General features: G+C 60.2%; 105 protein-coding genes (1 of these 105 running past the window's edge). 57 read left to right on the forward strand and 48 right to left on the reverse strand.

Features of this window, described 5'->3' with window-relative positions; genetic code table 11:
- The first annotated feature begins 8 nt into the window (after positions 1–8).
- From ACP15S_RS17355 to ACP15S_RS17365, 3 genes are all read left to right on the forward strand, one after another.
- Positions 9–1,685 (forward strand): formate--tetrahydrofolate ligase, encoded by a 1,677-nt coding sequence (locus ACP15S_RS17355; RefSeq protein ID WP_425041013.1) that lies wholly within the window; start codon positions 9–11, stop codon positions 1,683–1,685.
- 174 nt (positions 1,686–1,859) lie between these two features.
- A complete protein-coding gene (gene folD, locus ACP15S_RS17360) occupies positions 1,860–2,759 on the forward strand; it encodes a bifunctional methylenetetrahydrofolate dehydrogenase/methenyltetrahydrofolate cyclohydrolase FolD (protein WP_425040935.1) in 900 nt (299 codons plus the stop codon).
- On the forward strand, positions 2,756–3,637 hold the full coding sequence (locus tag ACP15S_RS17365; protein WP_425040936.1) for a bifunctional 5,10-methylenetetrahydrofolate dehydrogenase/5,10-methenyltetrahydrofolate cyclohydrolase: 882 nt from the start codon (positions 2,756–2,758) through the stop codon (positions 3,635–3,637). Before folD (ACP15S_RS17360) ends, ACP15S_RS17365 begins: the two co-directional genes overlap by 4 nt.
- Here the strand turns inward: ACP15S_RS17365 and ACP15S_RS17370 are convergent.
- Entirely contained in the window at positions 3,622–4,467 is an 846-nt protein-coding gene (locus ACP15S_RS17370; protein ID WP_425040937.1) for an EamA family transporter, read from the reverse strand. The two genes, ACP15S_RS17365 and ACP15S_RS17370, sit on opposite strands and share 16 nt — an antisense overlap.
- Positions 4,468–4,618: 151 nt before the next feature.
- On the opposite strand from ACP15S_RS17370, the gene ACP15S_RS17375 reads away from it, so the two are divergent.
- Genes ACP15S_RS17375 through ACP15S_RS17395 form a run of 5 tightly spaced genes read left to right on the forward strand, consistent with a single transcriptional unit; the run spans position 4,619 to position 8,506 of the window.
- Entirely contained in the window at positions 4,619–7,003 is a 2,385-nt protein-coding gene (locus tag ACP15S_RS17375; RefSeq protein WP_425040938.1) for a DUF1989 domain-containing protein, read from the forward strand.
- A 6-nt stretch (positions 7,004–7,009) separates the two neighbouring features.
- Positions 7,010–7,423, forward strand: a complete 414-nt coding sequence (locus tag ACP15S_RS17380; protein ID WP_425040939.1) for a group II truncated hemoglobin — start codon at positions 7,010–7,012, stop codon at positions 7,421–7,423.
- A gap of 48 nt (positions 7,424–7,471) precedes the next feature.
- Positions 7,472–7,684, forward strand: a complete 213-nt coding sequence (locus ACP15S_RS17385; protein WP_425040940.1) for a DUF2805 domain-containing protein — start codon at positions 7,472–7,474, stop codon at positions 7,682–7,684.
- A 13-nt stretch (positions 7,685–7,697) separates the two neighbouring features.
- Positions 7,698–8,075: a hypothetical protein gene (locus tag ACP15S_RS17390; protein ID WP_425040941.1), complete on the forward strand. Its 378-nt coding sequence runs from the start codon at positions 7,698–7,700 to the stop codon at positions 8,073–8,075.
- The gene (locus ACP15S_RS17395) at positions 8,072–8,506 is read left to right on the forward strand and encodes a hypothetical protein (RefSeq protein ID WP_425040942.1); all 435 of its coding nucleotides are present in this window, start codon (positions 8,072–8,074) and stop codon (positions 8,504–8,506) included. The genes ACP15S_RS17390 and ACP15S_RS17395 overlap by 4 nt, the downstream gene beginning before the upstream one ends.
- Here the strand turns inward: ACP15S_RS17395 and ACP15S_RS17400 are convergent.
- The 7 genes from ACP15S_RS17400 to ACP15S_RS17430 all read right to left on the reverse strand — a co-directional run bounded on the left by ACP15S_RS17400 (position 8,503) and on the right by ACP15S_RS17430 (position 16,104).
- The gene (locus ACP15S_RS17400; RefSeq protein ID WP_425040943.1) at positions 8,503–9,210 is read right to left on the reverse strand and encodes a type 1 glutamine amidotransferase; all 708 of its coding nucleotides are present in this window, start codon (positions 9,208–9,210) and stop codon (positions 8,503–8,505) included. The two genes, ACP15S_RS17395 and ACP15S_RS17400, sit on opposite strands and share 4 nt — an antisense overlap.
- Complete coding sequence (locus tag ACP15S_RS17405; RefSeq protein WP_425040944.1) at positions 9,211–10,545, reverse strand: NAD(P)-binding domain-containing protein; 1,335 nt, start codon at positions 10,543–10,545, stop codon at positions 9,211–9,213.
- Positions 10,546–11,085: 540 nt separating this feature from the next.
- Positions 11,086–11,580, reverse strand: a complete 495-nt coding sequence (locus ACP15S_RS17410) for a GFA family protein (RefSeq protein WP_425040945.1) — start codon at positions 11,578–11,580, stop codon at positions 11,086–11,088.
- Positions 11,581–11,760: 180 nt separating this feature from the next.
- Positions 11,761–13,089 (reverse strand): type III glutamate--ammonia ligase, encoded by a 1,329-nt coding sequence (glnT, locus tag ACP15S_RS17415; RefSeq protein ID WP_425040946.1) that lies wholly within the window; start codon positions 13,087–13,089, stop codon positions 11,761–11,763.
- A 76-nt stretch (positions 13,090–13,165) separates the two neighbouring features.
- Complete coding sequence (locus tag ACP15S_RS17420; RefSeq protein WP_425040947.1) at positions 13,166–14,512, reverse strand: FMN-binding glutamate synthase family protein; 1,347 nt, start codon at positions 14,510–14,512, stop codon at positions 13,166–13,168.
- Positions 14,513–14,522: 10 nt separating this feature from the next.
- Positions 14,523–15,206 (reverse strand): protein GlxC, encoded by a 684-nt coding sequence (locus ACP15S_RS17425; protein WP_425040948.1) that lies wholly within the window; start codon positions 15,204–15,206, stop codon positions 14,523–14,525.
- A gap of 1 nt (position 15,207) precedes the next feature.
- Complete coding sequence (locus tag ACP15S_RS17430) at positions 15,208–16,104, reverse strand: class II glutamine amidotransferase (RefSeq protein WP_425040949.1); 897 nt, start codon at positions 16,102–16,104, stop codon at positions 15,208–15,210.
- A gap of 193 nt (positions 16,105–16,297) precedes the next feature.
- On the opposite strand from ACP15S_RS17430, the gene ACP15S_RS17435 reads away from it, so the two are divergent.
- The 7 genes from ACP15S_RS17435 to ACP15S_RS17465 all read left to right on the forward strand — a co-directional run bounded on the left by ACP15S_RS17435 (position 16,298) and on the right by ACP15S_RS17465 (position 22,661).
- Positions 16,298–17,683, forward strand: a complete 1,386-nt coding sequence (locus tag ACP15S_RS17435) for an ammonium transporter (RefSeq protein WP_425041303.1) — start codon at positions 16,298–16,300, stop codon at positions 17,681–17,683.
- Between the two features lie 27 nt (positions 17,684–17,710).
- Positions 17,711–17,884, forward strand: coding sequence for a hypothetical protein (locus ACP15S_RS17440; protein ID WP_425040950.1), 174 nt, complete (start codon positions 17,711–17,713; stop codon positions 17,882–17,884).
- 174 nt (positions 17,885–18,058) lie between these two features.
- Positions 18,059–19,210, forward strand: coding sequence for an aminomethyltransferase family protein (locus ACP15S_RS17445; RefSeq protein ID WP_425040951.1), 1,152 nt, complete (start codon positions 18,059–18,061; stop codon positions 19,208–19,210).
- A gap of 63 nt (positions 19,211–19,273) precedes the next feature.
- Positions 19,274–19,876, forward strand: coding sequence for a dimethylamine monooxygenase subunit DmmA (dmmA, locus tag ACP15S_RS17450; RefSeq protein ID WP_425040952.1), 603 nt, complete (start codon positions 19,274–19,276; stop codon positions 19,874–19,876).
- Positions 19,873–20,859: a PDR/VanB family oxidoreductase gene (locus ACP15S_RS17455; RefSeq protein WP_425040953.1), complete on the forward strand. Its 987-nt coding sequence runs from the start codon at positions 19,873–19,875 to the stop codon at positions 20,857–20,859. Before dmmA ends, ACP15S_RS17455 begins: the two co-directional genes overlap by 4 nt.
- Complete coding sequence (locus ACP15S_RS17460) at positions 20,856–21,929, forward strand: heme-dependent oxidative N-demethylase family protein (protein WP_425040954.1); 1,074 nt, start codon at positions 20,856–20,858, stop codon at positions 21,927–21,929. The genes ACP15S_RS17455 and ACP15S_RS17460 overlap by 4 nt, the downstream gene beginning before the upstream one ends.
- An 18-nt stretch (positions 21,930–21,947) precedes the next feature.
- Positions 21,948–22,661 carry a DUF1194 domain-containing protein gene (locus tag ACP15S_RS17465; protein ID WP_425040955.1) on the forward strand — a complete coding sequence of 238 codons (714 nt, stop codon included), beginning with the start codon at positions 21,948–21,950 and terminating at the stop codon, positions 22,659–22,661.
- A gap of 9 nt (positions 22,662–22,670) precedes the next feature.
- Here ACP15S_RS17465 and ACP15S_RS17470 read toward each other — a convergent pair whose 3' ends face one another.
- Positions 22,671–23,297 carry a helix-turn-helix domain-containing protein gene (locus ACP15S_RS17470; RefSeq protein ID WP_425041304.1) on the reverse strand — a complete coding sequence of 209 codons (627 nt, stop codon included), beginning with the start codon at positions 23,295–23,297 and terminating at the stop codon, positions 22,671–22,673.
- Between the two features lie 150 nt (positions 23,298–23,447).
- On the opposite strand from ACP15S_RS17470, the gene ACP15S_RS17475 reads away from it, so the two are divergent.
- The gene (locus tag ACP15S_RS17475; protein ID WP_425040956.1) at positions 23,448–24,443 is read left to right on the forward strand and encodes a GlxA family transcriptional regulator; all 996 of its coding nucleotides are present in this window, start codon (positions 23,448–23,450) and stop codon (positions 24,441–24,443) included.
- 4 nt (positions 24,444–24,447) lie between these two features.
- Here the strand turns inward: ACP15S_RS17475 and ACP15S_RS17480 are convergent, their stop codons facing one another.
- Genes ACP15S_RS17480 through ACP15S_RS17495 form a run of 4 tightly spaced genes read right to left on the reverse strand, consistent with a single transcriptional unit; the run spans position 24,448 to position 29,498 of the window.
- The gene (locus ACP15S_RS17480) at positions 24,448–25,020 is read right to left on the reverse strand and encodes a sarcosine oxidase subunit gamma (protein WP_425040957.1); all 573 of its coding nucleotides are present in this window, start codon (positions 25,018–25,020) and stop codon (positions 24,448–24,450) included.
- A complete protein-coding gene (locus ACP15S_RS17485; RefSeq protein ID WP_425040958.1) occupies positions 25,013–27,964 on the reverse strand; it encodes a sarcosine oxidase subunit alpha family protein in 2,952 nt (983 codons plus the stop codon). Before ACP15S_RS17485 ends, ACP15S_RS17480 begins: the two co-directional genes overlap by 8 nt.
- Complete coding sequence (locus ACP15S_RS17490; RefSeq protein WP_425040959.1) at positions 27,961–28,248, reverse strand: sarcosine oxidase subunit delta; 288 nt, start codon at positions 28,246–28,248, stop codon at positions 27,961–27,963. The genes ACP15S_RS17485 and ACP15S_RS17490 overlap by 4 nt, the downstream gene beginning before the upstream one ends.
- Positions 28,248–29,498: a sarcosine oxidase subunit beta family protein gene (locus ACP15S_RS17495; RefSeq protein ID WP_425040960.1), complete on the reverse strand. Its 1,251-nt coding sequence runs from the start codon at positions 29,496–29,498 to the stop codon at positions 28,248–28,250. Before ACP15S_RS17495 ends, ACP15S_RS17490 begins: the two co-directional genes overlap by 1 nt.
- 288 nt (positions 29,499–29,786) lie before the next feature.
- Between ACP15S_RS17495 and ACP15S_RS17500 the strand changes: the two genes are divergently transcribed.
- The 3 genes from ACP15S_RS17500 to ACP15S_RS17510 all read left to right on the forward strand — a co-directional run bounded on the left by ACP15S_RS17500 (position 29,787) and on the right by ACP15S_RS17510 (position 33,840).
- A complete protein-coding gene (locus ACP15S_RS17500) occupies positions 29,787–30,728 on the forward strand; it encodes an ABC transporter substrate-binding protein (protein WP_425040961.1) in 942 nt (313 codons plus the stop codon).
- Between the two features lie 113 nt (positions 30,729–30,841).
- Positions 30,842–31,861 carry a quaternary amine ABC transporter ATP-binding protein gene (locus ACP15S_RS17505; RefSeq protein WP_425041305.1) on the forward strand — a complete coding sequence of 340 codons (1,020 nt, stop codon included), beginning with the start codon at positions 30,842–30,844 and terminating at the stop codon, positions 31,859–31,861.
- Positions 31,861–33,840 carry an ABC transporter permease gene (locus tag ACP15S_RS17510; RefSeq protein ID WP_425040962.1) on the forward strand — a complete coding sequence of 660 codons (1,980 nt, stop codon included), beginning with the start codon at positions 31,861–31,863 and terminating at the stop codon, positions 33,838–33,840. Before ACP15S_RS17505 ends, ACP15S_RS17510 begins: the two co-directional genes overlap by 1 nt.
- Before the next feature lie 124 nt (positions 33,841–33,964).
- Here ACP15S_RS17510 and ACP15S_RS17515 read toward each other — a convergent pair whose 3' ends face one another.
- Both ACP15S_RS17515 and ACP15S_RS17520 read right to left on the reverse strand, forming a co-directional pair.
- Positions 33,965–34,570 (reverse strand): TetR/AcrR family transcriptional regulator, encoded by a 606-nt coding sequence (locus ACP15S_RS17515; RefSeq protein ID WP_425040963.1) that lies wholly within the window; start codon positions 34,568–34,570, stop codon positions 33,965–33,967.
- Positions 34,571–34,710: 140 nt separating this feature from the next.
- Positions 34,711–35,103 carry a VOC family protein gene (locus tag ACP15S_RS17520; RefSeq protein WP_425040964.1) on the reverse strand — a complete coding sequence of 131 codons (393 nt, stop codon included), beginning with the start codon at positions 35,101–35,103 and terminating at the stop codon, positions 34,711–34,713.
- A 77-nt stretch (positions 35,104–35,180) separates the two neighbouring features.
- Here ACP15S_RS17520 and ACP15S_RS17525 point away from each other — a divergent pair, with 77 nt between their 5' ends.
- The 3 genes from ACP15S_RS17525 to ACP15S_RS17535 all read left to right on the forward strand — a co-directional run bounded on the left by ACP15S_RS17525 (position 35,181) and on the right by ACP15S_RS17535 (position 38,572).
- Positions 35,181–35,945: a DeoR/GlpR family DNA-binding transcription regulator gene (locus ACP15S_RS17525; RefSeq protein ID WP_425040965.1), complete on the forward strand. Its 765-nt coding sequence runs from the start codon at positions 35,181–35,183 to the stop codon at positions 35,943–35,945.
- Between the two features lie 24 nt (positions 35,946–35,969).
- A complete protein-coding gene (locus ACP15S_RS17530; RefSeq protein ID WP_425040966.1) occupies positions 35,970–37,109 on the forward strand; it encodes an MFS transporter in 1,140 nt (379 codons plus the stop codon).
- Positions 37,110–37,537: 428 nt separating this feature from the next.
- Positions 37,538–38,572, forward strand: coding sequence for a zinc-binding dehydrogenase (locus ACP15S_RS17535; RefSeq protein ID WP_425040967.1), 1,035 nt, complete (start codon positions 37,538–37,540; stop codon positions 38,570–38,572).
- A gap of 20 nt (positions 38,573–38,592) precedes the next feature.
- Here the strand turns inward: ACP15S_RS17535 and ACP15S_RS17540 are convergent, their stop codons facing one another.
- Positions 38,593–39,435, reverse strand: a complete 843-nt coding sequence (locus tag ACP15S_RS17540) for a nitroreductase family protein (RefSeq protein WP_425040968.1) — start codon at positions 39,433–39,435, stop codon at positions 38,593–38,595.
- Positions 39,436–39,564: 129 nt separating this feature from the next.
- On the opposite strand from ACP15S_RS17540, the gene ACP15S_RS17545 reads away from it, so the two are divergent.
- The 7 genes from ACP15S_RS17545 (at position 39,565) to ACP15S_RS17575 (ending at position 46,024) form a co-directional block, all read left to right on the forward strand.
- Positions 39,565–40,287 carry a succinate dehydrogenase/fumarate reductase iron-sulfur subunit gene (locus ACP15S_RS17545; RefSeq protein ID WP_425040969.1) on the forward strand — a complete coding sequence of 241 codons (723 nt, stop codon included), beginning with the start codon at positions 39,565–39,567 and terminating at the stop codon, positions 40,285–40,287.
- Positions 40,284–40,631, forward strand: coding sequence for a succinate dehydrogenase (locus tag ACP15S_RS17550; RefSeq protein ID WP_425040970.1), 348 nt, complete (start codon positions 40,284–40,286; stop codon positions 40,629–40,631). Before ACP15S_RS17545 ends, ACP15S_RS17550 begins: the two co-directional genes overlap by 4 nt.
- Entirely contained in the window at positions 40,628–40,981 is a 354-nt protein-coding gene (gene sdhC, locus ACP15S_RS17555) for a succinate dehydrogenase, cytochrome b556 subunit (protein WP_425040971.1), read from the forward strand. Before ACP15S_RS17550 ends, sdhC begins: the two co-directional genes overlap by 4 nt.
- Before the next feature lie 4 nt (positions 40,982–40,985).
- Positions 40,986–42,743 (forward strand): L-aspartate oxidase, encoded by a 1,758-nt coding sequence (locus ACP15S_RS17560; RefSeq protein ID WP_425040972.1) that lies wholly within the window; start codon positions 40,986–40,988, stop codon positions 42,741–42,743.
- Positions 42,744–42,834: 91 nt separating this feature from the next.
- On the forward strand, positions 42,835–43,791 hold the full coding sequence (locus ACP15S_RS17565) for a fumarate hydratase (protein WP_425040973.1): 957 nt from the start codon (positions 42,835–42,837) through the stop codon (positions 43,789–43,791).
- Positions 43,788–44,453: a fumarate hydratase C-terminal domain-containing protein gene (locus ACP15S_RS17570; RefSeq protein WP_425040974.1), complete on the forward strand. Its 666-nt coding sequence runs from the start codon at positions 43,788–43,790 to the stop codon at positions 44,451–44,453. The genes ACP15S_RS17565 and ACP15S_RS17570 overlap by 4 nt, the downstream gene beginning before the upstream one ends.
- Positions 44,453–46,024: a thiamine pyrophosphate-binding protein gene (locus ACP15S_RS17575; RefSeq protein WP_425040975.1), complete on the forward strand. Its 1,572-nt coding sequence runs from the start codon at positions 44,453–44,455 to the stop codon at positions 46,022–46,024. The genes ACP15S_RS17570 and ACP15S_RS17575 overlap by 1 nt, the downstream gene beginning before the upstream one ends.
- 30 nt (positions 46,025–46,054) lie before the next feature.
- On the opposite strand, the gene ACP15S_RS17580 is transcribed toward ACP15S_RS17575, so the two are convergent.
- Genes ACP15S_RS17580 through ACP15S_RS17590 form a run of 3 tightly spaced genes read right to left on the reverse strand, consistent with a single transcriptional unit; the run spans position 46,055 to position 48,338 of the window.
- Positions 46,055–46,675: a glutathione S-transferase family protein gene (locus ACP15S_RS17580; protein WP_425040976.1), complete on the reverse strand. Its 621-nt coding sequence runs from the start codon at positions 46,673–46,675 to the stop codon at positions 46,055–46,057.
- A gap of 32 nt (positions 46,676–46,707) precedes the next feature.
- A complete protein-coding gene (locus ACP15S_RS17585) occupies positions 46,708–47,451 on the reverse strand; it encodes a sulfite exporter TauE/SafE family protein (protein ID WP_425040977.1) in 744 nt (247 codons plus the stop codon).
- A complete protein-coding gene (locus tag ACP15S_RS17590) occupies positions 47,448–48,338 on the reverse strand; it encodes a LysR family transcriptional regulator (protein ID WP_425040978.1) in 891 nt (296 codons plus the stop codon). The genes ACP15S_RS17585 and ACP15S_RS17590 overlap by 4 nt, the downstream gene beginning before the upstream one ends.
- Before the next feature lie 127 nt (positions 48,339–48,465).
- On the opposite strand from ACP15S_RS17590, the gene ACP15S_RS17595 reads away from it, so the two are divergent.
- From ACP15S_RS17595 to ACP15S_RS17605, 3 genes are all read left to right on the forward strand, one after another.
- On the forward strand, positions 48,466–49,443 hold the full coding sequence (locus tag ACP15S_RS17595; protein ID WP_425040979.1) for a Bug family tripartite tricarboxylate transporter substrate binding protein: 978 nt from the start codon (positions 48,466–48,468) through the stop codon (positions 49,441–49,443).
- A 78-nt stretch (positions 49,444–49,521) separates the two neighbouring features.
- Positions 49,522–50,010 carry a tripartite tricarboxylate transporter TctB family protein gene (locus ACP15S_RS17600; RefSeq protein WP_425040980.1) on the forward strand — a complete coding sequence of 163 codons (489 nt, stop codon included), beginning with the start codon at positions 49,522–49,524 and terminating at the stop codon, positions 50,008–50,010.
- Positions 50,007–51,491: a tripartite tricarboxylate transporter permease gene (locus ACP15S_RS17605; RefSeq protein WP_425040981.1), complete on the forward strand. Its 1,485-nt coding sequence runs from the start codon at positions 50,007–50,009 to the stop codon at positions 51,489–51,491. The genes ACP15S_RS17600 and ACP15S_RS17605 overlap by 4 nt, the downstream gene beginning before the upstream one ends.
- Before the next feature lie 160 nt (positions 51,492–51,651).
- Here the strand turns inward: ACP15S_RS17605 and ACP15S_RS17610 are convergent, their stop codons facing one another.
- From ACP15S_RS17610 to ACP15S_RS17630, 5 genes are all read right to left on the reverse strand, one after another.
- On the reverse strand, positions 51,652–51,960 hold the full coding sequence (locus ACP15S_RS17610; protein ID WP_425040982.1) for a hypothetical protein: 309 nt from the start codon (positions 51,958–51,960) through the stop codon (positions 51,652–51,654).
- 106 nt (positions 51,961–52,066) lie between these two features.
- On the reverse strand, positions 52,067–52,783 hold the full coding sequence (locus ACP15S_RS17615; protein WP_425040983.1) for a YjbF family lipoprotein: 717 nt from the start codon (positions 52,781–52,783) through the stop codon (positions 52,067–52,069).
- Positions 52,774–54,966 (reverse strand): YjbH domain-containing protein, encoded by a 2,193-nt coding sequence (locus ACP15S_RS17620; RefSeq protein WP_425040984.1) that lies wholly within the window; start codon positions 54,964–54,966, stop codon positions 52,774–52,776. Before ACP15S_RS17620 ends, ACP15S_RS17615 begins: the two co-directional genes overlap by 10 nt.
- Positions 54,967–55,127: 161 nt before the next feature.
- Complete coding sequence (gene uxaC / locus ACP15S_RS17625) at positions 55,128–56,534, reverse strand: glucuronate isomerase (protein WP_425040985.1); 1,407 nt, start codon at positions 56,532–56,534, stop codon at positions 55,128–55,130.
- A gap of 77 nt (positions 56,535–56,611) precedes the next feature.
- Positions 56,612–57,280, reverse strand: a complete 669-nt coding sequence (locus ACP15S_RS17630) for a Crp/Fnr family transcriptional regulator (protein WP_425040986.1) — start codon at positions 57,278–57,280, stop codon at positions 56,612–56,614.
- Positions 57,281–57,375: 95 nt separating this feature from the next.
- Between ACP15S_RS17630 and ACP15S_RS17635 the strand changes: the two genes are divergently transcribed.
- From ACP15S_RS17635 to ACP15S_RS17655, 5 genes are all read left to right on the forward strand, one after another.
- A complete protein-coding gene (locus tag ACP15S_RS17635; RefSeq protein WP_425040987.1) occupies positions 57,376–60,381 on the forward strand; it encodes an ATP-binding protein in 3,006 nt (1,001 codons plus the stop codon).
- Positions 60,365–61,501, forward strand: a complete 1,137-nt coding sequence (locus tag ACP15S_RS17640; protein ID WP_425040988.1) for a YcaO-like family protein — start codon at positions 60,365–60,367, stop codon at positions 61,499–61,501. Before ACP15S_RS17635 ends, ACP15S_RS17640 begins: the two co-directional genes overlap by 17 nt.
- Positions 61,498–62,181 carry a TfuA-like protein gene (locus ACP15S_RS17645; protein WP_425040989.1) on the forward strand — a complete coding sequence of 228 codons (684 nt, stop codon included), beginning with the start codon at positions 61,498–61,500 and terminating at the stop codon, positions 62,179–62,181. The genes ACP15S_RS17640 and ACP15S_RS17645 overlap by 4 nt, the downstream gene beginning before the upstream one ends.
- Positions 62,182–62,298: 117 nt before the next feature.
- On the forward strand, positions 62,299–63,528 hold the full coding sequence (locus ACP15S_RS17650) for a hypothetical protein (RefSeq protein ID WP_425040990.1): 1,230 nt from the start codon (positions 62,299–62,301) through the stop codon (positions 63,526–63,528).
- A gap of 28 nt (positions 63,529–63,556) precedes the next feature.
- On the forward strand, positions 63,557–64,108 hold the full coding sequence (locus tag ACP15S_RS17655; RefSeq protein ID WP_425040991.1) for a hypothetical protein: 552 nt from the start codon (positions 63,557–63,559) through the stop codon (positions 64,106–64,108).
- 34 nt (positions 64,109–64,142) lie between these two features.
- Here ACP15S_RS17655 and ACP15S_RS17660 read toward each other — a convergent pair whose 3' ends face one another.
- From ACP15S_RS17660 to ACP15S_RS17740, 17 genes are all read right to left on the reverse strand, one after another.
- Positions 64,143–66,356, reverse strand: coding sequence for a SulP family inorganic anion transporter (locus ACP15S_RS17660; protein WP_425040992.1), 2,214 nt, complete (start codon positions 66,354–66,356; stop codon positions 64,143–64,145).
- Positions 66,357–66,417: 61 nt separating this feature from the next.
- Positions 66,418–68,103 carry a BCCT family transporter gene (locus tag ACP15S_RS17665; protein WP_425040993.1) on the reverse strand — a complete coding sequence of 562 codons (1,686 nt, stop codon included), beginning with the start codon at positions 68,101–68,103 and terminating at the stop codon, positions 66,418–66,420.
- Between the two features lie 150 nt (positions 68,104–68,253).
- On the reverse strand, positions 68,254–69,216 hold the full coding sequence (locus ACP15S_RS17670; RefSeq protein ID WP_425040994.1) for an ABC transporter ATP-binding protein: 963 nt from the start codon (positions 69,214–69,216) through the stop codon (positions 68,254–68,256).
- Positions 69,216–70,184, reverse strand: coding sequence for an ABC transporter ATP-binding protein (locus ACP15S_RS17675; protein WP_425040995.1), 969 nt, complete (start codon positions 70,182–70,184; stop codon positions 69,216–69,218). The genes ACP15S_RS17670 and ACP15S_RS17675 overlap by 1 nt, the downstream gene beginning before the upstream one ends.
- Positions 70,184–71,128 carry an ABC transporter permease gene (locus ACP15S_RS17680; RefSeq protein WP_425040996.1) on the reverse strand — a complete coding sequence of 315 codons (945 nt, stop codon included), beginning with the start codon at positions 71,126–71,128 and terminating at the stop codon, positions 70,184–70,186. Before ACP15S_RS17680 ends, ACP15S_RS17675 begins: the two co-directional genes overlap by 1 nt.
- On the reverse strand, positions 71,128–72,111 hold the full coding sequence (locus ACP15S_RS17685) for an ABC transporter permease (RefSeq protein ID WP_425040997.1): 984 nt from the start codon (positions 72,109–72,111) through the stop codon (positions 71,128–71,130). Before ACP15S_RS17685 ends, ACP15S_RS17680 begins: the two co-directional genes overlap by 1 nt.
- A 97-nt stretch (positions 72,112–72,208) precedes the next feature.
- Positions 72,209–73,789, reverse strand: coding sequence for an ABC transporter substrate-binding protein (locus ACP15S_RS17690; RefSeq protein WP_425040998.1), 1,581 nt, complete (start codon positions 73,787–73,789; stop codon positions 72,209–72,211).
- A 172-nt stretch (positions 73,790–73,961) separates the two neighbouring features.
- Positions 73,962–75,458, reverse strand: coding sequence for a mannitol dehydrogenase family protein (locus ACP15S_RS17695; protein WP_425040999.1), 1,497 nt, complete (start codon positions 75,456–75,458; stop codon positions 73,962–73,964).
- Positions 75,458–76,225 carry an L-iditol 2-dehydrogenase gene (locus ACP15S_RS17700; protein WP_425041306.1) on the reverse strand — a complete coding sequence of 256 codons (768 nt, stop codon included), beginning with the start codon at positions 76,223–76,225 and terminating at the stop codon, positions 75,458–75,460. Before ACP15S_RS17700 ends, ACP15S_RS17695 begins: the two co-directional genes overlap by 1 nt.
- Positions 76,222–77,226, reverse strand: coding sequence for an ABC transporter ATP-binding protein (locus ACP15S_RS17705; protein ID WP_425041000.1), 1,005 nt, complete (start codon positions 77,224–77,226; stop codon positions 76,222–76,224). The genes ACP15S_RS17700 and ACP15S_RS17705 overlap by 4 nt, the downstream gene beginning before the upstream one ends.
- Before the next feature lie 25 nt (positions 77,227–77,251).
- Complete coding sequence (locus tag ACP15S_RS17710) at positions 77,252–78,082, reverse strand: carbohydrate ABC transporter permease (RefSeq protein WP_425041001.1); 831 nt, start codon at positions 78,080–78,082, stop codon at positions 77,252–77,254.
- A 2-nt stretch (positions 78,083–78,084) separates the two neighbouring features.
- The gene (locus ACP15S_RS17715; RefSeq protein ID WP_425041002.1) at positions 78,085–78,951 is read right to left on the reverse strand and encodes a carbohydrate ABC transporter permease; all 867 of its coding nucleotides are present in this window, start codon (positions 78,949–78,951) and stop codon (positions 78,085–78,087) included.
- 130 nt (positions 78,952–79,081) lie between these two features.
- Positions 79,082–80,398 carry an ABC transporter substrate-binding protein gene (locus tag ACP15S_RS17720; protein ID WP_425041003.1) on the reverse strand — a complete coding sequence of 439 codons (1,317 nt, stop codon included), beginning with the start codon at positions 80,396–80,398 and terminating at the stop codon, positions 79,082–79,084.
- 117 nt (positions 80,399–80,515) lie between these two features.
- Entirely contained in the window at positions 80,516–81,550 is a 1,035-nt protein-coding gene (locus tag ACP15S_RS17725) for a LacI family DNA-binding transcriptional regulator (protein WP_425041004.1), read from the reverse strand.
- 268 nt (positions 81,551–81,818) lie between these two features.
- Entirely contained in the window at positions 81,819–83,759 is a 1,941-nt protein-coding gene (locus tag ACP15S_RS17730; RefSeq protein ID WP_425041005.1) for a biotin carboxylase N-terminal domain-containing protein, read from the reverse strand.
- Between the two features lie 5 nt (positions 83,760–83,764).
- Positions 83,765–85,372 (reverse strand): carboxyl transferase domain-containing protein, encoded by a 1,608-nt coding sequence (locus tag ACP15S_RS17735; RefSeq protein ID WP_425041006.1) that lies wholly within the window; start codon positions 85,370–85,372, stop codon positions 83,765–83,767.
- Positions 85,373–85,444: 72 nt separating this feature from the next.
- Positions 85,445–85,936 carry a GNAT family N-acetyltransferase gene (locus ACP15S_RS17740; RefSeq protein ID WP_425041007.1) on the reverse strand — a complete coding sequence of 164 codons (492 nt, stop codon included), beginning with the start codon at positions 85,934–85,936 and terminating at the stop codon, positions 85,445–85,447.
- A gap of 86 nt (positions 85,937–86,022) precedes the next feature.
- Between ACP15S_RS17740 and ACP15S_RS17745 the strand changes: the two genes are divergently transcribed.
- From ACP15S_RS17745 to ftsH, 3 genes are all read left to right on the forward strand, one after another.
- Positions 86,023–86,628, forward strand: a complete 606-nt coding sequence (locus ACP15S_RS17745) for a flavin reductase family protein (protein WP_425041008.1) — start codon at positions 86,023–86,025, stop codon at positions 86,626–86,628.
- A gap of 15 nt (positions 86,629–86,643) precedes the next feature.
- A complete protein-coding gene (gene tilS, locus ACP15S_RS17750) occupies positions 86,644–88,035 on the forward strand; it encodes a tRNA lysidine(34) synthetase TilS (protein ID WP_425041009.1) in 1,392 nt (463 codons plus the stop codon).
- A gap of 85 nt (positions 88,036–88,120) precedes the next feature.
- Positions 88,121–90,046, forward strand: coding sequence for an ATP-dependent zinc metalloprotease FtsH (gene ftsH / locus ACP15S_RS17755; protein WP_425041010.1), 1,926 nt, complete (start codon positions 88,121–88,123; stop codon positions 90,044–90,046).
- A gap of 75 nt (positions 90,047–90,121) precedes the next feature.
- Here ftsH and ACP15S_RS17760 read toward each other — a convergent pair whose 3' ends face one another.
- Complete coding sequence (locus ACP15S_RS17760; RefSeq protein ID WP_425041011.1) at positions 90,122–91,069, reverse strand: hypothetical protein; 948 nt, start codon at positions 91,067–91,069, stop codon at positions 90,122–90,124.
- A gap of 154 nt (positions 91,070–91,223) precedes the next feature.
- Between ACP15S_RS17760 and ACP15S_RS17765 the strand changes: the two genes are divergently transcribed.
- The 3 genes from ACP15S_RS17765 to folD (ACP15S_RS17775) all read left to right on the forward strand — a co-directional run bounded on the left by ACP15S_RS17765 (position 91,224) and on the right by folD (ACP15S_RS17775) (position 94,739).
- Positions 91,224–91,802 carry an MOSC domain-containing protein gene (locus ACP15S_RS17765; RefSeq protein ID WP_425041012.1) on the forward strand — a complete coding sequence of 193 codons (579 nt, stop codon included), beginning with the start codon at positions 91,224–91,226 and terminating at the stop codon, positions 91,800–91,802.
- A 186-nt stretch (positions 91,803–91,988) separates the two neighbouring features.
- Positions 91,989–93,665, forward strand: coding sequence for a formate--tetrahydrofolate ligase (locus ACP15S_RS17770; RefSeq protein WP_425041013.1), 1,677 nt, complete (start codon positions 91,989–91,991; stop codon positions 93,663–93,665).
- Between the two features lie 174 nt (positions 93,666–93,839).
- Positions 93,840–94,739, forward strand: a complete 900-nt coding sequence (gene folD, locus ACP15S_RS17775; RefSeq protein WP_425040935.1) for a bifunctional methylenetetrahydrofolate dehydrogenase/methenyltetrahydrofolate cyclohydrolase FolD — start codon at positions 93,840–93,842, stop codon at positions 94,737–94,739.
- A gap of 15 nt (positions 94,740–94,754) precedes the next feature.
- Here the strand turns inward: folD (ACP15S_RS17775) and ACP15S_RS17780 are convergent, their stop codons facing one another.
- Positions 94,755–95,522, reverse strand: coding sequence for a DeoR/GlpR family DNA-binding transcription regulator (locus tag ACP15S_RS17780; RefSeq protein WP_425041014.1), 768 nt, complete (start codon positions 95,520–95,522; stop codon positions 94,755–94,757).
- A 257-nt stretch (positions 95,523–95,779) separates the two neighbouring features.
- Here ACP15S_RS17780 and ACP15S_RS17785 point away from each other — a divergent pair, with 257 nt between their 5' ends.
- The 3 genes from ACP15S_RS17785 (at position 95,780) to ACP15S_RS17795 (ending at position 98,366) form a co-directional block, all read left to right on the forward strand.
- On the forward strand, positions 95,780–96,973 hold the full coding sequence (locus ACP15S_RS17785; protein WP_425041015.1) for an NnrS family protein: 1,194 nt from the start codon (positions 95,780–95,782) through the stop codon (positions 96,971–96,973).
- Positions 96,974–97,648 (forward strand): NnrU family protein, encoded by a 675-nt coding sequence (locus ACP15S_RS17790; protein WP_425041016.1) that lies wholly within the window; start codon positions 96,974–96,976, stop codon positions 97,646–97,648.
- Between the two features lie 127 nt (positions 97,649–97,775).
- Positions 97,776–98,366 carry a LysE family translocator gene (locus ACP15S_RS17795; protein WP_425041017.1) on the forward strand — a complete coding sequence of 197 codons (591 nt, stop codon included), beginning with the start codon at positions 97,776–97,778 and terminating at the stop codon, positions 98,364–98,366.
- Here ACP15S_RS17795 and ACP15S_RS17800 read toward each other — a convergent pair.
- Complete coding sequence (locus ACP15S_RS17800) at positions 98,363–99,268, reverse strand: LysR substrate-binding domain-containing protein (RefSeq protein WP_425041018.1); 906 nt, start codon at positions 99,266–99,268, stop codon at positions 98,363–98,365. The genes ACP15S_RS17795 and ACP15S_RS17800 overlap by 4 nt on opposite strands.
- Positions 99,269–99,366: 98 nt before the next feature.
- Between ACP15S_RS17800 and katG the strand changes: the two genes are divergently transcribed.
- Together katG and ACP15S_RS17810 are read left to right on the forward strand one after the other, a co-directional pair.
- A complete protein-coding gene (gene katG, locus ACP15S_RS17805) occupies positions 99,367–101,583 on the forward strand; it encodes a catalase/peroxidase HPI (protein ID WP_425041019.1) in 2,217 nt (738 codons plus the stop codon).
- Positions 101,584–101,722: 139 nt separating this feature from the next.
- On the forward strand, positions 101,723–102,517 hold the full coding sequence (locus tag ACP15S_RS17810) for a phytanoyl-CoA dioxygenase family protein (RefSeq protein ID WP_425041020.1): 795 nt from the start codon (positions 101,723–101,725) through the stop codon (positions 102,515–102,517).
- Positions 102,518–102,520: 3 nt separating this feature from the next.
- Here ACP15S_RS17810 and ACP15S_RS17815 read toward each other — a convergent pair whose 3' ends face one another.
- From ACP15S_RS17815 to ubiA, 3 genes are read right to left on the reverse strand one after another with little or no spacing between them, the layout of a single operon-like run.
- Positions 102,521–102,847, reverse strand: coding sequence for a hypothetical protein (locus tag ACP15S_RS17815; RefSeq protein WP_425041021.1), 327 nt, complete (start codon positions 102,845–102,847; stop codon positions 102,521–102,523).
- A gap of 9 nt (positions 102,848–102,856) precedes the next feature.
- Positions 102,857–104,776 carry an OmpA family protein gene (locus ACP15S_RS17820; protein WP_425041022.1) on the reverse strand — a complete coding sequence of 640 codons (1,920 nt, stop codon included), beginning with the start codon at positions 104,774–104,776 and terminating at the stop codon, positions 102,857–102,859.
- Positions 104,777–104,794: 18 nt separating this feature from the next.
- On the reverse strand, positions 104,795–105,754 hold the full coding sequence (gene ubiA, locus ACP15S_RS17825; protein ID WP_425041023.1) for a 4-hydroxybenzoate octaprenyltransferase: 960 nt from the start codon (positions 105,752–105,754) through the stop codon (positions 104,795–104,797).
- Between the two features lie 12 nt (positions 105,755–105,766).
- Here ubiA and ACP15S_RS17830 point away from each other — a divergent pair, with 12 nt between their 5' ends.
- From ACP15S_RS17830 to ACP15S_RS17840, 3 genes are all read left to right on the forward strand, one after another.
- Positions 105,767–106,504 (forward strand): 16S rRNA (uracil(1498)-N(3))-methyltransferase, encoded by a 738-nt coding sequence (locus tag ACP15S_RS17830; RefSeq protein WP_425041024.1) that lies wholly within the window; start codon positions 105,767–105,769, stop codon positions 106,502–106,504.
- Complete coding sequence (locus ACP15S_RS17835; protein WP_425041025.1) at positions 106,501–106,998, forward strand: hypothetical protein; 498 nt, start codon at positions 106,501–106,503, stop codon at positions 106,996–106,998. The genes ACP15S_RS17830 and ACP15S_RS17835 overlap by 4 nt, the downstream gene beginning before the upstream one ends.
- Positions 106,999–107,059: 61 nt before the next feature.
- Positions 107,060–108,430, forward strand: a complete 1,371-nt coding sequence (locus ACP15S_RS17840) for a glutamate--cysteine ligase (protein ID WP_425041026.1) — start codon at positions 107,060–107,062, stop codon at positions 108,428–108,430.
- A gap of 153 nt (positions 108,431–108,583) precedes the next feature.
- Here ACP15S_RS17840 and ACP15S_RS17845 read toward each other — a convergent pair whose 3' ends face one another.
- A complete protein-coding gene (locus tag ACP15S_RS17845) occupies positions 108,584–109,393 on the reverse strand; it encodes a division plane positioning ATPase MipZ (protein WP_425041027.1) in 810 nt (269 codons plus the stop codon).
- 282 nt (positions 109,394–109,675) lie between these two features.
- Here ACP15S_RS17845 and pufB point away from each other — a divergent pair, with 282 nt between their 5' ends.
- From pufB to ACP15S_RS17875, 6 genes are all read left to right on the forward strand, one after another.
- Positions 109,676–109,831, forward strand: coding sequence for a light-harvesting antenna LH1, beta subunit (pufB, locus tag ACP15S_RS17850; RefSeq protein ID WP_425041028.1), 156 nt, complete (start codon positions 109,676–109,678; stop codon positions 109,829–109,831).
- A 12-nt stretch (positions 109,832–109,843) separates the two neighbouring features.
- A complete protein-coding gene (locus tag ACP15S_RS17855; RefSeq protein WP_425041029.1) occupies positions 109,844–110,179 on the forward strand; it encodes a light-harvesting protein in 336 nt (111 codons plus the stop codon).
- Between the two features lie 129 nt (positions 110,180–110,308).
- A complete protein-coding gene (locus ACP15S_RS17860; RefSeq protein WP_425041030.1) occupies positions 110,309–111,691 on the forward strand; it encodes a PucC family protein in 1,383 nt (460 codons plus the stop codon).
- Positions 111,692–111,801: 110 nt separating this feature from the next.
- Positions 111,802–112,458 carry a hypothetical protein gene (locus ACP15S_RS17865; RefSeq protein ID WP_425041031.1) on the forward strand — a complete coding sequence of 219 codons (657 nt, stop codon included), beginning with the start codon at positions 111,802–111,804 and terminating at the stop codon, positions 112,456–112,458.
- Positions 112,459–112,617: 159 nt separating this feature from the next.
- On the forward strand, positions 112,618–113,649 hold the full coding sequence (locus tag ACP15S_RS17870) for a TRAP transporter substrate-binding protein (RefSeq protein WP_425041032.1): 1,032 nt from the start codon (positions 112,618–112,620) through the stop codon (positions 113,647–113,649).
- Positions 113,650–113,708: 59 nt separating this feature from the next.
- On the forward strand, positions 113,709–113,750 hold the beginning of the coding sequence (locus ACP15S_RS17875) for a TRAP transporter small permease (protein ID WP_425041033.1). It continues 498 nt past the right edge of the window; 42 of the gene's 540 nt are visible here — the first part of the coding sequence; the start codon lies at positions 113,709–113,711; its stop codon lies off the right edge, out of view.

A 113,750-nucleotide genomic window follows, 5' to 3' on the forward strand; every position in this document is an offset into this window, starting at 1 on the left:
ACAGGGACATGTCTTACAAGAGTGATATTGAGATAGCGCGCGAAGCGTCTAAGCGGCCTATTCAGGAGATTGGGGACAGGTTGGGCATCCCGTCCGAGCATTTGTTGCCCTATGGGCATGACAAGGCGAAGGTGAGCCAGGCGTTTATCAATTCGACCAAGAGCCGTGAGGACGGCAAGTTGATCCTGGTGACGGCGATCAACCCGACGCCTGCGGGTGAGGGCAAGACGACGACGACGGTGGGTCTGGGCGATGGTCTGAACGCGATTGGCAAGAAGGCCATGGTCTGTATCCGCGAGGCGTCGCTGGGTCCGAACTTCGGGATGAAGGGCGGGGCGGCTGGCGGCGGTTATGCGCAGGTCGTGCCGATGGAGGAGATGAACCTCCACTTCACGGGCGACTTCCACGCGATCACCTCGGCGCATTCGCTGCTCTCGGCGATGCTCGACAACCACATCTACTGGGGCAATGAGCAGGAGATCGACATCCGCCGCGTCCAGTGGCGCCGGGTTGTGGACATGAACGACCGCGCGCTGCGCCAGATCACGGCCAGCTTGGGCGGTGTGGCCAATGGCTTCCCGCGCGAGGCGGGCTTTGACATCACCGTGGCCTCCGAGGTCATGGCGATCCTGTGTCTGGCCAATGACCTCAAGGATCTCGAGACGCGTCTGGGCGACATGATCGTGGCCTACCGCCGTGACCGTTCGCCGGTGTTCTGCCGCGATATCAAGGCCGAGGGCGCGATGACGGTGCTCTTGAAGGACGCGATGCAGCCCAACCTCGTGCAGACGCTGGAGAACAACCCGGCCTTCGTGCATGGCGGGCCCTTTGCCAATATCGCGCATGGGTGCAACTCGGTGATTGCGACCACGACGGCGCTGAAGCTTGCGGATTACGTGGTCACGGAAGCGGGCTTTGGGGCCGATCTGGGCGCTGAGAAGTTCATGAACATCAAGTGCCGCAAGGCGGGGCTGTCGCCCAGCGTTGTGGTCTGTGTGGCCACGGTCCGCGCGATGAAGATGAACGGTGGCGTGGCCAAGGCCGATCTTGGCGCGGAGAATGTGGATGCGGTCAAGGCGGGCTGTCCGAACCTGGGCCGTCACATCGAGAACCTGAAGAGCTTCGGGGTGCCGGTTGTCGTGGCGATCAACCACTTCGTGACGGATACCGATGCGGAAGTGCAGGCGATCAAGGACTTCGTGGCGGATCATGGCGCGGAAGCGGTCTTGAGCCGCCACTGGGAGCTGGGCTCGGAAGGGTCGAGCGATCTGGCGCGCAAAGTGGCGGAGGTGGCCGATGCCGGGAGTGCGAACTTCGCGCCGATCTATGCCGATGAGATGCCGCTGGCCGAGAAGATCAACACCATCGCCAAGCGGATCTACCGCGCGGACGAGGCGCTGATGGATCAGAAGATCCGCGATCAGCTCAAGCTCTGGGAGGAGCAGGGTTACGGCCATCTGCCGGTCTGTATGGCGAAGACGCAGTACTCGTTCTCGACCGATCCGAGCTTGCGCGGGGCGCCGACGGGCTTCTCGGTGCCGGTGCGCGAGGTGCGCCTGTCCGCAGGCGCAGGATTCATCGTGGCGGTTTGCGGTGAGATCATGACGATGCCGGGTCTGCCGCGTGTGCCTTCGGCCGAGAACATTCACCTTAATGAAGATGGACAAATAGAAGGGCTTTTTTAAGCGGAGCTTAAAAAAGAGTGGGACAGAGAGAATTTGGCAAAGCCAAACTCTCGGAGTCCCACACCCTCGTCACTCTGGGTGCTTCACGGCAGGCGTTTCAACAAAAGGGGGCTCTGCCCCCGCCCTACGGGCTCCCCCGGAGTTTACTTAGCAAGATGAAGAGGAGGCGTGGGAATGACGGCTCAGAAGATTGACGGCAAGGCGTTTGCGGCGGATGTGCGCGGGCAGATTGCGGCGCATGTGGCGCGCTTGAAGGCGGATCATGGCATCACGCCGGGGCTGGCGGTGATCCTTGTGGGAGAGGACCCGGCCTCTGAGGTCTATGTGGCGGCCAAGCACAAGCAGACGGTTGAGGTGGGGATGGCGAGCTTTGAGCATCGTTTGCCGGCTGACGTGCCGGAGGCGGCGCTTTTTGCGCTGATTGATCAGCTTAATGCCGATGCGTCTGTGCATGGGATCCTGTGTCAGTTCCCGGTGCCGGATCATCTGGATGAGCGGGCTGTTGTGGCGCGGATTGATCCGGCCAAGGATGTGGATGGCTTGAGTGTGGTGAATGCCGGTTTGCTGGCGTCGGGGGAGACGGGGCTGGTGTCCTGCACGCCTTTGGGCTGTCTGATGCTCTTGCGCGATCAGCTGGGGGATATGTCGGGCAAGGAGGCGGTTGTGATTGGCCGCTCGAACCTCTTTGGCAAGCCGATGGGGCAGCTATTGTTGCAGGAGAATTGCACGGTCACGATCGCGCATTCGCGCACGGCGGATCTGCCGGCTGTGGCGCGGCGGGCGGATATCCTCGTGGCGGCCGTGGGGCGCGCGGAGATGGTCAAGGGGGATTGGATCAAGCCCGGCGCCACGGTCATTGACGTGGGCATCACGCGCATCCCGCATCCCGACAAGCCGGGCAAGAGCAAGCTTCTGGGCGATGTGGACTACGCCGAGGCCACGCAGGTCGCCGCCGCCGTGACCCCCGTGCCCGGCGGCGTCGGCCCCATGACCATCGCCTGCCTGCTCGCAAACACACTCACCGCTTGCTGCCGCGCCAACAAACTCACAGAACCCAAAGGACTAACCGCGTGAGGGATCGAGTGGAAGACCCGCGTCTGCTCAAGGGTGCGCCTGTTCGCCAGCGTATTCTGGATGAGGTTGCCGCTTACATTGAGGCGCAACCAAAGATCGGCAAACTTGTCTCGATTTCTATTGGGGATGTGCCGGAGGTTGCGGTTTACGTCCGCAATCAGGCCCGTGTTGCGCGCGGCGTTGGTATGCCATTTGACCAGGAGTTCTGGGGCGCAGATGTCACTCAGGAAGAGTGTAAGACGCGGCTTCAGGCCATGAACGATGATCCCAGTATTCTGGGTGTGATCTTGCAGCGTCCGGTCCCGGATCATCTTAATGTGCGGTCTTTGCAGTCCGCGATCCATCCGCTCAAGGACGTAGAAGGTATGAACCCGGCGTCCATCGGGAATATTATCTACAATGATGTTGCTCTCGCGCCCTGTACGGCGGCGGCGGCAGTGGAGCTTGTGCGCGCCACGGGCCTTCCATTGGAAGGGCTTGAGGTTGTCATGGTGGGGCATTCCGAAATCGTTGGAAAGCCTGCGGCTATGATGCTGATGGCGGAAGGGGCGACGGTGACGGTCTGTCACCACATGACGCGCTCTGTTGCCATGCATTCACGCCGTGCGGACGTGGTTGTGGTAGCGGTTGGCAAGGCGCATCTGATTGGGGCTGACATGATCAAGCCGGGCGCTGTCGTGATTGATATTGGTATCAATCAGACCAGCGATGGGATTGTGGGGGATGTAGATACAGATGCGGTTTTGAATGTCGCTGGTTGGGTCACCCCGGTGCCGGGTGGTGTGGGGCCTGTGACGGTTGCCATCTTGATGCGCAATGCCACGGTGGCGCACCAGCGCCAGATCGCCGCGGGATGGTTGGATCAGAGCGCCAAGTAAGCAATGCCTGAAAAGGCCAGCAGACACCCGAGCCATTGAACCACCCGCATGCGTTCCTTGAGGAAGGCCCAGGCGAGGACGATGGTGAGCATGCCGAATGTCGACGCGGCAACGGCGGCGAATTCCGGTCTTGGCAGGCTGGCGGCGGAGATGACGGACAGCAAGGCAACCCCATCGAGAAGCCCCATGACCCCCAGCGGCAGCAGGGCCCTAGTTCCGGGATACTTGGGCTGACGTGCCGCGAGGATTATGATGCCCAGCAAGAGCAATGCTGTCAGGCGGGCGACGAGAGTTGTCGCGATCTCGCCGCCAGACACCGCCGCGAGTTGGCCCAGTTTAAACGTGCAAGCGAACCCTGCAGCCGATATCAGAGAAAGTACCAAAGTTGGGCCCATGGGAGGATAGCGCGCGTCACTATCGTCAGAGAAATACGCGACCGCGCTGACACCTGCGATGATCAGACCGACAGCCAAGGCATCCAATGCCGTGATACTGGCGCCGAACCACGCGGCGAAGATCATCGACAGGATCGGATAGCTCGCGATGGCGGGTGCCACCAAGCGCACCGGGCCGCGCTCAAAGGCAAAGTAGAGTCCGAGGCTTGCCACGAGGAATGCAACCCCGGCGGCAATGGACAGCCAAAAGGCCCGCGCCGGCAAGGCGATTCCATCCTGTAGCGCGAGCAACACGCCGATCTGAAATGTTGCGCCCACCAGCAGAACAAAGAGCAGTGCCGCGAGGAGCGGCACGGATTTGCTCAGGTACCTGATAGTGATGTCGTGCAGGCCCCAGCACAGCGCTGCGATCAACCCGAGTGTCAGTGATGTCATGGTGTGCAAGTCCTCCGGACGCGAAAAAGAAACGGCAAGGTGTGGAACCGGGTTGATTGATTGAGGCTTGCTGTTATTCTCACCATTAAACTTTTATTCCACTCATGCAAATCTGTTTCTCCAGACAGGTGCATAATGCAGGATGCAAGATATGCTGGATGATGCCTATCCTCAGGTGGTGCCGGGCCCGCCAAAGCCGAGCCGCATTCTCGAACCAATGGTGTTTTCGATGCCGCCCGGCACAGAGCGCTACGTCGTCGAAGGCTGCGGTGCGGTGCTTGTTCGGGTGGAGCAGGGTGATCGGATCGAGGTGATCAACACCGAGGGCGGCCAGCCTTGCGAGATCGTTGCTTGTGACAAAAGCGGGGCCAGTGCGCCGGGGATTTTGGGCGCACATGCACAGGGCAAGCCGATTGGTCTCATGGCTCTCCTGAGCAGCGCCAACCAAAGCTTGAGGGCGTTGCGCATGGGGCTCGAGGCGCGCGACATTGATTTGGCCAATTGCGAGGCGTTGCGCGAATTCGACGGCAGCACGCCTGCGGGCGACAAGATTGAGTATCAGGCGCAACGTGAAGGCACGATCATCATCGCGGCGCCTCACCCCAATCCCGACGGGATCATGGACTTTGAGGCACAAGACACCGCAACGCCGCTGACCATCTATCTGCGCCGCGCCGTCATCAAGCAGACCGCGCGTTTTGAACTGCCTGACCCGCTTGCGGATCCCGTGGATGATATTCGTGTGCACACCCAAACTGCCGAGAGCTACTTCGTGAAGGCGGGGGACTACATCCAGATCATTGATGTGGATGGCCGCCAATGTACGGATTTCCAGTGTTTTGATGCGCGTAAGCTCGACCGGGGCATCGAACACGCCCTCGACGTCACGACCACTCGGACGATCATGGAGCATGCCTATCCGATGCCGGGTCTGCATGCGAAATACTATGACCAGGACATGGTGCCGCTTCTGGAGGTGATTCAGGATACCTGTGGGCGCCACGATGCCTTCGCGCTGGCCTGTTCGTCCAAGTATTATGACGATATTGGCTACCCTGGACACATCAACTGCTCCGACAATTTCAATGGAGCATTGGCCGATCGTGGCGTGACCGCGCGGGCCGGATGGATGGCGATCAACTTCTTCTTCAATACCGGGCTGGACGAGCATGGCGTGATGTATTCGGACGAGCCGTGGTCGCGGCCGGGTGATTATGTGCTGCTGCGTGCACTGACGGATCTGGTCTGCGTTTCCTCCGCCTGTCCCGACGATACCAGCCCAGCCAATGGCTGGAACCCGACCGACATTCACGTGCGCACCTACAGCGGTGCCGAAACATTCCAACGCCAGATCGCCTACCGGCCAACACCAGATGCGGAGCCAAAGATGACCAAGCAAACCGGGTTTCACGAGAGCTTTGACCGCTTCACCGACAATTTCATCGAATACAACGGCTATTGGTTGGCCAATTGCATGGCCACCGAAGGGCCGATCAAAGAATACCATGCCTGCCGGGAAAAGGCGGTGGTGCTGGATCTCTCGCCGCTGCGTAAATTCGAGATTACCGGCCCGGATGCAGAGGCGCTCTGCCAATATATCTTTACCCGCAACATGAAGACACTACCCGAACTTGGCGTGGTCTACTCTGCGATGTGTTATGAGCATGGCGGGATGATCGATGACGGCACGGTCTTCCGGCTGGCCAAGGATAATTTCCGCTGGATTGGCGGGTCTGACTACGGCGGCGAGTGGATTCGTGAACAGGCGGAAAAGCTGGGCCTAAAAGTGCTGGTGCGCTCTTCCACAGACATGCAACACAACATTGCCGTGCAAGGCCCCGAAAGCCGTGACATCCTGCGCAAATTCGTCTGGACGGCGCCGCATCACCCGAATTTCGATGATCTTGCCTGGTTCCGCTTTACGCCTGCGCGGATTGGCGATCATGACGGGATCCCGATCGTGGTCAGCCGGACGGGCTACACGGGGGAACTGGGCTACGAGATTTTCTGCCACCCCAAACATGCGACGGAAGTCTTTGATGCGGTCTGGGCGGCGGGCGAGGGCCATGGGCTCGCGCCCATGGGGCTGGAAGCGCTTGATATGGTGCGGATCGAAGCAGGGCTGATCTTCGCCGGATACGACTTCTCTGATCAGACCGACCCGTTTGAGGCAGGCATCGGCTTCACCTGTCCGCTCAAATCCAAGACCGATGATTTCATCGGGCGGGATGCGTTGATCCGGCGCAAGGAGCATCCGATGCGCAAGCTTGTTGGGCTCGATATCGACAGCAATGTTGATGTGGCCCACGGCGATTGCGTGCATATCGGACGTGCGCAGGTGGGTGAGATCTGCTCCTCCATGCGCTCCCCGCTCTTGGGGCGCAACATCGCCATGGCGCGTATCGATGTGGCCCATGCGGACGCGGGTACGCAGGTGGAGATTGGAAAGCTCGATGGTCATCAAAAACGCTTGCCGGCAACGGTCCGCGCGGATCTGGCGGCCTATGATCCAACCAAATCCAAGCCGCGGTCGTGATCTGTCATGCGTGAGGTTTTGCTGGATCAGATCGGTGGCGAAGCGGCGCTGCGTGACCTTGTCACTCGGTTCTATGATCTGATGGAAACTGAACCCGTCGCCCATGACATTCACCGCCTGCATTTTCGCGGTCACGGCATTGAGCATACGCGCGAAGCGCAGGTGGAATTCATGTCGGGTTTCATGGGCGGGCGGGCCTATTACCGCGAGCGGCATGGCCATATGGACCTGCGGGAGATCCACGCCCATGTCCCGATCCGCGAGGTCGATGCCGAGGCATGGCTCTCCGTCTGGGATAAGGCTCTCGAGGACTGCGGTCACGCAGGCCCGCATATCGAAGCCTTACGGCGTACGGTGCGCCGGGCCGCGCTCATGCTGGTCAATGACGTGCCGGATTGGCGGGTGGGCGAAGCGCCTTAACAGGCGTGGATGGTGGTCTGTCGCCTCGGTCGGCTTAGATGTCCCGGCATGAAAAAACGTGATTTGTCAGAGGCTGATATCAGCGCCATCGTGGAGATGGCTTTGTCTGATCATGTGGGCTGGACAGATATCGAACTGGAATATGGCCTCGGCCCCGATGAGGTGAAAGACCTTATGCGCCGCACGCTGAAACCGGGCAGCTATCGTGCATGGCGGCGTAGGGTGCGGACGTTCTCGGATCGGCGCATGCGGTACAAATAGGGGGCAGTGAACGATGAAAACTCTACTGGCGGCACTGGCTTTGCTCTGCAACACGGCGATAGCGCAGGCGCAATCGGTCAAACTCACAGGCGATGAGATTCGCGCGCTTCTCACTGGCAATACGGCCATCGGGCGTTGGGAGGGTGCCATGTACCGGCAGTTCTTCGGCGCCGATGGTATCACGATCTACGCGCCGCAAGGCGCGCGGTCTGCGCGGGGAGAATGGCGCGTGGATGACGCCGCACAGGAGTATCAGAGCATCTGGCCGGGGGATGCCGCTTGGGAAGGCTGGTTCGTTATGGAATATGGCGGCACATATTATTGGGTCTCCCGGGCAACGCCACCCACGCCGTTTCAAGTATTGGAGGGCGAACAGCTGGTGGCGCAATGAAAGTCGGCTTGGCTGCACTGTTCCTCGCCATGATGGGCTCACAAACAAGTGGCGGCATGGCGCGGCCGGAAATCTGTGGCCAGCTCCTGCTATTGGCAAAAGGTAGCGCGCAGGACGACGCACCGCTCCTGCCCTATGTCGGCCCGGCCAAATGCGCCACGGCGCGGGATCTCTCGGGGCAAACCTCGCATCATTGCCACTGGTCTTTCGCCTTTCGGGCCGATGCCGCGCATACCTATTTTGACACGTTGAGCGCGGCACTTGCCTTTTGCTCCGAGACGCCCGTGCAGGTTGCCGGTGCACGGGTCAACCATCCCGATAGCTTTGACCAGATCACCGGCGAGATCGCGGAGCAGAGTGTGAGCCTTTCGCTTAAGGACAAAGGGGCATTGCAGCAAACGCTCGTTTTCTTGCGCGTGGTGACGCCCTAAACCTGCGCCCGAAAGGCGGAATAGAGGCGCGCGGAGCGCTCCACGAAATCATCCGCCTGCGCTTCACTGCGCTCCACAAATGCCCAAGCCGCCGCCTCGGAGCCCAGCCAATCCACAGCGCAGGCCAAGTTGCCGGGATCCTGCATCCACTGGGTTACCGTCCCGCGTTGGACTTCAGGGTGGAACTGGAGACCCCAGGCTTTGGAACCAATGCGCATCATCTGGTTGGCGCATCCCTCAGAATAGCCTAGCACCTGCGCGCCTTGCGGGGGCCGCGTCACCTCGACACCGTGCCAATGCATGGCCGCAAACCTCCGGGGCAGGGCACCCACGATGGGATCGTCAGCGCTCACTGACAAGGTCACGTCACTGACCGCGATTTCGGGCTTTGGCATGAGGGCGCAGGTTCCGCCCATGGCCTCTGCCAACAGCTGATGGCCCAAGCAGATGCCGAGGTAAGGGCGACCGGATAAAACCCACGCGCGGATTGCGCTCTTTTCTCGGCGGAGCCAAGGGTGGGCGTCCTCCTCCCACACGTCCATCGGCCCGCCCATCACCATGAGCGCGTCATACTCTGCGCATGCGGGGACCGCCTCGCCATCAAAGAGCCGCACAATATCGACCTGATCGCCCGCTGCCTCAGCGTGCGCGCCGAAGGCCGCGGGCGGCTCTCCGGCGCTGTGTTGGAAGACGAGAAGCTTCACTTAGTTTTGGAGATAGACCTCGAGGCTATCATCCAGCGCGTCTTTCCAGGGCGTGTGATGTTTGGGGGCCATGGATCCGGTGATGACGGATTTGTAGCCATTGTCGCGGAAGGTCATGATGCCCTTCTTCTTGTGGCCCTTCCATTCCTTGAACGCCATGCAGGCGCCTTCAAGATCGAAGCTGGGGTAATCCGTCTCCGCGATGAGCTCTTTGACGTAATCCCCCTGATACCAGATCGCGTCGTAGTCATCCTCGCCGGCATCCTCGCGTGCTTCGCGGTCGGCGATATCGGCCTCCATTGCCGCGCGATCGGGCAGGGCAATCTTGCCCATGATGACGTCACGCGCCCACCACGCTTGCGCATCGAACATGTTGAAGGTGAACCACTGGTCCTGCATCCCGATGTAGAAGAGCGCGGGGTTGGGCGCGAAGGCCACGCCCTTGTAGAGCATCGCTGTGGCCAAACGGTTGGCAGTGACCAGCTTGAGGTCGTTCTCCATGAAGGGAAAGTGGTGCTGATAGCCGGTGCAGAGGATCACGGCATCGACCTCTTTCGATGTGCCGTCTTTGAAATGGGCGGTCTTGCCATCCATATAGGTGAGCAGCGGCACTTCCTGCCAATTGTCGGGCCAGTCGTAGCCCATGGCGGCGGTCCGGTGGCTGACGGTTACCGATTTGCAGCCGTATTTCCAGCATTGCGAACCGATGTCCTCGGCTGAATAGCTGGTGCCGATGATGAGAATGTCCTGATCCTTGAATTCAACCGCATCGCGGAAATCATGGGCGTGCAGCACGCGGCCGGGAAATTTGTCGAACCCGTCAAACTGCGGGACATTGGGTGTCGAGAAATGCCCGGTGCAGCAGATGACGTGGTCGAATTCCTCTGAGTAGATTTCGTCCTTGGGCAGATCGCGGACCGTGACGGTGAACTTTCCATCTGCGAAGCTCACATTCCTCACGGCCTGCTCAAACCGGATCCAGTCGCGCACACCGGCCTTTTTCACTCGACCTTCGATATAATCAAAGAGCACAGCGCGGGGTGGGTAGGAGGCAATCTGCTTGCCGAAATGCTCTTCAAAGGAATAGTCGGCAAACTCCAACCCTTCCTTGGGGCCGTTGGACCACAGATAGCGATACATCGAGCCATGCACCGGCTCCCCATATTGATCAAGGCCCGTGCGCCAAGTGTAGTTCCACAGTCCGCCCCAATTGGCCTGCTTTTCGAAGCAAACAATCTCGGGGATATCCTCGCCATTGGCCTTTGCGGATTGAAATGCGCGCAATTGAGCCAGCCCCGATGGTCCGGCGCCCAGAACTGCAATTCTCTTGGTCATAGGGTCCCCCTGATTGAGATAAAGTGTTTCCTAGAGGGGATCGTTTTTATTCCCTTAAGTCAACTAATTTGACTGCGGAGAAAGACAAAAAGTGCCACTGACGGTCCGAAAGTTGATCTGACTCGCGGAAACGGGACGATCTACTTTGCCGAAGGAGAGCCCATTTTTCACCTTCTGGGCTTTTATTATGTTGATTTTGGTTCGGTTGTTCGGTGGCTCGAACACGACGGTCTACTGCTGTTGCAGTGTACTCGGTATCGAGCCCGCGACGGCCTTAGCGATACGGATGGGCGCGGCTCTTGGGATCTTTGCCAGACCTGCCGCAATGCGCGGATGATTGCGCTGAGGGCGATATGTTCTGGCACTCCAGGGCATATAGTGAGGGCCAAGAGCTGAACATCGGCCGAGGGCTGCTATGCGGGACGAAGCCGTCATTGCGGGTCAGAGGTTGAATGGCCGCTTTTGGTAATAAATTGGGGCCATTGCAATCGTTCAAAAAAACGATGACGCGATCGAACGGAGAAGGTCCTTGCCCTTGGTTTACTTCACCATAAACGGATCGGAGTGACGTTTGGCTTCGTTGAAAGTGCCATCAAGTGCTTTTGCATGGCCTGTGTACGTGTCAAATCCGGCGGGTATCATCATTCCTCGGGGTGCCTCGGATGTGAAGAAATACCCAACGGTTGTTGGATCACGTTGAAACCAGCTCGGGTCATCGAAGGAGCCCGAAAACACGCCAACGCAGTCGGGGAATCTGTCCGGTCTTAGAAACAGATAGGTCCCGCAGTCCACACAGAAGTGTATGCGAACAGGCTGACCGCTTCCGTCGGACATATACGTGAATACCTTTGTTTCGCCTTGTGTCAGGCGAAACTGCTGTTCGCGAAACATGCTCTCAACGTTGTAGTCTGACCCGGTAAGACGTTGGCAAAATGTACATGAACACACCGCCACATAGTAAGGCTCTGCCGATACTTCAAATCGGACAGCGCCACACAAACAGCCGCCATTTTGAGTAAGGTCTTCGTCTTTCATTCTGTTAGCGTAGCAACGAACACAACGATTGTCTTCGCTTGATCCAAGACATTCGCCACGTTGCGGCATCCCAGTAAGTATGGGCTCAGAGTCGCCATTCGCTGTGTCCATCAAGGGCCACCCAGACGCAGAAAGGCCGCCCCTGTTGGAGCGGCCTTGTTTTGTGCCTTTGGAACGGGCTCAGATGTCGAGTGTGTTGTCTTTTTCCCAACGCGAGAAATGGGAAACGAAACTGTTCCATTCCTGCATCTTCATCTTGAGGTAGGCGGCGGAGAACTCATCGCCCATGGCCGCCTTGAGCCCCTTGTCCTTGTCATATTCGCGCAGAGCATCCAGCATGTTGAGCGGCAGCTTCGGTGCGCCGCGGACCTTGTGGCCTTCGGCATACATGTCGATGTCATGACGTTTGCCGGGATCGGCCTTGGAGCGAATGCCGCTCAGGCCGGCGGCAATAATGACCGCTTGCAGCAGGTACGGGTTCGCGGCGCCATCGGGCAGGCGCAGCTCAAAGCGGCCGGGGCCAGGCACGCGGACCATATGCGTGCGGTTGTTGCCCGTCCATGTGACCGTGTTGGGCGCCCATGTGGCCCCTGACATGGTGCGCGGGGCGTTGATGCGTTTGTAGCTATTGACCGTCGGGTTGGTGATCGCGGCCAAGGCGCTTGCGTGTTTCATGATCCCGCCGAGGAAATGCTTGCCGCGCTCAGACAGGCCCACTTCACCGGTCTGGCCTTCGCCCTCACCTGCAAAGACATTGGTCTTGGCATCCGCGCCGGGCGCATCCCAGACGGAGATATGCGCGTGGCAGCCGTTGCCCGTCAGACCCTCGATGGGCTTGGGCATGAAGGTTGCGCGGAAGCCATGCTTTTCGGCGACGCATTTGGTCATGAACTTGAAGAAGGAATGCTTGTCGGCGGTGCGCAGGGCATCGTCAAAATCCCAGTTCATCTCCCACTGGCCATTCGCGTCTTCGTGATCGTTCTGGTAGGGGTTCCATCCCATCTCAAGCATGTAATCAGAGATCTCACGGATGACATCGAGCCTGCGCATGAAGGCCTGTTGATCATAGCAGGGCTTGGCTGCCGTATCGAAGGAATCCGAGATCTGATCGCCTTCAGGCGTCAAGAGGAAGAACTCCGCTTCGACACCAGTCTTGACATGCATGCCTTCTTCGGCGGCCTCGGCAATCAACTTGCGCAGCACGTTGCGCGGGGCTTGTGCAACAGGTTCGCCTTCCATGACACAATCCGCGGGGACCCAGGCAATCTCGCGGTTCCACGGCAGGATGATCACAGCTTCAGGATCGGGGACCGCAAGCATATCCGGGTGGGCCGGTGTGAGATCGAGCCAGGTGGCAAAGCCCGCGAAGCCCGCTCCGTCTTCCTGCATATCGGCAATGGCCCGCGCAGGCACCAGCTTCGCACGCTGGCCACCGAAGAGATCGGTGAAGGAGATCATGAAGTATTTGACGCCGTTGTCCTTGGCAAATGTGGCCAGATCAATGGTCATGGAGTGTTCCCTATCGTTCGTCTTGTTTTTGTTTGTAAAAAAGGCGCGTCCCTGAGGGGCGCGCCTTCGGTTTGGGTCAGTAGGAGGTGTTTGGCTTGCCGGGATACCAATCGGTTCCCGCCAGCGGCACCTGGGCCATGGCCGCCGCTTCCATCGTCAGAGCGACCAGATCCTCGGGTTCGAGGTTGTGCATGTGGTTCTTGCCACAGGCCCGCGCGATGGTTTGCGCCTCAAGCGTCATCACCTTGAGGTAATTGCGCAAACGCCGCCCGCCTTCGACAGGGTCGAAGCGCTTCATCAGTTCGGGATCCTGTGTGGTGATCCCGGCGGGGTCCATGCCTTCATGCCAATCGTCATAGGCGCCAGCTGTAGTGCCCAGCTCGTTGTATTCGGCTTCCCATTTGGGATCGTTGTCGCCCAGAGCGATGAGAGCCGCTGTCCCAATCGCGACCGCATCGGCCCCCAGCGCCATGGCTTTGGCCACATCCGCACCGGAGCGAATGCCGCCCGAGACCACAAGTTGGACTTCGCGGTGCATCCCGAGATCCTGAAGCGCTTTGACCGCGGGGCGAATGCAGGCCAGCGTCGGCTGCCCGACATGTTCGATGAAGACGTCCTGCGTGGCGGCCGTGCCGCCCTGCATCCCGTCCAGAACGACAACATCCGCGCCCGCTTTGACGGCCAGCGTCGTGTCGAAATACGGGCGGGCACCGGCGACTTTCACGTAGATCGGCACTTTCCAACCTGTGATCTCGCGCAGTTCGAGGATCTTGATTTCCAGATCGTCAGGACCCGTCCAGTCTGGGTGGCGACAGGAGGAGCGTTGGTCGATCCCCTTGGGAAGATTGCGCATTTCCGCCACGCGGTCGCTGATCTTCTGGCCGAGCAGCATGCCGCCGCCTCCGGGCTTTGCGCCCTGGCCCACCACAATCTCGATGGCATCCGCCTTGCGCAGGTCATCGGGGTTCATCCCATAGCGCGAGGGCAGATATTGATAGACGAGCTTGGACGAATGGCCGCGCTCCTCAGGTGTCATGCCGCCGTCACCGGTGGTCGTGGACGTGCCTGCAGCATTTGCCCCCCGGCCCAGTGCCTCCTTGGCGGGGCCTGACAATGCGCCGAAGCTCATGCCCGCAATGGTGATCGGGATGTCGAGCTGAATCGGGTTCTTTGCAAATCGCGTGCCCAGCGTGACGGATGTTTCGCATTTCTCGCGGTAGCCTTCGAGCGGATAGCGCGAGATCGAGGCCCCCAGAAACAAAAGGTCGTCGAAGCTCGGTACCTTGCGTTTCGCGCCACCGCCGCGAATGTCGTAGATCCCCGTGGCCGCGGCACGCCGGATGTCGCTGTTGACGTCCTGTGTGAATGTCGCGGATTGGCGAGGCGTTGTGTGGGGAATACCCCGTGCGTCGTGATCTTTCATGGGAAGGTCCTCAATAGGCGCCAGCGTTGTCGACGTCAAAGTTGTACAGGGTCCGGGCGGACCCATAGCGCCGGAATTCCGATGCTTTGGCATCACAGCCGCCGCGTTCGAGCAGTTCTTCGAGAATGGCAATGTGTTCGGGACGCATTTCCTTCTCCACACAATCCGCGCCGAGGGACTTGACCTCGCCGCGCACGAAGAAGCGCGCCTCATAGCAGCTGTCACCCAGCGCATCGCCTGCATCGCCGCAGACAACGATGTTGCCTGACTGTGCCATGAAGGCGGACATGTGGCCGACATTGCCGTGCACGATGATGTCGATGCCCTTCATCGAGATGCCACAGCGCGAGGATGCGTTGCCCTTGATGATCAATGTGCCGCCATGTCCGGTCGCACCGGCGTATTGCGAGGCGTCCCCATCGACGATCACGGTGCCTGACATCATGTTTTCAGCCACCCCCGGTCCGGCGGAGCCTTTGATGTGCACATTGGCTTGCTTGTTCATGCCCGCACAATAGTAGCCCGTCGATCCCTTGACGGTCACATCAATGGGAGCATCCAGGCCGCAGGCAATGGCATGGGAGCCACGCGGGTTCACGATTTCCCAGGCGGTCTGGTTGGTTTCCTGCGACTGCGCGTGCAGGGTGGCGTTGAGATGGCGCAGGCCTTCTGCTTCAAGATCGATCGTCTGCATATCAGTGGTTCCAGAAATAGACAGTGGCGGGTTCAGGTTCCCAGACGCGAGCGTCTTCGATGCCCGGCAGGTTGACCAGAGCACGGTATTCGCTGCCAAACGCGACATAGGCATCGGTTTCGGCCATAACGGCGGGTTTGCAGGCAATGGGATCACGGACAACGCCGAAGCCGTCCTTGGTGCCCACAACGAAGGTGAAGAATCCATCGAGATCATCGAGGGAGCTTTCCAGCGCTTCGCCCAGCGTCGCACCGTTCTGCATGCGCCATGTGAGATAGGCGGCGGCAACTTCGCTGTCGTTCTTGGTCTCGATATGGACCCCTTCCCGCGTCAGTTTGCGGCGCAGGGAATTGTGATTCGACAGCGAGCCGTTGTGCACGAGGCACTGATCGGCGCCTGTGTTAAATGGATGCGCGCCCATGGTTGTGACGGCCGATTCGGTGGCCATGCGGGTATGGCCGATGCCATGGCTGCCTGACATCTTGGAGACCTCAAAACGCTCCGCCACATCTTTTGGCAGGCCCACTTCCTTGTAGATCTCGAGGATTTCACCTGTGCTCATGACGCGGATGTTGCCTGCCATGTTGGCCAAAGCGGCACGGGCATCCTTTATCTTGTCTTCGGGCATTTCCAGAACGGCATGAGTGTCTTTGACCCTGATCGAGACTGTCGCGCCAATATCGGCGCCGAGGCGCTCCGCCAGACCGTCAAAGGCCGTTTCGGCATTGTCAGATTGTACGGTCAGTTTCGCGGTGCCGTCTTTATCGGCGCCGTAGATAGCGATGCCTGCGCTGTCAGGGCCACGGTCTGTCATCGTGATGAGCATATCCGTCAGCATGTCTCCCAGCTGCGGTTCCAGCGATTTGTCTTTGAGGAATAGTCCAACAATGCCGCACATTGGCACGCTCTCCTGTGTTGGTTTTTTTTGACGCTAGCACCATTTTTGTGCTCCCGACAACCACGAGGAAAATTTTTTTCACCTTAGGCAAATTTTTCTAGGCAGATCGGACTTCTTCTGGTTCACTTAGGGTGAGCGTCTTTGTGCACAAAGAACAAGAAGAGGCGCGCTTCAACAGATGACGGAGGGAATCTTGGAAGAACAACTTGCCGAACTCGCGGCCCAAGTGGCAGCGATGGAAGCCAAGAGCAATCTGACTAATACAATGTTTGCCGAGGCCTATTATTATTTGACGATCCCGCTGATGATTATCATCCATGCGGGGTTTCTAGCTTATGAAATGGGCGCATCCCGCGCCAAGAATGCGCTCTCGTCTGGTGTCAAAAACATCCTCGCCTTCGCCTTCGTGATTCCCGCTTTCTACTTCTTCGGTTGGTGGGTGTATTGGGCATTCCCCACAGGTTTATCGTTTGCGGAAGGTCCCAACGGGATTTCCGGCACCGCCTATGCGAACTCCATTGCCCTGGCTTGGGGCGAAAGCGCCGCCTACATGGGGCCGAACACGGAAGACCAGATCGATGGCGTGTTCTGGGGTGCCTTCACATTATTCGCTGCAACAACAGCGTCCATCATGTCCGGTGCCGTGATCGAGCGTATCCAGACTGTGGGATTCGTCATTCTGGCGGTGATCCTTGGCGGGTTTAGCTGGACGCTGGCCGCGGCCTGGGGCTGGCATGCTGATGGCTGGCTTGTGACGGGATGGGGCGTGCATGACTTCGGTGCCGCTGGTCTCGTGCATGCTGTTGCCGCGTTCTTCGCGCTTGGCGTTTTGATCAACCTCGGCCCGCGCATCGGCAAGTTTAACCCAGATGGCACGGCCAATGACCTGCCAGGCCACAATATGCCGTTCACGGCGACCGGTCTGATGCTCATTATCGTGGGCTTCTGGGGCTTTCTGATGGCCTGTCTGGTTGTCGGTGGTGAGGCTTGGTCCTGGAGTGCGAACTACACCACGATCTATGGCACACCGACCAACCTTGGCGCATTGGCCTTCAACATCCTGATGTCGGTTGCCGGTGGCATTATCGGAGCATGGGTTATGACGCGCGATCCCTTCTGGATGATGTCCGGCGCGCTGGCGGGTATTATCTCTTGTGCTTCAGGCCTCGATATCTACTATCCGGCGCTCGCCTTCATCATTGCCTTCTCTGCAGGCGTCATCCTCAAGCCCTGTGCCTCGATCCTCGAGAATATGGGAATCGATGACGCGGTCGGCGCGGTCACTGTGCACGGCACCATTGGTATCTACGGCATGTTGATGCTTGGTGTGTTTGGCTCCGGCTATCCGGCGGCGCTCGGCGAAGGGGCGGCGACCGTTTCCTTGGTGGGGCAGGCGGTTGGCGCGGTGGTCTTTATCGCCATCGGTCTGGGCACGGGCTATATCTCGTCGCTGATCCTCAAGATGGTGGGCATGCTGCGTGTGCCGGAAGCAGCGGAGATCGCAGGTCTCGATACCGTCAAAGTACCCGCGCAAGCCTATCCGGAAGGAATTCCGGCATCGGCTCCCGCTGCTAACTAACTAGCCTGAGAAAGAGGAGAGAAACCAATGGGATTTCCCTATGACAATGGCGGGACTTGGACGGATGTTTCCGGTCCTATCTTCATGGGCGCTGGTGGCGCCGCACCGGGCTTGTTTGCGCTGATTGGGATCGTGATTTGCGTGGTCGCTTTGGCCATCGGCCAAAAAGCAGAGGCCGGCAAATACAAAAAGCACAAGTAAGGCTTTGGCTTTGCAAGGGGCCGCGGAGACGTGGCCCCTTGCGCGAACTCTGGGGACGGTTTCGACAAGTTCGAACATTTGCCTAAGAGGAAAAAAATCTGCATAGCAGTATTGATTTTCATACATGCATGCGTCTGAATACCGAGAAGCAAAAACACAAGAACAGGGGGCCCCATGGCTATTCTTTGGAGAACATCCGCACTGGCACAGCGCCATGCCGAGATCGGTGGCGAGTTGGAAGACTGGAATGGAATGGGCACAGCCTGGTTCTATGACGACACACCAGAACGCGCCAAGGCCGACTACGAGGCGATCCGGACCAAATCAGGTTTGATGGATGTCTCGGGTTTGAAGAAAGTGCATGTGTCCGGCCCGGATGCGGCATATGTGATCGACCGGGTGACGACACGCAATGTCGAGAAAATCGCGCCGGGCCGTTCGACCTATGCCTGTTTCCTCGATACGCGCGGCATGTTTGTTGATGATTGCATCATCTACCATATTGCCGTGAACTCCTGGCTGGTCGTGCACGGCACCGGGACTGGCATGGAGCAGCTCACAGCAGCGGCGGCGGGCAAGAATTGCTCGGTTCTGTTTGATGACGACCTGCACGATATGTCCCTGCAAGGGCCCAAATCCGTAGACATTCTGGCAACGCAGATCCCCGCAATTCGCGATCTTGCGTATTTTGGGATCATGCAGACGCGCTTGTTTGGTCGGGATGTCATGATCTCGCGCACCGGCTATACCGGCGAGCGCGGCTACGAGATCTTCTGCCGGGCCAAGGATGCGGTCCATATCTGGGACAACATCCTTGAGACAGGCGGCGATGATGTGCGGCCCACGCAGTTCAGCACGCTCGATATGCTGCGCATCGAGAGCTACCTGCTGTTCTATCCGGGCGACAATTCCGAGACCTTCCCGTTTGAGGATGGCACGCCAGCAGGCGATAGCCTGTGGGAGCTGGGCCTCGACTTCACGGTCTCGCCCGACAAGGTAGGCTTTGTGGGCGCCGAGAACCACTACGCCATGAAGGGTAAGGAGCGTTTCAAGATCTACGGCGTGAAGCTCTCGGGCGATGCGATGGATCAGATGGAAATGTTCGCCCGTGTGCATCACGATGGCAAAGATGTCGGCGTGATCACCTATGGCCTGTCCTCCGAGCTCAATGGCTATTCAGTCGCCATCGCGCGGCTCGATCCGTCTGTTGCCAAGCCCGGCACGGCGCTCACCGTCGTGCAGCCCGATGGCACGGAGCTTGCGGCGACCGCGGAAGAGATGCCATTCTACGATCAGGACAAGTCGATCCGTACGGCCAAAGGCTAATATGATCTGGGCGCGCCGCATGGTGCGCCCTTTTCCTTTCAGAGCAAGGCAAGAGACCAAGTCATGTCAAAGTTTCAGTTCCCGGAGAGCATCAAGAGCCGCCCCGTCTACGGCACGCTCGCACCCCGCCCCGGTAAAGCGCATCTCATGATTGCGGATGCCGAGGGCGCAGAGGCGCTCCTTGATCTCGCCGCACAGGATGCGGGTTTGTTGGCCAAAGCGCATATCATCTTCATTCCCAAAGGCACCGATTTTTCCGACAAACTGAAAGCGCTCAAGCCCGCGCAATACTACGAAGGCCCCACCTTTGAGGCGTCGTTGCAGCGGTTGCGTCATGTTCTGGCCAATGCCCATCAAGGTTTGCAGGTCTATCTGACAGGGACCGAAGGCTTGATGGGGCAGGCGCAAAATGAAGCCATGCAGGCGGGCATCCCCCATGAAGCAATCCAGACAGAGCATCGCGGCTCTGTCGCGCGGCGGATGCAATGCGTGCATTGTAAAGGCATCACCGAGGACGTGATGACCGATCCGTTTGTCTGCTCCCATTGCGGGTTGAACCTCTTTGTGCGCGATCACTATTCGCGCCGACTTGCGGCCTATCAGGGGGTCTGCATCGATGCCGAAGATCCCGGCAATGTGCCCGAACCCAAGGAGCTGTACACATGAGCGCCGCCCCTCAGAAAGCCAAGCCCGGCGCAGAGCAGATCGACGTCACAGTGAGTGCGGTTGTGCCGCTCAACGATCTTGTGACCCGCTTCGAATTCAAACGCACCGATGGTGGTGCCTTCCCGACCTTCTCGGGCGGCGCGCATACGGTTGTGACGATGCAGGATGACGGTCGCACGCGGCTCAATCCCTATTCGCTGATGTCTGATCCGGCGGATACCTCGACCTATGCCATCTCGGTGCGCCGCGACGATCAGGGTCGGGGTGGTTCTCTCTTCATGCATACGCGCGTGAAGGTGGGCGATCAGATGTCGATCACCTATCCGGTGAATCTCTTCTCGCTTGATCTGCGCGCGCGCAAGCATCTCTTCTTCGCAGGCGGCATCGGCATCACGCCGTTCATGTCGATGATCGCACAGCTTGAGCGGATGAATGGCAATTGGGAGCTGCACTATTCGGTGCGCACGGAAGCGCTGGGCACCTATGTGCAGGAGCTGCAATACAAGTTCCCCAACAAAGTGCATGTCTATTATGATGATCAGTCCCAGAGCATTCCGCTTGAGGATTTGCTCGATGGTCAGCCGCTGGGGACGAATGCCTATGTCTGCGGGCCCAAGGGTATGATCGATTGGGTGCACGCCACGGCCACCGCGTCGGGCTGGCCCGACGCCCAGGTGCACTCGGAGGAATTCACTGCGCCGCAGCCCGGCAAACCTTTTGAGGTGCGCCTGTGCAAATCGGACATGACCATTCAGGTCGGTGAGAATGAAAGCCTGCTGGAAGCCATTGAACGCGTGGGCGTTGAGGCGCCGTTCCTGTGCCGCGGCGGGGCTTGCGGCCAATGTGAGACCGATGTTGTCGCATCCGATGGTGAGTTCATTCACCGCGATCATTGGCTGGACGATGACGAACACGCCTCTGGCAAGAAAATCATGCCCTGCGTCAGCCGCTTTGTCGGTAAATCTTTGGAGCTCGACAGATGACAATCCAATTCAACGACGAGACGTTCCGCGACGATTATTCGTTCTACAATTCCGATTGGGCGATCAAGCGGTTTCCGTTCCCGTTCCACGAAGACAGCTACATGTATTCCGTGAACATGGAGCAGCACCGTGGCGGGCCCGAGGGCTCTGTCTACGAGAAGCGCTTTGATGTTGACGAGCACTATGTCTCGGAGATGCGCGACCGGGCGATGGTGCTGGCCGATGATCCGCTGCGCTGCCAGTCGCTGCCGCATATGACGCTGGCGGGGTGGGATCTGCTCGAGCTTATCATGGTCTCCAAATCCGAAGATTACCCGGACCTGTTTGAGCTGCACCGCGACGGCAACCAATGGCGCTGGATCAACAAGCCGCTGGGCATCGATGACAGCTTCACCTTCCTTGATGAGACCACGCTGCCCTACGGCCCGATGGAATACATCACCCGGCAGGCGCAAGGCGATTTCTGTGTGCTGGATCAGCGCGACGAGATGCTCTGGATGGATGCGGGCATGGTCACGACACAGGCTGACTGGTCGCTCGATTTCGATATCGGCATGAATTTCTTCGAATGGCACGCGCCTGTGCCGCTCGCCCATGAGATGGGGATCTTCAAACGCGCGTTGAAGTTCCTCCTCAACATCCAGCAAGGCGCCCCCGCGCGGCGCTTGAACTGGACGATGACGGTGAACCCGCTCCTTGATACCAGCCCCGAGAACTACCACAAATGGGGCATCCAGAAGACGACGCTCACGCCCGAGAATATCGGCGCGAAACAGCATCTGCGCGTCGAGTTGCAAACCTTCTTCCGCCTGCCGCGCTCCAATGCGCTGGTCTTCCCGATCCGCTGCTATCTGTGCAGCTTCCAGGACTTGATGACCATGCCCAAGTGGGGACGGCGGTTGCACCGCGTGATCCGGGATCTGCCGGAGGAGTTGGCAACGTATAAGGGCTTCATCGACAACCGTCCGATGATGCTCGATTACTTGAGCCAGTTTGATGACGGTCTGCCCACAAGCCCCGGCGTTTTTCCTGATCTTGAGACGGAACCGCCGCTCAAAAAATCCACCTGAACGCTGAGAGGGCCGGCCATGCGATTGACCTGGCTGGCCCTTCTTTTCGTGATCTGGGCGGGGGCCACATCCGCCTGCAGGCAGGCCTTGGTCCTGGCGCTCGATGTATCGGGATCCGTAGATGGGCTGGAGTATCAGCAGCAAGTCAGCGGATTGGCCTTTGCCCTGGGGCATCCTGATATCCGCGCCATCCTGCTGGCCGATACGGACAACCCGGTCACTCTTGCGGTGTTTGAGTGGTCGTCACGCAACCATCAGTTTCTGATCCTTCCCTGGACCGACATCGACAGTGCCGCCGCGTTGGAAGGCGTGATTGCGCGTATCGAAAGCCATCGCAAGGTGCGCGCGGGTTTGAAAACCGCGCTGGGTACGGCCCTGTCGTTCGGGCGCGGTTTGCTTGCGCAACGACCAGCATGCTGGAAACACACCATCGACGTGTCAGGCGATGGGCGCAATAACGTGGGCCCACTGCCGCGGCAGGTCTACGGTGCTGGGTTCGACCGCATTACGGTCAACGCGCTTGTCATAGGCAATCCGCGCGTGGCAAGTGGGGAGGGGCCGGGGATCGAACCCAATGATCTACGCACCTATTTCGAGGCCGAAGTCATCCATGGGCCCGGTGCTTTTGCACTCGTGGCCAATGGCTATGCTGATTATGCGCGGGCCATGAAACGCAAGCTCGAACGAGAGCTGGAACTGCCTTTTTTCAGCCGTGTGAACCCAGACAGGTAAAAGCCCCGTCTAGCTTTGTTGCGGATAGCTGATGATGGAGAGATAGCGCGCGGGCAGGATAGTCAGCTTTTCGGGACCATGCGGCGCATCCGCATCGAAGAAGAGCGTATCACCGGGCTCAAGCGTGAATACATCATTTCCGTGGCGATAATCGACCTCGCCTTCGAGCATGTAGATCGTTTCGATCCCGCCATGCTGGAAGGTCTCGAATGTGTCGCTCTCGGTTGTCAATTCGATGAGATATGGCTCGACGATGACGCCGCTGGCATTACTGCCGATATGACCAAGAAGCTTGTATTGGTGCCCCGAGCGCGTGCCTTCGCGCTCTGTGCTGACGCCTTCCCCGGACTTTGTGTGCACGGCTTCGCGCCGTTCTTCATATTGGCGGAAGAAAGACGTGAGCGGGACGGAGAGGGCATTGGCCAGCGTTTGCAAAGTCTGCAGGGAAGGCGAGGTATTGCCGTTCTCGATCTTGGAAAGCATCCCGATGGACAGGCCTGTCATCTCGGACAATTCGGCCACGGTGGTCCCTTGAGACTTGCGAAACCCGCGCACCTCGCGCCCAATCGCAACTTCGAGAACTTTTTCTCGCACCCCGCGCGTTGAGTGAGGATCTTGTGTGAGGCGCACAATCATGTCGGCCACCGTTTCTGCCACTGCCATTTGGCGACCCTCCTTATGAGCGTAGTGAGCTTAGGTCCATACCCCTAGCCTAGGTATTTTTCTTGTCATTGCCAGATTTATTCCTGTCAGTATAATTTTTTTCGAAAAGATGGATTATAACGCATGTCCCGACCCTTTCTGACAGGCTTTTTGATTTTCCCGGGTTTTCCCATGGCGTGTCTGACGTCGATGATAGAGCCGTTGCGGGCGGCAAATGAGATATCGGGTCAGGAAGCGTTCCTGTGGCGCCTTGTTGCGGTGACACGAGAGAAGGTGCGCTCCAGCGCGTCCATTGATTTTGAGCCGGATCAAACGATCGCGGAGGCGACCGATCTTGACTTGCTCATGGTCTTGTCCGCCCCCACGGCGCGATTCCAGACGTCAGCCGATGCGGCCAAGCTGCGCGCCATGCAGCGCCATGGCACTGTGCTCGGCGCCGTAAGCGGCGGTGTGTTTCCGCTCGTGCATGCGGGCATTGGAGCGGACAAGCCGCTGGCGGTTCATTGGTGCTATAAAGCGGCGTTTGAAGCAGACTTTCCCGGTCACGTGAGTTCGGATCGGGTGATCGAGCTGTCGGAGGATATTGTGACCGCTGCGGGCGCGGCGGCGGCGTTTGATCTCTCGCTCCATCTGATCGAGCAGCGGCTGGGGCCGGACATATCAACCGAGGTGGCCTGCTGGTTCCAGCACCCGGTCATGCGCCGCGAAGGCGTGGGGCAGGCGGTCCCCGCGCTCTCGGGCAACAAGGCGGGCGAACAGTTGGCGCCGCTTGTGGCCCGAGCGGCCAAGCTCTTTGCGGAGCACATATCAGACCCGATGAGTTTCGCCGATGTTGCGGCGCGTTTGGGCATTACCCCGCGCCATCTCGAGCGCTCGTTCAAGCAATCCACCGGGCTGAACCCGACGCAATATTATCGCAAGATGCGCATGGATGCCGCGCGGCAGATGATCCTCTACACCAATGACAGGCTGGGCGATATCGGCGCGGCCGTGGGCTATTCCAGCGCGCAGACCTTCGCCAAGCACTACCGCGCGGCGTTTGGTGTCACGCCGCGGGAAGATCGAAACCGCATCAACCTCTTCCGGGTCAAAGGCAATCTCTCGATCCCTTCGGCGTAAGCCATCAATGGGCGGATTTCATGGCTGTCAGCAGCGCGTGGTGGAGCGATCCGGCAGAAGATCGGGGCCCCAGGATGCGCAAGTGGGTGTCAGCCCGGCACGTGACGAAACATCCCAGATGATCAATTGAGCTGCGCCGCGCAGAGCCTGCGGGAAAGGCGCGCATATTGATGGGGCAAAGCAGTTCCATCACCGGTGCAACATCACCCTCGAGATCAAAGACGGCCCAGGCATCGTTTTGCTCTGTGATCGAGGCGGTCTCGCCAAACCGCTGGACCAATTGCGCCGCGAGGTCCTCGTGGCTGTCATGGGGCGCGCCGATCATCCATTGATCCGGGCCGATCCAGAAACCGGCTTCGGGCTCATGCAGGACCAATTGCTCCACACCCGGCACGGACCCACCCAACAGCGCGATCAGATGCGCCCGGCAGGCGTCTTCCTGTCCAAGCCGCGCAGCGACAGACGCGAGCGCAAGATGGCTGATTTCTGTCAGGGTGACAGGCCCATGGGTATCGACACGCGGAGTGTCACCGCCAAGCGCCGTCAAGGGCATCATCTGGGGCAAGTTTTCAGACACGGAGACGCTCTCCTTCGGGATCAATGAAATGGGCGCTGACAACTTCGACCTTGTGGTCCACATCGGTCAACGGGCTCACCAGCCGTATGATCTCGCCCATGCGCGTGTCGCCTGACTTGAGATAGGCCAGCGCAATATGATGCCCGAGATTGGGTGAGTAACAGGCTGATGTGACATAGCCCTGATCATTTGCGGCCGTCGCGCGCTCGCCTGCATTGATCAGATGGGCGCCGGCAGGCACGGGGTTCTTGGGATCAACGGGCTTGAGGCCTACGAGTTTCAACGCGTCATCGGTATTGAGCCCTTCACGTTCGGAGAGGGTGGAGCCGATGCTGTCTTTCTTCTTGTTGACCATCCGCCCCATGCCGAGATTGAGCGCCGTGGTCGTCCCGTTGAGCTCATTGCCCGCGGCGTGTCCCTTCTCGATGCGCATGACACCGAGCGCTTCGGTCCCGTAGACTACAGCGTCGAATTCCTCGCCAGCGGCCACGAGCCTACGGATCAGCGCGTCGCCGTAGCGTGTGGGCACGGCAATCTCATAGGCGAGCTCGCCCGAGAAGGAGATGCGGAAGAGCCGCCCGCGCACACCGCCGACGCTGATGTCGCCGCAAGCCATATAGGGGAAGGCCTCGTTCGAGATATCGTGCTCGGGATCGACAACCTTCTGCAGCAGCTTGCGCGCATTGGGCCCCGCGACGGAATACTGCGCCCAAGCCTCAGTGGTCGAGATGAACTGAACGTCAAGATCAGGGAAGAGACACTGGCGCACGAACTCCATATGGCGATAGACGCCCACGGCATTGGCGGTCGTGGTGGTCACGACAAAATGATCCTCAGCCAGCCGCGCGGCAGTGCCGTCATCCATGGCAATCCCGTCCTCGCGCAGCATCAGGCCGTAGCGGACCTTGCCTGCGGGCACTTTGGCGAAAGGATTGCAGTAGATCTTGTTGAGGAACGTCGCCGCATCGGCGCCTTGCACATCGATCTTGCCCAGCGTCGTCACATCGCAGATCCCCACGGATTGCCGCGTTTGCAGGACCTCACGGTCAACTGTTTGCCGCCATGTCGTTTCGCCCGGGCGGGGGAACCACTGCGCGCGCAGCCACATGCCAACCTCGACAAAGACAGCGCCTTGTTCTTCGGCCCATTTATGGGAGGGCGTTTTGCGCACAGGACGGAAATCCTTGCCGGACGAGCGGCCCGCGAAAGCGCCAATGGCGGTGGGCGTATAAGGCGGGCGGAAGATCGTCGTGCCGACCTCGGGGATCGATTTGCCCGCGAGCTCCGCCATGATGGCAAGCCCGCCAATGTTGGACGTTTTGCCCTGGTCGGTAGCCATGCCCAGCGTTGTGTAGCGCTTGAGATGCTCGACGGATTTGAAGTTTTCCTGATGGGCGAGCTTCACATCCTTGGCCGTCACGTCGTTCTGTTGATCGAGCCAGGCGCGTTTTGCACCCTCCACGTGCCAGAAGGGCGTGATGTTTACGGGCGCATCTTCGGCTTGGGGCAGGGCCGGGGTCTTGGATTTGATGCCCAGCGTTTTCAGAGCCTCGCGTGCGACTGCGATACCATTGCTCAAAGCGCCATGGGTCGAGAAAATGCCAAGCGCCGCGCCGGTGGCGGACATGCCCTGGGGCAGAGCCTCGCCGGGCACGAAGGCCGCAATGTCTTCTTGCCAAGTCGGTCGGCCGCGTTGGTGGCTGGCGAGATGTACGTTGGGGTTCCAGCCGCCAGACACACCCAGCGCGCCGCATTCAACCGTGCGCTCGGAGCCATCGGCTTGCTGCACCTTGACAAAAGTGAGGCCAAGCCGCCCCATCGTATCACTGATCTGCGCGCCTTTGAGAACCTCAAACGCACTGCCCGACGGTGCATCCGCGCGTGTGTCGATCACCGCAGCGATCTCTACACCCTTGGCCTGCAAGTCATGGGCGGTGCGGTGCCCATCATCGTTGTTGGTGAACACGGCGACGCGGTTCGCGGGCGTTGCGGCCCAGCGGTTGACGTAAGCGCGCATGGCGGAGGCCAGCATGATGCCGGGGCGGTCGTTTTGCTCAAAGGCAATGGGCCGTTCCGTGGCCCCGGCGGCGAGGATCGCCTGCTTGGAATAGATGCGCCACAGGATTTGGCGCGGCTTGCCGGGGGCCGGAACAGCGAGATGATCGCTCACACGTTCAAGCGCGCCATAGATCCCGTGATCAAAGGCGCCCAGAACCGTGGTGCGCGACATGAGCCGCACATTGGGCAAACTGGCCAACTCTGCTGTGATGCCAGCAGCCCAGTCACTGGCACCTTGCTCGCCCACGCTGAAGGTTTCGGCATTGAGCCGCCCCCCCATGGAAAAGTCCTCATCGGCCAGGATGACCTCTGCGCCCGCACGGCCTGCCGTGAGAGCGGCCATCAAGCCTGCCGGGCCCGCGCCAATGATCAGAAGATCACAATGCAGGAACCCCTTGTCATAGCTGTCTGGATCATCCGCCAGCGAAAGGGAGCCAAGCCCGGCCGCCTTGCGGATGATCGGCTCGTAGATCTTCTCCCAGAAGGCGGCTGGCCACATGAACGTCTTGTAATAGAACCCGGCCGCAAAGAAGTTCGAGAGCCGGTCATTGATCGCCATTGCGTCGAAGGCCAGCGATGGCCAGCGGTTTTGCGAGCGCGCCTCCAGCCCGTCAAAGAGCTCGGCTGTCGTGGCGCGGGTGTTGGGCTCTTGCCGCGCGCCGGATCGCAGCTCGACGATCGCATTGGGCTCCTCGGATCCGGCCGTCAGTGGGCCGCGCGGGCGGTGGTATTTGAAGGACCGACCCATGAGACGCACGCCATTGGCGAGAAGGGCTGAGGCCAGCGTATCGCCCTCGTAGCCCTGGTATCGCTTGCCATCGAAGGTGAAAGACATCGGCGCGTCACGGTTGATGCGGCCACCTGACAGACGGTTTTTCTGGGTCATGTGCTGCGCCCCTCGCGGCGGGCCACGTCTCGGGCCAGTTCAACAGATGTGATCTCATGGGTGGTCGTATCGCGGGTCACGACAAGCCAGGACCGGTCGCCGCCCTCGTGAAACCAGAGCTCGCGGTGGGGGCCTGCCGGGTTGTCGCGCAGATAGCCATAGTCAGTGAATTGCTGAACGGCATCTTCGGCTTCCCAATCCGGGCGGTGGATAAGACGGGCGTCGCCCATGTAGGTGAACTCGGAAGCATCGCGGGGCCCGAGGAGAGGATGGTTGATGATCATCAGTGCAAATTGGGCTGATTGCCCATCCCTTTTTCGTCAATCATGAGGCCTTTGTTGAAGCGGTCAAACCGGTAGGCCGTGGCGGTGGGATGTGGCGCGTCATTGGCCAGCAGATGCGCATAGCAATAGCCGGACGCCGGCGTCGCCTTGAATCCGCCATAACACCAACCGCCGTTGAAATAGAGGCCCTCGATATGGGTCTGGTCAATGATGGGCGAGCCATCCATCGACATGTCCATGATCCCGCCCCACATCCGGAGGAGCCGCGCGCGCCCCAACATCGGGAAGATCGCCATGCCGCCTTCGCAGACATCTTCGACTACGGGCAGGTTGCCCCGTTGGGCGTAGGAATTATACCCATCCAGATCGCCGCCGAAGACAAGCCCGCCCTTGTCCGACTGGCTGCAATAGAAATGCCCCGCACCAAAGGTGATCACGCCGGGCAAGACCGGCTTGAGCCCCTCCGAGACGAAGGCCTGCAAGACGTGGCTTTCAATGGGCAAACGCATGCCCGCCTTCTCCATGACGCGGGAAGAGGAGCCCGCGACACATGATGCGACCTTGCCCGCCTTGATCGTGCCACGCGTCGTCTCGACACCGGTGCAGACGCCGTCCTTGATGAGAAAGCCCGTGACTTCGCAGTTCTGGATAATATCGACGCCCAACTGGTCCGCCCCGCGGGCATAGCCCCACGCCACCGCGTCATGACGCACCGTGCCGCCGCGATGTTGCGCCAGGCCGCCCTTGATCGGGAAGCGTGCGTTGCGCGTATTGAGGAAGGGATAGCGCTCTTTGATCTGGGCCGTGCTGAGCAACTCCGCGTCAGCGCCATTTAGAATCATCGCATTGCCGCGCCGGATGAAGGCGTCGCGTTGCGCGTCGGAATGGATGAGGTTGAGGATACCGCGCTGGCTCACCATCGCATTGTAGTTGAGCTCCTGCTCCAGCCCTTCCCACAGTTTGAGCGAGAATTCATAAAAAGGCTCATTGCCATCAAGCAGGTAGTTGGAGCGGATGATCGTGGTATTGCGGCCAACATTGCCGCCCCCGATCCAGCCTTTCTCCAACACGGCGATGCGCTTTTGACCATAGACCTTGGCCAGGTAATAGGCGGTCGCAAGCCCATGCCCGCCACCACCGATGATGACAATGTCATAAGCGGACTGCGGTTCGGGATCGCGCCAAGCCGGTCCCCAGCCGCGATGGCCGGTCAACGCCTCTTTTATGACCTTTAAACCAGAGTAGCGCATGGAATCAGACTCCTTTCCGCTATTTTGGAGCGAATACGCATGAAATTCTCGTTCGGAACGGAACGATAGCGATGCAAATCGGACATTTTTTGTCATTAGTTAATGGGAGTTTCGGCCGTCACACATCAAAAAAAACACCCCTGATAAGAAAAATACTTGATCCACAGTAAAAATATGGGAAGCTGACTGTAGACAGTCGTATGCGCAGGTCGCGGGAGGACTGTAGCCGAAAGCGCGCGCCAAAAATACAGAATCGATGCGCGCCTGACGAACCAGGGAGACGTCACTATGAATAAACTATCAACTGCACTCGCGACAGGGGTTTTGGCCTTGGCGCCACTGACGGCCTTTGCCGCGGACAGCTCTGACCCAATCGTAATTCCGGTCCACAACTGGTCTTCGCAGATTGTTATGTCCAACGTCGTTGGCCAGATCTTCGAAGAAATGGGCAACAACGTCGAGTATGTCACGACGGACAGCCAGGCTGTTTATGAATCGGTCCGCCTCGGCGATGTGACGCTTGAGATGGAAGTCTGGGAAGGCGCCTTCGGTGCATCCTTCCGGGCCGCGATGGAAAAGGGCGGGATCGTCGATGTGGGCGATCATAACGCCGTGACGCGCGAAGACTGGTGGTACCCGATGTGGACCAAGGACGCGTGCCCGGGGCTGCCAAGCTGGGAAGCGCTCAATGACTGCGCCGAATTGTTTGCCACGGCAGAGACAGGCTCCAAGGGCCGCTATCTCGATGGCCCTGTGGACTGGCTCAAGCACGGCAAAGAGCGCGTAGAAGCGCTGGGCATGAACTTCGAAGTGATCAATGCGGGCTCCGCCGCGGCGCTTTGGGCCGAAATCGGTGCGGCTGAAGCTGACAAACGCCCCATCGTTGTCTTCAACTGGACGCCCAACTTCGCCGAAGCCGTCTGGCCGGGTGAATTCGTCGAGTTCCCGACATGGGTTGATGGCTGTGACAAAGATCCCTCCGTGGGTCCGAACCCTGATGCGCTCTACGATTGTGGTAACCCTGCGGATGGCTACCTGAAGAAAGCGGCATGGGACGGCATGGAAGCCAAGTGGCCAGCCGCCTACAGCGTGCTCGAGAAGATCAGCTTCACCAACCCGCAGATCGCCGAAATGGCACGTCTCGTGGATGTCGATGAGCTTGAGCCCGATGAGGCTGCGGCCGAATGGCTCGCGGCCAACGAAGATATCTGGAAAGCCTGGCTGAACTAAGCTGCCTTTCTGACACGCAAGGAGGGCCCTGTTCGCATGGCGGGCAGGGCCCCTTTTTGGATATCCATTGCGCAGCGTGCTGCGCCTGCTCAAGCTTGAAGTTGGTATTTCCCATGACCTCAACGGCGCCTGTCATCTCTTGCAAAAATGTATGGAAAGTCTTCGGTAACAATCCGGAAGCCTATCTCAAGAAAATGCCAGCGGGGCATTCCTTCGACGATATCCGCGCCGATGGGTATATTGCCGGGGTCAAGGATGTCTCGATTGAGGTCGGCCGTGGCGAGATGCTGGTCATCATGGGTTTGTCGGGCTCCGGCAAATCGACGCTTGTGCGTTGCTTCTCGCGCCTGCATGACATTACCGGCGGCACGATTGAGGTCGAAGGCCAGGACATCATGGCGCTGTCGGAAAAGGATCTCATCGATCTGCGCCGCAACAAGATGGGCATGGTCTTTCAAAGCTTTGGCCTGCTGCCCCACCGGACCGTTCTTGAAAATGTGGCCTTTCCGCTGGAGATGCGCGGACAAGATCGCCACACACGCCGGGACCGTGCGCTTGAGGTGATCAAGCTTGTCGGCCTGGAGGGGCGCGAAGACTATTTCCCCCGTGAACTTTCAGGGGGACAGCAGCAGCGCGTGGGCATCGCTAGAAGCTTGGCAATTGAGCCCGATATTTGGTTCCTCGACGAGCCCTTTTCTGCGCTCGATCCGCTTATCCGCCGCGAGATGCAGGACGAATTCCTGCGCTTGCAAGAGATGCTCGGCAAAACAATTGTCTTTATCACGCATGATTTCGATGAGGCTCTGCGCCTGGCGGACCGGATTGCCATCATGAAAGATGGCGCCGTTGAGCAATGTGACACGCCCGATCAAATCGTCATGAACCCGGCCACCGAATATGTCCGCAAGTTCACCGAAGACATTGATAAATCCCGCGTCGTTCATGCCAGCGTCTTGGTGGAAGAAAACGCCAGCGGAGAAGGCGCAGCCGTCGCGGCCAGCGCCACGATCCATGATCTTGCCAGCACGCTGGTCGCTGATGTCCGCGACTACATCCCGGTGCAGGATGGAGACGCGATCATAGGCGCGCTATCCCGGCAAAAAGCCCTTCAGGTGCTGGTTGGAGCGGATTGATGACAGTTCTGACGACCAATTCCGCGCCCAACACGCCCAAATCGGTCAGTGCATTCCAGGTCGCTACATGGCTCGTCTGTGCGGCCATTGTGCTCACGGCGCTGCAATACACGGGCCTTTTGCCCGCATGGCTGCATCGGCTTCCGGAGAGCTGGATCCCGCCCTTTGCCATTTGGCTTGATGCGATATTCAATTTCGTGCGCACCGACCTTGGGCTGGAAAAGCTGACGCGCTGGTTCGCGGAAGGGCCGTTGCAATTCATGCTCGATACCACCGCCAACCTGCTCTACGGCAAAAAGCGTTGGCCCCGGTTTGAGCAGATCCCATGGAGCGCGATTGCGGCCTCTGCCGCCGTGCTGGGCTATTATCTCGGCGGGTGGCGTCTGGCGGCGTTGGCGGGGGGCACATTCGTTTGGACCGCGCTGATCGGCCAGTGGAAAGATGCGATGGAGACGATGTCCGTCCTCGTCGTGGCGGCACCCATGGCTTTTGTGATTGGCATTGGGCTTGGCATTGCGGCCTGGAAATACGCCTGGGTCGACCGTGCGATCAAACCGATCCTGTCGGTCTTGCAGACCCTGCCGTTTTTCACCTACCTGCTGCCTGCGGTCATCTTCTTCAAGGTCGGCCCGACAGCGGGGGCGGTGGCCACGATCATTTACGCGATCCCGCCCATGATTCTGATGACCACGCTGGGGCTCAAGAAAGTCTCGCCCGAGGTGGTAGAGGCGGGCAAGATGTCTGGCTGCTCGCGTTGGCAGATGCTGCGGCACGTCTACATCCCGGCGGCCCGGACGGAGATCCTTGTTGGGGTGAACCAGGTTATCATGCTCTGCCTCGCCATGGTTGTTCTGACCGCGTTTATCGGTATGCCGGGCTTGGGCGCAAAACTTCTGGCCATGATGGGCAGTTTCAAACTGGGCCGTTCCTTCGAGATCGGTGTCACGATTGTTCTGCTTGCGGTGACGCTTGATCGTCTGTCCAAAGCCTGGGTTGTGAAACTGCCTGAGCATTTCGAGAAGGGCACGCCTTGGTGGAAGCGCCACAAATATCTGCTCGTCGGGTTCGCGGCGTTTGTCTTCTTTACTGTCCTTGGACAGTTCGTCGAATGGTTCGCCGAAATTGGCCGCCGCCAGAGCTTCTCCCAAGGCAAGGAGATCGACACTGCAATCAAGAGCTTCCTGGCCTGGGACATCGTGAAAGGCACCACAGAGCAAATTCGCTACGTGCTCAATGTCTGGGTGCTTAATCCGTTCCGCGACTTCCTCCTCTCGATTCCGACGTTTGGCTTCATCATGCTCGTGGTCGCGGGTGGTTTGGCGTTGGGCGGCAAGAAGGCGGGGATTTATGCTGCGGTCTTCTTTGGTCTCGTCGCGCTGACCGGATGGTGGGACCGTTCGGTCATCACGCTTTATTCGGTGATCTCTGCGGTGATCCTCGCGACGCTGATCGGCCTGCCGATCGGCATCCTCGCGGCCCGCTCCGAGGCGGCGTCACGACGGGTCTTGCTGGTGTGTGACACGGCGCAGACTTTTCCGAGCTTCATCTACCTGATCCCGGCGATCATGCTCTTTGGCATTACGGCGACTTCCGTTGTTTTCTCGATCCTCGTCTTCGCCATGGTCCCGCTGGTGCGATATACCGTCGAGGGCCTGCGCGGTGTGCCGCCTGAGATGAATGAGGCGGCGGACATGGCTGGGGCCACGAAGCTGCAAAAACTGTGGAATGTGCAATTGCCGCTGGCGCTGCCGACCATGGCCGTGGGCTTCAATCAGGCGATCATGTTTGCTTTCTTCATGGTGATCATCGCGGCCTTCATCGGCACGCAAGATTTGGGCCAGGAGCTACAGAAGACATTGGCCGGGACCGATCTGGGCAAGAACTTCGTGCTGGGGATTTGCGTATCTCTCATGGCGCTGACGTTTGATATGGCGATCATGACCTGGGCTGAAGGCAAGAAGCGCGCCTTGGGGCTGTAGCCCCCCCCGGGGGCGGCCAAACGCGCGGGCTGCGCGTGGCCGCTCTGAGGATCTCATAGCGACCGGTGAGCGCTTTCAGGCCGTCACGTGTTCCGGCAAGTTTGCCGGGCTCGCGTCGTCTGGCTTAAGCAGAGGTGTCCCAACCGCCCAGGACCTTGAACTGCGCTATTGCTTGATCCACACGCGCATCAATGAAGGCCTCATCCGGGCTCGGAAGCGTTCCGATGATCCTGCGGGCCTGCATGTCACTCACCAACAAGGCGATGAAGCTCTCGGCAGCTTCCATGTCGCTGGCGAAGGTGAGGTTTGGCTTGGATGTTGCAAAGAGTTTCTGAAGGAGCGGCATGACCGCGTCTCGCCCGTTTTCCGCGATGGATTTGCCGAGCTGGCCTGTCGCATCGGCCGCAGCCGCACGGTTCAGCTCGACCGCACTGTCGGAGAGAATTCCCTTGAGCAATGCGCGTCCGAAAGCCTCAAGCCGTTGCTCAAGAGGCGCGTCTTGCGCGATCGTTCCGGTCAGGATCGCCATGCCGCCCGCCGCATTGCGCGCGACCAGAGCCGCAAATAATCCCAGTTTGTCGCCATACCATCGATACAGCGTTTCATTGGATGCTTTGGCGCGTTTGGCCACGTCCAAGATCGAGGCTGCGGCATAGCCTTTCTCAATGAGAACCTCTTGCGCAGCAGCTTCGATTTCTGCGCGGCGCAGCGCTTTGCGATGTTCTTTCAAGACGTCGCCTCCTTTGTCACATAGGGACCGTAAAACTGATTACGTGGGTTGCAAGGGCAAACTCCGTGGTCCCACCAGAGCTGACGCTTTGGGATGTTGTTGAGGCGGGCATGTAACGGCGCGGCAGAAAGCTCGACACCTTACGATGCAACCAGTTCTATCAGCGTTCCATCCGGTGCGCGGATGACGGCCTCATAGAACCCATCTCCGGTCCGGCGGGGCGCAGAGACGAGCAGACCGTCGCGTTGAAATCGCTGAGCCAACGCATCAACGCGATCTGGCGCGCCAACGCAGAAGGCGACATGGGCCCAACCACAAACCTCATCGGGTCCCTGCGTGACCCATGGCCCCTCCATAATCTCGATTTGGAGACCGTCATCGGGAAGTTCCACGAAGCGGGACGCAAATCCGGGACGGTTCTGGCTGTCGTACCGGGCCCCAATTGTCGCGCTGAAGTACGTTGCCCAGAAACGAGCAGAAGCCTCCAGATCCCGCGTCCACAATGCGATATGCGCCAATTTCATTTGTTTCATATCCTTCTGCAAAGCCGCATTGACCGTCACTGTAAAGCTGACTATGCAGTTTATTGCAAGAATATGCAGGAAATTGCATGGATCTGAATGTACCTGATACGCGACAAATGGAAATCGCGACCCGCCTGGAAAGCGGCCAGCACCTTGTCGCTTTAGAACTGGCGCAGGAATTCGCCGTTTCCGTCGACACCATCCGGCGAGACATCCTCGCTCTGGAAGCCAGCGGGAAGGCGCGCAGGGTCCGGGGTGGGGCGGTGCCATGTGCCACACCATCTGCGCCGCTGCATGAGCGGATTGAAGCGGAGCCGCCAGCGAACGCGGACATGTTCCGTGCGGCGATACGCTGGATTTCCGATGCACCGACCCTCTTGATCGATGGCGGGCGCACGACACTCGGCTTGATAGATTATCTCCCGGTGCGCGAGGATCGTTTGATCATTACGCCGTCTGCCTGGGTGGCGGTGGCGTGTCAAAACAAGGGGCTATCGGTTTTCGTGTTGGGCGGCATGTTGCGCCCGCGCGGCGGGATCGCGACGGGTGATGCCTGTCTGGATCGCGCAGCGGAGGTTTCGGCGGATATCGCCATTCTTGGGGCGTGCGGGATCGATGCCGCCTTTGGTCTGAGCACGGACGATCATGATGAAGCCATGGTCAAACGCGCTCTGCATGCCGCCGCCAGTCGCACCATGGTCATAACGCAAAGCGCCAAGCTCGGCCGGCGCGCGCGGCACCATACGCTGGCGCTGAATGACATCGATGCCATTGTGACAGATGCCGCACCTGAAGCGCTGAGCAAGCTCGCGCCCGACGTGGCACGGCGCGTGGTGTCACACCATGTGTGACGTCTTAAGAAGGGGGGGCTTATCGTGAGCGATGGATCCGGGATGGCACCCGCCCGGCTCGCCACACGTCTCGCCTTTTTTGCTGCGGGTTTTGCCATGGCATGCTGCGCGCCGCTGTTCCCCTTCTTCAAAGAGGCAGTCGGGGCAGACAAGGCCCAGTTTGGCCTGTTGTTGCTCTGTCTTGGCCTGGGCTCACTTCTGGCGATGCCCGTCACGGGTCTTCTGGCCGCGCGCCGTGGGGCGCGACCTTTGATCCTTTGGGGCGGTTTTGGTTTGGTGGCGATGCTGCCCCTTCTGGCGCTGGCCACCACGCCTCTGGCGCTCGGCGGCGTGCTCTTTGTGTTCGGCGCGTCCTTGGGGACGATTGATGTGGCGATGAACCTGCATGCCTCAGAAGTCGAAGTTCTCGAACGCCGCCCGCTCATGTCAAACTTTCACGCGTTCTGGAGCATTGGCGGATTGTGTGGCGCGGGCCTCATGACATTGCTCTTGTCCATGTCGGCGCCGGTGGCCCTCTGCGCATTGGCTGGTGCTGCGATAGCGCTTTTGGCCATGTGCCTCGCGCGTCCGCGGTTCTTGAGTGTGATGGGCAAGGAGCCCGAGCCCTTTGCCCTGCCGCGCGGCGTCGTATTGCTGCTGGCTGCGCTGACGGCCATTACGTTCCTCGTCGAGGGTGCTGTTCTGGATTGGGGCGCGCTGCTCATCATCGATCTGGATATTGCTTCGGCCGAGCGCGCGGGCATTGGCTACATCCTCTTTTCCATCGCCATGCTGATCGCGCGGCTGACGGGCGACCGATTGGTCTCTCAGATTGGGCCTTTGGCGACACTTGCGGGCGGTGGCCTTCTGACAATGCTGGGTATCGCGGTGATCCTCGCGGCTCCGGTCCCCAGCGCAGCTCTCGTGGGGTTTGTCCTGATCGGCCTTGGTGCGGCCAATCTCGTGCCCGTGCTGTTCAGCGCTGCGGGGCGCCAGAGGATCATGCCACCGGGGATCGCCATCGCCGCGGTGACAACAACCGGATATGCAGGCATCCTGCTGGGCCCGGCGATTATCGGATTTGTTGCCGGGGTCACATCTCTGACGACAGCCTTTTGGATGCTGGTACTCCTTATGTCAGTCGTTCCGCTTTGCGCGGGTAGGGCTGTGGGGAAAAGGTCTTGAGCTTTGGCTCTCTCAGACGCTGGGATACACCCCTCATCAGCATGGCGGCGGGGATTGGCGGATCTTTGATGGGCTGCGCCTTTGTCCGCCATGAGAATGCCCAAGCCTATGACCTGCTTGATCCCCGCAGAGAGACCCGAAGGAAATGTCTGAGGCTATTCATCAGCCGCCCGGCCTCGTTCCATCTGCTCCGGCGCGGGATGAGCGGTGGCGACGCTTAGTTGAAGAGGCCTTAGCCCGCATTTTGACCGATGGCTTGCTTTTGATGGTACGGGCCCAAAATCAACGAGCGGGATTGCTCTCGCCATGAGGCTGACCGCCTCGTGTCTTTGCGCGCCCTTGCTTCGTACTGGTTTACCGAGCCAAAGGATTGTGTTGATTGGGGCGTAAAGCACATCGTCAAGAAAAAACCAACTGGGGGGAACACAATGAAAGCGGCCGTTATCCGGGAGTTTAATGAAGATTTGTCCATTGAAACGGTGCCGGACCCTGTCTGCCCCGAGAATGGTGTTGTTCTGGAAGTGGCGGCCTGTGGCGTGTGCCGGTCAGACTTCCATGGCTGGACCGGTGAACATCCTCGCGTGACGCCGGGTGCGATCCTTGGCCATGAGTATTGCGGTACGGTTGTCGAGGCGGGCTCCAAGGCGCGCTACACGGTCGGTGATCGTTTGATTGCGCCGTTCATCCTCGCCTGTGGCGCTTGTCCCGCGTGTGACACGGGCGTGTCCAACACGTGCGAGAATGCGATTGTGCCGGGCTTCGGGACGCCAGGAGCTTATGCCGAATACGTTGCTGTTCCCTTTGACCATAACCTTGTGCATTTGCCGCAGACCATGTCGCCCAGTCTGGCGGCCGGTCTCGGGTGCCGTGTGACGACAGCGTGGCACGCGCTGACCGACCGGGCCAATGTCCGGGCGGGCGAATGGGTCGCGGTGCATGGCACAGGTGGGATCGGCCTGTCCGCGATGTTGCTGGCCAAGATGCTTGGCGCGCAGGTTGTTGTTGTCGATGTTGTGGATGAAAAGCTGGACCATGCGAAAGCACTGGGTGCGGATGCAGCGGTGAATGCCGCGCGTGAGAATGCAGCGGAGGCCATTCGGGAGATCACGAAGGGCGGTGCGCAGGTCTCGATTGAAGCCCTAGGCATTGCGCAAACGGCCAATGCGTCCGTCGAATGCCTCGCGACCTTGGGGCGCCATGTGCATGTGGGCATGCCCGCGGGCGACGGGATGATGGAAATCAACATGCGCGCGATCTACAGCAAACAGCTTGCGTTCTACGGCACGCGCGGGATGCCCGCTTGGAAGTACCCCTCACTGCTGGACATGATCGAGCGCGGGGCGGTGGACCTGTCGCCCATGGTGGCGCGGGAAGTGACTTTGTCAGGCGCCAGCGCTGAGCTCCGCGCGATGACAGGTCCCACGGCTCCCGGGACTGCTGTGATCACGGATTTCACGCAATAGGGCAGGTGCGCGATACTGATCTAATCCAGACGGAAGCCTTTCGCGCGCACGAAGGCGCCGAAATCGGCCCGTTCAGGCGCGCTGTATTGGCGGGTCTTGTCGTCTGACCATGTATAGGTGGCTTTCGCGCCAAATACATCCCGGCGCCGTTGCGTGTTGTAGGGCTGGCGCGCGGCGCGGCTCTCGTCATAGGCCGCAACCGCCTCACGCAAACCCGTCTCGCTATAGCGATCCACGTGACGTGTGACCCTGAGCGGCAGCCGCATGGAGATATCCGGCGCTTGCGCGGGATAGCCAATGGCCAGCCCGGCCACCGGGAAGACATGATCGGGCAGGTGCAAAAGCGTCGAGACCTTGGCGGCTGCATTGCGCACCGCGCTGATCGGACAACACCCAAGCCCCTGGCTTTCTGCTGCCACAACAAACGCGCTGAGCGCGATGGCGGCATCCACCGAGGCATTGAAGAAAGCATCCAGATGGTCATTGGCGAACGGCACGTCATGCCATTCATGGATGAGCCGCTGTCGGCGATTGTTGCCGCAAAACACCGCGATGATCGGCGCTTGAGCGACCCAAGCCTGACCGGAGACGAGATCTGCGAGGGCAGTGCGTACGGACGCGGATTGCACAAAGATGATGTCGCGTTGTTGCAGATCGCTCTTTGTGGGCGAGGCCAGAGCCAGAGCGCTGAGCATATCGAGAAGTTCAAACGGCACAGGATCGTTGTTGAAGGCGCGGCAGGACCCGCGCGTTGCAAGGCCCCGTAAGGTCTCTGTGCACGCAACTCCCTCGGGCATGGTGGGCGCATCCGGAAATCGCGCAAGCAAGGCTTGGTCCAATGCGTCACGTGGTGTCTTGGTCATACGAATTCCACAGAGTTTGTGTTAGGCATGCTAACGAAAAGATTAAGGATTTATCGCGTTTATAAAGTAACGCTGTCGGATACACTCTGTCACAGAGTCGATCCTTAGCGGAAGATGTGACGCATCATTATGCCCGAAAACCTTAGAGTGACCATTGAACGAGGGCCAAACACGCCCGGGGCGCAGAGCGTCTTCGATGTGCCCGCGCAGGACAATCAGACCGTTCTCGACGTGGTGTCATGGGTGCAGCAGAATGTGGATCCGACGTTGAGCTACAGGTTTGCCTGCCGCGTCGGGATGTGCGGCAGCTGCGCGATGATGGTGAACGGCACGCCGCGCTGGACCTGTCGGACGCATATCTCGAAGGTGAGCGCGGGCGGTGAGGTCGTCATTGGGCCGCTTCGCAATCTGCTAGTGATCAAGGATCTGGCGGTTGATATGGATCCGTTCTTCGACAAATGGGTGGCGGCGGAAGGCGTGCATCACGCAGGGCTGACCCGCGAGGATCCGATTGCGCCGGTCGATGAGGAGAGTGCCGCGCGGGTCGAAGCCAACGCCGGGATTGAATGCATCAATTGTTCGGTCTGCTATGCGGCCTGCGATACGGTCGCGGGCAATCCGGACTACCTCGGCCCTGCGGCCCTGCAGCGGGCATGGACTCTGCTCAACGATGCCAAGGATGAGGGGCGCAACGCGATCCTTGATGCGGTCTCGGGCAAGGGCGGATGCCACAATTGCCATTCGATGGGCTCCTGCACGGTCTATTGCCCCAATGAGCTGGACCCGATGCGCGCCATTGCCGGGTTGAAGCGCGAAACGGCCCGATCCTTTTTCCGGAAAGGCAGATCATGATGACGCTCAGGCTGTATATGGCGCAACGGATCACCGCCCTGCTGATGGCGCCGTTTGTGCTCGGCCATCTGGCCGTCATGATTTATGCGATCCAGGGCGGGCTGAGTGCTGCGGAAATTCTGGGGCGGACGCAAGGTTCGGTCCTGTGGTTTGCCTTCTACGGCCTCTTCGTTGTGGCCGTGTCGATCCATGGGGCCATCGGGTTGCGCACGATTGCCCATGAATGGGTTGCTGTGCGCGGCTGGGCGCTGGATGTCTTGATGTGGGGCATTGGCCTTGGCCTCTTTGCGCTCGGCGCACGCGCGGTTTGGGCGGTGACATTTGCAGCCGGTCTTGGATCATGAGGGCGGCGCGTGGGATCACCTCGCGGGCGCATCCGCTTTGGCTGGCCTACATCCTGCACCGCGTCTCGGGGCTTTTGCTGGCCTTGTTCCTGCCGCTCCATTTCTGGGTTCTGGCCCTGGCCATGACAGACCCGGCCCGGCTCGATGGGTTCCTGACACTCACGGAAGCGGGCGTCGTGAAACTGGCGGAGTTCGGCCTCGTGTTCCTGCTGGCCGTGCATATGTTTGGCGGTCTGCGGTTGATGGCGCTGGAATGGCTGCCCTGGAGCGGGGCGCAAAAATCCCTCGCGGCGGCCGCGGCGGCGCTGTCCTTTCTTGTTGCAACACTCTTTTTGATGCAGGCGGTATAGCTCCATGACCGGTGTAGAGATCGATCGTCACGACACGGATATCCTGATCCTTGGCACGGGAGGCGCGGGTCTCTTTGCGGCGCTCCATGCCCAGCAGACCGCGCCCGAGGGCACCAAGATTACCATTGCCGTCAAGGGTTTGATCGGGAAGTGCGGCTGTACGCGCATGGTGCAGGGCGGCTACAACGTGGCGCTTGGCGGCGGCGATACGGTCGAGCGGCACTTCATGGACACGATCATTGGCGGCAAATGGTTGCCAAATCAGGACATGGCCTGGCGGTTGTGCGAACAGGCCGTGGTGCGCATCCGCGAGCTGGAAAACGAGATCGGCTGTTTCTTTGATCGCAATCCCGATGGCTCCTTGCACCAAAAGGCTTTTGCCGGGCAGACGGCTGATCGGACCGTGCACAAAGGGGATCTCACGGGGATCGAGATCATCAACCGGCTGATGGAAAAGGTCCTGGCCTCGGGCGTCGAGAAGCTTCAGGAACACCGCGCCATCGGCTTGATCCCGACGCGGGATGGCAGCGCGCTGTCAGGTGTTTTGATGATCGACATGCGCACCGGGCGGTTTCGCTTTGTGCGGGCCAAAACCGTTCTGATGGCGACGGGCGGCGGGCCCACGATGTACAAGTATCACACGCCCAGCGGCGACAAGACCATGGATGGTCTGGCGATGGCGCTGCGCGCAGGCCTCAAGCTGCGCGATATGGAGATGGTGCAATTCCATCCCACGGGCCTTTTGGCGGGGGATCATACCCGCATGACAGGCACCGTTCTCGAAGAGGGGCTGCGCGGGGCAGGGGGGCAGTTGATCAGCCATGCCGGACAGCGCTTCATGTTCGACTATGATGCCAAAGGCGAGCGCGCGACGCGTGATGTCGTGAGCCGGGGTATCTACGCGGAAATGCGCAAGAACAACAATCCCGAGCAGGAAGGTGTCTTCATTTCCATGGCGCATCTTGGGCCCGAATGGGTGGCCCAGAAATTCAAGGGCATGGTCAAACGTTGTGCGGATTCAGGCTTTGATCTCGCGGCGGGCAAGGTCGAGGTTGTGCCTACGGCGCATTACTTCATGGGCGGCGTCGTGGTCGATGTGGATACGCGTACGGCAATGGAAGGGCTCTATGTTGCGGGCGAGGATGCCGGCGGCGCGCATGGATCCAACCGGTTGGGGGGCAATGGCGTTGCCAATTCAACCGTTTATGGCGGGATTGCAGGCGATACGATGGGCGCGGACATCAAGGGCATGGGGCTCCGCGCGCCGGATGAGGATGTGTTGGATGCTGAGATCGCCCGTGCCGTGCATCCTCTCGGCAAGACGCCCCAATTGGTTTTGCCGCTGCGGCAGCAATTGCAAAACGTCATGTGGGATGAGGTGGGCGTGATGCGTACCGCGGCTGGTATGACACGGGGGCTTTCGGGCATTGCTGACATATCCGAGGCTCTGATGGATGTTGGCGTTGAGGGCAGCAATCTGGCCTTTAACCTGACCTGGCACGACTGGCTCAACATGCGCTCGCTCTGCGATATCTCCGAAGTGATCGCCAAGGCGGGCCTCGTGCGCGAGAATTCACGTGGTGCGCATTTTCGGGAGGATTTCCCCGATCCCGGCGCCATGGAAGACAGCACCTACACAATTGCGCAGATGAAAGACGGCGCGGTGTCGGTTGGGGAAGTGCCGGTTGAATTCTCGATTGTGCGCCCGGGTGAGACTGTTTTGCCCGAAGGCGAACCGGACACTCTGGTTGCGGCGCAATGAGGCGGCTCGCTAAGCGTGTCGTAGACCCAATGACGGGGTGTTGTCCCTCCAGACGTCCCCGGGATTTTTACAGCAAGAGGAAGACAGACCGATGATTGCTCTCAAGCTGATCCAGTCCACCGCAGAGACCTTGATGGACAAGGCCGCGATCGAGATCCCGCAGGACTACCTTGATGGGCTGCAACGCGCGGCCAAGACAGAGGATGGCGATCTGTCCTCCTTTGTGCTCAAGGCGATGCTCGATAATTATGAAGCGGCCAAAGAAGACAGGCGCGCCATGTGTGGCGATACAGGCGTGCCGCGCTGGTTTGTAAAGATGGGCAACGAGGCCCGTGTTGAAGGTGGCATGGTGGCACTTGAGGGCGCGTTGCGGCGCGCCACAGCCAATGCCACCAACGGTGTGCCGCTGCGGCCCAATCGCGTGCATCCACTCTGGCGCACGGACCACAATAACAACGTGGGCATCGGAGCCCCTGAAATCGAATATGGTTTTGAGCCCGAGGGCGCGTGGATCGATCTCATCACGGTTCACAAAGGTGGGCTGTTTGGGACGGATTACCGGATGCTTTTTCCCTCCGATGGCATTCAGGGGATCAAACGCTTTTACCTCGACAGCCTGATGGCCTTTGGCAAGCGGGGTCTGGCGTGCCAGCCTGCGATTATCGGGATCGGGCTCGGTGGCTCCAAGGACACCTGCATGGTGCTGGGCAAGCGGGCCTCGATCCTGCGTACGGTGGGCAGCCGCAACTCCGATCCGCGCATCGCTGAGATGGAAGAGGAATTCAAGGAGCTTGGAAACTCTATCGGCATGGGCGCTATGGGATTTGTCGGCAAGAATATGGTGATCGATTGCAATATCGAGGTCGGGTATTGCCACACGGGCGGCATGCCGATGTCGGTGCATGCGTTCTGCCTGTCCTCGCGTCGCGCCGTGGCACGTATTCACGCGGATGGCCGGGTCGAGCATCGCACGGACCCGGATTGGTTTACGCCGTACCAGCGCCGCGAAACCGTGGATTGGGAAGCAGCCCGAGAGGCCGCGGAATGAGCTTGCGTGAAGTAACGCTGTCCACAACGCCAACGGCAGAGGACATCGCAGCTCTCAGACTGGGCGATATCGTCTATCTTGATGGGTTGATGTACACGGCGCGCGAGGGCGTCTACATGCGCGCGTTGGAGGAACAAGCCAATATTCCCATGGAGTTGCCTTCCGAGAGCGCTGCCAATTTCCATTGCTCGCCCGCCGCGCGGATCAACCCGGATGGAAGCTTTGATATGGGCGCGGTGACCGCGACTGCCTCGTTCCGTTTTGCCAAATGGCTGCCCGAGTGGATGGCCAAGACGGGGGCAAAGCTCATTGTCGGCAAAGGCGGGATGAGTTCGAAGGACTACAAGGAGTATTTTGTGCCCAACGGCGCGGTTTATCTCTCGACTGTAGGCTATGGCACGGGCGCGCTTCTCGGACGCGGCGTTGAAAATGTCGAGGCGGTCCATTGGAACGAAGAGCTCGGCTTGGCGCAGGCCATGTGGGTCATCCGCTGCAAACGTATGGGGCCTTTTATTGTGGCGTCTGATCTCAATGGCGATTGCCTGTTCGAGCGGGAAAATGCGAAGATCGCTGAGAATGTCGCGCGCGTCTACGAGGGGACCAAACCGGCGGTCCTGAAGCGCTATGGCGAGAGTGACGACCGCACCGATGAGGTGATTTGATGCGCGGGGCAGACGCCCTGATCCGCGCGCTTGTCAGCCGCGATGTCACGGCCATTTTCGCGTTGAGCGGCAATCAGATCATGCCGGTCTTTGATGCAATCTTCGACACCGACATACAATTGATCCACACACGCCATGAGGCGGCGACCGTTCAGATGGCCGAGGCCTATGCCCAAGTGACCAACGGTGTGGGGGTTGCGCTGGTGACGGCGGGTGGTGGCCTTGGCAATGCAGCCGGGGCTCTCATTGCCGCGCGCGCTTCCGACACGCCGGTGGTCTTGCTCAGCGGGGATAGCCCCGTGGCCAAAGATGGGGCTGGCGCATTTCAGGAAATGGATCAGATCGCCCTGACCCAGAGCATGACCAAGGCCTCATGGCGGATCATGACCGCCGACGATATCGGGCCCTCTGTGCTGCGCGCTCTGGATCTCGCGCAACGTGGACGGCCCGGCCCGGTGCATTTGGCCTTGCCGGCTGACGTGCTGCTGGAGCAGGTGGCAACGCCGGTGGCCCAGCCGCCTACGCCCGACAGCGAGACGTCGGAAGCGCTGGATCTGCAACGGATGGCGGAGGCACGCGCACCACTGGTCATCCTTGGTCCGTCCCTGACGGAGACCCGTGCGCCGGGGCTTGCAGCGCATTTGCAAACCGCGCTGGCCGCGCCCGTTGTGGCGATGGAGAGCCCGCGCGGTCTGAACGATCCTGCCCTCGGGCGTCTGCGGGAGCTTGCGCGCGAGGTCGACCACGTTCTTTGCATCGGCAAACAGATTGATTTCACTTTGGGCTTCGGGGCGGCAGAGCATTGGCCCCAAGCGCAGACATGGGACGTGGTCGCGGGCGATCAGGTGAGCCTTGATCTCGCTCGGAAGAACCTTGGGCCGCGCCTTCACAGCAGTCTTGAAGCGCATGGCAAAGAGGCGGCAAAGGCACTCCTCGCGACATCCCCGGACCAGCCCGAACGGACCGCCTGGATCAAACGGGCGAGAGCCATGCTCAGCGCGCGCGTTGCCTCGCCTGTGTCCCAGCGGATCACGCCGGCCGATATCTGCGGGGCGGTCCAAACCGATCTCGATGCTGCTGATGAAACCGTTCTGATCTGTGATGGGGGTGAATTCGGGCAATGGGCACAAGCCTTCAGCACCGCGCCGCGCCGGGTGATGAATGGGGTCTCTGGGATGATTGGTGGCGGTCTTGGCTACGCCATGGGTGCTAAAACGGCGGCGCCTGATGCCCTGGTTGTGGCGCTCATGGGGGACGGAACCGTTGGGTTCCATCTGGGCGAATTCGAGACTGCCGTGCGCGCGCAGCTGCCCTTTGTCGCCGTAATCGGCAATGACAGACGTTGGAACGCGGAGCACCTCATCCAGACCCGCAGTTTTGGCGCAGAACGGCGCATCGGATGCGACCTGAGCGGGGCGCGCTATGATCTCGCGGTTGAGGCGCTTGGCGGTTTTGGCGCACATGTCACGCGGAAAGACCAGCTTGGGCCCGCCTTGCGGAGCGCTTTGGAAAGCGGGTTGCCCGCCTGCATCAATGTCGAGATGGAAGGCTTTGCCGCGCCTTCGTTCTGAACAGCGGCGCTCTGGAGGTCTGGACTAACCCTAGCTCAGGCCATGTAGCGCGAAGACCTCTTGGGTCGCTGGGCGGGCCTTGATCGCGTCGAAGTGGCGCGCCAGCTTGGGGAAGGGGTCCAGCGCGATGTCATTTGCCTTGAGCCACCGCGCCATCAACATGAGATATGGATCGCAATAGCTGTAGCTCTCGCCCATGGCCCACGGGGCCAAATCCAGATCATTTTCCAGAAAAACGGCGCAATCCCGGATATTTTCAGCGACTTTTGACTGCATGTCTTTGAGGGAGCTTTCCTCGCGTGCCCATCGCAGTCCACGTTGCTTATGGGCAAACGCGACATGAGCGGTGGCACAGAGATAAGCCGAAAGCGCGCGGGCTTTGGCCTTTGCGAAAGCGCCCTCGGGGGCCAGCCCTGCTTCGGGATATGTGTCTGCGATATACTCAAGTATGGCGGGATTTTCTGTGAGAACGCCCTGCGGCGTCTCCAACACGGGCACGCGGCCTTTGGGATTGATCGCCAAAAACGCGTCTGAGGTATGCGCGCCTTTGGGGATTGAGATCTCGACGAGCGTGTGGGCCGCGCCAACTTCCGCCAGCAGGACATGCGCCGCAATCGCAGAGGAGCCCTTTGAGTAGTAGAGTTTGAGCATTGCGCCGTCCTTTTGCGAAACATTTCGACAGATTAGGTAACTTCGGAGATCAAAATGCCAATGCCCATCAGCAAGGTCAGCAGAATCAGGAGGCGCCGGAACGCCGTATCGCTCAGCATCCGGAATACCATAATGCCGATCTGGGCTGCGATGAGACCGCTGGGAATTGTGATGAGCAATGCGTTGAGTGCGGTACGATCAAACGCGCCTTTAAACAGCAGCAGGCACACCGTCGTGCTCAGGATGGCGACATTGTAAGGCTGCAGGACCGCGCGGGTTTCAGATTTTGTCCACGGTCTGATGGAAAGCCACATGGCTGGGATTGCCCCCGAGACCGATGCGGCGCCTCCCAGAACGCCGCCGGTGAAGCCGATGCCGCTGTCGATGACAGGGGTGGGCCGCGAAAAAGCCGGAAGCGCGGCGCGGAAGCCAAAGTACCCACCGTAGATGATGAGCAATGTTGCGATCACCAAACGCAAGGTGCTGGCATCAATGACGTCAAGCAACAGGACGCCCAGAGGGACGCCCGCCAGACCGGGCAGCATGAAGCGTAGCAAGCGGCGTGGTTGTGCAAAGATCTCAGCGCGGACGATCCAGAGCCCTTGCAGCCCCGCCAGAACCGACATCAAGGCAACAATGGCCACGGCACGCACTGGATCAAGCACGACGAGGTAGAACCCGAGGGCAAAAAGCGCGGTGCCTGTCCCGGACAAACCATTGATGAAACCGCCCGCCATGGCGCCCAACAGCAGGAAAAGTATGGTCTCCCAGCTCATAAGGAGGCGCTCTTCGCGTCATCAATGACGGAGTTCAAAGCGATGAACAATTCATCGATCGCGCGGGTTTTCAGATTGTCTTCCTGATAGACCAGCCCCAAATGCCGGCGCGGCGCATCCGGGCCAAGCGGGATGCGTTTGATGGGGATGCCGTCAAACGGTTTGACCGCCAAATCGGGGACAATGGAGACGCCAAGATTGGCATGTACCATACTTGCAATCGCTTCGGGGCTATCAAGTTCCATAGTTTCAGAGACGCGGATCCGTTTGGAAACGATCCAATTGTCGATCAACGTGCCCACGACAGCGCTGCGGTTGAACCGGATGAAAGGCCGCGTTGTCAGGAGCTTGATTGGATCGTCCAGTGGTTCTTCATGGGAGGCAATCAATTGCATGGGCTCATGGGTCAGCTCGCGAAAGGCGACGCCCACGGGCATGAGGTGTGGCTTGGTGACGATGGCCGCATCAAGGGAGCGTCGCTCGACATCGGCGAGCAGGGTTCCCGTCAATCCCGGCCGGATATGCAGGATAGTCTCCGGGAATTTTGCCTTCAGGATGGCCATGGCCCGCGGCGTGAGCCCTGTCAGCGTCGTGCGCAAGGCGCCCAATGTGACAACCCCCGTCAGGCCGCCGTCTTCCAGGGCGGAGGGCACGAGATTGTCGTAATCCGCAATCAGTTTGCGTGCGTTTGCAACGATCTTGTGGGCCACCGGGGTGAGCTCGGGCGTGCGCGTGCTCCGGTCAAAAAGGGCGATCCCAAGATCGGCCTCAAGCGTTTGCATCTGCTGGCTGACTGCGGCGTGGGTGACATGTACAACCTCAGCCGCCGCGCTGAAGGTCTTTGTGTCGGCGATGGCCACAAGCGTGCGAAGGAGGCGAATTGTCATGAAGATGCGGCTTTGTGAAAGGAGAGCTATCAGTGGCTGTAAGCTGTTTTAACTTCTTTTAAGCATAGCTTACGCCTACACTATCCCAAAGCCACAAACAAACGGCAAAGACTTCTGGGAGGACGTCATGAGATTTAACACACTGACATGTGCACTTGCGTTGAGCGCAGTATTTGGAGCAACCGCTGCACTCGCGGAATACCCCGAGCGCGCCATCAACATGGTGATCCCGTACGGCGCGGGCGGCGCGACGGATATCTCCGCCCGGACCATTGCCGAGCCTCTGGGCGATGCGGTTGGCAAGCCATTGATCATGGCCAACGTGACCGGCGCGGGTGGCGCGACGGGCTCCGTGACCGTTCAAAACGCCAAAAACGATGGCTACACGATGCTCTTTGCGCGTGTGGGATCGCATTCGGTGAACCCAGCGATGAAGGCGACGCTGCCCTACACGCTGGATGATTTCCGCTTTGTGACAGTCTATGAGATCAACCCCGTGGCCTGCGCCGTGACGCCGAACTCGGGCATCAATTCGATGGATGAGCTCGTGGCCAAGGTCAAAGAAGGCGGCGTGAGCTATTCCTCATCCGGGGTTGGCTCGCTTCTGCATTTGGCCGGCGCCATGGTTCTCAAGGAATTTGGCATCGAAGACCCGCTGACAGCCGCGACGCATATTCCGCAAAAGGGCGGTGGTGCGGCGGCCACGGCGGTGCTTAACGGGACAGCCACGTTCCTGTGCACCAACTCGTCCGCGCTGGCGAGCTTTGTGGCCAATGGCCAGCTCAAGCCACTGATGGTCACGACGCCGGAGCCCGTGGTGGGTTTTGATGCGCCAACGGCCAATGAGCTCGGCAAGGATCGCCTCAACCAGCTCGTCGGCTGGACAGGCATCGCAGGCCCGGCCGGTCTGCCAGATGATGTGGCAGACAAGTGGGGCATGTGGATGGCGGCTGCGACGCAGGATGCAAAATTCAACGATACCATGACGGCGCGTGGCTCGGTCATTCAATTGATGGACCCGGCTGCGGCCAATGAATTCATCCAGGGGCAATATGAGGTCTTCAAGGCGCTGGTGGATGAACTTGGCATGCGTATCGAAGGCTAAGCCTCTGGTCTGAAGAGAATATCAAGGCAATGAGGCAGCCCTGCGGGCTGCCGCATATTCTCAAAAGAGGGCGCGCCCGTGTCACCTAAATCCGTTCAGTTGAGATTGGGCATTGGGGCCTGCATCGCCGCAGCGCTGTTGATGCTCCTGGGTATCCCCAATTGGGTGTCCTCGCCCAGCAATGTCTCCAACATCGTTCTTGCGCCCACGTTTTGGCCCTACGTTTTGACAGGATTAACCGGGTTTGCGGGACTTGGGTTGTTGTTGGCCGCGCGCAAAGAGAGCGCAGCCCTGGATCCGATGGATATTGTGGAGGGCGATGCGCAATCCTGGGTCCGGCTGGGGGCGCTTGCGGTGATCATGATCGCGACGATGTTTGCCCTGCCGCGCCTTGGCATGGTCTGGACGACGATGATCGTCTTCGCGCTCACGGCCTTCCTGTTCCGGACGCGCCACCCTGTGGCGGCGCTCGTCTGTGCCGTGGTCATTCCGCTGGCACTATATGGCTTTTTTGCGCATGTCGCCGGTGTCGCGATCCCGCAAGGCAATTACGTGAGGCTGCCATGAGTTTGGCCGACAGCCTGATGGCGGGCCTGAGCGTTGTGGCCTCGTTCGAGGCCTTCTTTGCGCTCTTCGCTGGGATTTGTATCGGCGTGGTGGGCGGCGCCATACCGGGGCTGTCGGCGACGATGGCCGTGGCGCTCACACTGCCCTTCACCTTCAGCCTTCAACCCATCACGGGCATTCTGCTTTTGCTCGGAGTCTACAAAGGCGGCATCTTTGGCGGTTCGATCCCGGCTATTCTCATCAAGACACCGGGTACGCCCGCGTCCTCCGCGACAATCCTGGACGGGCATCCGCTGGCGGAAAAGGGCGAGGCGGGCCGGGCGCTTGGCATGGCGCTTTGGGCGTCTTGCACAGCTGACATCGTCTCCAATCTGGCGCTAATTCTCTTTGCCGGGTGGCTCGCCTCTTTTGCGCTCAGCTTTGGCCCGCCTGAATTTTTTGCGCTGATCCTTTTCTCGCTCACCATCATTGCAGGCGTGTCGGGAGACAGCTTGCTCCGGGGCGCCCTGTCCGCTTTGCTGGGGCTCTTGTTGGCCACTGTGGGCTTGGATCTGGTCTACGGGACCAACCGTTTCACATTTGGCGATCCCAATCTGATGGGAGGGCTCAACTTCATCGCCGTGTTGATCGGGCTTTTCGCGATCCCGGAAATCATAGCCATGGCCTGGAACCCGACCGCACATCTGGGCAAGGCCAGATCACTGGGCACATCAAAAGTGTCGCTGGCGGATTACGCACGCAGTTTCAAATCCATTATCCGTGGCAGTGTGATTGGTGTGTTTCTGGGTTCCATCCCTGGCATTGGCGCGGCGCCATCTGCATTTCTGAGCTACTCGGAGGCGCGTCGCAAATCGCCCAACAAGGAGAATTTCGGCAAGGGCGAAATTGAGGGCGTGGCGGCGTCTGAGGCGGGCAACAACGGTGTGGCAGGGGCCACTCTGATCCCGCTGCTTGCACTTGGTGTACCCGGGGACGTGATTACAGCGATCATCATTGGGGCGTTTATGATCCATGGCCTGCAACCGGGGCCCATGATGTTCATCCTGAATGTGGATATCATCTATGGGCTCTTTATTGGCCTGATCGTGAGTTCGGTTTTCCTGTTTGTCGTCGGGAGTGTTGCGATCAAGGGGTTCCGGTTCGTGGCAGATGTGCCCAAACGGATCTTGATGCCAGCTGTTCTTGTGCTTTGCATCTACGGGGTCTTTGCGGTCAACAACAACATCTTCGACGTCGGTGTGATGTTTGCGATGGGCTGGGTGGGTTATCTCATGATGCGCTATCAGGTACCAGCAGCGCCTTTCCTGATCGCCTTTATTCTGGGCCCGCTTCTGGAGGATAACTTCCGCCAGTCGATGCTCATGTCTGGGAGTGATCCCACGATCTTGCTACGCGGACCAATCACGTGGTTCTTTTGGGCGCTGACGACGATCACCATCTTCGCGATTGTTCGGAATGTGGCCAGGAAGGTTCGCGCTTAGGCCTGGGTGCCTGGTCGCGTGAGGTTGCAGGCTGGCGCGTTTTGCGATGCCAGCCCCAAAACCTGGACGATTAACTTTGCTCAGAAAAACAAAATGGCCCCCGAAGGAGCCATCTTTATCTCAATCAACCATAAGGCCCCGACAGGGGGCCGGCGAAGTATTATTCGCCGGTTGTTGTCGTTGTGGAGTCGTCGCCGTCGTCATCGTTCTCGGCTTGCGTCACGGCACCAACCACTGTCAGGGTCGCTACTGCGCCGCCGACGATCAGCACGGGAGTTGTGACGCCCAGTGTCGCGGCCACGCCACCGATGCCCGCCGCTGCGCCAGCACCACCTGCAGCCGCACCACCGGCAGCTGCGCCACCGCCTGCACCCGCTGCAGCACCGCCTTCAACGACCTGCGCAACCGCGCCTGCTGTGGACAATGCTGTGATGGCCAAAACGGCCGCGGAAAGTTTCAGTGTCTTCATGTCTGACTCCGATCAGTGTAAATTATTACTTGCCGCCTGCTTAGCACGGCCCTCAAGGGTGTTCAATTCGCCGCAACACATGTTTTTGTCTCTTAGCGGGAAATTACTAACGAAATACACGTTCAAGCACCATTTCGCCAAGTTTTGGGCTGATCCATTGCTGCGCGCGCCAAATGACAGTGTCTTTTTTATCACGCCAGTAGACGTTTGTGAATGATTGGCGTTTGCCATCCGGGCCAACGCCCGGTGCGCTGCAGTCCTCTCGTAAGCGCAGCGTGTCGTGGGAGCGATCAAAAACCACGATGGATTCTGTGCCTTCGCGCGTCAAAACGCATGTATAGTTGGTTTTGGTAATTTTCGCGGTGCCGTCGATGTGGCGCAGGATGCGGGTATATTGTGCGCTCTCGCCTGCGCCGATGGCCTGCACCAACGGGCCGTTATCCGCGCTGTAAAGATCATTGCCGAACCCGCTTGTGGCGCGCAAAACGCCGCGCTCCAGCTGGACCGTGCTGCCGCCATCGGCAGCCGTCCAAAGGTTCACACCGTTCTTGGTCTGCGTGAGCAACATTCCGCCACGTGTGCCCGCCTGTGGCAGAGCAACCACAATCAGAGGATCGGAAAAGCCCGCCGCCTGCAGGGAAGCACGGGTTGCGGTGATATTGCCCGCGCCCGCAGCGGGTTGTTTGAAGCTGTCGAGAAGCGTGCGGGACAGACGTTCAAGCCCGCCGCTTTCCCCAGTGCCGCATGCCGAAAGCGCCAGAACGGCCATCAGCGGTAACAGGCGCGCGCCGCCGCGTCGGATTTTGCAAAGTGTTATCGCCATACTAAAGGCCATCCATCTTCATACCGTTCCTTGTGCCCGCCGCGCACGCTCTCGTAGAGGCCTTTGACATTCAGCTGCGCACCACCGTCGCGTTGCACAGGTCGAATGGTTTGCCCGATGGTGGTCTTGCTGGATTTGCCGGAGGCCCAGCTGAGGGGGATCGAAAAACTGATGCCTTTGTCAAACGATCCTTCGCCAAAATCCTCGGCAGATACATCGGTCAGCGTCGCAAAGGCGCTGACGCGCCAACCGTTGGAAAACTCGCGCGACAATCGCAGCGTGCCGCCGATATCGCCCGCCAGATAGCGACCCACATCAACTTGCGCGAGATATCCGTCATCGAATTCATAATAGACGGAGGCGTGGCCTGTGGTTGTCTCATATTCGTCAAAGCCAAAGGCGTCATCGGCATCGCGTTTGCGCACATGATGAACGCGGGCTCCCAAGGCAAGCTGGCTGTCCACGGGTTTCCACAGCACTTCGGCGGACACACCGCCATACATGCGCTCAAGGAAACCTGCAGAGACTTTGCCGTAGAGATCTTTGCCCAGCGGCGTGGCATAGCTCAGCGTCAACCGGTCAAGCTGAGGTTTGTCTGAGCTGGCGTAACGGGCCCAATCCGTGCGCACTACGGGCAGCGCATCTGTGCTGGAGATGCGGGCCTCGTCAAAATTGCCGAACAAGCGCTGTCGGACGCTGCCTTGAAGGCTCAAACCCGGCGTGAATTCATAAGACGCCCGCAGACGCAGCCCGGCTTGGAAGAGAAGGGGGTTGCGGGGATCAAAGTAACTGGTGCGTGTATAGGGCGCGAGGCGCCAGTTGAAGCGCGGGTACAGCCCTTCGAGCTGATCCTCCGCCTGCATCCGGGCGCCGGGAGAGAATTGAGCACGGGCCAGAAGCGCTTCAGCACGATCAGGCGCTGTCTCAAGCCTTTCAAGATCACTGCGCGACAATGTCAGCGTCGACACTGGCACGCCTTGTGCCACTTGAATGATCTCGAACGTCTCGACAGAGGCGGGGAGCTGGTTGGCCAAAGCGCGGGCGATCCGCCCTGCGGCCCCTGCGGGCTCGATGTAGCGCCTGTTCTCGACCCAGACGCGCGCGGAGGTGCCTGTGAAACGGGTGCCCAGAAGTGTTTGTCCATCCGCGTTCAGAGCCGTTGTGAGCGCTGATTGAACCGCTTGCCGTCGCGCCGGGGCCTGCACCCAATCGGGGGACCAAAGGTCGGGGAAGCGCAGCCTATCGGGCCTGACGGAGATCGGTGCCGCCAGCTTGTCCGAGCGTGGTGTCGCGGGGCGGCGGGGGTTGATGGCAAGTGATGCAGACAGCCCGATCTCGTCGCCATAAAGTGAGTAAGCGCCCAGACGGAGCCGGTCGTTCACCTGGTATTCAACACCGAAATTCAAAGGCGACCGGCGGTCGAACGTATCTCTGTCACCGGCCTCAAACTCATAGGCGTCGGTGGAATACTCGACCTTGAAGCCAAGCTTTTCCGTCGGGCGCCATTCGATGCCGCCAAAGGCGGACATTGGGCCGCGGAACCAGCTGTCATAAGCCAATTGGCCGCCCGGGCCATCGCCGCCGCGGTCACGATCCTCGCCAAAAGGGGAGCCAACGGAGTTGTAAGAGCCGTAGCGCCCCCATCCCAGACCGGCAGACACCGTGACATTTTGTGGCAAGGTCTTGGAGGCTACAATGTACTCGCCCGCGTAAAAGCCCGTGCCCGCGAAGTCCTGCAGGCCTATGGCAATGGCCGGGCGATACTTGCCTTCAAAGGCCAGTTGGTAGCGCACGTCGAAAGACCGGTCATAGTAATCTTCAAAATTCCCACGATCGACGTTTTCGTAAAGGGAATATCGGAAGGAGGCCGACAGGCGTGGGGTCAGTTGCCAGGCAAGGGTCGTCCGGGTGAAGCCAGCAAAGCTCGACAAGGTGATGCCAAGCTCGCCATCCGGCATGGCGCCAGCGCTCGGCGTGTCGATCAGACCCGGCATGCCATTGAAATTCAGCGTTGGCCGGATGGCGGCAGGCGCCAGCGGATCGATCGGGCCAAGAACAACGGGTGTGTCTGTCGCGACAAGCGCGCTGGTGGAACTCAGCAGTGCCGCAACCGCACATGCGAGCGTCCCGGACGTTCGTTTGGGCGTTCCGATGATAGATCGCGCAGCTTTGCCTGTTCGCATGACGCCTCACAAGATGTCGTCGTGGTTTGCGCGCACACAACCATAAATGCGCCCGGGGGTGCAATGACCTGTGGCCCTTCACAGGGCTTTTCGGCGGAGATAGCGTCGAAAATGCGTCAGTTGCTGCCGAGGTGGGCAAGGATTTCGAACCACCGCGGCACTCACAGGCCGTAGGCGTCTTTGGCGAGCCGGTAGGTGAGATCGAAGGCGACGTCGAAGGCCTCGTTTTCGCGCAAGCGGCCCGTGGCCACCAGATGAGCGAGATAGGCACAATCACTGCGCCTTGAGACGTCGTGCCGTGCCGGTATCGAACAAAAGGCGCGGGTATCATCATTGAAGCCCACCGTATTGTAGAAACCGCAGGTTTCTGTCGTCGCCTCGCGAAAGCGCTTGATCCCTTCATAGCTGTCGAAAAACCACCACGGAGGGCCCAGACGCAAGGCGGGGTAAGCACCTGCCAGGGGGGCCAGCTCACGTCCATAGGTCGTTTCATCCAGCGTGAAGACAATAATCCGAAGGTCCGGCTCCATCCCAACGGCATTCAGCAGTGGTTTGAGCGCCTGCACGAAATCCGTGCGCATCGGAATGTCATAGCCTTTGTCGCGCCCGTACTGACCAAAGATGCCGGTGTTATGGTTGCGATGCGATCCGGCGTGAATTTGCATCGTGAGCCCGTCATCAAGGCTCATCCGGGCCATTTCGGTCAGCATCTGGCCCCGAAAGAGATCTGCCTCCTCGGCGGTGTAGTGTCCATGGCGGATGGTTTCAAAGAGGCGCACGGCGTCCTCTTGAGGCAAATCTGCGGTTATTGCGTTGGGATGGCCATGATCGCTGGCCGTGGCGCCCATGGCTTTGAACGCGGCGCGCCGTTGACGGTGCGCGCTGAGATAGCCCTCCCATGTGTCGGTGTTTTCGCCCGTCATCTCGCCGAGCCTGCGGAGATTGTCCTGAAAGCCCTCGAAATCAGGGTCAACAACGGCATCGGGGCGATAGGTTGTGATCACCCGCCCGGGCCAGTCGCTCTCAAGGATCATCCGGTGCCACTGCAAATCATCCAGCGCGCCCTCTGTCGTGGCGAGTGCATCAATCCTGAAGCGATCAAACAGGGCCCGGGGCAGGAACTCGGGCTGGGCAAGACAGGCCTCGATCTGCGTGTAGTAGATGTCGGCGGTATCAGAGCTCAGCGGCACGTCGAGACCAAAAACATGTTCAAAGGAGTGATCGAGCCAGAGGGCCGAGGGCGTCCCGCGAAAGAGATGATATTGCGCGGCGAATTGGTCCCAGATTTCCCTGGGATCCACGTCCGCGCGTGTGCCATCCGCCTGCGGCACACCCAGCATGCCGAGATCAGCCCCTTGGCTGACGAGCATCCGAAACACATAGTGATCGGGAATGACAAACAGCTCGGAGGGATTGGGAAAGCGCTTGTTTTCCGCAAACCATCTTGGATCGCAGTGCCCGTGGGGGCTGAGAATGGGCAGATCTTTCACCGAGTCATAAAGCGCCCGTGCGAGGGCGCGAGGGCGGGCCTCGACAGGGAAAAGACGATCAGGATCAGTCAGGGACATATTGCTCTCCCGTGGCTTGCATTAGGGGCCAAGATGCGCCGGGGGACACAATGGCCTCAGACCCCGGACGGCTGGCCCTACAACAGGTCAACATCGCGCAGGTCTTCGAGGCCCGTGACGTCTTTCACGGTCACGCGCCCGCGCCCGATTTCGACCAGGCCCTCGGTTTGCCAGCGCGACAGATTCTTGGAAACCACTTCCCGCGTGACACCGACAAAATGCGCCAATTGTTCCTGAGACATTTTCACCTGACGGTCCGGGCCCATCAGGAAGAGAAGTTTTGCTGCAAGCCGCGCGGTGGGCGCCATGAAAACCTGCTCCTCCATCTGCTGGCTCATCCAGCGCATGCGCTGACCCGCGAGTTCGAGAAGGTCGACGGCAAGGGCCGGGGTTTCCTCAATGGCGGCACGCAGGGCTTTTTGCCCGATTGCGCGCAAACGGGACGGGGCAAGCGCTGCGATGCGCGCCGTCCGGGGACCCGGTGCGAGCACAGCGATTTCGCCAAAGACCGCGCCGGGTTCCAGCTGATTAAGGGACAACTTGCGCCCCGCTGCGGACAAGACGCTGACCTCCAGGCGCCCGGCATCCAGAATGTAGAGCTTGTCGTCAAAGTCCGATTGATCAAAGAGCGCCTCGCCGCTGCGCAGGCTGATCTCTGTCAGATGATGGGGTTTGAGCGGACCCGGCTCCGCACTGGCATCAAAGAGGACGGAAAATGCGTTGCGTTCAGGGGTACCGCTGGTCATGCGGCGACCTTAGACGCGCACGACCTGTTGCGAAATAAAATTGTTTCGCTTCGCGCATTTTCTCCCCATGGTGCGATCAAGACGAGAGGGGCGACATGTCGCTATTCAAAAAACGCGCGCAAACCAAAGTGGTCAAGGCAGAGGAGGCGGGAGAACGGCGCCAGCTGACGGTGCTGTTTTACGACATCGTAGGCTCGACCTCGCTCATTGAAAGCCGCGATCCGGAAGCATTGCGCAGCGCACTCAACAGCATCCATGCCGCGGCACGTGAGTTGATCGGCGAACATGGTGGATCGCTCCAGCAAGTTCTGGGCGATGGCGGCATGGCTTATTTTGGCTACCCCGACGTTATGGAGGATGCCGCCTTGCAGGCTGTGCAATCGGCCTTGGCGCTGCTGGCCGCCCGTGAGGACATCGCGAATGCGCCGGATATTCGTGTGGGTATTGCCACCAGTGTCGTCGTCATGTCCTCGGATGCGGAAGGTGCCAGCGGTGGCAAGCTGGGCGCTGTGGGCGTTGCGCCAAATCTGGCTGCGCGGCTGGAGGGGGCCGCGCCCGTCAATACCGTGCTTGTCAGTGCGGCGACCCATGCCCTGACTTATCGCGCGGTCGAATATACGGCCGTGGCGACGCCTGCGCTCAAAGGGTTTCCGGACGAGGCGCAAGCCTGGCAAGCGCAGGCCATGCGCTCCGCCCGGTCTCGCTTTGATCAGCACCGCGATGCCTCCGGGGCGCTCAGCGGGCGCGCGACGGAGATTGCCCACCTCAAGGAGGCCTGGGCCAAGACGCGACAGCGCGAAGGCACCGCCATCCTCATTGACGGCGAGGCAGGTATCGGCAAATCGCGCATGGCCGCAGAACTCATGGCCGAGGCAGAAGATGGACGCGTGCTCGTCTTGCAATGTCAGCCGCGCACGCAAGGTGAAGCGCTGTTCTCTGTCATTCGCATGTATGACGCCGCCTATGAAGACGGCAGTGATGCCCGTCTGTGTGCCGCCGCGGTCGAGACTGCTGAGCGGCTTGGCGCTTTGGAAGACGACGATACGCTCTCGTCAGATCAACGTCGCGGGGCCATACTGGATGCGGTCTGCGAGGTGTTTGTGGCTTTGGCTGCAGACAAACCTCTGCTGCTCTTGGCTGAAGATTTGCACTGGGCCGACGAGGTCACGCTCGCGGTTCTTGAAACAATGGCGTGCCAGTGCCGCTCGCGCGCGATGATGGTGCTGGCCACCACACGCAGCACGCAAGGTCTCGACGATATCGCCCGCGTGTACCGATCCTTGGATCTTACGCCCATCAATCCTGAGGCCGCCATGGCCCTCGTGCAGGATATAGCGCGCGCTCCGCTCAGTGACGCGACGCAGGCTTGGATCGTGGAGAAAGGGGACGGCAATCCGTTGTTCCTCACGGAGCTTACTGCCCATGCCTGCGATGTTGCCGCTCATGGAGGCAGGTTGGAGGCTCAAAGCGGCGCGGAGCTGGGTTCGCTGCGCGATCTTTTGGCCACGCGCCTTGAGAGCGCCGGACGGGCCAAGCGCACGGCTCAGATCGCGGCCATTCTGGGGCGCGAATATCCCTATCAACTGCTCTCGCGTCTGGCCAAAGACTATCCACCACTTGAACTCGATGCGGACCTTCAGCGCCTGAATGATCACGGTCTGCAGGATACCAGCAATGGAGAGATCTATCTGTTTCGCCATGCGCTGATCCGTGACGTGGCCTATGACAGCCAGCTGCGCGCAGTGCGGCGCAAGCTGCATGGCGATGTCGTCGATCTGGTGGATGCCGAGCCCACATTGGCAGAAGATGTCCCCGATATTCTGCTGGCCGAGCATTGCCTCGCGGCAGAGCGGACGATGCGCGGGATCGAGCTGCTGCTTGCGGTGGCGGAGGATGCCATCAAACGTTCTGCGCTCCATGCGCCCCGCGCCTTGCTGGAACGCGTGCTCAGCTTGTTGGGCGGACAACCGGAGAGCCAGGATCACGCTCTGATCAAACTGCGTGCCATCTCGCTTCTGGGCCCGCTGGTGACCTTTCTCGACAGCCCGCGCGCAGCGGAGGCGCTTTATAGCGAGGGCCAAGCCCTCTACTTCTCGCTTCCAGAGGCCGCCCGTCAGGACTTTTTCCCGATACTCTGGGGCTGGTGGTTCACGGCCAGTGATCTGGTCGAGCAGACGCGCCGGTCCGAAATCCTGATCCGGGATGTCACGGAAGAGGTTGATCAGGAATCCCGCCTTCAGGCGTTGCATTGTGGCTGGGCCACGCTTTTTGACAGCGGCGCACATGAGCGCTGTTTGTCCGCCATTAGCGAGGGCTTGGCGCTTTATGATCCTGACGTCGGCCAACGCTCCCGTCACCTCTACGGCCATGACGCCAAGGTGTGTGGCTTGGGGGAGCGCGCGCTGTGCGAGTGGCTGACAGGCAAGTTGGGGACAAGCCGCCAGACGATTGCTGATTGCGAGCGTTGGGGGGACGAGACCGAACATCTGGCCAGCCGGTTGCATGGGCTCGATATCGCAACGCAAGTGGCCGTCTTTCGTCAGGACGTGGCCGAGATCGATAGGATTTTGGCCAAGACCCAGACCTTTGCCGGAGCAGATGCCGCGCCTGCAATCACGGCCAAACGCAAGATTTTTCGTGGCTGGGCGGCCGCGCGGCAGGGCGATACGGGGCAGTATGATGCCGTGATGGAAGGGCTTGCGGAATTGCGAGGCTTTGGCGTCCTGGAGGACACGCCATTCTACGCTGATATTGCTGCGGACATTGCTGCGGCCCATGGCGCCCAGGATCGGGCTTTGGGCCCGCTGGAAGAAGAAATCGTCCAGTCGCGCGCAACAGGCCTCATTTATTGGCTCCCCGAATTGCTCCGGCGCAAAGCGCTTATTCTGGGAGCGGGCGCACAGGCGACAGCCGCTCTCGATGAAGGCTTCGAGGTGGCGCAAGCCCAGGGTGCGCATATGCTCATTTTGCGCAATGCGGCGGTGCGCCTTGATCTGGGGCTTGGGCTGCCCGGTGCGTTGGAGACGCATCTGCAGGCGCATCTGGACGCCATAGATGACTGTCCGCTTCGCGATCAGTTGCGCCATGCGCTGGATCTCTGAACCGCTCTCGGATGCAGACTGGGCTGCCGTTCTGCGCGCGCCAGCGCAGCAATCGCTGGAGGTTGAGCCCTATTGGGCGAGGCTGAGGCCGAGACTTGCCGAATTTGGGATCACCCGGGTTGCTGATATCACCGGGCTCGACAAATTGGGCCTTCCCGTGGTTCAGGCCGTGCGGCCCAGAGCCCGCTCCAATGCTGTCACCCAAGGTAAGGCGCGGAGCCTTCCGGCCGCCGCCGTTGGCGCGGTTTTGGAATGCCTTGAAATGGCGGCTGGCGAAGACTTGTCACGCTTGCCGCCTGCGCCCGCTTCGAATCTTGATCTTTGGTCCGCATACGCATCGGGCGAGGCTTGGCCTTCACAGGAGACGCCATTTGTCCACGCGCGCGAGTTGACGGTGAATACGTGGTCGGCTGTTCCGCGTGACCTGTTGTCCACTGATTTTTCGCGTGGTGCATCTGCCGAACGGGCGCCGATCTTGCGTCATTCTATCGGTCTGGGGGCGGGGTCGACGCTCTCGGCGGCGCTCATGCATGGTCTTCTGGAGTGTCTTGAGGCGGACGCGCGCAACAGGGCGCAGCATTCGGGCAGGCGGGTGCGACTGTCCTTGGCATCAGACGATCCGGCGTACGGAGATCTCCTGAAAACGATCCATGCGCAGGATCTGCGTGCGGCGGTTTGGGCCCTGCCTGGGCATGCTCAGGTGCCTGTCATTGAGGCATCGGTGATGGAGCGCCCGGGCGCCAGCGCATTGCCGCTGCCCGCATCAGGGTTTGCGGCGCGTTTTGAGCCGGGGGCAGCCGTCTCTGCCGCGCTGCTCGAAGCCTTGCAGGCGCGGCTGGCGGTGATCTCTGGCGCGCGCGAGGACATCACCCAGCCGTTTTATCAACACGCATATGCGCCTGACGTGCTCAATGCGGAATGGGCGCGCCACGGGCCTGATCCTTTTGCGCAGCCGATGGGCGGTGGCCGGCCAGTGGCCAATGTGCTGGAGTTGGCGCAATCCTTGGGCCCGCTCTACGCGGTTGTGTTACACTGGGATCCTACGCTGCCACTGGCCATCACGAGGATTGTCGCGCCCCGTCTGGTGACGGATCCGATGCAGCTGGAGCGGGCCGCATGAAACCCGTGGTGTTCCTCGGCCCAAGCCTGCCTGTGCGCCAAGCGCGCATGATTTTCGATGCCGAATATCGCCCGCCTGCGGCGCAAGGCGATATTATGCGCGCGTTTCAGGACGGTGCCCCGGCCATTGGGCTCATCGATGGGGTCTTCAAGGATCAGCCGACCGTGCGGCACCGCGAAATCCTATGGGCAATGTCCGAGGCTGTGCCTGTCTTCGGGGCCTCCAGCATGGGGGCTTTGCGCGCCGCGGAGCTCAGTGCCTGTGGCATGATTGGCGTCGGGCTGATCTATCGCTGGTACCGTCGTTTCGCCTTGCTGGCCGACGATGCCGTCGCTGTGACCCATAGCCCCGCGGAAATGGGGTCCGCGCCGGTGTCGGACGCTTTGGTCGACATCCGGCGCAGTGTGGAACATGCGGTTCGACAGGGCGCGCTGAGCCGGGAAGAGGCGAAAACCCTGCTGACAGAGCAAACCGCGAAAGCCTTTGCGCAGCGACACCTGCCGTCTGATCTCGAGCCGTATCGCATTCGGCAAAAAGCCCGTGATGCGGAAGCCCTGTTGCGCTGCCTTGCAAGGCATTCTGAGGCGGGCAATTGGCCCAAGCCCGAGACGCCCGCGCCCGCAATTGTGCATGCCTGGCTGGACGATCTGGAGACAAGTGGTTTGTCGCTTGATCCCTAACCACCAGAAAAACAGTGTTTTCTTGTGTTAACAACTTCACAGACCGCGCTGGGTATGTATGGTTAATCCGTTGTTAACGAATGAATTCGTGAAATTTTTTCAAAGGGGTATCGGCACGTGAGTGCAAATGAGACATCTGTCGGCACGCGTTTTCTTCTCTATCCGCAATCGCCCAATACACCGGGGTACGACAAGCCTGAGCTGGTCTGGGTCTCGGACCCGCAAGGCTCAATCCTGCCAGGGCCTGCGAATGATCGGATGTATGTGGTCAATCCCACGATTCATAAAGAGCCCTACGAATACCCTTATCTGCCGCCCTACAGTGGGCCAAAGGCGCCGCCCACAGAGCCCTCCCCGGATGGGCATTGGGATCATATTGCGCCTGATGATCCGGCGTTTTTGGGCGTGCATGTGTTTGGCTGCGTGGCGCGCATTCTGGATGTCTGGGAGGGCTATCTCGGCAACCGGGTCAATTGGCACTTTTCCGATACTTACGAGCGGCTCGAAATTGTCCCGATGATCGATTGGGCCAATGCGCAATCGGGCTATGGGCTGCTGGAATTTGGCTATCGCACCATGCCGGATGGCGCGCGCGATCTCTACGCGCTCAATTTCGACGTGATCGCCCATGAGATCGGGCATTCCATCTTGTTCTCAGAGATCGGCTTGCCACGTCCGGGCCTGGCCTACGGGCCGGACTTTCGAGCCTACCATGAGGGCGTGTCTGATCTGTGCTCGCTCTTTGGCATGTTGCATTTTGACACGGCGATGGACCGTTTGTTGCGCCGGGGCTCGGGCAATCTGATGGCGCTCAATGAGCTCAATCGCGTGGCGGAGCTGGCAGACGAGCGGCAAATCCGGATTGCGGGCAATGCGCGCAAGATGTCGGAAGTGGGCGAAGAAGTGCATGACAAGTCGCGGCCCTTTACCGGCGCTATGTTTGATGTGCTGGTGCAGACCTATCATGATCTCGCAGTGGATCGCGGCCTTGTGGACCTGCCGCCCGGCTCCATCCCCGATGCGCGGGATATCAATTCCGATGTCAGCCATACCTATGCCGCCGCGTTTGAGGCGGATTACGAGCTCAAGCATTTCCAGCTCAAAGGGGCTTTGGCCGATGCCCGCGATCAAGTGGCCTTCGGGCTCGCCCATTCCTGGCGCAGGCTCGACAGCGAGGCTTTGACCTATGTCGATGCGGCTTTTGCCGTGTGCGAGGCGCTGCAGGAGCAGGGGCAGGGCAATATTGCCGAGACCGTCGTCGAGTGCATGGCCTGGCGCGATATCATGACACCTTACGACATGCACATGGTCGGTCGCGGTCTTTCGCGCACCCCCGCCTGGTTCTGATGATTTTCAAAGAGGAGAAGGACACCCAATGGATGCAAAAGGAATACTCTCACTGATACCGGAAGGGCCATATGACCCGTCCGAGATCGTGTTGATCGGATCACATATGTATCCGACGCCCAACGTACAGAAATCGGGCAAGAAGGCGGGCAAACTTTCGTCTGAGGACAAAAGCGCCATGGCCAAAGGCACCATGACCGTCCGGTCCGACTTTGTGAAACAGCTCGATTTGACGGCTGTGGCATCTGATCTCACGGATACAGACTCTCTGCCCACGATGGCGCTCATCTTTGCCTATGGCTATGAGGGGCACGCCTACCGCTTGCCCAAACCCCGCATCATGATTGTCCGTGGCCATGGGGAGCCCTATGAAGCCACGAAGGATGAAGACAATTCCGAAGTGCTGAGCGGACAGCTCTATATGTGGCGCCATTCCAAGCATGACCAGACGATTTCCATCGAGGTGGAAAGTGGCGATCTGGAGAAACTGGTGCTGGAAGCCAACCAGCCGGGCAACCGCGCGGTGAATTCCTATTCGGCACATATGCAAATGTCCCACCGGGGCGGCAAGCTGAGCTAAACACCATTGTTGCAAGCCTGGGGCATGGGATGTCTCAGGCTTGCAACATCTGAATGAGGCGCGTGTTGGCCGTGACCCGTTCGGCAAGGATCCGGGCCAGCCCGGCGTGAAAGCGACTTGATAGGGCGGGATCCTCGTCCAACAGACGCGCCACAGCGGCCGACGACAAGGTCCAGATCACACAAGCAGACTGCGCCCGGACGTTGGATGTGCGAACCCCTGACGTATAAAATGCCAACTCGCCAATAATCGCGCCCGGACGCAGGTGCCGGACTGTTCGCGCCGCTGCACCCGTCCCGACGATGACATCTGCCGCCCCGCTTTCCAGAAAGAACAGGTCTGACGCCTGCGTGCCCTGTTCAATGAAGGCGGTTCCCTGGGCGATCTCACGTCTGGTCAAGTATTGCTTGAGGCGATGGGTGGCTTCTTCGCTTTGCAAAATGCTCAACAGGATATCCGATATGTCTTGCGTGGACGGGCTGCCCGCACCCGACAAGCCTGTGAGCAGGCGGTGTTCGGCTCGTGTGACGGCAGTGTTGAGGTCTGGGGCAGTCTCAAAGCGGCATCCCGGCCCTATAGCAAAACCTGCGCGCGCAAAGACATGGATCACGCTGTCGCTCGCCCCGGAAATGCAAACCTGCACATCCGTGCCCTGCAACTCGTCAGCGATGCGTTGGAAACTCGTGACGGCGGTCGCATCCAGCCCGGTCACCGCGCTGAAGTCCACGATAAGATCGCGCAGGTCGTGACCTTTCATCAAGCGTTGCACGCGGTCCCGCAGGCGGTAAGCGGTGCCAAAAAACACATAGCCTTGCACCCCCAAGGCCACGATGGCCCGCCCATGGGCACGCAACAGCTTCAGCTCAGAGGGTGACCATTCGGTGGCACCGTGGAAGACATCGCCGGTAAATTCATACCGGATCGGATCGAGGCGGCTGTAGTTTACCACAAACAGTGCGGCCCCGGCGGCCAGACCGAAAATAGTGCCCTCAAACAATCCCACTCCGACGGCCACGAGGAAAATCGCAATGGTCAACCACGCCTCTGACCCCGGCGTGTGGCGCACTTCGCGGATCAGCCAATCGCGGACGAAATCCACGCCGACCCAGAGCATGAACCCCGCAAAGATGGGCAGGGGCATTAAGGCAAGAACGATATCGCCGAAGATAAACAGCGCCAGCACAAAGCCGCCTGCGATCCATGAAATCGCGCGATGGGGCGGGGCGATCTGCAAGGCAGCAGACGTCGTCGAGACGCCATGATAGCCCGGCAATCCTCCCAGAAGGGAGGCTGCAAAGTTGGACAATCCGAGGGATTTGAGCTCGTGGTCAAAAGGAATATCGGTGCGCACTTTCGCCTCGAGCGCCAGCGTGTTCATCAACAGCGCTGCCGTTGCCAGAACCACCATGGTGATCAGTGGGAACAATTGCTCCAGTACAAACCCAAAGTCGACCGCGCTTATCTCGCCTGGGCTAACCGGGGGCCAACGCAATCCGCCATCGGGCAAGCTTGCCGTCCAGCCCTGCGCAGCAAGCTCGGTTGGCGTGATCCCCATGAGCGCGCTGGTGAGATGAAAGAGCAAAATAGCCCCGCCAATGACGCTACCCGTTGCGGCCCCTGCGGACATCTTTTTCTGAGCCATGCCAAGAGCGACCAGGACAGATAGCGCCACAAGCAATTTCCAAAGGCCAACACCTCTGAACAAATCGGGCAGGGTTGCCCAAGTCAGCGTTGCGCCCAGACAAATGCCCAAAGCGCCCAGGATAACGAAATACCCTGTGCCCGCGAGAAAGCCCGCCAGTACGGGTCTGGGGGCAAAGCGCATGAGGGTGGCAAAGCCAAACTTGCCAAACACGTACAGCGAGACGGAGAAGGCAAGACCCGCCGTCAGGCACAAAACCACGATATCGGCAGGGGCCAGCGCTTGGCCGGTTTGTGCGCGCTGGCTCACGAGCGTGACAAGGATAGCCCCAATCGCAGCACTCGGGACGTCCTGCACCATGGGGACCAGCCCGCGCAGCCGCGTGAAAGAGCCCAGGGTGAAACACAGCACTGCCGTGCCGATCAGGGCCATGCCGATCAGGATGGAGGTTGCCTCCGGCGCCGCCGACCCGCTGACCAGCGTCGCATTGGAAATGGAGAATACGGTCGCGAGCAACCCCGCGATGATACCGGCCTGCAGGCGTGCGCCCCAAATGTCCGCGCGTTGGGGGGCCTGCGCGCCGGAGCTGTCTTTCTGTGCAACCATTCTTCGGTTGTCTCCCTGATCCTGCGAGGCAGAAAACAAAGATCACCGGCTTTGCGCAATCCTAAAGCGCGTCTGTACCTGTCCGGATTTGTGGCGGTGTGCGGCGCGTGGCAAAGATGGGCTTGGCGTTGATACTGTTGGCGCGCATGTGCCGAATTTCAGCGCTGAGCGCCCAGATCACGCTGAGCGCGGCCCCTGAAATGACGAGTGAGATCGGCAGCGCGCAAATCACCATGACATCGCGGATGGAGGCCGTGCCGCCTGCGGCAAACAGCGCGCCGATAATGCCTGTCGCCAGAACCGCCCAAAGCCGGGTGTGCTTGCGCGGCTTGGCCGCGTTGTCGCCAGCTGCGGCAATTGTTGTGATGGCCATAAGCCCCGACGCAAATGTAACCGCCGCCAGAATGAAAACGACGGTGAATGCGATCCAGCAGATTATCTGTCCGCTCAAAGTTGGGTCCAGTTCCGCAATCGCCACAAACAATTGCTCGGACGGTACGCGGTTGGCCAGGAGCGGCTCGGGTTGCGACATCTCGAGGCTCAGCGCGGCTGTTCCACTGCAGGCAAACCAGGCAAAGCAAAGGCCGCAGGGCGCCAGCGCGCTGCCGAGGACAAATTCACGAACCGTGCGCCCTTTGGAAATGCGCGCCAGAAACAGGCTCACAAAAGGCGCAAATGCGATCCACCAGGTCCAGTAAAACACGGTCCAGTCGGCCTGCCACGTCGAGAGCGCTGCGGTATCCACGTCATGACCGGCCGAGAAGATGTTCAAAGACAGAGAGGGAAGGTCTGCGATGTAATCGAAGGTCGCGGCCAGCGCGATCTCGCGGAGGGCATTGGGCGGCGTATGCAGAGCGAAGAACGCAAGCACGGCAAAGAAGGCAAGCGTGCCGACAATGGAGAGCCATTTGATTCCATGATCCACACCCGAGATGACCGCCCGCGCGGCGAGGCACGCGCAGGCCACAAGTGCAATCAGGGGCACGAGACGAGGCTCTGCCGTGTCCATGGCCAGCGGCATGTCCATCAGGTAACCCAGACCTGCGGAGATCGAGTGCATGGAATAGCCCAGCGTGGTTGCAAGACCCGCGAGAATGGCAACGATCGCAAAGACATCGATCACATGCCCGCACGCCCCTGCCAGTCTGTGTTTGAACAGCGGCGCCACAACGGACCGGATGGTCAGCGGCAAACCGTAGCGATAGGAAAAGAGCGCGAGGGCAAGGCCAAGAACCGTGTAGCATGCCCATGCCGACAATCCCCAATGCAGAAACGTGTATTTCAACGCACTTCGGGCCGCCGCGACGCTTCCCTCTGAGACCTGTCCTTGCAGCAATTCGGGATTGGTCGTGAAGTGGCTCATGGGTTCGGCGACGCCATAGACCACGATCCCCGCGCCAATACCGCCGCAAAACATCATGGAGAGCCAGGAAAAGGTCGAGAACTCGGGGCGCGCGCCTCCGTGTTTGGCTAGGCGCAGCCGGGCCGAGATGGGGAGTGCTGCAATGATCAGTGCCGTGATCAGGAGCCCGGCGAGGCAGTAGAAAAACCAGCCCCGCACGCCTTCCAGCAAGACCGTCTTGATCGCGCGCAGGGTTTCGGTGGATTGCTCTGGCGAGAAGAGGATCCACGCAATCAGGGTGTTGATCGCCAGAATGGCGCTGACGGTGACGGGGCGGTTGAACCCATCAAAAAACCCGTCTCTGACCGTAAAGATCGTAAATTGAAAATGGCGCCCGCGAGGCATTTGAAACCCACCCTTGAAAAGTCTTGGGGGGAGATTTGCCTGAGTTGCGAGGGGCGGTCTGTGAAGCGCTTCACACTGATTGCCGGGATGCTTGGTATTTTGGTGTGAGATGCGCAGATGCGCTTGGAAAATGCGCGGCCGCGTGCTGCCCTACTCTGCGAGGTGGCATGCCACGCGCGTGGCGTTGATCGTCCGCATCTCCGGTCGTTGTGCGCGGCAAATGCCTTGCGCGATCGGGCAACGCGGATGAAACGCGCAGCCGGATGGCGGATTGATCGGATCGGGAATTTCGCCTTCCGGCGGGCTGACTTCGCGGCCAAACCCGTCCATGCGCGGCGCGGCTTCCAGCAGCATCTGCGTGTAGGGATGCTTGGGTGTCTCAAAAAGCGCCTCCGGGCTGGCCTCTTCGACCAGGCGCCCGAGGTAAAGCACGCCGATCCGGTCCGCCATATGTCGGACCACCGTCAGATCATGGCTGATGAGCACATAGGTCAGGCCGAAATCGTCCTTCAGATCGCTCATCAAATTGAGCACCTGCGCCTGCACCGACACATCAAGTGCGGACGTGGGTTCATCACAGACAATCAGGCGCGGCTCAGAGGCCAGAGCGCGCGCGATGCAAATCCGTTGCCGCTGACCGCCGGAAAACTCATGGGGAAATTTGCCCGCATCGCGGACCGACAGGCCCACCTGTTCGAGCAGTTTTTCCGCCAAACCTTCGGTATTGCCGCCCCGCGCGGCCACGGGCTCCACGATGATATCCCGCACGCGCCAGCGCGGGTTGAGCGAGGCAAAGGGATCCTGAAAGATCATCTGTATGTCGGAGCGGATCGCATCGATTTTTGCCGCATCCGTCTCGCTGGCAAGATCCACACCGTCGATTTCGACATGCCCTTCACTGGGTTGCAACAGGCCCACCAGCATGCGCCCGATGGTCGACTTGCCAGACCCGCTTTCTCCGACGAGCGCGTAGGTTTGCCGGGCCTCGACATCAAAGTCTACGTCCGAGACAGCTGTCAGAAAGGCTTTCGACCGCCGCTCCAGAACCCGGTTGAGCCAGGGTTTGGAGACATCGAACACGCGGGTCAGGTTTTGAACGCGGACCAATGCCATCACGACGCCTCCTGTGTAACGCGGGGATGCCAGCAGGCGGCATGGCCTCCCTCGATCCGTGGCGCGGGGGCAGCGCGACACTTGTCGGTTGCAAAGTCGCATCGCGGATTGAAGGCACAGCCCTGCGGGACCGCATCAAGGCGCGGCATGGCGCCGGGGATCTGGTGCAGCCGGTCCTGCCCCTGGGAGGCCAGCGGCGTCGAAGCCATGAGGCCTGCGGTGTAGGGATGGGCGGGATGAGTGAGCACATCGCGCACCGGCCCAAGCTCTGCCAGACGTCCGGCATACATGACCGCCACACGGTCCGCGGCCTCCGCAATGACACCCATGTCATGGGTGATGAGCATCACGGCCGTCCCACGCTCGCGACACAGGCGTTTGAGCAAAGCAATGATCTGCGCTTGCACGGAGACATCGAGCGCGGTGGTGGGCTCGTCTGCAATCACAAGCGAGGGCTCCGCACAAAGCGCCAGCGCGATCACGACCCGCTGCCGCATGCCGCCAGAGAATTCGTGGGGATAGCTGTTCACCCGCTGGGCCGCGCCGGGGATCCCGACCTCTTCCAGAGCAGCAACGGCGCGGGCCTCGGCCTCCGACTTGCTGATCGGCAAATGCGTGAGCATCGTCTCGGTCAGTTGATCGCCGATGCGTAGAAGCGGGTTGAGCGAGGTCAGCGGGTCCTGAAAAACCATGCCGATTTCCTTGCCCCGCAGACGCCGCATGGGTTCACCGCGCAGGTGATCGATGCGGGTCCCGTTCAACAGGATCTCGCCAGATTCGATATGAGCAGGTGGGTTGAGCAGGCCCGTCACGGCATTGCCCGCCATGGACTTGCCCGCACCGCTCTCGCCCACTACGCCCAGAATTTCGCCTGCGGCAATATCATAGCTCACACCGTCGACAGGTTTGACGATGCCGTGGCGCGTGGGGATATCGACGCAAAGGTCGCGAATGGAGAGAACAGCCATCATCGCAGCCTCGGGTTCAGCGCATCGCGCAGCCAGTCGCCGAGCAGGTTTACGCTGAGCGCAAGCACCAGCAAGGTGACGGCGGGGAAGAGCAGGATCCACCACTCACCCGAGAAGAGGAAGCCTTGCCCGATACGGATCAAAGTGCCCAGGGAGGGTTGTGTTGGCGGCGCGCCGACGCCCAGAAAGCTCAGGGTCGCCTCGGCAATGATCGCAAGTGCCAGAGAGATCGTCGCGATGACGAGGACAGGCGAGAGCACATTGGGCAGGATATGGCGCAGCATGATCGCGCCTGAGCCGCGCCCGATGAGCCGGGCAGCTTGCACATATTCCTTGTTTTTCTCGACCAGCGTCGCGCCGCGCACCACCCGCGCGAACTGGACCCAATCCGACAGGCCGATGGCCAGGATCAAAACCCAGATCGCCATCTGATCGCGGTATTCCACCGGGGTCACGCCTTTGGCGATGCCAAAGATCAGCATGGCCACGAGGATCGACGGGAAGGTCAGCTGCACGTCAGCAGTACGCATGATGATCGTTTCGGTCCAACCACCCACGTAGCCGGAGATCAGGCCCAGCGTAATGCCGAGGATCATGGCGAAGAGCACGGCGGCCACGCCGACAAAGAGCGATATCCGCATGCCGTAAAGGATGGTCGAAAAGACATCGCGCCCCTGATCATCGGTGCCCAGAAGGAAGCTCTCGCCTGTGAAGGCGTTGGGTGTCATGGGCGGGGTAAACCCGTTCATGAGGTTGAGCGAGGCGGGGTCAAAAGGGTTGGTCGTGGCGATGAGAGGCGCAAAGACTGCGCTGGCCACGAGCAGGATCACGATCAGCGCGGAGACCACGGCCACGGGCGAGCGGCGGAACATGTAGAAGAAATCACTGTCCCAAGCCTGCCGCAGGCGCGATTTCGGCTGATCTGTCTGTGTTGCGTCTGCCATCAGTGGCCCCCTCCGCGCCCGTCCAGCCGGAGCCGGGGATCAATGAAGAAATAGAGGATATCCACCAGCAGATTGATCGCCACGAACATGACGGAAATCAGCATGAGATAGGCGGCCATGACGGGGATATCGACAAACTGGATCGCATTGATAAAGAGCAGGCCCACGCCGGGCCATTGAAAGACGGTTTCCGTGATGATCGCGAAGGCAATGATCGCGCCCAATTGCAGGCCGATCACGGTGATTACCGGGACCATCGTGTTTTTGAGTGCATGGCGGAAGTTCACCACACGGCTGCGCAACCCGCGTGCGCGGGCAAACCGGATGTAATCCTGCCGCAGAACCTCCAGCATCTCGGAGCGCACCAGCCGCATGATCAGCGTCATCTGGTAGAGGCCGAGCGTGATCGAGGGCAGGATGAGCGCTTTGAGGCCGCTTTCGGTCAGAAAACCTGTGGACCAACCCCCAAGATCGACCGTGTCGCCCCGCCCGAAACTGGGCAGCCATCCAAGCTCAACGGAGAAGATGTAGATCAGAAGGATGCCGATCAGGAATGTCGGCAGTGACACACCGATGAGCGAGGCGGACATGATCAGATTGGCCGTCACACCATCGCGGCGAATGGCCGTAAAGACACCAAGGGCAATGCCAAAGGCAATCGCCAGCAATCCCGAGACGGCGGCCAGTTCCAACGTTGCGGGCGCACGCTCCAGCAGGATCTCGGCGACAGGCCGACCCTGACGATAACTCACGCCGAAATTGCCCTGCACCGCGTTTTCCAAAAAGCGGTAGTATTGCACAACGAAAGGCTGATCGAGGCCAAGCTGCGTGCGCAGGCGTTCAATGTCTTCTGCGGTGCGCTCCTGACCGAGCATATTGTCGATCGGATCCCCCACGAATGTGAACATGGAGAAGGCCACAAGCCCTGTAACCAAAAGGACAAGCGCGGATTGGCCGATGCGCCGGATGATGAATGCAAGCATGGGTGACGTCTCAGACGAGGGGACGGGCGCAATCGCGCCAGCAAGGGCGAGCCCTTAAGGAAGGCGCGGCGCTCAATCCGAGCGCCGCGCCCCTTTTTCAGTTCATGGTGAAGTATTTGACCTTTGGCTGATCCTCCGGATCAACTTCGATGCCCACTTTCTCTGCCATGCCCCAATTCAGGACCTGATGGTGGATGGGGATGTAGAGCGCCTCATCCTGCACCACGCGCCAGATGGAGGCGATGTCGGCATTGCGCGCTTCAAGATCGGTATTGGAGGCCAGCGATTTGATCTTTGCATCGATCTCGTCGTTGTCAAAGCCCGTGCCGTTCCAGGTTCCGATATCGCTCTCGCGGCCATGCACGAGGAAATTGAAGATATATTCGGAATCGTAGGTCGGAACGCCCCAGCCCAGCATGTAAAAATCGGTCTTGCCGTCGGTGATCTTGGGGAAGTGTTGCGCCTTCGGGATCGCGTCGAGGTTCACAGTCACACCGATCTGGCCCAGCATCCCGACAGCGGCCTGACAGATGGCCTCATCGTTGACATAGCGATCATTCGGGCAGTCGAGACGGATCGAGAAGCCATCGCCGTAGCCTGCTTCCGCCATCAGCGCCTTGGCCGCTTCCATGTCGGTGCTGCTTTCAGCATCCATCTCGGCTGTCCAGCCGTTGACGAAGGGTGGGGCAATCATGCCCGCAGGCTGGGATTGCCCGCGCATCACGACGGTCTGGATCGCATCGCGGTTGATCGCCATGGACATCGCCTTGCGCACGCGCACGTCCGCGAGGGGGTTCTTGCCATCGATGTTGTCGGCTTCGATGTCATCGGCACCCTGGTTCATCCCAAAGAAGATCACGCGGTTTTGCGGGGCTTTCTTGACGACAAGGCCATCGGCGCTGTTGACGCGCTCAAGGTCTTGCACGGGCATGTCCTGCAGGAAATCGACCTCACCGGAGAGCAGCGCCGCGACGCGGGTCGCGGCGTTTTGGATCGGTGTGTAGATGATCTCGGAGACTTCCAAGGGGAACTGATCGCGGCCCCAATAGGCTTCATTGCGCACCATCGTCGTTTTGACGTCAGGTTCGCGCGATTGCAGGACGTAAGGCCCTGTGCCGTTGGCATTTGTCGTCGCAAAGGTGATCTCGCCGCCTTCAAAATCCTGCACGTTCACGGTGTTGTTGGCCTCGGTCCAGCCCTTGTCCATGATGAACAGGTTCGTCAAGTTGGAGGGCAGGATCGGGTTCGGGCCATCCGTGACCATCTCGATCTGATACTCGCCCACGGCACGGACTTCCGTGATTGAGCCAATAAGCTCTTTCATGTCGGAATTGGGTTGCTTGGCGCGTTCAAACGAGAAAACGACGTCTTCGGCCGTGAAATCAGAGCCATCGTGGAATTTGACGCCCTGACGCAGGTTGAAGACCCAGACATTGGGATCATCTGCTGAAGGCGCCCAATCGGTCGCCAGTGCAGGCTCAAACGCGCCAGTTACGTCGCGGATGATGAGCGGCTCATACATCTGGTGGCGAATTGTATGGGTCGGGCCTTCGTTCTGGGCATGCGGATCCAGCGTCAGCGCATCGCCGGAGCGCGCCCAACGAAGTGTTTCAGCGCTCACTGGCGCCGTTGTGGCCAACAACACGGCCGTGAGTGTTAATGCAGTCGCGGTCTTCATAGGACCTCCCCCTGATTTTTTGAATCTGCCTCTGCGGACATCGGGGCATTGTTGGACAATGCCGCGATGGGGCGCAAGGGCTAGCTGATCAAAATCTGGGGTGCGCGTCGGGATTTACGCGGGCGCGCGCGTTTTTGGATTGCCAGAGCGAGGTTCAGGAACAGGCCAAAGATCAAGCCTGAGCCAGATACCGATCCAAAGCGACCGTGGATCCCTCACGCCAGATGAGATCCAGCCAACGCTCGAACGCGGCGGCAAATTCCGGCGCGTCATTGAGTTCGGCGTAGATGCCCTCCTGCTCCAACCACGCCGCGGGCTTCGTGCGCGCAGCGGTGGCGGCGATGGTCAGGGCGTCCCAATTCGGATCATTGGCCTCGATAAGAGAGCCATCCTCACGTGTGCCCTCGCACATGCGCGCCCAGAGCGCTTCAACCAAGGCCAGACCATCGATCACAGTCCCAGTCGCCAGGGCATCGCGCAGGATCGGGAGCACGAAGCCGGGATGGCGGGAGCTGCCATCGAAGGAGACGCGCCGGGTGGTGTCATGGATTTCCGGATTGGCGAACCGGCCTTCAATCAGATCGAGATAATCCGCGCCGGTCATGCCCGGGACTGCGTCTACATGGGGCACGATACAATCGGTCTGTACCTTCCGGAAAAACTGCGCGATCTGATCATTGGCCATGCAGCCTGCAATCGTTTTGATGCCGCGCAGCTCACCGACATTGGCCAGTACCTGATGGCCCGCATTGAGCATACGGATCTTCATGCTTTCATAGGCATGCACGTCGTGGGTCAGTGTCGCGCCGACCTCTTCCCAAGGGGGGCGACCGTTACCAAAGGCGTCTTCAATGACCCATTGCCGGAAGTTTTCATGGGTCACGGGGGCCGCGTCATCGATGCCCCATTTGGCCACAAGCGCAAGCTCCGCCGGACCGGTGGCGGGCACAATGCAATCCACCATCGAATTGGGGAAGCTCATCTCGGCATCAACCCAATCGGCCAGTTCGGGATCACACATGCGGGCCAGCCCGACGAGGGTTTGACAGAGCACATCACCATTGTTTTGCAGATTATCACAGCTTTGTCCGGCAAACGGCAGATGCCCCGCAGCCCGCCGCGTGCGCAGCGCGGAGAGCATCGCGCCAAAGGCTGTGCGGGGCTGGTCTGGATGACTGGCATCATGTTGAATATCGGGGTGATCTTGATCAAACCCACCCTCGGCATCCTGATAGTAGCCACCTTCCGTCACGGTCAGGGCGACAATGCGGATCGCGGGATCGCTCATGGCCTCGATCAGGGCTGTATGGCCGTCAACAACGGGGACGAAATCGATCATGGAGCCGATCACCTCCGCAGATGAGCCCGCGGGGTCCAGCTCGATCAGCGTCGACATGTAGTCCTGGTCTTGCAGCTTGAGGCGCATGGCCTCATCGCCCGGGCGTACACCCGCGCCGATGATCGCCCAATCATGGGCAAGGCCTTGTTGCATCAAGCGGTGCAAGTACCAAGCCTGATGACCGCGGTGGAAGTTGCCAAGCCCGATGTGGACGATGCCTGCGCGCAGTGCGGAGCGATCATAGGTGGGGCGCAAAATGCCTTCTGGAAGGTTGGGCAAATTCGCATTGTTCAACTTCATCGTCTTCGTCCCTTGGAAATGATCATCCATCAGCTCATCCAGTTCCCGCCATCCACATTATACGTCTGTGCGACAACATATGTCGCATCATCACTGGCCAGAAAAACGGCCATGCCGGTCAGATCGTCCGCCGTGCCCATGCGCCCGAAAGGCACCGCGGCACCCACTTCGCGCTTTTTCTGGCCGGGGGCTTTGTTCTCGTACTTGGCAAAGAAGCCATCAACGCCATCCCAATGCTCGCCATCGACAACGCCGGGCGCAATGGCGTTCACATTGATGCCGTGTTCAATCAGATTGAGGCCAGCCGATTGCGTGAGGGAAATCACGGCGGCCTTGCTGGCACAATAAACACCCACGAGCGCTTCGCCGCGACGTCCCGCCTGGCTGGCCATGTTGATGATCTTGCCGCCCTGGCCGCGTGCTATCATGTGTTTGGCAACCGCTTGCATCGTGAATAACGGGCCTGCGACGTTGATATCAAACACCCGCGCGTAGTCGTCGCGCGTGATCTCGGTTAGAGGTGCGGCCGTGAATATGGCGGCGTTATTGATCAAAATATCTATGTGGCCAAGGCCTTCAATGGTTTGGGATACGGCGGTATCGATGCTGGCTTGGGACGTGACATCCATCTCGACGGCCATCGCACCGATCTCTGCCGCAGTCGCCTTGGCGCGTTCGATATCGATATCGCCAATGGCCACCTGTGCGCCTTCTTCAATATAGCGCGCGGCAAAGGCGCGCCCGATCCCTCGGGCGGCGCCAGTGATCAAGGCTGTTTTACCTTGCAACCGCATCAGTCTACCCGCAGGCCATTCGCGTCGAACTTGTGCAGCTCGTCGGTGCGCGGTGAAAGGTGGATCGTGTCACCATGGTTCAGGCGCACATCGCCAATGGCGCGCACGGTTATCGTGTCACCAAGCCCTGTGTTGTGAATGTGGAAGAAGGTATCGGAGCCCAGATGCTCCGCCACGCCCACCGTGCCTTGCCATACGCCGTCGCTTTCCACGACATCGATATGCTCGGGACGCACACCGATGGTATGAGCGCCAAACTTCGCGGCTTCCTCTCCTTCGACGAAGTTCATCTTTGGAGAGCCGATGAAACCCGCGACGAACTTGTTGCGCGGGGTGCGGTAGAGCTCAAGCGGCGAGCCAACCTGCTCGATGACACCCGCCTGCAACACGACGATTTTATCCGCCATGGTCATGGCTTCGACCTGATCGTGCGTCACGTAGATCATTGTTGTGTCAAGCTTTTTGTGCAGCTCGGAAATCTCCATCCGCATGCCAACACGCAAGGCGGCGTCGAGGTTGGAGAGCGGCTCGTCAAAGAGGAAGGCCGCAGGTTCGCGCACAATCGCACGGCCGATGGCGACCCGCTGACGCTGACCGCCCGAGAGCTGGCCGGGGCGACGGTCGAGGTAATCGGTCAGGTTGAGCGCCTTGGCGGCGGCTTCAATCCGGCGCTCCTGTTCCGCCTGGTCCATGCCTGCCATTTTCATGGGAAAAGCAATGTTCTTGCGCACTGTCATATGCGGGTAGAGCGCGTAGGATTGGAAGACCATGGCCAGACCGCGCTTGGCGGGCACGAGGTCCGTGGCATCCTTGCCGTCGATCTCGATATGGCCCGAGGTGATGTCTTCCAGCCCGGCGATCAGGCGCAGAAGGGTGGATTTACCGCAGCCCGAGGGGCCCACGAAAACGGTGAACTCACCATCTTGAATTGTCAGGTCCAGCGGCGGGATGACTTCAACGTCACCGAAGCTCTTGGTCACCTGTTTGAGTTGGATCTGTCCCATAGTTTAGGTTCCTTGTATCACAGGTTTACTTAACGGCGCCGAAGGTGAGGCCGCGGACAAGTTGTTTCTGGCTGAACCAGCCAAGGATGAGGATCGGCGCGATGGCCATGGTGGAGGCTGCTGAAAGCTTGGCGAAGAACAGACCTTCAGGGCTCGAGTAGCTGGCGATAAAGGCCGTCAGCGGTGCGGCGTTGACCGCCGTGAGGTTGAGCGTCCAGAAAGCTTCGTTCCAGGCCAGGATGAAGTTCAACAGCATGGTCGAGGCGATGCCGGGAATGGCCATGGGCGTCAGGATGTAGACCAGCTCTTCCTTGAGTGTCGCGCCGTCCATCCGTGCCGCTTCGAGGATCTCACCGGGGATTTCCTTGAAGTAGGTGTAGAGCATCCACACGATGATCGGCAGGTTGATCAGCATCAGGATCACAACCAGAGCGATGCGGTTGTCCAGAACACCCAACTGAATGCACAGCAGGTAGATCGGGTAAAGCACGCCCACGGCGGGCAGCATCTTGGTTGAGAGCATCCAGAGCAGGATGTCCTTGGTTCGCTTGGAGGGGACAAAAGCCATCGACCAGGCGGCGGGGATCGCGATCATCAGGCCGAGGATGGTCGAGCCGCCCGCGATGAAGATCGAGTTCCAGAGGAACCGTCCGTAGTTGGAGCGCTCCATCACGACGCTGTAGTTTTCCAGCGTCCAGTCAAAGCCCAGAAAGATCGGAGGGCTCGCGATGGCTTGGGCCTCTGTTTTGAAACTCGTGAGGATCGTCCAGAGGATCGGGAAGAAGATGAGCAATCCAATCGCCCAGGCAACGCCTGTGTTGATCAGTTTGCGGCGGGGTGTCACGCTACGTGCCATGATCAGTTATCCAGGTTCTTGCCGACGATCCGCATCAGGAAGATCGCGACGATGTTTGCAAGTATGATGGCATAGACGCCACCGGCGGAGCCGAGACCGACGTTCTGACTTTCAAGCACGCGCTGGAAGATCAGGTAGGAGAGTGTCCTTGTGCCAAACGCACCGCCTGTGGTCACAAAGATCTCCGCAAAGATCGCCAGCAGGAAGATGGTCTGGATCAGGATCACAATGGTGATCGCACGGCTCAGGTGGGGAAGCATGATGTAGAAGAAACGCGAGGTCTTTGGTGCGCCGTCCATCTCAGCCGCTTCAAGCTGCTCGCTGTCGAGCGACTGGAACGCGGTCAGGAGAATAAGCGTTGCGAAGGGAAGCCACTGCCAGCTCACGATCATGATGATCGAGGGCAGCGGGGCATCCGAGAGCCAGGAGACCGGCTCCGCCCCGAAGAACCGCCACAGATGCGCGAAAAGCCCGTTCACCGGATCCATGAACATGTTCTTCCAGACAAGTGCCGAGACTGTGGGCATGACGAAGAAAGGGGCAATCACGAGGATCCGGACCACGCCTTGTCCCCACATCGGCTGATCCAGCAGCATCGCGATGAAGATGCCCAGAACGACCGTGATAACCAAAACACCGAGAACAATGATCAATGTGGTCTGAACAGACGGCCAGAAGGCGCTCGATGAAACAAAACGAGTGTAATTGTCAAAACCGGCCCAGCCCAGATCGCCGCCACGCAGGGGCAGGTATTTCCGGAATGAAAACCATAATGTCATGATCAGCGGGACCAGCATCCAGCCCAGGAGCAGTACTACTGCCGGGGCCATCATCAGTCGGGCCGCAGATCGGGAAGCCTTGGTTGCCATTGAATGCATCTCCTCCGTTGACGGCCCGCGAAAGCTCGGTGCCATCCTGCTCGACGCTTGAATGTAGTGGGGGGTCTTTGGGGTCAGAGGGCGGCGGCTTGGCCGCCCTCTGGAGTTTCAGGAGCGTGGCTTAGCGGTAGCCAGCGGCTTCCATAACTTCGTTGGTGATCGCCTGAGCTTTCGCCAGCGCTTCTTCGACAGTCTGCTGACCAGCGTAAGCGGCGGAGAATTCCTGGCTCACTTCAGTTGCCATGCCCGCGAATTCCGGGATCGCAACGAACTGAATGCCAACGTAGGGAACCGGGTCAACTGTTGGGTTGTTCGGGTCTGCTGCGTTGATCGAGTCCAGTGTCTTCTGGGCAAAGGGTACTTTCTGGTACTCGGGGTTCTCGTACAGAGACGTACGGGCGCCGGGAGGTACATTGGCCCAACCTTCGTTGGCCGCAACGAGCTCGATGTAGTCTTTCGACGTGGCCCATTCGATGAACTGCTTGGCTTCGGCTTCCTGCTGTGTGCCGGCAGGGATCGCAAGCGCCCAGGCCCAGAGCCAGTTGGCGCGCTTTTCGACACCTTCGTTGTTGGGTGCGAGAGCAAAGCCCACGTGGTCAGCAACCGTGGAATCGTCGCCTGTGACGAAGGAAGCCGCAACCGTGGCGTCAATCCACATGCCGCACTTGCCCTGGTTGAAGAGCGACAGGTTTTCGTTGAAGCCGTTTGTCGCAAAACCTTCAGGACCATAGTCGTTCATCAGGTTGACATAGAAGTTCAGCGCGTCGGCCCATTCAGGCTGATCGAACTGCGCATTCCACTCTTCGTCGAACCAGCGTGCGCCAAAGGAATTGCCTGTGACTGTGATGAAAGCACCGCCTTCACCCCAACCGGCTTTGCCGCGCAGGCAAACACCGTTGATGTCATTTTCCGGATCATCCATGGCCGCTGCTGCTGCGCGGATCTCTTGCCATGTGGGTGCTGCGGGCATTTCCATGCCGGCTTTCTCCATCAGGTCGGTGCGATACATGACCATGGAGCTTTCGCCGTAGAAGGGTGCTGCGTAGAGTGTGCCGTCGTGGGACAGACCGTTGCGCATAGCGGGCAGGATGTCATCGACGTCATACTCTTCAGAGAGATCGTCCAGAGCAACGAGCCAGCCGTTGGAGCCCCAGATGGGTGTCTCGTACATGCCGATTGTCATGATGTCGAACTGACCACCTTTGGTGGTGATGTCCGTTGTCACGCGCTGGCGCAGCGTGTTTTCTTCCAGTGTCACCCACTCGACATTGATGCCGGTCGCTTCTGTGAACTGGTCGGTGTAGCCCTGCATCCGGATCATGTCACCGTTGTTCACGGTGGCGATTGTGATCGTTTTAGCATGGCTGTCTGCAAATGCACCGCCCGCTGTGATCAGGGTAAGTGCTGTTGCCGCACGCAGTGCGTTCTTGAGATACATCCGAGTTCCTCCCTCGATAGGATGTGATGGAGTTAACGATACGGAAATAACAGCGCGCGCGTCAAACTATTTTTTTACGCGCGATAACTTTTTTAAAAAGCGCGCGTATACAATGGTCTACGCAGAGCTGCGCATGATCAGTTTGCCCTGACACAGCGTCTCCTGGCGCACATGGTCCGGGGAATCAGGGTCTGACAGCAGCGCGAGCAACGCATCGACCGAACGCGTGGACACACCATCATAGTCGTGCGCCATTGTTGTCAGCGACGGGCAGGTGTAGCGCGAGAAGGGGTGATCATCCATGCCAGCCACGCGGAAGGCGCATTGATTGCCACGGCCAACACGGTATCCCTTTTCGTAGCACGCCGACAAAAGCCCGATGGCCAGCCGGTCGTTGCTGCACAACACCGTGCTGGAAGGAATGGCGCGCTGATCAAGAAGATTGAGGCCTTCGCGATAGCTGATTTCCTCGAAATCCCAACCTTCCCCGACAACCTGGATGATTTGCGGCTCTTGGCCCATCTGTTCCATCGTATCGATATAGGCTTGCCTGCGCTTTTGCGCGTTCGGGTTGGCCGGGGTCCGCATTTCGTAAAAACAGGGCGCTTCTCCCGTGCGCGACAGGTATTCCACTGTTTCCCTCACGAATTGCACGTTGTCCGAGCCAATGAAGCAGCGGCTTTCAATATTGAGATTGCTGTCAAAAACTACCGTTGCGACGTCTTCGCAATACTCCTCGATCGCGTCGCGTTTGGAGACGCGCCCCAAAGGTGCGATCAATGTGCCCGCTGGCTTGATGGTCCGCAGCGTCTTGAGGTTTTCAAGCTCGGTTTCGGGATCGCCATGCGAATTCATCAGGAGCGGTTGATACCCAGCCTCAATGACCCGTCGCTCAATCCGGCGCGCGATTTCCGAGAAAAAGGGATCAGCGAGAAACGGCACGATGATCCCGACATTCCGTGTCATTTGCCGGTTTTGATTGATGGCATAGACGTTTGGACGATAGTCGAACTTCTTGAGTCCCGCCTCGATGCGCTCTCGCGTAGAGATACGCACTTTGTCAGGGTTCTGGAAATACTTGGACAGCGTCGGTCGCGATATGCCAACGACCGCAGCAAACTCATCCATGTTTTTGATCTTGGGGTCGCTCATCGCCTTCGGTCTCACTTTCCTCCGGCAGGGGCCGGGGCTACGTGCGTAAAGAATTTCTTATCGCGCGTAAAAAATCAACTCTAGTTTTAAGTGACCCGCCGCAACGCGTCCTGATGCTTCCAAAGCCCACGAAGTCAGCGCTGTTGAAAGGCACGGGTTCCTGGGCATTCAGGACAAATGCGATACGCACGGGGCCAGCCGCAACGTCCTTCAAGATGCAACGCTTTATGCAGCGAAATGGTCCCGCGCCTCAAGGCGGCAGACGGCCTTACTCGGGGGTCAGGTCAATCAGGCGCGCCCCTTGCTCGACCTGATCATCTCTTTCAACACTGACCTCCGCGATAACGCCATCTCGGGGCGCCGTCAGTGTGTGCTCCATCTTCATGGCCTCCAACACGAGCAGGGCCTGCCCTTTGCTCACCTGCTGCCCCGCCTTGGCGTCCAACTTGATGATGCGGCCGGGCATGGGGGACGTCACACTGTCTGACGCGCTTTCGAGCGCGGATGCGCCGGGAACCAGATGTTGAAAGACAAACTCCTCCGCCTCGTATTGCAAAAAGAGGGTGTCTTGATGCCGCAAGATGAAGGCGCTCTTTCGGGCCGTGTCGTGTGTGAATCTGACCTGCGTCCCGTCCAAGGTCACGTTTTCCAGAACGATTTCGCCCTCGGGCAAGTTGGCCGTCACCGTGCCAGATGGGTCCTGCGCCAGTGAAATCGTGACGCTGGGCTCCGCAAAGGACACATCGCGCCGCGCCGGACCAAAGTGGCGAAAGCCCGCTATGTCATCTGGTTTTTGGGGTTGCGCATAAGCCAAAGCCGCAAGGACAAGCGCCAGATTGGATGTCTCTGACGCAGGGACAAGCGTTTCAGCATGGCGCTCTATAAGTCCTGTATCGACATGACCCGCGCCAAACGCAGCGTTCTGTGCGAGCTTTTGCAGGAAGCGGCGGTTTGTCGTACAGCCTACGACCTGTGTCTCTTCCAGCGCGCGTTCCAGCTGGCGCAGTGCGGCAGGGCGATCAGGACCGTGGCAAATGATCTTGGCGATCATCGGGTCGTAGAACGGGGAAACACTATCCCCGGTGCGCACGCCGGTATCGATGCGCGCCTCGCCAAAGGACAGATGTGCGAGCTGGCCTGTCGCGGGCAAAAATCCCGCGGGCACATCTTCCGCATAGAGCCGCGCTTCAAAGGCATGGCCTGTGATGGAGAGCTCTTCCTGCGCAAAGGGCAGGGGCGCGCCTTGCGCCACGCTAAATTGCAGGGCCACCAGATCAACCCCGGTTATGGCTTCTGTGACGGGATGCTCCACTTGCAGGCGCGTGTTCATTTCCATGAACCAAAAGCCATCCGTGCGCAGCGGGCCAGAGCCATCGGCAATGAATTCAACAGTTCCGGCGCCGCGGTAGTCGACAGCTTTTGCCGCAGCCACGGCAGCAGCCCCCATGGCCGCGCGGACCTCATCCGTCATGCCCGGCGCTGGCGCTTCTTCGATGACCTTCTGGTGGCGACGCTGGAGCGAGCAATCGCGCTCAAACAGATGGACCACATTGCCATCGGCATCGCCGAAGATCTGGATTTCGATATGGCGCGGCGCCGTGATGAATTTCTCGATCAGGCAGACGGGGTCCCCAAAGCTTGCGGCCCCCTCCCGCTGTGCCCCCTCCAGCGCAGCTCCGAAATCCTCCGGGCGTTCAACCAAACGCATGCCCTTGCCGCCACCGCCCGCGCGGGCCTTGATCAGGACGGGATAGCCGATGCGTCGGGCCTCCCGCGCCAAGGTGCCCGCATCTTGCGCGGTGCCGTGGTATCCCGGCACGACCGGCACACCGGCTTTTTCCATCAATGCCTTGGCCTTGTCCTTGAGGCCCATGGCCCGGATCGCCCAGGCGGTGGGGCCAATGAAGATCAGACCGGCGGCTTCGACGGCCTCCACGAAGTCAGGATTTTCCGACAGGAAGCCATAGCCCGGATGGATCGCATCCGCGCCTGTGGCTTTGGCCGCGTCCAGAATGGCGTCGACCTTTAGATAGCTCTCTGAGACAGGTGCAGGCCCGATCCGCACCGCTTCATCGGCGCGCTCGACATGCAGCGCCCGTTCGTCCGCATCGGAATAGACAGCGACGGTTGCAATCCCGAGCGTACGACAGGTCCGTACGATCCGTACGGCAATTTCGCCCCGATTGGCGATGAGGAGTTTCCGGATCATGAGCATCACATCCTGAAGAGACCGAAGCGGGTCTCGTCTATGGGCGCATTGAGCGCGGCTTGCAGCGACAGGGCCAGCACATCGCGGGTTTTGGTGGGATCAATGATCCCGTCGTCCCAGAGCCGGGCGGAAGCATAGAGCGGATGCGACTGGCGCTCGAAGAGCTCCTGCGTCGGGCGTTTGAAGGCCTCTTCTTCCTCGGAACTCCAAGTCTCGCCCCTCCGCTCCAGCCCGGCGCGTTTCACGATGGCGAGGGTGGAGGCCGCCTGCTCGCCCCCCATGACCGCAATGCGGCTGTTGGGCCAGGTCCACAGGAACCGCGGGGAATAGGCCCGCCCCGCCATGCCATAATTGCCCGCGCCGTAGGAGCCTCCCACCAGCAGAGTGATCTTGGGGACTGAGGTGGTGGACACGGCCGTGACCAGTTTCGCGCCATGGCGCGCAATGCCGCCCGCTTCCGCCGCGCGGCCCACCATGAAGCCTGTGATGTTTTGCAAAAAGACCAGCGGGATCCGGCGTTGCGAGCAGAGCTCGACAAAATGCGCGCCTTTCTGGGCGCTGTCCGAGAAGAGCACGCCGTTGTTGGCGATGAGGCCCACGGGGCAGCCCCGCACATGGGCAAAGCCGCAGACCAGCGTCTCGCCAAAGCGTTTCTTGAATTCATCGAACCGCGACCCGTCGACCAGCCGCGCGATGACCTCGCGGATATCATAGGGGATTTTCGGGTCCGCAGGGATGATCCCCATGATTTCGGCGGGATCAAATGCCGGGTCCTCGGGTGGGGCCAAGTCTATATGCGCGCCTTTGCGTGGGCCAAGGTGGCGCACGATATCGCGGGTGATGGCCAGCGCGTGGGCGTCGTCTTCGGCCAGATGGTCAGCCACGCCGGAGAGGCGCGTGTGCAAATCGCCGCCGCCCAGTTCCTCTGCGCTCACGTCTTCCCCAGTCGCAGCCTTCACCAGAGGCGGACCTGCGAGAAAGATGGTGCCCTGATTGCGCACGATCACGGTCTCATCGGACATCGCGGGAATATAGGCCCCGCCCGCGGTGCAGGAGCCCATCACTACAGCGATCTGCGGGATGCCCGCTGCGCTCATTTGCGCTTGATTGAAGAAGATACGCCCGAAATGGTCGCGGTCAGGGAAGACCTCGTCCTGATTGGGCAGGTTCGCCCCGCCGCTATCGACCAAATAGATGCAGGGCAGGTGGTTCTCTGCCGCAATCTCCTGCGCCCGCAGGTGCTTTTTGACGGTCAGCGGAAAATAGGTGCCGCCTTTGACGGTGGCGTCATTGGCGAGGACCATCACGTCGCGCCCGCAGACCTTGCCGATCCCGGCGATGGCGCCTGCCGCAGCGATGTCGCCGCCGTAGAGATCATGCGCCGCGAAAAGCCCGATTTCGAGGAAGGCCGAGCCCGGGTCGAGCAGGTTCTCGACGCGGGCCCGGGGCAACATCTTGCCGCGGGAGACGTGACGGTCCCGGGAGGCTTGTGTGCCCCCGGCCATGGCGCGTTCAGCGGCCTGACTGACAGCGTCCAACTGCGCCTGCATGGCGCGGGCGTTTTCGGCAAAAGCCTCTGAGCGTGGCGAAATCTGGCTTTGCAACTGGGGCATCACGAACCCTTTTAATGAACGCTTGTTCATTTATGGCATGGGCGCGCGCGTTGAGTCCAGTTTCTTGTGGGTTTACGGCATGCCGTCAGGCCCGCGCCACTTCTTGACCCGCCCGGACAGGTCCGCCCAGTCGCCCAGCCCCAGAACACGGGCCGGGTTCGTGGGCGGCGGCATGACAATGTCAGGCAGATGGGCAAAACCAAACTTGCCATAATAGGGCGCATCACCCACGAGCAGGATGCGGTCCCACCCCTGTTCCAAAGCCCGCGCCGTCGTGTCGCGAATGAGTGCGCCGCCCAAACCTTCGCCCTGACGTGTGGGGTGCACGGCGACGGGGCCGAGCAGAAGGGCTGCTTTGTCAGACACACGCACAGGCCAGAAGCGGATCGCGCCGCCGATGATGTTGTCCTCATCGACCGCAACGGTAGACAGCTCAGCCACAGGCGGCACATCATCGCGTAGCCTGTAGGATGAAAGCGCCTCACGCCCCGGCGCGAAGCACAGGTCATAGAGATCTTCTACCGCCCACCAGTCTTCGGGCGTTTCCTGGCGCAAATGATACAAGGCTGCGTCCGGCGAATGGTCTTTTTGCTGGCATCGCGCGTAGCACGGCGCTAGGGGACGGGCAATCCAAGGAGGAGTGAGCGCTGATGTTCTATCGCCCGGAAGACGGCCATGGCCTGCCCCATAACCCCTTCAACGCCATTGTTGCGCCGCGCCCCATCGGCTGGATCGCGACGCGGGGAGCGGATGGTCAGGACAATCTTGCGCCGTATTCGTTCTTCAATGCGGTGGCCTATGTCCCGCCGCAGGTCCTGTTTGCCTCAACATCCGCCAAACCTGACCGGGATGGGACCAAGGACAGCGTCGCCAATATCCGCGAAACGGGCGTCTTCTGCGTCAATATTGTCGAGCAGGCGATGCGCGATGTGATGAATATCTCTTCGGGACCCTGGGAGCGCGAGGTGGATGAATTTGCCAAGGCAGAGATTGAGCGGGCCGAATGTGAGACGATTGCGTGCTCTCGCGTCGCGGGCGCGCCTGCGTCGCTCGAATGCAAGCTGACCCAGATCGTGCAACTGCCCGGGGAGGCGAATTTTGCCGTTTTTGGTGAGGTGGTGGGCGTGCACATGCGCGAAGATTGTATCGTCGATGGTCGCTTCGATGTCACAACGTTCCAGCCGCTCTCGCGTCTTGGCTACCGGGACTACGCGATTGTCGAGAATGTCTTCGAGCTCAAGCGCCCAGGCGAATAAGCGGCTGGCTTCGCCGTGAGTGATCGACCCCACAAGACGCTGGATCAACGCTTCGCCGATGCGATGGGACAGCTCCTGGGGCCTGACTTCCCGACAGATATCGGCCTCGCGGTCTCCGGGGGTGGCGATAGCATGGCGATGCTCGCGCTGGCGCATAATTGGGCGCGTGTCTGGGGTGTCAGGCTCTGGGTCGTTACGGTGGATCACGGTTTGCGCCCAGAGAGTGCCAATGAGGCGGCGATGGTGGCGCGCGAAGTGCGGTCACTGGGGCACAAGCACTGTATCTTGAAGTGGCACTGGGATGAGCAAGGCAACGTCCAGGCCCGGGCTCGTGCCGCGCGATTGGCGTTGATTGATCAATGGCGTGGCCTCCTCGAGCATGTGCTCTTTGCCCATACTGCCGATGATGTCGCCGAGACGTTTCTCATGCGCCTTGCGCGGCAGGCCGGGGTTGAGGGGCTCTCAGAGATGCAACGCGCCCGGGTTATTGACCTCAAAGGCGGCGCGCGTTTGACGCGTGAGCTCTATGAAGGTGATCTTCCGCAACAGTTCGAATCCGGCAAGGGGACGATGATCCGCCCTGCGCGGTACATGTTGCACCGCCCCTGCCTCGACATGACTCGGCAAGAGCTCCGCCATTACGCCCGGACCCTTCAGGTGCCTTGGGTGGAAGATCCATCCAATGCTGACCCCCGATTTGACCGGGTGCGCATGCGCGAGATCCTGCCCGCACTGGAGGCCGGGGGCTTGTCCCGCGCGGCGCTGGTTGGTGCCGCACGTCATATGCGGCGTGCAGCAGACGCACTGAAAGCGCGCGCCGTTTCCATATGGACGCAAATCGGGCGGGAGGGGCGGTCAGGGCGCTGGCCCACGGGCGAACTCCTGCTGGACAGGACCGGGTTTGAAGCGGTGGAGCGCGACACGCAGATGCGGCTGCTCTCCTACGCCTTGTCCTACATATCCTCTCAAGCCTACCGTCCGCGCGAAGAACCTCTGGAAGACTTGCTGGACAGGCTTTTGGGCGGCGGCAAGGGAACCTTGCATGGATGTGCGGCGCATATGGAAGGGGATCAACTCCGGCTCTTTCGGGAGTATGCCGCCCTGAAGGCTCAAAATATCGTATGCGAGCCGGGCGGCAGGATCAGCCTTTGGGATGGCCGGTGGCAGATGCGAGGCGCAGAAGGGACAATCATACGGGCTTTGGGAGAAGACGGCTGGGCGCAGATCAATCGTGATCGCCTTGACGCGGAGGCGCCGCCCTTTGCGTCGGCTCGCTCGCTTCCATCGCTGTGGCACGAAGATCGGCTTTTGGCCTGTGATCCTTTGGGCGTTGGACAGGGGGCAACACGCCTCCGGCCCATGGGCAATGAGATGATGAGTTTCGCGAAGTTCCTTCTTTCGCATTGAACCTTGCGTTCACCTGTCTATCTTACATGACAAGCCATGCAGGCGCTTTGTGCCTGCCACCCACCCCGCTGACAGGAGAGTTTCCTTGGGCAATCTGCGTAACGTCGCCTTTTGGGTCGTGTTGTTTTTACTGATCCTGGCGCTTTTCAATGTGTTTTCTGGCGGCGGCAATACGCTGCAAAGCCGTGAGATTTCGTACTCCCAATTCGTCGAGATGGTCGACGGTGGCGCGGTGAATGAGGTCACGCTGGATGGTGAGCAAATCCGCTTCCGCAGCGCCGATGGCAATGACTATGTGACGATCCGTCCCGAGGATGCGGCGCCGACCGAGTTGTTGATGCAAAACAACGTGGCGGTGCGCGCCGAGCCCCAGCAACAAAGCGGTTTTTCGGCCTTCATCCTGAGCCTTCTGCCCTTCCTGCTGCTGATTGGTGTGTGGATTTATTTCATGAACCGCATGCAGGGCGGCGGCAAAGGCGGGGCCATGGGCTTTGGCAAATCCAAGGCCAAGATGCTGACCGAAAAGCATGGCCGCGTGACCTTTGACGATGTCGCAGGCATCGACGAGGCCAAGGAAGAGCTCGAAGAGATCGTGGAATTCCTGCGCAATCCGCAGAAATTCTCCCGCCTTGGCGGCAAGATCCCCAAGGGCGCGCTTCTCGTGGGCCCTCCGGGTACGGGTAAAACGCTTCTTGCGCGGGCGATTGCGGGCGAGGCGGGCGTGCCCTTCTTCACCATCTCGGGTTCTGACTTCGTGGAGATGTTCGTGGGTGTTGGCGCGAGCCGTGTCCGGGACATGTTCGAGCAGGCCAAGAAAAACGCGCCATGCATCGTCTTCATCGACGAGATCGACGCCGTGGGCCGGGCCCGTGGTGCGGGCTACGGCGGTGGTAATGACGAGCGTGAACAAACGCTCAACCAGCTCCTCGTGGAGATGGATGGCTTTGAGGCCAATGAAGGTGTCATCATCGTCGCCGCGACCAACCGTCGTGACGTACTTGACCCCGCGCTGCTGCGTCCGGGCCGCTTTGACCGTCAGGTCACGGTGCCCAACCCCGACATCAAGGGCCGCGAGAAGATCCTGGGCGTCCATGCCCGCAAGATCCCTCTGGGCCCCGATGCCGATATGCGCATCATCGCGCGTGGTACGCCGGGCTTCTCCGGTGCCGATCTGGCCAACCTCGTGAACGAGGCCGCTCTGATGGCCGCGCGCGTGGGCCGCAGGTTTGTCACGATGGAGGATTTCGAGCAGGCCAAGGACAAGGTCATGATGGGCGCGGAACGCCGCTCCATGGTGCTCACCGATGATCAGAAAGAGAAGACAGCGTATCATGAGGCGGGCCACGCCGTTGTTGGTCTGGCGTTGCCGCAATGTGATCCGGTCTACAAAGCCACGATTATCCCGCGCGGCGGTGCGCTGGGTATGGTTGTCTCGCTGCCCGAGATTGATCGTCTGAACTGGCATCGCTCTGAATGCGAAGAAAAACTTGCCATGACGATGGCCGGGAAAGCCGCTGAGATCATCAAGTATGGCCCGGACAATGTGTCCAACGGGCCTGCCGGTGACATTCAGCAGGCTTCCGCCTTGGCGCGTGCCATGGTCTTGCAATGGGGCATGTCGGACAAGGTCGGCAACATCGATTACCGCGAGGCGGCGGAAGGTTATTCCGGCAATACGGCAGGCTTGTCTGTATCAGCGCACACCAAGGAACTCATCGAAGAAGAAGTGAAACGCTTCATCGAAGAGGCCTATGAGCGCGCGCATCAGATCCTGACCGAGAAATACGAGGAATGGGAACGCCTGGCGCAAGGCTTGTTGGAATATGAGACGCTGACCGGCGAAGAGATCAAGCGCGTCATGAATGGTGAACCTCCCACCGTTGATGGTGATGACGATGATGGCGCCGGAGAGAAAGCTGAGGAGAAACCCTCCGTGTTGTCGATCCCGAAGACCAAATCCCGCAAGCCCAAGGCATCTGACCCGGACATGGAGCCCGAGCCCTCTGCCTGAGGCACCTTTAAAACAGACAAAAGCCCCCGGATGCAGACCGCATTCGGGGGCTTTTTTAATTCTCGCTATGGAAACTCAGATCAACGCATGTGTCAGGAACACAACGCGCAGCGCCGCGTCACACAGGGATAGCTCCGTATCGGGCTTGTCCGCAACGGGCCCGTTGGGCAGCGGATGGGGCATCGCGGTGGCCGTAAGCAATTTGCTGGCCTCGCGCTGAAACCTGCGCAGGCAGAGAGCAAGCGCTTCTCCGGCCTCCAATTGATCGAGATCCAGTGCTTCGACCATCAGGTCATCCAGCAGGTCATCGATGTTTTGTCCCGTCGACAGCGCTGCGTGCAGATAGAGCACAGCATCACGTTCGGGAGGCAGGAGATCGCCATAGCTCGGAATGCGCCTCTGATCCGCCCCGTCGGAAAGGCTGCGATGGCGGGTGATGGCATGTGTGATCAAGGGCCAGAAATGTGTTGCAGGTGTCAGCTTTCCCGCTTCAAGCCGCTTGCGGCCAAGATCGTACGCTGTAATGGGGCCGACATGCCAATGCAGACGCGCCAAAGCTGCAAGGGCGGGTTCGCCCTCTGACACCAGCGGGAGCGGTGCGTTCTGCGCTGCCAGCCAAAGCGCGCGGGTGCCTGCGTAATCCACCTCCGGGAAAGGATTGCCGCAAGACATGAGCGCTTCAAAACCAGCATCCGTCAGGACATGTGCAGCGACGTGATACTCGAGATGGGTGCGCGCCATCTGGGGCAGCAGATCGAGATGTGGAACGTCCTGCGCCTGCATAAGGCGCTGGAACATGTGGTAATTCTGTATCCTCCGCCAATCGGCATCTGACACATGGGCAAAGTCCTGCCGCTTCGCTGTATCAGGGACCGGCGTGCCATATTTGAACTCGGCGCAGATTTTCGTCTCGTCATAGAACCTCAGGACATGCTCCCAGAGTGGCGTTTGGCGCGATGTGCCTGTGGCAGGCCACTTGTCGGAGGCAAATACGTCGGATTGTTCTGCACGCTCTAAGATCATGGTCATCGCACCTTCTCGTTTGGGTTGCGTCTGCCCATGTGTAGCAGCAACAAGTTGTTTTAAATATGGCAAAGGTTAACGAGCCTCCGGACCGTGGCAAGACGTCCACTGGCGTGTTAGGCGGTGACGCGACAACAAAGAGGAGCGCGCGCGCATGCCGGCATTGAAACCAACAGACTACGTGGCCGAGATCGTATGGTTGGGCCGTGTCGCAGACAGCGACGCTACGCTGCGCGCCGAGCGCTTGCAGGAGGCGGAGCTGACCTTTGAGGGCATAGCGGGCGAGTGCCATGGTGGCCTCACGCGTCCATCCTGTTCACGAGTGACCGCGCAACATGTCAAAGGCACGGAAATCCGAAATGTGCGCCAAGTGTCCATCCTGTCGGAAGAGGAGCTGTCGTTGGTCGCGGCAGAGATGAGCTTGGAACATATTGACCCTGCGTGGCTCGGCGCGAGCCTTGTGGTGCGGGGCATTCCAGACTTTACACATGTGCCGCCATCGTCTCGCCTGCAGGCACCAGATGGCGCTTGTCTGATCGTTGATATGGAAAACCGCCCCTGCATATACCCCGGCCGTGTCATTGACGAGGATGCGCCCGGGCATGGGCCCGCATTCAAAGCGGCCGCGAAGGGCAGGCGGGGTGTTACGGCAAGTGTCGAACGTCCCGGGCGGTTGCGGATCGGAGACCAGCTGCGCCTGCATATTCCGGACCAGCCCGCGTGGGCGCCCTGACGTTTGGGGTCGTGGGAGCCACGGGCGGAAACCTCTGTGCAGGATGACGCCCAGAGGTTTCCGATGATGGAAATGCCCGCGCCGTGTCGCCGCTCAGGACAAAGAAAAGGTCGGAAACGGTGTCCGGCCAGCCTCCCTTGGCGCTAGGATCGTGACCAACAAAGATCTGCCAGGGAGCACAGGGACATGTCTTACAAGAGTGATATTGAGATAGCGCGCGAAGCGTCTAAGCGGCCTATTCAGGAGATTGGGGACAGGTTGGGCATCCCGTCCGAGCATTTGTTGCCCTATGGGCATGACAAGGCGAAGGTGAGCCAGGCGTTTATCAATTCGACCAAGAGCCGTGAGGACGGCAAGTTGATCCTGGTGACGGCGATCAACCCGACGCCTGCGGGTGAGGGCAAGACGACGACGACGGTGGGTCTGGGCGATGGTCTGAACGCGATTGGCAAGAAGGCCATGGTCTGTATCCGCGAGGCGTCGCTGGGTCCGAACTTCGGGATGAAGGGCGGGGCGGCTGGCGGCGGTTATGCGCAGGTCGTGCCGATGGAGGAGATGAACCTCCACTTCACGGGCGACTTCCACGCGATCACCTCGGCGCATTCGCTGCTCTCGGCGATGCTCGACAACCACATCTACTGGGGCAATGAGCAGGAGATCGACATCCGCCGCGTCCAGTGGCGCCGGGTTGTGGACATGAACGACCGCGCGCTGCGCCAGATCACGGCCAGCTTGGGCGGTGTGGCCAATGGCTTCCCGCGCGAGGCGGGCTTTGACATCACCGTGGCCTCCGAGGTCATGGCGATCCTGTGTCTGGCCAATGACCTCAAGGATCTCGAGACGCGTCTGGGCGACATGATCGTGGCCTACCGCCGTGACCGTTCGCCGGTGTTCTGCCGCGATATCAAGGCCGAGGGCGCGATGACGGTGCTCTTGAAGGACGCGATGCAGCCCAACCTCGTGCAGACGCTGGAGAACAACCCGGCCTTCGTGCATGGCGGGCCCTTTGCCAATATCGCGCATGGGTGCAACTCGGTGATTGCGACCACGACGGCGCTGAAGCTTGCGGATTACGTGGTCACGGAAGCGGGCTTTGGGGCCGATCTGGGCGCTGAGAAGTTCATGAACATCAAGTGCCGCAAGGCGGGGCTGTCGCCCAGCGTTGTGGTCTGTGTGGCCACGGTCCGCGCGATGAAGATGAACGGTGGCGTGGCCAAGGCCGATCTTGGCGCGGAGAATGTGGATGCGGTCAAGGCGGGCTGTCCGAACCTGGGCCGTCACATCGAGAACCTGAAGAGCTTCGGGGTGCCGGTTGTCGTGGCGATCAACCACTTCGTGACGGATACCGATGCGGAAGTGCAGGCGATCAAGGACTTCGTGGCGGATCATGGCGCGGAAGCGGTCTTGAGCCGCCACTGGGAGCTGGGCTCGGAAGGGTCGAGCGATCTGGCGCGCAAAGTGGCGGAGGTGGCCGATGCCGGGAGTGCGAACTTCGCGCCGATCTATGCCGATGAGATGCCGCTGGCCGAGAAGATCAACACCATCGCCAAGCGGATCTACCGCGCGGACGAGGCGCTGATGGATCAGAAGATCCGCGATCAGCTCAAGCTCTGGGAGGAGCAGGGTTACGGCCATCTGCCGGTCTGTATGGCGAAGACGCAGTACTCGTTCTCGACCGATCCGAGCTTGCGCGGGGCGCCGACGGGCTTCTCGGTGCCGGTGCGCGAGGTGCGCCTGTCCGCAGGCGCAGGATTCATCGTGGCGGTTTGCGGTGAGATCATGACGATGCCGGGTCTGCCGCGTGTGCCTTCGGCCGAGAACATTCACCTTAATGAAGATGGACAAATAGAAGGGCTTTTTTAAGCGGAGCTTAAAAAAGAGTGGGACAGAGAGAATTTGGCAAAGCCAAACTCTCGGAGTCCCACACCCTCGTCACTCTGGGTGCTTCACGGCAGGCGTTTCAACAAAAGGGGGCTCTGCCCCCGCCCTACGGGCTCCCCCGGAGTTTACTTAGCAAGATGAAGAGGAGGCGTGGGAATGACGGCTCAGAAGATTGACGGCAAGGCGTTTGCGGCGGATGTGCGCGGGCAGATTGCGGCGCATGTGGCGCGCTTGAAGGCGGATCATGGCATCACGCCGGGGCTGGCGGTGATCCTTGTGGGAGAGGACCCGGCCTCTGAGGTCTATGTGGCGGCCAAGCACAAGCAGACGGTTGAGGTGGGGATGGCGAGCTTTGAGCATCGTTTGCCGGCTGACGTGCCGGAGGCGGCGCTTTTTGCGCTGATTGATCAGCTTAATGCCGATGCGTCTGTGCATGGGATCCTGTGTCAGTTCCCGGTGCCGGATCATCTGGATGAGCGGGCTGTTGTGGCGCGGATTGATCCGGCCAAGGATGTGGATGGCTTGAGTGTGGTGAATGCCGGTTTGCTGGCGTCGGGGGAGACGGGGCTGGTGTCCTGCACGCCTTTGGGCTGTCTGATGCTCTTGCGCGATCAGCTGGGGGATATGTCGGGCAAGGAGGCGGTTGTGATTGGCCGCTCGAACCTCTTTGGCAAGCCGATGGGGCAGCTATTGTTGCAGGAGAATTGCACGGTCACGATCGCGCATTCGCGCACGGCGGATCTGCCGGCTGTGGCGCGGCGGGCGGATATCCTCGTGGCGGCCGTGGGGCGCGCGGAGATGGTCAAGGGGGATTGGATCAAGCCCGGCGCCACGGTCATTGACGTGGGCATCACGCGCATCCCGCATCCCGACAAGCCGGGCAAGAGCAAGCTTCTGGGCGATGTGGACTACGCCGAGGCCACGCAGGTCGCCGCCGCCGTGACCCCCGTGCCCGGCGGCGTCGGCCCCATGACCATCGCCTGCCTGCTCGCAAACACACTCACCGCTTGCTGCCGCGCCAACAAACTCACAGAACCCAAAGGACTAACCGCGTAAGGGAGGCCCTTTGCCTCAGCTGTTTTCTGTGACAATAACCTGCGTGTCTGAGGCCGCGCAGGTCTCACGGCAAAGGGACGGCGGAAGCTGATTGGTCACGAATGTGTCGATCTCTCCCATGGTTGCGATCTTGATGGGCGCTTTGCGCTCAAACTTGGAATGATCCGCGACGAGCAGGACCTTGTCGCTTCGCTCAATGATTGCCTGGCTGACGCCCACTTCCCGCATGTCGAAATCGAGGATATCGCCACGCGGATGAAGAGCCGAGCAACCGATCACGGCAAAATCAAAGCGAAATCGGGAAATGGCTTCGCGCGCTATTGGCCCGACGAGGCCACCGTCCCCGGCGCGCAGGTTCCCGCCTGTGACGGCAACCTCGACATTCGGGTTCTGCCCCAGACGATTGGCGATATTGAGATTGTTTGTCACCACCAGAAGCCCGGTATGGCTGTGCAGTTCTGCGGCGACGGCTTCAGTGGTCGTGCCGATATTGAGAAACAGCGAGCAATCGTTCGGGATATGTCTGACGCATTCGCGCGCGATCGCCAGCTTCGATGATTGGTTGAGTTGCTGGCGCTCGATGTAGTCGATGTTCATCGTCGTCGAGGGCAGGACGGCGCCGCCGTGCACACGTTCCAGCTGGCCATCTTCCGACAGTTCCGTGAGATCTCGCCGGATCGTCTGCGGGGTGACACCGAAATACGCGACCAATCGCTCAACAGTGACCTTGCCTTCGCGTCGGGCGATTTCGATGATTTCGGGCTTGCGCAGCGTTTGTCCCATTGGCTCTCCCATTTTGGTCGTAGCATAGTGTTTGGGACGGCGAGCGCAAAGCCTGCTGACAAGGGCCTGGGCAGGCAGAACCGGGCGAAAGCTGGAGCCGAGGCTGGGTCAGAGGCCGCCCCATGACGCCAGCACGGGCCTGACACATCTCTTTGATATGCTTGACATGAATCATGGAGCGCGAGGGCGGACCCGCTCATGATATAGCGGGCATCGCGACGCCCTGCCGTTTTTTCGAGACTTGCACGAGGCTTGCCATGTCCACCACATCTGAGCAAATGCGCGCCTGGACGGGGCCTGCTCTTTTCTCTTACGGCTTCCGCCCGTTTTTTCTGGGCGGCGCTCTTTGGGCCGCGCTGGCGATGTGTTTATGGTTGGCGGCGCTGACGGGCGCGCTGGCGTTGCCATCGGGGTTTGATCCGGCGTCCTGGCATGCGCATGCCTTTCTTTTTGGGTATCTTGGCGCGGTGATTGCTGGCTTCATGATGACGGCCGTGCCAAATTGGACGGGCCGCATGCCTATCGTCGGTTGGGCGTTGGCGGGGTTGTTTGCGCTTTGGTTTGTGGGGCGTGTCGCCTTGCTGTTTTCGCAAGACCTCCCTCCCGGGCTTGTGGCGGCTGTGGATCTGGCGTTTCCGGTTCTCTTCGCCGCGGCGATGCTGCGCGAGATCATCGCGGGGCGGAACTGGCGCAATCTCATCATTGTGGGGTTGCTGGCAGTGTTCATCCTCGCGAATGCGATTTTCCATCTGGAAGGGGCGCGGGGGTTTTATGCCGCGCAAGGCTATGGGCTACGGCTCGGCACGGCGGCGGCCTTGATGATGATTGCGGTGATCGGCGGGCGCATCATTCCGTCATTCACGCGCAATTGGCTGGCCAAGCAGAATGCCGAAAAATTGCCCGTCCCGCCGATGCAGCGCTTTGACAAGGTGGCGTTGCTGGCCTTGATGGCGGCGCTGGTCCTCTGGGTTGTATGGCCCACCGGGGCGGGCACGGCCTTCATGCTCTTTTGCGTCGCCGGGCTTCACCTCTTTCGCCTGTCGCGCTGGTGCGGGCTTGCGACATTGTCTGCGCCTCTCGTTTGGGTGTTGCATGCAGCTTATGCGTTCGTGCCACTGGGCGCGTTGCTGGAAGCCATCTCCATCGTTTGGCCCGAGTTGCTGGGATCCGCGCCTGCGCTGCACGTCTGGCTGGCGGGCGCAATCGGGTTGATGACGCTGGCTGTCATGACACGTGCGACGCTCGGACATTCAGGGCGCGCGCTGGTCGTAGGTCGAGGGACCTTGGCGCTCTACGTGATGCTCATCGCGTCAGTGGGTCTGCGCTTTGCCGCAGGGCTCTGGGACGGTGCCGCGCCCTTGTTGTTGAGCCTGTCGGCCCTGTGCTGGATCGGGACCTTCGGCGGATTTGTCCTGCTCTACGGGCCGATGATCTTGCGGGCGCGTGAGTAGATGAGCATGGGTTGGGGGAGCTTCGTCCTTGCCTTCATCGCGTTTTTCGTGAGCCATTCGGTCCCGGTGCGCCCACCTGTCAAGCCGTGGCTCGTGGCGCGTTTGGGGCATAGGGGCTTTACGGCGCTTTACTCAGCCATGTCGCTGGCCATTCTTGCCTGGCTTATCTTGGCCACGCGACAAGCGCCCTTTGTGCCTCTGTGGGACTGGGCGCCGTGGCAACCCTATGTGCCGCTGATCGCCATGCTGGGCGTTTGCGTGATCCTGTGTTTGACGCTGGGCCGTCCAAACCCATTGTCTTTTGGCGGGTCTCGGCAGGAGCGCTTTGATCCGGCACGGCCCGGCTTGGTCCGGCTGACCCGTCATCCATTGTTGTTGGCCCTTGCAATCTGGGCGCTGGCGCATCTCGTGCCCAATGGTGATCTCGCGTCGGTTATTCTGTTTGGCACCTTTGCCGCCTTCGCACTCATGGGCGGGCGCATTATCGACCGCCGCAAGCGCCGCGATATGGGGCAGGACTGGGAGAGGCTGGTCGTTGCTTTGCAGGCAACGCCTGTTGTGGACGCTGTCCTTGCCTGTGCAACGCTCAAACGTCTCGTTGCGGGCGTTCTGCTTTGGCTGGCTCTCATCGCGCTGCATCCGGTGGTCCTCGGGGTCAACCCGTTGCCCTGGTAGACCCCTGTGCTTGACAGATCACGCCCTTGACGCTCCTGTCGCCCGGTGCAGTTTGCACCAGGTGAGGAGAACAACCCTTGAACAGAAGATCCAGCGCCCTTGCGGCGCGGTATGACGGTTTACCTGCATGCTGACCTTTGCGCTCGCCGTCTTCTTTCTGATGGTCACGCCGGGGCCGGGGGTGCTCTCGGTGGCCGGGGTCGGGTCCGGCTTCGGGTTTCGGCCGGGTGCGCGCTACATTGGCGGGCTTTTCATCGGGACCAACCTTGTGGCCTTGGCTGTTGTGACCGGGCTTGCGGCGCTCATTCTCGCGGATGCGCGCGTCAGGACGGTACTTTTTGTCCTGTCTTTCGCCTATCTGACCTATCTCGCGTTCCGCATTGCGCTGGCCGGGGCGCGAATTGCATTTGTCGAGAAAGCCCGCGCGCCCGGGATTGGGGATGGTGTTGCGCTGCAGGCGATCAATCCCAAGGCCTATGCCGTCAATACAGCGCTCTTTACCGGCTTTCCTATTTTCGCGGATGCCTATTGGGCGGAGGTTGCGCTGAAGTTTCTGGTGGTCAACGCAATCTGGCTGCCCATCCACTTCCTGTGGCTTTGGGCTGGCGTCAGTCTGCACCGGCTGGATCTGCGCCCGGGCACACAACGGGCGATCAATATCGGCATGGCGCTGTCGATGATGGCGGTTGTCGCGCTGGCCGTGCTGACGGCGGGTTAGTCGGCGGCAAGTTCGGATCGCAAGATATCGGCCACGCCTGACAATTGTGCTTCCAGCGGCGATGTTCGCCGCCAGACGAGACCAATCTCGCGCGAAGGCGCGGGGCTTGCAAATCGCGCAACCTGAACATCCGCGCGACGGGTCTCCACGGGGATCGCCATATCCGGGATCAATGTGACCCCCAGCCCGGCGCTCACCATCTGAACCAGTGTGGCAAGGGAGGACCCATCCATGGCGTCGCTGCGTGCATCTCCCCGCGCATCCCCCGGCAACCCGCAGAAGGAGAGGGCCTGATCGCGAAAGCAATGGCCTTCCTCCAGCAAGAGCAAGCGTTCGCGCGCAAGGAGGGCAGGTGTGGGCGCGGTTGGATCGCTGTGGGATGCGGGGCGCACGAGAACGAAGTCTTCACGACCCAACGGTGTTTCCACGAGGGTCGGTTCAGATATTGGCAGCGCCACGATCGCGGCATCCAACCGCCCGGCCTGCAATTCCGAGATCAAGCGCGGTGTGATCGTTTCGCGGACCAAGACATCAAGGCCTTGATGACTGTCCGAGAGGCGTTTGAGCACGCGGGGCAGCAGATAGGGGGCAATTGTCGGAATAACACCCAACCGAAGCTTGCCGGAGAGCGGGCCTTGCGCCGCCCGTGCGAGATCGCCGAGCTCATCCACAGCCTGCAAAATATGCCTGACGCGCTTGGCGAAATCCTCGCCAAACCGTGTTAGGCTGACGTGGCGGGGGCCACGTTCGAAGAGCGCGGCGCCCAGCGTGGCTTCCAGATCCTTGATCTGGACTGACAGGGCAGGCTGCGACACCGAACAGATATCCGCCGCGCGGCCAAAATGGCCTTGGCGAGCCAGCGCTTCGAAATATCTGAGTTGCTTGAGCGTCAGCGAGTTCATAGTAAAAAGTTATCACGGCAATCGGAAAATACAACTTTTTCGTATGGCGCGACTCGCTTAGGGTCGCGCCAGACATCAACCCAACAGCGGAGAGCGACATGGACGGAAGCGATATCGGCAAATGCCCGGTGATGCATGGGGCAGCCCTGCACACGACCAACAAGGTACGCAACAACAGCTCATGGTGGCCCAACCAGCTCAACCTGCGCATCCTGCACCAGAACGGGACCAAATCCTCGCCCATGGGCGTCGATTTCAGCTATTCCAAAGCCTTCGAAGAGCTGGATCTGGATGCGCTGAAGCAAGACCTGCATGCGTTGATGACAGACAGCCAGGAGTGGTGGCCGGCGGATTACGGCCATTACGGCGGTTTCTTTATCCGCATGGCATGGCACGCGGCAGGCACCTATCGGACCGGCGACGGCCGCGGCGGCGCAGGCACAGGGCAGCAGCGTTTTGCGCCGCTCAACTCCTGGCCTGACAACGGCAACCTCGACAAGGCACGCCGCCTACTCTGGCCGATCAAGCAGAAGTATGGTGACAAGATTTCCTGGGCGGATCTCTTCATCCTGACGGGCAATGTCGCGATTGAGAGCATGGGCGGCCCGGTCTTCGGATTTGGCGGCGGCCGCGCAGATGTCTGGGAGCCGGAGGAAGACACCTATTGGGGCCGTGAGACCGAATGGCTCGAAGCCTCGGGTGGTGAGAACAGCCGCTATTCCGGTGATCGTGATCTGGAAAACCCGCTGGCGGCGGTTCAGATGGGTCTCATCTACGTCAACCCCGAAGGCCCTGATGGCAATCCCGATCCGCTGAAATCGGCCTATGACATCCGCGATACTTTCGGCCGGATGGCGATGAATGATGAGGAAACCGTCGCGCTCGTCGCCGGTGGTCACACTTTCGGAAAGGCCCATGGTGCGGGTGATGCGGCTCATGTGGGTGTTGAGCCCGAGGGCGGCGCGCTCGAGGCGCAGGGCCTTGGCTGGCTCTCGACGCACAAATCAGGCAAGGGTGTCGACGCCATCACATCCGGCATCGAAGGCCCGTGGACGCCGAACCCGACGCAATGGGACAACGGTTATTTCGATGTGCTCTTCGGTTATGAGTGGGAGCTGACAAAGTCGCCCGCCGGTGCCCATCAGTGGCAGCCCAAGGATCTTGCGGAGGAAGATCACGCACCGCAGGTCGATGGATCGGGCGAGAAGGTCACACTGATGATGACCACGGCGGACATGGCGATGCGTATGGACCCGGCCTATGAGAAAATCTCGCGTCGCTTCCATGAGAACCCCGAGGAATTCGCCGATGCGTTCGCGCGTGCATGGTTCAAACTGTGCCACCGCGATATGGGCCCCAAGGTGCTCTACAAAGGCAAGGACGTGCCGGCAGAAGACCTGATCTGGCAGGATCCGATCCCGGCAGTGGATCACCCGCTGATCGACGATGCCGATGTGGCCGCGCTCAAGGACAAGATCGCAGGGTCCGGCCTGTCTGTCTCCGAGATGGTGCAGACGGCCTGGGCCTCTGCGGCGACGTTCCGTGGCTCGGACAAACGGGGCGGGGCCAATGGTGCGCGCATCCGGCTGGCGCCACAGAGCGGCTGGGAGGTCAACCAGCCCGATCAGCTCGCCAAGGTTCTGGGCGTGCTCGAGGGCATCCAGTCCGACTTCAATGGCAGCGCGTCTGGCGGCAAGAAAGTCTCGCTGGCGGATCTGATCGTGCTCGCCGGTGGCGTTGGTGTGGAACATGGCGCGAAAGCTGCGAGCCATGATGTGACGGTGCCCTTCCGCCCCGGTCGCATGGATGCCACAGCTGAGCAGACCGATGCGGAGAGCTTCGACGTGCTGGAGCCTGTCGCTGATGGTTTCCGTAACTACCTGCAGCGTGACTTCACAGTCTCCGCAGAGGAACTGCTGGTCGATAAAGCGCAACTCATGACCCTCTCCGCACCGGAGATGACTGTCCTCGTAGGTGGTCTGCGGGTGATCGGCGCGAACCATGGCGGCTCCAAGCATGGCGTCTTCACGGATCGTCCGGGCCAGTTGACGCAGGACTTCTTCACAAACCTGCTCGATATGTCTGTGGCGTGGACCCCGATGGATGACAGTGCTTCGGAGTTCGAGGGCCGGGATCGGGCGAGCGGTGAGGTCAAGTGGACGGGCACACGTGTTGATCTTGTGTTCGGTTCCAACTCCCAGCTGCGTGCCTTGGCCGAGCGCTATGCACAGGCTGATGCCGAGAGCGCCTTTGTGGAGAGCTTTGTCGCGGCATGGACCAAGGTTATGGAACTGGACCGCTTCGATCTGACCTGACGCACCAGTCATTCTGACATTTGAATGCCCCGGGGGTCACTCCGGGGCATTTTGTTTGCGACATGGCTTCGGTCGCAAACTGAGAAGCCCAACGCGCAGGATTTGCGACGCTCTTTGGGCCATCGAAGGGGGCAGTGACATGCTGGATACAGCGCGCTTCGCAGAGACCTACAACCGTCAGGGATACCTCTCTGAGGTGCCGATCATCGCGCCGCAGGAGGCCGCTCAGTACCGCGCCGAACTGGAAGCCATCGAAGCGGCGCGCGGCCCCATGCACTATAAAGCCAAAATGCATACCGTTCTGCCCTGGGTGTGGGATCTCGTCACGCATCCAAATATTCTCGATACGGTCGAAGCGCTCATCGGCCCGGACATCCTGCTCTATGATTCCGAATTCATCATCAAAGAGCCCAACACACCCAGTTTTGTCAGCTGGCATCAGGACCTCACCTTTTGGGGGCTGAGCGATGATGCGCAAGTGTCGCTGTGGCTTGCGCTGTCACCTGCCAATGCTCAAAGCGGCTGCATGCGCATGATCCCCGGCAGCCACACACGCGGCGTCTGGGCCCATGAAACGAGCGAGGACGAAGACAACGTCCTGCTCCAGTCGCAAACCGTCAAAGGTGTCGATGAAGAGGCGGCTGTCTTGTGTCCGCTTGAACCGGGTCAGGCCTCTTTTCATCATGGGTGGACCTTGCACGCCTCTATGCCTAACGAAAGCACGGATCGGCGCATCGGCTTCAACGCCCAATTCATCGCGCCACACGTGCGCCAGACGAAACATGACCACGACACGGCATTGCTGGTGCGCGGAGAGGATCGCTACGGGCATTTCAAAGCGGATGTCGCAGCAACGGAGAGTTTCGGCGCGGAGGCCACCCAATGCTGGGAGGTGCTCAATAAGCTGCATGTGGACACGCAGGGTGCCCGCTAGGTTTTAGCTCGGTTGAATGCGGTCGACATAGGCGCGCATCTCTTCTGCTTCACGCCGCGCATCCCGCAGACCTTCCATGGCGGCGGACAGCTCGGCCTCTGTTTGGGTGAGTTGGTTCGTCAACTCCGCTTCGCGCTGTTGCAGGTAGGTGATGGCCTGATCGCGTGTTTCTTCGGCCTCGTGGAGCTCTTGCGCCATGCGCTCCAATTCGCCCACGTCAGATTTGGACACGCGGCTGAACCGGTGCATGAGCCAATGCGCGAACCACCCCATGACAAACGCCACGAAGAGGATGATGGCCGTCGCGATGATGAATTCAGAGCGGCTCATAACCTGTCCCTATTCCGATTGCGCGTCTTCTGACTCTGTTTGCTCTTGGTTTGCAAGGGCCTCTTCCGTGTCATTGCCAGGTTCGATCAAGACAAACTCGATGCGGCGGTTGGCTTCGCGCCCTTCTTCGGTATCGTTTGTGTCGATGGGGTTTGCCTCGCCGTAGCCTACAGCGGAGAAGGTCGAGGTCAAAACGCGCCGGTTGCGCAGTTCGCGCAGAACTGTCTCGGCGCGGCTCTGGCTCAATTGCTGGTTCATGACCTCACGGCCCTGGCTGTCTGTATGGCCTTGAATCTCAAGAGATATCTCGCCACATCCTTGCAGAACCTCGGCAATATCATCCATGATTTGGCGTCCCGTACTGTCCAGCGCGTCCGAGCCGGGCTCAAACCGGATCTTGCGATCTCCAACGACGCGGACGATGCGCGCCTTGCATTCCTGCGGCGTGGGCAGAGCGGCGTCCGGGTCCAGCGCTTCGTCATAGGACACATCGACGCTGAAGCGCGCATCCTCGCCCAGTTTGTCGACCAGCAAGCGCGCGATGATGTCTTGCGCGTTGGCATTGCCTGTTTTGCCGCGCACGGTGACAGTATCGGGTGTCACGACAACCGATCCCGCGCCCAGCTGCGAGAGTGCTTCGATCCCGGCCAGCACGCGCACGGGCCATGTTCTCGGCAAATCATCGACGACTCGCGCGCTCATGCGGACGACGTTGGAGCCGAAGGCCGCTTTGGCATAGCTGTCGGCTGTGATGCGGGCGGCCTGACTGGAGACACGACCCTGCAAGGCCACGGCCCCCTCAGGGCTCAGTGTGGCCAGAAACTCCGGCGGGCCCTCCGCTGTGCTCTCGGGCGATGCAGGAAGCTCCACCGAGAGATCAAAGACGCCGGGCAGGTTGTTCTCAAGCACTCCGACGACCTGATCGAACTGTGCCTGCGGCGTGCCTTCCAGTGCGATGAGTGCAATCGAGGCATCGGCGATGGTGACCGTTCCGCCACCCAGATCGTCAACCGCCTTGATCGCAAGTTCGGCCGCATCCGCCCAACGAGTGGTCGGGACGCCAAGACCAATGGTGCAAGACGTCTGTCCTTCAACACCTGCGGCGCGCGCTGCTGCGATGATACGTTCGCGGGCCGCTTCGCTATCGGCGGAGCAGGCATCAAAGCGCGTGGCCTCTTCGGTCTTGATAAAGCGCAGGGTGAAGGGCGTGATCACCGGGCGCGGGGCCGAGATATCCAGCGTGATTTTCAGATCATCTGGCCGGGAGCGGCTGAGCTCTGTTTCAACACGGGCCTTTTCATCGCGGCTGTCGGTCATGGCCGTCACGGCGACTTCGTCGGCTGCGACGGAAATCTTGGATCGCGGCAAGATCCGCAGCGCGTCCATCGCGAAATCAATCGCATCTTCCCAGCCCTCGGGCATGGGGTGGCGCGCGGTTTCCATCAAATCCGAAACGCTTTCATCCCCGGCAACGCGGGTCATCGTCTCCAGCATCGTGTCGCGGTCTGTGCTCTCGGGGATCAGACCAATCAAGGAAATGCCTGCGTCGTTTCTCAGGATCTCGATGGAAAAGCGCGGCGGGGCGAGGCTCTTGGATTCAACCACATCCATCTGATCAATCACGCGGGCCGCATCAACGACCTTGCCTGCCGACGTCAGCGCACGAAACCGCGCCGCTTCATTGGGCGCGGTGCCGATCAGAAATACGTTGAGCCCAGCGGCGTCGACATCCGCCCATCCCAGATCCGAGAGCTGCAATTCTTCCTTCACCGCCGTTTCAGATGCGCTCTCGATCACGGAGACCGACAGGTTTGCGGCAATGACAGCCGTGATGGCAGCAAGCCCGAAGATGCCTGCAGGCAGCGCAAAGCCGGACAGCCCGCTGCTTTTCTTAGATTTTGTTGGCTCCGACAGGGTGAGACGGGTCAAAACGTTTGTGTCCTCACATCAAGCGAACATGGCTACGGCAAAGAAGAGTACCGGTAGGAACCCTGCGTTACGATTAGATCGAAACAGCATCAAGAGGCGATCATTATCTTCGGCGTCAAATCGCGCCAGCTGCCATGTCAGGTGCCACCCCAGAGCCCAGGGCCCGCCAAGGGCCAGCACAAGCGCAAATATCTCGCCACTGGGCACGGCCAGAATAACGGCGAGGCCCATGAGCGACACGGCGATGAACAAAAAGCGGCGAAGCCAACGGGGCGAATTTTCGCCAAACAGCCGTGCGGTAGATTTGATCCCGATCAGCGCGTCGTCCTCGGTGTCCTGATGGGCGTAGATCGTGTCATAAAAAAGCGTCCATGCAATGCCCGCGAGGTAGAGCACGAATGCCGCCGGGTGCAGTGATCCTGTATGCGCTGTCCAAACTAGCAATGCGCCCCAGTTGAAGGCCACGCCCAAAAAGACTTGTGGCCACCATGTAAACCGTTTTGCAAAGGGATAGATGGCAACAGGCAGGAGCGACAGCACCCCAAGGGCAATCGCGACCCAGTTGAACGTCAGCAGGATGCAAAACGCGACAAGAGCCTGCAGACACATCCAGATCACCGCCCCCTTGACGCTCACCTGCCCCGAGGGGATCGGGCGCGAGGCTGTCCGGGCGACGGAGCCGTCAAACTCGCGGTCCGTGATGTCATTCCAGGTGCAACCCGCGCCGCGCATCAAAAATGCGCCGATGGCACAGCCTGCAAAAATCCAGACGTCAAAAAGACGGGCCTGCCCATCATGCACAATGGCCAGCAGCAGCCCCCACCAGCAGGGCAAAAGCAGAAGCCATGTCCCGATGGGGCGGTCCGCCCGCGACAGGCGCAGGTAGGGGCGCGACCATTCCGGCGCGATGGTATCGACCCAATTGCCACGCACGGCATCAGCCACCTGACCCTCTGGCGCTTGGCCCTGTGCTGTCATATGGCTGTCTCCATGGCTCAGATCCCACGGCTCTATTTAGACCAAGACTTGAGGCAGGGGCAAACCCTGTCTCTGCATCGCGATGCGGCACATTATCTTTTTGCCGTCATGCGGTTAACCACAGGTGCCCCTGTGGATATCTTCAATGGCCGGGATGGGGAATGGCGCGCGACGGTTGTCGAAGCGAACAAACGTGGCGGCGTTTTGCTGTGTGAGAGCCAACAGGTGACGCAGGGGAAGCCGCAAGACCTCTGGATGCTTTTCGCGCCGGTCAAGAAAACGCAGACGGATTTCATTGTGGAAAAGTCTGTGGAGATGGGCGCGGCGCGCCTGTGCCCGGTGTCCACAGAGTTTACAAATTCCGAGCGCATACGGAGCGACAAGATGCGCGCGCGCGTGATTGAAGCGGCAGAGCAATGCGGCATCACCTATCTGCCGGAGGTCTCTGATTTGACACGTTTGTCTTCCGTCCTGTCAGACTGGCCCGAGGGGCGGCGCCTGCTTTTTTGTGACGAGGCGGCGCGCGGCGATCCTGTGGGCAATCTGCGCGCCATTGCGGGATCTGATGCCCCGGGCCCCTGGGCCATACTGATCGGGCCTGAGGGTGGGTTCTCGGAGCGTGAGCGCGCGCAATTGGCGGCCTTGCCCTTTGCCCATGCCACCTCGCTCGGGCCGCGCATTTTGCGGGCGGAGACGGCGGCGGTTGCGGCGCTGGCGCTTTGGCAAAGCGCATTGGGAGATTGGACATGAGTTTTGTGCGCGATGAGGCCCGCGCGGCCCTGTGGCGCTGGCGCGAGACCTTGGCGGGCGTTTTTGTCGTGCTTCTGGGGCTCTACTGGATCTTGCGCGGCTATGGGCTGCTCTACTGGGTCGGGTTCCCTGTCCTGCTGGCAGGGGTGGCGTTGTTGTGGGCTGGTGTCCCACGCGGGCGGTTCCGCGGTGCAAGGGGCGGTCCGGGGGTTGTCCAGATCGTAGAAGGGCAAGTCAGCTACTTCGGGCCGCTCACCGGCGGGATGGTCGATCTGACGGAACTCAAGAGCCTCGATCTCGACGCGACGGGGCATCCGGCGCATTGGGAGTTGCGTGGGGCGGAGGCTCCGGCACTTCACATTCCCGTCACAGCGCAGGGCGCCGATACGCTGTTTGATGCGTTCCAATCCCTGCCGGGCTTGAGCACAGCGCGCCTGATGGCGGCGCTGTCGCATAGGGATGGCCGCCACGCGGTTTGGCGCCGGTCTCATTGACACCGCCTGCATTCAGGGCCATGCGTGAGCCTGAAAGACGACATCAGGGAGCGCGTGTCTCATGTCCATTCCTCAGCAGGGCGGCGGGCCGATTGAGCGACAAGCAGATCTGGCGGGCTATCTCGAAGATGGGTGCAAGCCCAAAGACGATTGGCGCATCGGCACGGAGCACGAAAAGTTCGGCTATTGTCAGGATAGCCTTAAGCCCTTGCCCTATGATGGCGAGCGCTCCATCAAGGCGGTGCTGGAAGCGCTACGGGATCGCCATGGCTGGGCGCCTGTGGAAGAGCAAGGCCACATTATCGGGCTGACCAAGGACGGGGCAAATGTCTCGCTGGAGCCCGGCGGCGCGCTGGAGCTCTCGGGCGCACCGCTGGAGACGATCCACGAGACTTGTGACGAGGTCAACCAGCACCTGCGCGAAGTGAAAGACATTGCCGACGAGATCGGCGTGGGTTTCATCGGTCTGGGCGCCGCACCGATCTGGAGCCATGACGAGATGCCGCTCATGCCCAAGGGGCGCTACAAGCTCATGGATGCCTACATGCAAAAAGTGGGCAGCATGGGGCGCGACATGATGCGGCGCACCTGTACCGTTCAGGTCAATCTCGACTTTTCGTCCGAGGCTGACATGGTGCAAAAAATGCGCGTGGCCATAGGGTTACAGCCCGTAGCGACGGCACTTTTCGCCAATTCGCCCTTCTTTGAGGGCAAGAAGAACGGTCAGAAAAGCTGGCGGTCCCGGATTTGGCGGGACCTTGATGCGGACCGGACGGGCATCGTGCCCTTCGTCTTTGACGAGGGGTTCGGGTTTGAGGCCTGGGCGGACTATGCGCTCGATGTGCCGATGTATTTTGTCTACCGCGACGGGGTGTATCATGATGCTCTGGGCCAATCGTTCCGCGATTTCCTGAAAGGCGAATTGCCCGCCTTGCCCGGCGAGAAACCGACGCTCAGTGATTGGGCCGATCACCTCACGACGATCTTCCCCGAGGCGCGGGTCAAGAAGTTCATCGAGATGCGCGGCGCCGACGGTGGCCCTTGGCGCAGGCTCTGCGCTCTGCCGGCCTTCTGGGTGGGTCTCTGCTACGATCAGGGCGCGCTCGATGCGGCCTGGGATCTGTGCAAGGATTGGGACATCGAGACCCGCGAAGAGCTGCGGATTGCTGCGGCGACCGATGGCCTTCAGGCCAAGGTGGGCGGCATCAGCATGCATGACCTGGCGCGCGAATGTGTCTCCATTGCCGAGAGTGGTCTCAAGGCACGTGCGCGGCCCGGTGCGGGCGGTTTGGTGCCGGATGAGACGCATTTTCTCAACGCGCTGAAGGAGAGCATCGAGACGGGTCATGTGCCTGCCGATGAATTGCTCGCAGACTATGACGGCGAATGGCAGGGCGACTTGACGCGGATTTACGCGGCCTATTCGTACTAGCTCACGGCGTGCGCTCTTTGGCCGGGCAGGGGGGGTATTTGTGCGAAATGCCCCTCAAATCGCACAAAAGCCCTCGCGCGCGCCGGGAAGACCGTCCGTTCTGGTGAGATGATCTTCACCAGATGCGGTCAGCGCCCCGTCAAAACGCAAATGTCAAAAGTCGACCGTGATTCCCGGCAGGTTCAGCGAACGGATCAGCTCGCGCAATTCCTGCCGCGCCGCGACATTGGAGATGTTGAGGCTTTTCACGCCCACATCCTTGAGGTCGAGCAGCGTCAGCCCGCGCGGGAAAAGCTCGCGGAAAATGACCCGCTCATTAAAGCCCGGCGCCACGCGAAAGCCGATGCGCTTGGCCAGACGTGAGACGGCCTTCTCCATCTTGGCTTTGTTGACCATGTTCTGCGCGCCCAGACGGTTGCGCAGGACAACCCAGTCAATGGGCTTCAGCCCGGCCTGGGCGCGCAACTGGCGCGCCGACCAGACCATCTCGGAATAGATCGACGGGCCTTTGATCGTCTCGCCATCTGAACCGATATTGGCCAGAAGGTCGAAATCCACGAAACTGTCATTCAAAGGCGTGATCAGGGTATCGGCCAGCGAATGCGCGACCTGGCTCAAACGCGTATGCGATCCGGGGCAATCAATCAGGATGAAATCACTGTCACCTTCCATCTGTGCAACGGCGGCTGAGAGACGGTGATCATAGGCATTCTCGCCCGGTTGCAGCGCCGCTTCATCGATCTCGGGCAGCTCGATATAGGAGGGCGAGGGCAGCTCCAGCCCCTTTTCCTTGAGATGTGCTTGGCGATTGCTGATGTAGCGCCCCAGCGTCTTCTGGCGCAGATCGAGATCCAGCGTGCTCACACTGCGCCCCATACGGGCCAGCGCTGTGGCGACATGCATGGACACGGTTGATTTCCCGGCACCGCCCTTTTCGTTGCCTACGACAATGATATGCGCCATCGACCCTGCCCTTTGCCTCGTTTCCCTAGCTTATGAGCAGGTCTGGCCAGACGGGCAAGGGGGCGCTCGCAAAAATGCGAAAACAGGGCGAGGCCGGAACAATTAGGCCTCGGGCGCAGAGTGTCAAATTTATATTACAGTTGACGTGTAATTAATATCTGACATTCTAGAGGCGTCGGGAGAGTCGTGTTTACGGCGCAACCGTTCATTGGCGTGCAAGGCCGCGCAATCGTTTTTGGGCTGCCAAGTACGCTCCGTGTAACCAAAACGGAGGAGATCGGTATGTCCGATGATCCAGATAAAGTATGGCCCACTGGCCTTACTCTTCGTGAAGCTGAAGAGGTGCACAGCTATCTGATTGATGGCACGCGCGTCTTTGGTGCGATCGCATTGCTTGCGCATCTTCTTGTCGCATTTTCCACGCCGTGGCTCGGCTAAGGAGGGACAGACATGAATAACGCAAAAATGTGGCTCGTCGTTTCGCCTTCAGTAGGGGTTCCCGTATTCTTGGGTGCCGTCGCTGTGGGTTCATTTGCCGTTCACGTCGCCGTGCTCAGCAACACCTCATGGGTGAGTGATTTCCTTTCGGGGCAAGAACTCGGCTCGGGTGATGCACAAGCTTCGGCAACGATGTTGACGCCTGAAGGGGCTGAGACTGCCAAAGCGGCCTATGTCATGCCTGGTACCGATGGTGCCAAGGAAGTGACGCTCATCATGGATGACGGAACCGCGGTACGTGCTGTGCTGCAATCCGACGACGTGATGGCCTCGGCAGTTCTCAAGTAACCTGCCTACCACTGGGATCGGGCATCTGTCCGATCCCGTTCTCTCCGGACAACCCGCGGTCGTTCCAATGCCTCCGGGTAGGTGAACGGCCCGGGCTATCCCTGATGCTCAGGAGACGCTCAAGGTCACATGTTTGACTATCGCACCTTTGCCCTCCGCAAGCTTGCGGGGCTCGCGCCAAAGTATCTGCCCTTCGCAGATGTCGCGACCGAGGATGTTCCTCTGTCGCGTTTGTTGCGTTTGTCACTCTTTCAGATCACCGTCGGTATGGCGCTTGTCCTGCTTGTGGGCACGCTCAACCGTGTGATGATTGTCGAGCTTGAGGTTCCGGCCACGCTGGTGGCGGGCATGTTGGCGCTGCCGCTTTTGTTTGCGCCGCTGCGCGCGCTCATTGGCCATATGTCTGACAGCCACGTCTCTGCGCTGGGATTGCGCCGGGTGCCCTACATCTGGAAGGGCACGATGTATCAATTTGGCGGCTTTGCCATCATGCCCTTTGCGCTGCTGGTTTTGTCACAACAGGGGTATGCCGAAGGGTCGCCCCGCTGGGTCGGGCTCTGGTCTGCGGCGCTAGCGTTTTTGCTGGTGGGTGCCGGTGGGCATATGGTGCAGACCGTGGGTCTGGCCCTGGCCACGGATCTGGTGCCCGAGGAAGATCACCCCAAGGTCGTTGGGCTGATGTATGTCATGTTGCTGTTGGGCATGGTGGCGGCTGCGCTCATCTATGGATGGGCGCTCTCCAGTTATTCGCCGGGGCGTCTGGTGCAGGTCATTCAGGGCTCTGCGGTGGTCACGATTGTGCTCAATCTCATTGCCATGTGGAAGCAGGAGGCGCGCAACCGAACGCGCGCAGAGCAGATGCGACAGGCCACACCGGTCCGGTTTCGAGACGCCTTGGCCAGCTTTACCGCCACGCCCGGCATGCTTGGCCTGATGGTCATGATCGCGCTGGGCACCTTTGGCTTTGGCATGGCCGATGTTCTGCTCGAGCCGTTTGGCGGGCAGGCCCTGGGCCTCAGCGTCTCGCAGACCACCAAGCTGACAGCGCTGTTGGCGGGCGGGACATTGCTGGGCTTTGGCTTTGCCTCCGTGCGGCTGGGCAAGGGGCATGCGGCCATCCCGCTGGGCCGGGTCGGGGCCCTGATCGGCATTCCCGGCTTTGCCGCCATTATCCTGTCGTCCCTGAGTGGCAATATCCCCCTCTTTCTCGCAGGCACATTGGCCACGGGGCTGGGCGCCGGTCTCTTTGGCCATGCGACCCTGACGGCCACGATCCGCAATGCGCCCGCAGGTCGCGTCGGGCTGGCGCTGGGCGCATGGGGTGCGGTGCAGGCCACGAGCGCGGGGCTGGGCGTGGCGCTGGCGGGGGTCGTGCGCGATATCCTCGTGTTGCGGGCCGGAGACGTGGGGCTTTTGCCGCAGACGCCCTACACCATCGTATTCTCCATGGAGATCGTGTTTCTCGCGATTGCGGTGCTGATCGCCATCCCCATGAGCAAAAGGCTGGCCTAGCCTTGTCGTCGTGACGCAAGGACATACATCGGAGATGCATATTTCCCGGTGGAGGTCCCATGGCACAGCTTATCTCGCGACTTTTTCCTGACGCCAAATCGGCAAATGACATGGCAAAACGCCTCAGATGGGCCGGGTTTCCCGGCTACGTCGTGCGCGTTCTGCATGGGGCAGAGCTTCCGGGGCAACAGATCGCGGGGAAGCTTGCCGGAACCGGTCTCGCCTCCGATGTGGCCGAGGCCTATGCCGCAAAAATGAAAAGCGGGGCCTCTGCGGTCATAGTGCGCGCGACCTATAAGCCTCTCGGCGCGGCCCGGATTGCGCGGGAGATCTTTGCCGAGAGCAAAGCCATCGACCTCGGTCTTGCGGGCGAGGATGCGCGCGTGCCCGATCTGCCGGATCATGCGCCCTCCGTGCTCAAGGATCACCCCAGATTTCTGACGGCAGCGCCGGATCCGGACGCAGCACCCGCACGCCCCGTGACAGAGGTCATGGGGTGGCGCATGCTCATGCCACACCGGCAGACGCGCTCCGTCATGACGCGGACAAAGCCCCTGTCTGCGGCCTTCTGGCCCATGCCGCTCATCAGCATCAAGCCGCGCAAAAGCTCCGTGATCCGGGGCGGGCGCCTCGTATCACGGTCGTTCTGGCCGCAGCCGCTGCTGCGCCGTTCAGATCGGCGCGCGTCCGTCATGCGGGAGGGGGAGGGTGCGTTCTCGCGCCTCTTCGGGCTGCCGTTGCTCAGCAAAAGGCGCGCGGGCAAGTAGCGGGCCCTGACATCAGACCTGAACATAGAGCCCAAAAACAGGAGCTGTCGCGTTTAGTTAGCCCTTTTGTCTCCGCGCGATCCCCCCTAACGTACTCTCCAGATGTGCGGGAGACGGGGGCATAGCTCTGCGCCGTGCGAGACAGTCAGGGAGTTGATCATGACCACACGTAGAACCCTTCTGGGCGCCCTGGGGGGCGCTGCTCTAATGGCGGCTGCGGCATCGACGGCGATGGCGCAGGAGGTGACGCTGAAGCTGCACCAATTCCTGCCTGCGCAGGCCAATGTGCCCAAGCTGATCCTCGATGTCTGGGCCGACAATATCGAACAAGCCTCCGAGGGTCGCATCAAGATTGACCGCTTCCCCTCCATGCAGCTGGGCGGCACGCCGCCTGAGCTGATGGATCAGGCGATTGACGGCGTGGCCGATGTGGTCTGGACCGTTGTGGGCTACACGCCCGGGCGCTATCCGCGGACCGAAGTGTTCGAGCTGCCGTTCTTTGTGACAGACGCGCGCGCGGCCTCCTCGGCCTATTGGCAGATGTATGAGAGCCATATGCAGGAAGATTTCAAAGGCGTGAAGATCCTCGGTACATGGGTGCATGGCCCGGGCGTCATTCACTCTTCTGAGGAGATCATCGCCCCGTCCGATTTCAGCGGCCTCAAGGTGCGCGGGCCCTCGCGTCAGGTCAATGCGCTGCTCAACACGCTGGGCGCGACGCCCGTCGGCATGCCTGTTCCGGCGGTGCCGGAAGCACTCTCCAAAGGTGTGATCGATGCGACCGTGATCCCATGGGAAGTCACTGCCGCGCTGAAAGTGCCGGAGCTGGTGGAGAACCACACCGAGTTCACGGGCCCGATGATGTACACCGTGACCTTCGTTCTTGCGATGAACGAAGGCGTCTACAACGGCCTGCCTGATGATCTCAAAGCGGTGGTGGATGCCAATTCCGGCCTCGACTTCTCCGTCTTTGCAGGCGGCACCATGGCAGACATGGACGCGCCCGCGCGCATGGCCGCAGATGAGGCCGGCAACAACATCGTGACGCTCGATGCCGCCGCATCCGCCGAATGGGCCGCCGCCGCGCAGCCCGTGGTGGAGGCCTGGCTCGCCGACATGGACAGCAAGGGCATTGATGGTCAGGCGCTGATTGACGAGGCGCGCACCTTGATGGATGGCTACACAAACTGATACGCGCAACCGGGGGCGCGGATCGCGCGCCCCCGGAGCAATAATCTCCCGGGGGTGTCATGTTTGAATCGATGCGCCGCGTGGCGCAGACGATGGCCATT

This window comes from Primorskyibacter sp. S187A (assembly GCF_049800955.1).
GTDB lineage: Bacteria > Pseudomonadota > Alphaproteobacteria > Rhodobacterales > Rhodobacteraceae > JAKVBH01.

Coding starts and splice junctions, on each gene's coding strand:
- ACP15S_RS17355 (WP_425041013.1), top strand. CDS start 9: ATGTCTTACAAGAGTGATATTGAGATAGCGCGCGAAGCGTCTAAGCGG.
- folD (WP_425040935.1), top strand. CDS start 1,860: ATGACGGCTCAGAAGATTGACGGCAAGGCGTTTGCGGCGGATGTGCGC.
- ACP15S_RS17370 (WP_425040937.1), bottom strand. CDS start 4,467: ATGACATCACTGACACTCGGGTTGATCGCAGCGCTGTGCTGGGGCCTG.
- ACP15S_RS17375 (WP_425040938.1), top strand. CDS start 4,619: ATGCTGGATGATGCCTATCCTCAGGTGGTGCCGGGCCCGCCAAAGCCG.
- ACP15S_RS17380 (WP_425040939.1), top strand. CDS start 7,010: ATGCGTGAGGTTTTGCTGGATCAGATCGGTGGCGAAGCGGCGCTGCGT.
- ACP15S_RS17385 (WP_425040940.1), top strand. CDS start 7,472: ATGAAAAAACGTGATTTGTCAGAGGCTGATATCAGCGCCATCGTGGAG.
- ACP15S_RS17390 (WP_425040941.1), top strand. CDS start 7,698: ATGAAAACTCTACTGGCGGCACTGGCTTTGCTCTGCAACACGGCGATA.
- ACP15S_RS17395 (WP_425040942.1), top strand. CDS start 8,072: ATGAAAGTCGGCTTGGCTGCACTGTTCCTCGCCATGATGGGCTCACAA.
- ACP15S_RS17405 (WP_425040944.1), bottom strand. CDS start 10,545: ATGACCAAGAGAATTGCAGTTCTGGGCGCCGGACCATCGGGGCTGGCT.
- ACP15S_RS17410 (WP_425040945.1), bottom strand. CDS start 11,580: ATGAAAGACGAAGACCTTACTCAAAATGGCGGCTGTTTGTGTGGCGCT.
- glnT (WP_425040946.1), bottom strand. CDS start 13,089: ATGACCATTGATCTGGCCACATTTGCCAAGGACAACGGCGTCAAATAC.
- ACP15S_RS17420 (WP_425040947.1), bottom strand. CDS start 14,512: ATGAAAGATCACGACGCACGGGGTATTCCCCACACAACGCCTCGCCAA.
- ACP15S_RS17425 (WP_425040948.1), bottom strand. CDS start 15,206: ATGCAGACGATCGATCTTGAAGCAGAAGGCCTGCGCCATCTCAACGCC.
- ACP15S_RS17430 (WP_425040949.1), bottom strand. CDS start 16,104: ATGTGCGGCATTGTTGGACTATTCCTCAAAGACAAATCGCTGGAACCG.
- ACP15S_RS17440 (WP_425040950.1), top strand. CDS start 17,711: ATGGGATTTCCCTATGACAATGGCGGGACTTGGACGGATGTTTCCGGT.
- ACP15S_RS17445 (WP_425040951.1), top strand. CDS start 18,059: ATGGCTATTCTTTGGAGAACATCCGCACTGGCACAGCGCCATGCCGAG.
- dmmA (WP_425040952.1), top strand. CDS start 19,274: ATGTCAAAGTTTCAGTTCCCGGAGAGCATCAAGAGCCGCCCCGTCTAC.
- ACP15S_RS17455 (WP_425040953.1), top strand. CDS start 19,873: ATGAGCGCCGCCCCTCAGAAAGCCAAGCCCGGCGCAGAGCAGATCGAC.
- ACP15S_RS17460 (WP_425040954.1), top strand. CDS start 20,856: ATGACAATCCAATTCAACGACGAGACGTTCCGCGACGATTATTCGTTC.
- ACP15S_RS17465 (WP_425040955.1), top strand. CDS start 21,948: ATGCGATTGACCTGGCTGGCCCTTCTTTTCGTGATCTGGGCGGGGGCC.
- ACP15S_RS17470 (WP_425041304.1), bottom strand. CDS start 23,297: ATGATTGTGCGCCTCACACAAGATCCTCACTCAACGCGCGGGGTGCGA.
- ACP15S_RS17475 (WP_425040956.1), top strand. CDS start 23,448: ATGTCCCGACCCTTTCTGACAGGCTTTTTGATTTTCCCGGGTTTTCCC.
- ACP15S_RS17485 (WP_425040958.1), bottom strand. CDS start 27,964: ATGACCCAGAAAAACCGTCTGTCAGGTGGCCGCATCAACCGTGACGCG.
- ACP15S_RS17490 (WP_425040959.1), bottom strand. CDS start 28,248: ATGATCATCAACCATCCTCTCCTCGGGCCCCGCGATGCTTCCGAGTTC.
- ACP15S_RS17495 (WP_425040960.1), bottom strand. CDS start 29,498: ATGCGCTACTCTGGTTTAAAGGTCATAAAAGAGGCGTTGACCGGCCAT.
- ACP15S_RS17500 (WP_425040961.1), top strand. CDS start 29,787: ATGAATAAACTATCAACTGCACTCGCGACAGGGGTTTTGGCCTTGGCG.
- ACP15S_RS17505 (WP_425041305.1), top strand. CDS start 30,842: ATGACCTCAACGGCGCCTGTCATCTCTTGCAAAAATGTATGGAAAGTC.
- ACP15S_RS17510 (WP_425040962.1), top strand. CDS start 31,861: ATGACAGTTCTGACGACCAATTCCGCGCCCAACACGCCCAAATCGGTC.
- ACP15S_RS17520 (WP_425040964.1), bottom strand. CDS start 35,103: ATGAAACAAATGAAATTGGCGCATATCGCATTGTGGACGCGGGATCTG.
- ACP15S_RS17525 (WP_425040965.1), top strand. CDS start 35,181: ATGGATCTGAATGTACCTGATACGCGACAAATGGAAATCGCGACCCGC.
- ACP15S_RS17535 (WP_425040967.1), top strand. CDS start 37,538: ATGAAAGCGGCCGTTATCCGGGAGTTTAATGAAGATTTGTCCATTGAA.
- ACP15S_RS17540 (WP_425040968.1), bottom strand. CDS start 39,435: ATGACCAAGACACCACGTGACGCATTGGACCAAGCCTTGCTTGCGCGA.
- ACP15S_RS17545 (WP_425040969.1), top strand. CDS start 39,565: ATGCCCGAAAACCTTAGAGTGACCATTGAACGAGGGCCAAACACGCCC.
- ACP15S_RS17550 (WP_425040970.1), top strand. CDS start 40,284: ATGATGACGCTCAGGCTGTATATGGCGCAACGGATCACCGCCCTGCTG.
- sdhC (WP_425040971.1), top strand. CDS start 40,628: ATGAGGGCGGCGCGTGGGATCACCTCGCGGGCGCATCCGCTTTGGCTG.
- ACP15S_RS17560 (WP_425040972.1), top strand. CDS start 40,986: ATGACCGGTGTAGAGATCGATCGTCACGACACGGATATCCTGATCCTT.
- ACP15S_RS17565 (WP_425040973.1), top strand. CDS start 42,835: ATGATTGCTCTCAAGCTGATCCAGTCCACCGCAGAGACCTTGATGGAC.
- ACP15S_RS17570 (WP_425040974.1), top strand. CDS start 43,788: ATGAGCTTGCGTGAAGTAACGCTGTCCACAACGCCAACGGCAGAGGAC.
- ACP15S_RS17575 (WP_425040975.1), top strand. CDS start 44,453: ATGCGCGGGGCAGACGCCCTGATCCGCGCGCTTGTCAGCCGCGATGTC.
- ACP15S_RS17580 (WP_425040976.1), bottom strand. CDS start 46,675: ATGCTCAAACTCTACTACTCAAAGGGCTCCTCTGCGATTGCGGCGCAT.
- ACP15S_RS17585 (WP_425040977.1), bottom strand. CDS start 47,451: ATGAGCTGGGAGACCATACTTTTCCTGCTGTTGGGCGCCATGGCGGGC.
- ACP15S_RS17590 (WP_425040978.1), bottom strand. CDS start 48,338: ATGACAATTCGCCTCCTTCGCACGCTTGTGGCCATCGCCGACACAAAG.
- ACP15S_RS17595 (WP_425040979.1), top strand. CDS start 48,466: ATGAGATTTAACACACTGACATGTGCACTTGCGTTGAGCGCAGTATTT.
- ACP15S_RS17605 (WP_425040981.1), top strand. CDS start 50,007: ATGAGTTTGGCCGACAGCCTGATGGCGGGCCTGAGCGTTGTGGCCTCG.
- ACP15S_RS17610 (WP_425040982.1), bottom strand. CDS start 51,960: ATGAAGACACTGAAACTTTCCGCGGCCGTTTTGGCCATCACAGCATTG.
- ACP15S_RS17615 (WP_425040983.1), bottom strand. CDS start 52,783: ATGGCGATAACACTTTGCAAAATCCGACGCGGCGGCGCGCGCCTGTTA.
- ACP15S_RS17620 (WP_425040984.1), bottom strand. CDS start 54,966: ATGCGAACAGGCAAAGCTGCGCGATCTATCATCGGAACGCCCAAACGA.
- uxaC (WP_425040985.1), bottom strand. CDS start 56,534: ATGTCCCTGACTGATCCTGATCGTCTTTTCCCTGTCGAGGCCCGCCCT.
- ACP15S_RS17630 (WP_425040986.1), bottom strand. CDS start 57,280: ATGACCAGCGGTACCCCTGAACGCAACGCATTTTCCGTCCTCTTTGAT.
- ACP15S_RS17635 (WP_425040987.1), top strand. CDS start 57,376: ATGTCGCTATTCAAAAAACGCGCGCAAACCAAAGTGGTCAAGGCAGAG.
- ACP15S_RS17640 (WP_425040988.1), top strand. CDS start 60,365: ATGCGCTGGATCTCTGAACCGCTCTCGGATGCAGACTGGGCTGCCGTT.
- ACP15S_RS17645 (WP_425040989.1), top strand. CDS start 61,498: ATGAAACCCGTGGTGTTCCTCGGCCCAAGCCTGCCTGTGCGCCAAGCG.
- ACP15S_RS17655 (WP_425040991.1), top strand. CDS start 63,557: ATGGATGCAAAAGGAATACTCTCACTGATACCGGAAGGGCCATATGAC.
- ACP15S_RS17660 (WP_425040992.1), bottom strand. CDS start 66,356: ATGGTTGCACAGAAAGACAGCTCCGGCGCGCAGGCCCCCCAACGCGCG.
- ACP15S_RS17665 (WP_425040993.1), bottom strand. CDS start 68,103: ATGCCTCGCGGGCGCCATTTTCAATTTACGATCTTTACGGTCAGAGAC.
- ACP15S_RS17670 (WP_425040994.1), bottom strand. CDS start 69,216: ATGGCATTGGTCCGCGTTCAAAACCTGACCCGCGTGTTCGATGTCTCC.
- ACP15S_RS17675 (WP_425040995.1), bottom strand. CDS start 70,184: ATGGCTGTTCTCTCCATTCGCGACCTTTGCGTCGATATCCCCACGCGC.
- ACP15S_RS17680 (WP_425040996.1), bottom strand. CDS start 71,128: ATGGCAGACGCAACACAGACAGATCAGCCGAAATCGCGCCTGCGGCAG.
- ACP15S_RS17685 (WP_425040997.1), bottom strand. CDS start 72,111: ATGCTTGCATTCATCATCCGGCGCATCGGCCAATCCGCGCTTGTCCTT.
- ACP15S_RS17690 (WP_425040998.1), bottom strand. CDS start 73,789: ATGAAGACCGCGACTGCATTAACACTCACGGCCGTGTTGTTGGCCACA.
- ACP15S_RS17695 (WP_425040999.1), bottom strand. CDS start 75,458: ATGGATGATCATTTCCAAGGGACGAAGACGATGAAGTTGAACAATGCG.
- ACP15S_RS17705 (WP_425041000.1), bottom strand. CDS start 77,226: ATGGGACAGATCCAACTCAAACAGGTGACCAAGAGCTTCGGTGACGTT.
- ACP15S_RS17710 (WP_425041001.1), bottom strand. CDS start 78,082: ATGGCACGTAGCGTGACACCCCGCCGCAAACTGATCAACACAGGCGTT.
- ACP15S_RS17715 (WP_425041002.1), bottom strand. CDS start 78,951: ATGGCAACCAAGGCTTCCCGATCTGCGGCCCGACTGATGATGGCCCCG.
- ACP15S_RS17720 (WP_425041003.1), bottom strand. CDS start 80,398: ATGTATCTCAAGAACGCACTGCGTGCGGCAACAGCACTTACCCTGATC.
- ACP15S_RS17725 (WP_425041004.1), bottom strand. CDS start 81,550: ATGAGCGACCCCAAGATCAAAAACATGGATGAGTTTGCTGCGGTCGTT.
- ACP15S_RS17730 (WP_425041005.1), bottom strand. CDS start 83,759: ATGATCCGGAAACTCCTCATCGCCAATCGGGGCGAAATTGCCGTACGG.
- ACP15S_RS17735 (WP_425041006.1), bottom strand. CDS start 85,372: ATGCCCCAGTTGCAAAGCCAGATTTCGCCACGCTCAGAGGCTTTTGCC.
- ACP15S_RS17745 (WP_425041008.1), top strand. CDS start 86,023: ATGTTCTATCGCCCGGAAGACGGCCATGGCCTGCCCCATAACCCCTTC.
- ACP15S_RS17760 (WP_425041011.1), bottom strand. CDS start 91,069: ATGATCTTAGAGCGTGCAGAACAATCCGACGTATTTGCCTCCGACAAG.
- ACP15S_RS17765 (WP_425041012.1), top strand. CDS start 91,224: ATGCCGGCATTGAAACCAACAGACTACGTGGCCGAGATCGTATGGTTG.
- ACP15S_RS17770 (WP_425041013.1), top strand. CDS start 91,989: ATGTCTTACAAGAGTGATATTGAGATAGCGCGCGAAGCGTCTAAGCGG.
- folD (WP_425040935.1), top strand. CDS start 93,840: ATGACGGCTCAGAAGATTGACGGCAAGGCGTTTGCGGCGGATGTGCGC.
- ACP15S_RS17780 (WP_425041014.1), bottom strand. CDS start 95,522: ATGGGACAAACGCTGCGCAAGCCCGAAATCATCGAAATCGCCCGACGC.
- ACP15S_RS17785 (WP_425041015.1), top strand. CDS start 95,780: ATGTCCACCACATCTGAGCAAATGCGCGCCTGGACGGGGCCTGCTCTT.
- ACP15S_RS17790 (WP_425041016.1), top strand. CDS start 96,974: ATGAGCATGGGTTGGGGGAGCTTCGTCCTTGCCTTCATCGCGTTTTTC.
- ACP15S_RS17795 (WP_425041017.1), top strand. CDS start 97,776: ATGCTGACCTTTGCGCTCGCCGTCTTCTTTCTGATGGTCACGCCGGGG.
- ACP15S_RS17800 (WP_425041018.1), bottom strand. CDS start 99,268: ATGAACTCGCTGACGCTCAAGCAACTCAGATATTTCGAAGCGCTGGCT.
- katG (WP_425041019.1), top strand. CDS start 99,367: ATGGACGGAAGCGATATCGGCAAATGCCCGGTGATGCATGGGGCAGCC.
- ACP15S_RS17810 (WP_425041020.1), top strand. CDS start 101,723: ATGCTGGATACAGCGCGCTTCGCAGAGACCTACAACCGTCAGGGATAC.
- ACP15S_RS17815 (WP_425041021.1), bottom strand. CDS start 102,847: ATGAGCCGCTCTGAATTCATCATCGCGACGGCCATCATCCTCTTCGTG.
- ubiA (WP_425041023.1), bottom strand. CDS start 105,754: ATGACAGCACAGGGCCAAGCGCCAGAGGGTCAGGTGGCTGATGCCGTG.
- ACP15S_RS17830 (WP_425041024.1), top strand. CDS start 105,767: ATGGCTCAGATCCCACGGCTCTATTTAGACCAAGACTTGAGGCAGGGG.
- ACP15S_RS17835 (WP_425041025.1), top strand. CDS start 106,501: ATGAGTTTTGTGCGCGATGAGGCCCGCGCGGCCCTGTGGCGCTGGCGC.
- ACP15S_RS17840 (WP_425041026.1), top strand. CDS start 107,060: ATGTCCATTCCTCAGCAGGGCGGCGGGCCGATTGAGCGACAAGCAGAT.
- ACP15S_RS17845 (WP_425041027.1), bottom strand. CDS start 109,393: ATGGCGCATATCATTGTCGTAGGCAACGAAAAGGGCGGTGCCGGGAAA.
- pufB (WP_425041028.1), top strand. CDS start 109,676: ATGTCCGATGATCCAGATAAAGTATGGCCCACTGGCCTTACTCTTCGT.
- ACP15S_RS17855 (WP_425041029.1), top strand. CDS start 109,844: ATGAATAACGCAAAAATGTGGCTCGTCGTTTCGCCTTCAGTAGGGGTT.
- ACP15S_RS17860 (WP_425041030.1), top strand. CDS start 110,309: ATGTTTGACTATCGCACCTTTGCCCTCCGCAAGCTTGCGGGGCTCGCG.
- ACP15S_RS17865 (WP_425041031.1), top strand. CDS start 111,802: ATGGCAAAACGCCTCAGATGGGCCGGGTTTCCCGGCTACGTCGTGCGC.
- ACP15S_RS17870 (WP_425041032.1), top strand. CDS start 112,618: ATGACCACACGTAGAACCCTTCTGGGCGCCCTGGGGGGCGCTGCTCTA.